Source organism: uncultured Paraglaciecola sp., assembly GCF_943787955.1.
Classification (GTDB): domain Bacteria; phylum Pseudomonadota; class Gammaproteobacteria; order Enterobacterales; family Alteromonadaceae; genus Paraglaciecola.
The window spans coordinates 1-82110 of record NZ_CALSOK010000009.1 but is presented as its reverse complement, the minus strand read 5'-3'; the positions used below and the strand labels follow the sequence as shown (position 1 = coordinate 82110).

At 38.9% G+C, this 82110-nt stretch carries 76 protein-coding genes and 3 pseudogenes; 44 read left to right on the top strand and 35 right to left on the bottom strand.

Annotated features, from left to right (window positions below; genetic code table 11):
* Positions 1-92: 92 nt before the first annotated feature.
* The 15 genes and pseudogenes from Q0Y52_RS07695 to rmf all read left to right on the top strand — a co-directional run bounded on the left by Q0Y52_RS07695 (position 93) and on the right by rmf (position 21822).
* Positions 93-410 carry a hypothetical protein gene (locus Q0Y52_RS07695; protein ID WP_297820244.1) on the top strand — a complete coding sequence of 106 codons (318 nt, stop codon included), beginning with the start codon at positions 93-95 and terminating at the stop codon, positions 408-410.
* 3 nt (positions 411-413) lie between these two features.
* A pseudogene (gene prc, locus Q0Y52_RS07690) lies at positions 414-2441 on the top strand (carboxy terminal-processing peptidase).
* Positions 2442-2505: 64 nt separating this feature from the next.
* The gene (locus tag Q0Y52_RS07685; RefSeq protein WP_297820242.1) at positions 2506-3843 is read left to right on the top strand and encodes a sodium-dependent transporter; all 1338 of its coding nucleotides are present in this window, start codon (positions 2506-2508) and stop codon (positions 3841-3843) included.
* A gap of 52 nt (positions 3844-3895) precedes the next feature.
* Positions 3896-5377: a Na+/H+ antiporter NhaC gene (gene nhaC, locus Q0Y52_RS07680; RefSeq protein WP_297820238.1), complete on the top strand. Its 1482-nt coding sequence runs from the start codon at positions 3896-3898 to the stop codon at positions 5375-5377.
* A 62-nt stretch (positions 5378-5439) separates the two neighbouring features.
* Entirely contained in the window at positions 5440-8049 is a 2610-nt protein-coding gene (gene pepN / locus Q0Y52_RS07675) for an aminopeptidase N (protein ID WP_297820247.1), read from the top strand.
* Positions 8050-8080: 31 nt separating this feature from the next.
* A complete protein-coding gene (locus tag Q0Y52_RS07670) occupies positions 8081-8302 on the top strand; it encodes a DUF2835 family protein (RefSeq protein WP_297820235.1) in 222 nt (73 codons plus the stop codon).
* 297 nt (positions 8303-8599) lie between these two features.
* Entirely contained in the window at positions 8600-13438 is a 4839-nt protein-coding gene (locus tag Q0Y52_RS07665; RefSeq protein WP_297820232.1) for an NAD-glutamate dehydrogenase, read from the top strand.
* Between the two features lie 305 nt (positions 13439-13743).
* The gene (locus tag Q0Y52_RS19440) at positions 13744-13992 is read left to right on the top strand and encodes a hypothetical protein (protein WP_366939261.1); all 249 of its coding nucleotides are present in this window, start codon (positions 13744-13746) and stop codon (positions 13990-13992) included.
* 1 nt (position 13993) lies between these two features.
* Positions 13994-14549 (top strand): annotated as a pseudogene (pyrD, locus tag Q0Y52_RS19435) (dihydroorotate dehydrogenase (quinone)).
* A 127-nt stretch (positions 14550-14676) separates the two neighbouring features.
* Positions 14677-15189: a cell division protein ZapC domain-containing protein gene (locus Q0Y52_RS07655; RefSeq protein ID WP_297820229.1), complete on the top strand. Its 513-nt coding sequence runs from the start codon at positions 14677-14679 to the stop codon at positions 15187-15189.
* Positions 15190-15331: 142 nt separating this feature from the next.
* Positions 15332-17446 carry a bifunctional 23S rRNA (guanine(2069)-N(7))-methyltransferase RlmK/23S rRNA (guanine(2445)-N(2))-methyltransferase RlmL gene (rlmKL, locus tag Q0Y52_RS07650; RefSeq protein WP_297820226.1) on the top strand — a complete coding sequence of 705 codons (2115 nt, stop codon included), beginning with the start codon at positions 15332-15334 and terminating at the stop codon, positions 17444-17446.
* Between the two features lie 15 nt (positions 17447-17461).
* Positions 17462-17695: a glutaredoxin family protein gene (locus tag Q0Y52_RS07645; protein WP_297820223.1), complete on the top strand. Its 234-nt coding sequence runs from the start codon at positions 17462-17464 to the stop codon at positions 17693-17695.
* The gene (locus Q0Y52_RS07640; RefSeq protein ID WP_297820220.1) at positions 17692-19590 is read left to right on the top strand and encodes an ABC transporter ATP-binding protein; all 1899 of its coding nucleotides are present in this window, start codon (positions 17692-17694) and stop codon (positions 19588-19590) included. Before Q0Y52_RS07645 ends, Q0Y52_RS07640 begins: the two co-directional genes overlap by 4 nt.
* A gap of 63 nt (positions 19591-19653) precedes the next feature.
* The gene (locus tag Q0Y52_RS07635; protein ID WP_297820217.1) at positions 19654-21390 is read left to right on the top strand and encodes a DUF3466 family protein; all 1737 of its coding nucleotides are present in this window, start codon (positions 19654-19656) and stop codon (positions 21388-21390) included.
* Between the two features lie 256 nt (positions 21391-21646).
* Positions 21647-21822 (top strand): annotated as a pseudogene (gene rmf, locus Q0Y52_RS07630) (ribosome modulation factor).
* 41 nt (positions 21823-21863) lie between these two features.
* On the opposite strand, the gene fabA reads toward rmf, so the two are convergent.
* Positions 21864-22382, bottom strand: coding sequence for a 3-hydroxyacyl-[acyl-carrier-protein] dehydratase FabA (fabA, locus tag Q0Y52_RS07625; RefSeq protein WP_297820215.1), 519 nt, complete (start codon positions 22380-22382; stop codon positions 21864-21866).
* 127 nt (positions 22383-22509) lie between these two features.
* On the opposite strand from fabA, the gene Q0Y52_RS07620 reads away from it, so the two are divergent.
* Positions 22510-22761: a hypothetical protein gene (locus Q0Y52_RS07620; RefSeq protein WP_297820212.1), complete on the top strand. Its 252-nt coding sequence runs from the start codon at positions 22510-22512 to the stop codon at positions 22759-22761.
* Positions 22751-23482: a DUF1624 domain-containing protein gene (locus tag Q0Y52_RS07615; protein WP_297820207.1), complete on the top strand. Its 732-nt coding sequence runs from the start codon at positions 22751-22753 to the stop codon at positions 23480-23482. Before Q0Y52_RS07620 ends, Q0Y52_RS07615 begins: the two co-directional genes overlap by 11 nt.
* Positions 23483-23976: 494 nt before the next feature.
* Here Q0Y52_RS07615 and Q0Y52_RS07610 read toward each other — a convergent pair whose 3' ends face one another.
* The 19 genes from Q0Y52_RS07610 to Q0Y52_RS07530 all read right to left on the bottom strand — a co-directional run bounded on the left by Q0Y52_RS07610 (position 23977) and on the right by Q0Y52_RS07530 (position 39192).
* Positions 23977-25533, bottom strand: a complete 1557-nt coding sequence (locus Q0Y52_RS07610; protein WP_297820204.1) for a hydroxymethylglutaryl-CoA reductase — start codon at positions 25531-25533, stop codon at positions 23977-23979.
* A 75-nt stretch (positions 25534-25608) separates the two neighbouring features.
* A complete protein-coding gene (locus tag Q0Y52_RS07605; RefSeq protein WP_297820202.1) occupies positions 25609-26508 on the bottom strand; it encodes a F0F1 ATP synthase subunit gamma in 900 nt (299 codons plus the stop codon).
* A complete protein-coding gene (locus Q0Y52_RS07600; protein ID WP_297820199.1) occupies positions 26505-28127 on the bottom strand; it encodes an alternate F1F0 ATPase, F1 subunit alpha in 1623 nt (540 codons plus the stop codon). The genes Q0Y52_RS07605 and Q0Y52_RS07600 overlap by 4 nt, the downstream gene beginning before the upstream one ends.
* Positions 28124-28960, bottom strand: coding sequence for a hypothetical protein (locus Q0Y52_RS07595; RefSeq protein ID WP_297820196.1), 837 nt, complete (start codon positions 28958-28960; stop codon positions 28124-28126). Before Q0Y52_RS07595 ends, Q0Y52_RS07600 begins: the two co-directional genes overlap by 4 nt.
* 1 nt (position 28961) lies before the next feature.
* Complete coding sequence (locus Q0Y52_RS07590; RefSeq protein ID WP_297820193.1) at positions 28962-29240, bottom strand: F0F1 ATP synthase subunit C; 279 nt, start codon at positions 29238-29240, stop codon at positions 28962-28964.
* Positions 29241-29251: 11 nt separating this feature from the next.
* Positions 29252-29956, bottom strand: coding sequence for a F0F1 ATP synthase subunit A (locus tag Q0Y52_RS07585; protein ID WP_297820190.1), 705 nt, complete (start codon positions 29954-29956; stop codon positions 29252-29254).
* Entirely contained in the window at positions 29946-30281 is a 336-nt protein-coding gene (locus Q0Y52_RS19430; protein WP_366939260.1) for an ATP synthase subunit I, read from the bottom strand. Before Q0Y52_RS19430 ends, Q0Y52_RS07585 begins: the two co-directional genes overlap by 11 nt.
* Complete coding sequence (locus tag Q0Y52_RS07580) at positions 30274-30633, bottom strand: AtpZ/AtpI family protein (RefSeq protein ID WP_297820187.1); 360 nt, start codon at positions 30631-30633, stop codon at positions 30274-30276. Before Q0Y52_RS07580 ends, Q0Y52_RS19430 begins: the two co-directional genes overlap by 8 nt.
* Before the next feature lie 5 nt (positions 30634-30638).
* Positions 30639-31034, bottom strand: coding sequence for a F0F1 ATP synthase subunit epsilon (locus tag Q0Y52_RS07575; RefSeq protein WP_297820184.1), 396 nt, complete (start codon positions 31032-31034; stop codon positions 30639-30641).
* Positions 31035-32468, bottom strand: a complete 1434-nt coding sequence (gene atpD / locus Q0Y52_RS07570) for a F0F1 ATP synthase subunit beta (protein WP_297820181.1) — start codon at positions 32466-32468, stop codon at positions 31035-31037.
* A 140-nt stretch (positions 32469-32608) separates the two neighbouring features.
* Positions 32609-32908, bottom strand: coding sequence for a chaperone modulator CbpM (locus tag Q0Y52_RS07565; protein ID WP_297820179.1), 300 nt, complete (start codon positions 32906-32908; stop codon positions 32609-32611).
* A 2-nt stretch (positions 32909-32910) separates the two neighbouring features.
* Positions 32911-33873, bottom strand: coding sequence for a DnaJ C-terminal domain-containing protein (locus Q0Y52_RS07560; RefSeq protein WP_297820175.1), 963 nt, complete (start codon positions 33871-33873; stop codon positions 32911-32913).
* 470 nt (positions 33874-34343) lie between these two features.
* Positions 34344-34601, bottom strand: a complete 258-nt coding sequence (locus tag Q0Y52_RS07555) for a hypothetical protein (protein WP_297820172.1) — start codon at positions 34599-34601, stop codon at positions 34344-34346.
* Between the two features lie 32 nt (positions 34602-34633).
* The gene (locus Q0Y52_RS19425) at positions 34634-34954 is read right to left on the bottom strand and encodes a Na/Pi symporter (protein ID WP_366939262.1); all 321 of its coding nucleotides are present in this window, start codon (positions 34952-34954) and stop codon (positions 34634-34636) included.
* Between the two features lie 75 nt (positions 34955-35029).
* A complete protein-coding gene (locus Q0Y52_RS07550) occupies positions 35030-36022 on the bottom strand; it encodes a 2-hydroxyacid dehydrogenase (RefSeq protein WP_297820169.1) in 993 nt (330 codons plus the stop codon).
* Between the two features lie 94 nt (positions 36023-36116).
* Positions 36117-36674, bottom strand: a complete 558-nt coding sequence (locus Q0Y52_RS07545) for a DUF4136 domain-containing protein (protein WP_297820166.1) — start codon at positions 36672-36674, stop codon at positions 36117-36119.
* 171 nt (positions 36675-36845) lie between these two features.
* On the bottom strand, positions 36846-37235 hold the full coding sequence (locus tag Q0Y52_RS07540; protein WP_297820162.1) for a response regulator: 390 nt from the start codon (positions 37233-37235) through the stop codon (positions 36846-36848).
* Between the two features lie 111 nt (positions 37236-37346).
* On the bottom strand, positions 37347-37997 hold the full coding sequence (locus Q0Y52_RS07535) for a response regulator (RefSeq protein WP_297820159.1): 651 nt from the start codon (positions 37995-37997) through the stop codon (positions 37347-37349).
* A gap of 1 nt (position 37998) precedes the next feature.
* A complete protein-coding gene (locus Q0Y52_RS07530) occupies positions 37999-39192 on the bottom strand; it encodes a nitrogen regulation protein NR(II) (protein ID WP_297820156.1) in 1194 nt (397 codons plus the stop codon).
* A 162-nt stretch (positions 39193-39354) separates the two neighbouring features.
* Between Q0Y52_RS07530 and Q0Y52_RS07525 the strand changes: the two genes are divergently transcribed.
* The 3 genes from Q0Y52_RS07525 (at position 39355) to Q0Y52_RS07515 (ending at position 41376) form a co-directional block, all read left to right on the top strand.
* Complete coding sequence (locus Q0Y52_RS07525) at positions 39355-40119, top strand: helix-turn-helix domain-containing protein (RefSeq protein ID WP_297820153.1); 765 nt, start codon at positions 39355-39357, stop codon at positions 40117-40119.
* Positions 40120-40363: 244 nt separating this feature from the next.
* On the top strand, positions 40364-40789 hold the full coding sequence (locus Q0Y52_RS07520) for a universal stress protein (protein WP_297820151.1): 426 nt from the start codon (positions 40364-40366) through the stop codon (positions 40787-40789).
* Positions 40790-40815: 26 nt separating this feature from the next.
* Complete coding sequence (locus Q0Y52_RS07515) at positions 40816-41376, top strand: cytochrome b (RefSeq protein WP_297820149.1); 561 nt, start codon at positions 40816-40818, stop codon at positions 41374-41376.
* Positions 41377-41425: 49 nt separating this feature from the next.
* On the opposite strand, the gene Q0Y52_RS07510 is transcribed toward Q0Y52_RS07515, so the two are convergent.
* The gene (locus tag Q0Y52_RS07510) at positions 41426-41614 is read right to left on the bottom strand and encodes a DUF2892 domain-containing protein (RefSeq protein WP_297820146.1); all 189 of its coding nucleotides are present in this window, start codon (positions 41612-41614) and stop codon (positions 41426-41428) included.
* A 113-nt stretch (positions 41615-41727) separates the two neighbouring features.
* Here Q0Y52_RS07510 and Q0Y52_RS07505 point away from each other — a divergent pair, with 113 nt between their 5' ends.
* Genes Q0Y52_RS07505 through Q0Y52_RS07490 form a run of 4 tightly spaced genes read left to right on the top strand, consistent with a single transcriptional unit; the run spans position 41728 to position 46779 of the window.
* A complete protein-coding gene (locus Q0Y52_RS07505) occupies positions 41728-42027 on the top strand; it encodes a metalloregulator ArsR/SmtB family transcription factor (RefSeq protein WP_297820143.1) in 300 nt (99 codons plus the stop codon).
* Between the two features lie 9 nt (positions 42028-42036).
* Complete coding sequence (locus Q0Y52_RS07500) at positions 42037-45354, top strand: efflux RND transporter permease subunit (protein WP_297820140.1); 3318 nt, start codon at positions 42037-42039, stop codon at positions 45352-45354.
* Positions 45351-46400, top strand: a complete 1050-nt coding sequence (locus Q0Y52_RS07495; RefSeq protein WP_297820137.1) for an efflux RND transporter periplasmic adaptor subunit — start codon at positions 45351-45353, stop codon at positions 46398-46400. The genes Q0Y52_RS07500 and Q0Y52_RS07495 overlap by 4 nt, the downstream gene beginning before the upstream one ends.
* Positions 46401-46428: 28 nt before the next feature.
* Positions 46429-46779: a rhodanese-like domain-containing protein gene (locus Q0Y52_RS07490; RefSeq protein WP_297820134.1), complete on the top strand. Its 351-nt coding sequence runs from the start codon at positions 46429-46431 to the stop codon at positions 46777-46779.
* Positions 46780-46811: 32 nt separating this feature from the next.
* On the opposite strand, the gene Q0Y52_RS07485 is transcribed toward Q0Y52_RS07490, so the two are convergent.
* Positions 46812-47765: an LOG family protein gene (locus tag Q0Y52_RS07485; protein WP_297820131.1), complete on the bottom strand. Its 954-nt coding sequence runs from the start codon at positions 47763-47765 to the stop codon at positions 46812-46814.
* A 156-nt stretch (positions 47766-47921) separates the two neighbouring features.
* Here Q0Y52_RS07485 and Q0Y52_RS07480 point away from each other — a divergent pair, with 156 nt between their 5' ends.
* From Q0Y52_RS07480 to Q0Y52_RS07465, 4 genes are all read left to right on the top strand, one after another.
* Positions 47922-48200 (top strand): DUF211 domain-containing protein, encoded by a 279-nt coding sequence (locus Q0Y52_RS07480; protein ID WP_297820128.1) that lies wholly within the window; start codon positions 47922-47924, stop codon positions 48198-48200.
* Between the two features lie 102 nt (positions 48201-48302).
* Positions 48303-48782: a VIT1/CCC1 transporter family protein gene (locus tag Q0Y52_RS07475; protein WP_297820124.1), complete on the top strand. Its 480-nt coding sequence runs from the start codon at positions 48303-48305 to the stop codon at positions 48780-48782.
* Between the two features lie 4 nt (positions 48783-48786).
* Positions 48787-51405 carry a calcium-translocating P-type ATPase, PMCA-type gene (locus Q0Y52_RS07470; protein ID WP_297820121.1) on the top strand — a complete coding sequence of 873 codons (2619 nt, stop codon included), beginning with the start codon at positions 48787-48789 and terminating at the stop codon, positions 51403-51405.
* A gap of 121 nt (positions 51406-51526) precedes the next feature.
* On the top strand, positions 51527-51973 hold the full coding sequence (locus Q0Y52_RS07465) for a CBS domain-containing protein (protein ID WP_297820118.1): 447 nt from the start codon (positions 51527-51529) through the stop codon (positions 51971-51973).
* Positions 51974-52736: 763 nt separating this feature from the next.
* On the opposite strand, the gene ppsA is transcribed toward Q0Y52_RS07465, so the two are convergent.
* Positions 52737-55154, bottom strand: coding sequence for a phosphoenolpyruvate synthase (ppsA, locus tag Q0Y52_RS07460; protein ID WP_297820114.1), 2418 nt, complete (start codon positions 55152-55154; stop codon positions 52737-52739).
* A gap of 179 nt (positions 55155-55333) precedes the next feature.
* Positions 55334-56482, bottom strand: coding sequence for an ATP-dependent 6-phosphofructokinase (locus Q0Y52_RS07455; protein WP_297820111.1), 1149 nt, complete (start codon positions 56480-56482; stop codon positions 55334-55336).
* A gap of 240 nt (positions 56483-56722) precedes the next feature.
* On the opposite strand from Q0Y52_RS07455, the gene Q0Y52_RS07450 reads away from it, so the two are divergent.
* The 3 genes from Q0Y52_RS07450 to Q0Y52_RS07440 all read left to right on the top strand — a co-directional run bounded on the left by Q0Y52_RS07450 (position 56723) and on the right by Q0Y52_RS07440 (position 59363).
* Entirely contained in the window at positions 56723-58126 is a 1404-nt protein-coding gene (locus Q0Y52_RS07450; protein WP_297820108.1) for an MBL fold metallo-hydrolase, read from the top strand.
* A gap of 320 nt (positions 58127-58446) precedes the next feature.
* A complete protein-coding gene (locus Q0Y52_RS07445; RefSeq protein ID WP_297820105.1) occupies positions 58447-58971 on the top strand; it encodes a GNAT family N-acetyltransferase in 525 nt (174 codons plus the stop codon).
* Between the two features lie 113 nt (positions 58972-59084).
* Positions 59085-59363 (top strand): hypothetical protein, encoded by a 279-nt coding sequence (locus Q0Y52_RS07440; protein WP_297820102.1) that lies wholly within the window; start codon positions 59085-59087, stop codon positions 59361-59363.
* Positions 59364-59851: 488 nt separating this feature from the next.
* Here the strand turns inward: Q0Y52_RS07440 and Q0Y52_RS07435 are convergent, their stop codons facing one another.
* Positions 59852-60202, bottom strand: a complete 351-nt coding sequence (locus Q0Y52_RS07435; RefSeq protein ID WP_297820100.1) for a cytochrome C — start codon at positions 60200-60202, stop codon at positions 59852-59854.
* Positions 60203-60358: 156 nt separating this feature from the next.
* Here Q0Y52_RS07435 and Q0Y52_RS07430 point away from each other — a divergent pair, with 156 nt between their 5' ends.
* From Q0Y52_RS07430 to Q0Y52_RS07415, 4 genes are read left to right on the top strand one after another with little or no spacing between them, the layout of a single operon-like run.
* Positions 60359-61093 (top strand): TVP38/TMEM64 family protein, encoded by a 735-nt coding sequence (locus Q0Y52_RS07430; protein ID WP_297820097.1) that lies wholly within the window; start codon positions 60359-60361, stop codon positions 61091-61093.
* Between the two features lie 4 nt (positions 61094-61097).
* Positions 61098-63365: a hypothetical protein gene (locus tag Q0Y52_RS07425; RefSeq protein ID WP_297820094.1), complete on the top strand. Its 2268-nt coding sequence runs from the start codon at positions 61098-61100 to the stop codon at positions 63363-63365.
* Positions 63362-64639: a glycosyltransferase gene (locus Q0Y52_RS07420; RefSeq protein WP_297820092.1), complete on the top strand. Its 1278-nt coding sequence runs from the start codon at positions 63362-63364 to the stop codon at positions 64637-64639. Before Q0Y52_RS07425 ends, Q0Y52_RS07420 begins: the two co-directional genes overlap by 4 nt.
* Entirely contained in the window at positions 64636-67086 is a 2451-nt protein-coding gene (locus Q0Y52_RS07415) for an endonuclease/exonuclease/phosphatase family protein (protein ID WP_297820089.1), read from the top strand. Before Q0Y52_RS07420 ends, Q0Y52_RS07415 begins: the two co-directional genes overlap by 4 nt.
* Positions 67087-67440: 354 nt before the next feature.
* Here the strand turns inward: Q0Y52_RS07415 and Q0Y52_RS07410 are convergent, their stop codons facing one another.
* Positions 67441-71043: a CheR family methyltransferase gene (locus tag Q0Y52_RS07410; RefSeq protein ID WP_297820086.1), complete on the bottom strand. Its 3603-nt coding sequence runs from the start codon at positions 71041-71043 to the stop codon at positions 67441-67443.
* Position 71044: 1 nt separating this feature from the next.
* Positions 71045-72046, bottom strand: coding sequence for a chemotaxis protein CheB (locus Q0Y52_RS07405; RefSeq protein WP_297820085.1), 1002 nt, complete (start codon positions 72044-72046; stop codon positions 71045-71047).
* A gap of 544 nt (positions 72047-72590) precedes the next feature.
* Between Q0Y52_RS07405 and Q0Y52_RS07400 the strand changes: the two genes are divergently transcribed.
* From Q0Y52_RS07400 to Q0Y52_RS07360, 9 genes are all read left to right on the top strand, one after another.
* Positions 72591-73415: an N-formylglutamate amidohydrolase gene (locus Q0Y52_RS07400; RefSeq protein ID WP_297820082.1), complete on the top strand. Its 825-nt coding sequence runs from the start codon at positions 72591-72593 to the stop codon at positions 73413-73415.
* Positions 73412-74434 carry a tyrosine/phenylalanine carboxypeptidase domain-containing protein gene (locus tag Q0Y52_RS07395; protein WP_297820079.1) on the top strand — a complete coding sequence of 341 codons (1023 nt, stop codon included), beginning with the start codon at positions 73412-73414 and terminating at the stop codon, positions 74432-74434. The genes Q0Y52_RS07400 and Q0Y52_RS07395 overlap by 4 nt, the downstream gene beginning before the upstream one ends.
* Before the next feature lie 165 nt (positions 74435-74599).
* Entirely contained in the window at positions 74600-75109 is a 510-nt protein-coding gene (locus Q0Y52_RS07390; protein WP_297820076.1) for a tyrosine/phenylalanine carboxypeptidase domain-containing protein, read from the top strand.
* Positions 75090-75353, top strand: a complete 264-nt coding sequence (locus Q0Y52_RS07385; RefSeq protein ID WP_297820073.1) for a DUF1704 domain-containing protein — start codon at positions 75090-75092, stop codon at positions 75351-75353. The genes Q0Y52_RS07390 and Q0Y52_RS07385 overlap by 20 nt, the downstream gene beginning before the upstream one ends.
* Positions 75331-75825: a hypothetical protein gene (locus Q0Y52_RS07380; RefSeq protein WP_297820070.1), complete on the top strand. Its 495-nt coding sequence runs from the start codon at positions 75331-75333 to the stop codon at positions 75823-75825. The genes Q0Y52_RS07385 and Q0Y52_RS07380 overlap by 23 nt, the downstream gene beginning before the upstream one ends.
* Positions 75818-76054 (top strand): hypothetical protein, encoded by a 237-nt coding sequence (locus Q0Y52_RS07375; protein ID WP_297820067.1) that lies wholly within the window; start codon positions 75818-75820, stop codon positions 76052-76054. The genes Q0Y52_RS07380 and Q0Y52_RS07375 overlap by 8 nt, the downstream gene beginning before the upstream one ends.
* Entirely contained in the window at positions 76017-76358 is a 342-nt protein-coding gene (locus Q0Y52_RS07370; RefSeq protein ID WP_297820064.1) for a hypothetical protein, read from the top strand. The genes Q0Y52_RS07375 and Q0Y52_RS07370 overlap by 38 nt, the downstream gene beginning before the upstream one ends.
* 303 nt (positions 76359-76661) lie before the next feature.
* Positions 76662-76874 (top strand): hypothetical protein, encoded by a 213-nt coding sequence (locus Q0Y52_RS07365; RefSeq protein WP_297820060.1) that lies wholly within the window; start codon positions 76662-76664, stop codon positions 76872-76874.
* A 56-nt stretch (positions 76875-76930) separates the two neighbouring features.
* On the top strand, positions 76931-77401 hold the full coding sequence (locus Q0Y52_RS07360) for a GyrI-like domain-containing protein (RefSeq protein WP_297820058.1): 471 nt from the start codon (positions 76931-76933) through the stop codon (positions 77399-77401).
* Here the strand turns inward: Q0Y52_RS07360 and Q0Y52_RS07355 are convergent.
* The 8 genes from Q0Y52_RS07355 to Q0Y52_RS07320 all read right to left on the bottom strand — a co-directional run.
* Positions 77371-77790 (bottom strand): hypothetical protein, encoded by a 420-nt coding sequence (locus Q0Y52_RS07355; RefSeq protein WP_297820055.1) that lies wholly within the window; start codon positions 77788-77790, stop codon positions 77371-77373. The genes Q0Y52_RS07360 and Q0Y52_RS07355 overlap by 31 nt on opposite strands.
* Positions 77771-78010, bottom strand: a complete 240-nt coding sequence (locus Q0Y52_RS07350; protein ID WP_297820052.1) for a hypothetical protein — start codon at positions 78008-78010, stop codon at positions 77771-77773. Before Q0Y52_RS07350 ends, Q0Y52_RS07355 begins: the two co-directional genes overlap by 20 nt.
* 380 nt (positions 78011-78390) lie before the next feature.
* The gene (locus tag Q0Y52_RS07345) at positions 78391-78579 is read right to left on the bottom strand and encodes a hypothetical protein (protein WP_297820049.1); all 189 of its coding nucleotides are present in this window, start codon (positions 78577-78579) and stop codon (positions 78391-78393) included.
* A gap of 98 nt (positions 78580-78677) precedes the next feature.
* On the bottom strand, positions 78678-79226 hold the full coding sequence (locus Q0Y52_RS07340; protein WP_297820046.1) for a DUF4136 domain-containing protein: 549 nt from the start codon (positions 79224-79226) through the stop codon (positions 78678-78680).
* Between the two features lie 169 nt (positions 79227-79395).
* Positions 79396-80619 (bottom strand): HlyD family efflux transporter periplasmic adaptor subunit, encoded by a 1224-nt coding sequence (locus Q0Y52_RS07335; protein ID WP_297820043.1) that lies wholly within the window; start codon positions 80617-80619, stop codon positions 79396-79398.
* A complete protein-coding gene (locus Q0Y52_RS07330) occupies positions 80620-80790 on the bottom strand; it encodes a hypothetical protein (protein ID WP_297820041.1) in 171 nt (56 codons plus the stop codon). It abuts the gene before it with no gap.
* A complete protein-coding gene (locus tag Q0Y52_RS07325) occupies positions 80774-81664 on the bottom strand; it encodes an FtsX-like permease family protein (protein ID WP_297820038.1) in 891 nt (296 codons plus the stop codon). Before Q0Y52_RS07325 ends, Q0Y52_RS07330 begins: the two co-directional genes overlap by 17 nt.
* Positions 81665-81681: 17 nt before the next feature.
* The coding region (locus tag Q0Y52_RS07320) for an ABC transporter permease (RefSeq protein ID WP_297820036.1) at positions 81682-82110 on the bottom strand (429 nt) is incomplete at its 5' end.

Sequence of the window (82110 nt, the reverse complement as noted above, 5' to 3'; positions counted from 1 at the left end):
AGCGTATTGATTTAGATGGCAAAGATGTAGCTGCTATTGAAGATGAACACGTTGAACACGCAAAAAAAGCAACTTGATGAAGCAAAGCAAAAGTGGCAGAAAAGCGTAAAGAGCTTAAAGCCGCTGGTGCCGATGTAAAACCTAGTTACAAAAAGAAAGAAGTGCCTAAGTTTAAAACTACGACTAAAGTAGTTAACAAAGAACAAGCTAAAGTTAAGCAGCCTCCCGCTGAAAGATTAGAGCGAGAGCATATTGTCCCAGGAACCGCTGTGACAGTGAAGATTGGCAAGAGCCCGATGCCTGCAACTATTACTGATGTCAGTAAAGATGGTATTCAAGTGCAACTCGATACAGGAATGGTGGTCAAAGTTCAATTAGAAAACTTGAGATTGGCTCGTTCAAAGAGGTAATAGATGATTAAATCAATTCGTATATCTGTGGCATCATCTTTATTGGTATTGAGCTCTAGCTCTATAGCAATAGAGAGCAGTTTGGGAGTGAAAGACTTACCTAAATTGGCTCAAGAGTCGCAACACGTAGCGTCAGCAAAAAGAGTGTCGTCGCAATTTCTTCGCTCCCACTATAAACAGATTGATTTAGATGATGAATTATCGATTAAAATATTTGATCGATTTCTTCGCTCCTTAGATTTTAATCGTAATATATTCAGTGCTGAAGACATTAAAAGTTTCTCTGCTTACAGGGTCAATTTTGATGACGCGATTGAGCGGGGTAACTTAAGTATTGCCTATAAAATTTATCAACTTAATATGCAGCGTCGCACCGAGAGATACGAATATGCACTCAGCTTGTTAAAAAAAGAATATAACTTTGAACTGGCTAATGACAAATTGTTTATGATCGTGAAGAGGCTAACTGGGCCAAAAATAGTCAAGAATTAGATGAATTATGGCGTCAAAGAGTCAAATATGACGCGCTTAATTTAAAGTTAGCAGGAAAAGATTGGTCAAAAACACAAGAATTATTAACTAAACGCTACGAACGTGCGATTAAACGTTTAACACAAACTTCTAGCGAAGATGTTTTTCAAACTGTTATGAATTCTTTTGCGCGAAGTATTGAAGCGCATACTAGTTATTTATCTCCACGCAACGCAGAACGTTTCAAATGGAAATGAATTTATCTTTTGAAGGTATTGGTGCAGTTTTGCTCAGCGAAGATGACTATACAGTTATTCGCAGTGTTGTGCCTGGCGGTCCTGCCGATTTATCTAACAACATTAAACCTGAAGATAAAATTGTAGGTGTTGCTCAAGGGCAAGATGAGTTTGTTGATGTTATCGGATGGCGTTTAGATGAAGTAGTAGAGCTTATTAAAGGACCTAAAGGTAGCGTCGTAAAACTTCAGGTAGTAAAAGGGTCGTCTGAGTCAACAGTACCAGTAGTCGTAAGCCTCACCCGAGACAAAATAAAGTTGGAAGACCGAGCTGCAAAATCTGAAGTTTACACTCCTAAAGATGGTCCAAACAAGGATCAAAAATTGGGGTAATTTCAATACCATCTTTTTATAACAACTTACACAAAGATGTTATAAAGGAAATTGACAGTCTGAATGAACAAGGCGTTCGAGGCATTATTGTTGATTTAAGAGGCAATGGTGGTGGTTCTCTAACTGAATCAACACTACTTTCTGGCTTATTTATTGACAAGGGTCCTGTGGTTCAAATTCGTGATGGCGCTGGGCGTATTCGTCTTGAAAAGGATGTAGATGGTAAGATCTTTTATGATGGTCCATTAACAGTATTAGTCGACCGTTACAGTGCTTCAGCTTCAGAAATTTTTGCCGCCGCCATGCAAGACTACAATCGTGCTTTAATATTAGGCGAACAGACCTTTGGAAAGGGTACAGTGCAGCAACACCGTCCATTAGGCAGAATTTATGATTTATACGAAAACCCTTTAGGCAGTGTTCAGTTCACAATAGCCAAGTTTTATCGGATAAACGGTGGCAGTACTCAGCATAAAGGTGTTGTTCCAGATATTTTGTTTCCATCTGTAATAGACCATGCTGATTGGGGCGAAAGCCAAGAAGAAAATGCACTACCTTGGGACAGTATTGCTAGGGCCAATTACACCACATTTGGTGAAAACAAAAATACGGTCAAAGGTTTAACAGATTTATACAATCAAAGAGCTAAAAAAGAATTCAACTACATTATCGAGGATATAGAGCGTTACAAAATCAGAAAAGAAGATAAAACCATTTCTTTGGTTGAAACAGAACGCCTAAAAGAGAAAAAAGAAATTGAACAACGTAATATTTTACGCACTAATGAACGCCTTGTCCGTCTTGGTTTCGAAAAAGTTGAAAATTTAGAGGACTTGCCAGAAATACTTGAATCTGTTGACCCGTTTCTAGAAGAAGCAGCGAACATTACATATGATGTATTAACTATGGGCAAGTACGCCATTAATAAATAAAATAATAACGGGCTGCTTCATGCAGCCTGTTTCTTTATAAAAATAATAATAATAAGGGCACAACATGGCTGTACGCGGAGAGTTTTCATCTCGATTGGGATTTGTGCTAGCTGCTGCTGGCTCAGCGGTAGGATTAGGCAATATTTGGGGGTTTCCAACCCAAGTTGCCAGTAACGGCGGCGCTGCATTTGTGTTGGTTTATATTGTTTTAGCCTTTCTTTTAGCTTACCCAGTACTGATGGCGGAATTAATAATAGGTCGCGCCACTCGATCAAACATGGTGGATGCATTAGGCAAGATATCAGGAAGTAATATTGGACGTGCAACAGGCGTGTGGGGTTTTGTAACTGTGTCTTTAATTCTGTCATTTTATGCATTGGTTGCGGGATGGATGTTATCCCATTTTCTGCAAACTATCAGCGATATGCTTGGTCAAGATGGAATTTCAACTTGGTTAGTATCATCTTCATATACAAGAGATATTCTTTTTTCTGGTGTTTTTCTTTGTTTAACTGCCAGTATTGTTACTGGAGGAGTGAAACAAGGCATTGAGTTATGGTCAGTTCGATTAATGCCAGCTCTGTTTATCATTATTGTTTTGTTAATTATATATGTATCTACATTAGCTGGCGCGGCTGAGGGTTGGAAAGCTTATTTACTTCCCAACTTTAGTCTGATCATGGAACCAGATTTGCTGATAAGTGCAATGGGACAAGCTTTCTTCTCTATGTCCTTAGGTGTCGGAACCATGTTGGTATATGGTTCTTACGTCAGTAAAAAAGAAAATTTACCTACTCTTGGAGCTTCTGTCGCATTAGTTGATATCGGCGTCGCTATTTTGGCAGGGATGCTGATTATTCCTGCTATGTATGTAGCACTCCATAACGGTGTTAAAATATTTTCTGATAGCGGTGCATTAATCGAAGGCCCCAACCTAATTTTTGCAGTTTTGCCATCTTTATTTGAAACGATGGGTACAGTTGGCATATATGTAGCATTTGTGTTTTTTGCCTTAATGATAATAGCTGCTTTGACGTCCTCAATATCAATGCTTGAAGTCCCTGTAGCTTATGTAGTTGAAAGTAAAGGTATAGGCAGAAAAAGGGCAGTGTGGTTTTTAACGCTTGTAGTATTTATTATGAGTTCAACCATTGCATTTAATATGGATAGTCTGTTTGGATTGGTCATAGATTTAACCACTAAGTATAGTCAGCCTTTACTTGGGCTGGTCTTATGTGTATTTGCTGGATGGGTATGGAAACGTGACCAAATATTAGCCGAACTAAAACATGGTAGTGAACAGGTAGAGCGCAGTATGTTTTGGAAAATTTGGCCGTGGTATGTTCGCTTTGTATGTCCAGTAGTTATAGCTGTTATGTTTTACCGTTCGATAGTGGGTTAGTCTTACAACAAAGATTAAACCCAATTTAAACCTTGTAGGATTGTAAAACATTATGACAATTGAAAAACCAAAAGTAGAAGCATCTTTATCTGATGCACTAATTCCAATTGTAATATTGATTGTATTACTGGGGGGGTCGGTATATTTATTTGAAGATAATTCCTCTTTTGGCCCAAACCAAATTGCCTTATTAGTAGCTATGGGTATAGCAGCCATTATTGGTTTGAAAAATGGTTATAGCTGGGATGATATTGAGCAGGGTATTATTAAAGGGATTTCTCGTTCGTTAGGTGCCATTCTTATCCTGTTGGCAGTAGGCTCACTTATTGGTACTTGGATGTTAGCGGGAACAGTGCCAACCCTGATATATTATGGTTTAGACTTATTAAACCCTTCGATGTTTTACGCAGCTACCTGTCTTATTTGTGCCATAGTTGCCATGAGCATTGGTAGCTCATGGACCACAGCAGCGACTGTCGGTGTAGCCCTCATGGGGGTATCTATAGGTATGGGCATGTCTGAAGCGGTTACAGCAGGTGCCATTATATCTGGAGCCTATTTTGGGGATAAAATATCACCACTTTCTGAGACAACTAATTTAGCACCTGCTATAGCAGGCACTAACTTATTTGAACATATTCAATACATGATGTGGACTACTGTACCCAGTATTATTATCACCCTCATTATATTTGTAGTGATTGGTTTAGGTGCTGATTTACCTGACTCTGCTAGTAGTATCGAAGAAATGCAAACCTTGTTGCAGCAAGAGTTTAATTTGGGTTTACATATGTTGATACCCTTGTTGGTTTTGTTAACTCTGGCAATTAAAAAAGTACCTGCATTTCCAGCCGTTGCTATAGGCGCATTGTTAGGTGGTATATGGGCTGCGGTGTTCCAACCTGAAGTTATTGCAAGTCTATCAGGTGAAGGAGATAGCGCTCTTCGAGGTTCAATTGTAGTGGTATGGACAGCATTGTTTGATGGTGTTTCTTTCGCAACTCCTAGTGATACGTTAAATAACCTTTTAAGTCGTGGAGGTATGTCCAGTATGCTGAATACTATCTGGCTAATTATGTGTGCCATGACTTTTGGCGCTGTATTAGAAAGAATTGGGCTACTTAAAAGAGTGGTAAGTGCATTTTTAAAAGGCGCCACCACCGCAGGTGATATGATCACAAGAACTATTTTGACGTGTATTGGCACTAATATTATTACCGCCGACCAGTATATGGCGATTGTGATGCCAGGTAGAATGTATAAAAATGAGTTTGAAAAACGTGGCTTACATCAGCTCAACTTATCCCGAAGTTTAGAAGATGGTGGAACATTAACATCGCCACTTATTCCATGGAACACTTGTGGCGTATATATGCACGGTGTTTTGGCAGTAAACCCTTTAGATTATATTTTCTTTACGTTTTTTAATTTAATTAACCCAGTGTTAGCTATTATTTATGCTTACTTAGGTATTAAAATTTTACGCATACCTATTCCTGATGTTGTACAAGCTTCAATCACCGCAAAAACATAATTTGCTGACTGGTAAGTAAGTTTTGTTAGTCCCCATTAAATTTCATCCATTTTGAGGATATGATGTCCACTATTATACCCGCTGTAAAAAAACGCTGTGACTACCGTCAACCTGACTTTTTAATCAATCACGTACAGCTAGAATTTACCTTGATTGATAAAAGTACAAAAGTGATCTGTGTTTCTAAGGTAACCAGAAACGGAATTCATACTAGACCCCTTATATTGGACGGCGAAGGCATTCAGTTATCGTCTGTGCACATAGATGGTAGTAATGTTTCTAATTATCATCAAACAGACACATCACTTACAATTGACACCAATATTGATGAATTTGAATTACGTATTGAAAATATTATTAACCCCAAAGATAACTCAAGCTTAGAAGGTTTATATTTGCAAGCAGGAGCGTATTGCACGCAATGTGAGGCCGAAGGCTTTAGAAAGATCACATATTTTCTGGATAGACCTGATGTACTAGCAACATATGAAGTCAAAATAATTGCGGATAAGAAACGTTTTCCTTTTTTACTTTCTAATGGCAATAAGGTCGATTCTGGTGACTTAACCGATGGCAAACATTGGATAAAGTGGTCAGATCCCTTTAAAAAACCTTGTTATTTATTTGCTTTAGTAGCTGGAGATTTTGACCTCTTGGAGGACAGCTTCATTACCCAGTCAGGTAGAACCATAGCCTTAGAATTATTTGTAGATAAAGGCATGCTTGGTAGAGGTCAACACGCCCTAGATTCACTAAAAAAAGCCATGAAGTGGGACGAAACTGAATTTGGACTTGAGTATGACCTTGAAATTTACATGATTGTGGCCGTCGACTTTTTTAACATGGGGGCTATGGAGAACAAGGGGCTTAATGTATTTAATAGTAAATTTGTCTTAGCCGATGCACAAACTGCTACTGATGAAGACTATTTTAATATAGAAGCAGTTATTGCCCATGAGTACTTCCATAATTGGACTGGTAATCGAGTGACCTGCCGTGATTGGTTTCAATTAAGTTTAAAGGAAGGTTTAACCGTGTTTCGTGATCAGCAATTTAGTGCTGACATGTCTTCGCCTATTGTTAATCGAATCCAAAACGTAAGAATCATTCGAGAACGACAATTTGCTGAAGATGCAAGCGCTATGTCACACCCCATCAGGCCTGATGAAGTAATTGAAATGAATAATTTTTATACTGTTACTGTGTATGATAAAGGCTCTGAAGTGATCAGAATGTTATTTACTGTGTTAGGTAAAACAGGATTTTTAGCGGGTATCAAACTGTACTTTAAACGTTTTGATGGCCAAGCAGTTACATGTGATGACTTTGTGCAAGCCATGCAAGATGCTAATGATAAAGATTTATCACAATTTAGGCGTTGGTATAGTCAATCAGGTACACCTCAAGTTGATGTCTCAGACTCTTATGATGCAAGTACAAAAACGTATCGAATTCAATTTCAACAGACACATTCTGCTACGTTCGAGCAAAAAGAAAAACAGAACTTAGTCATTCCTATTCAATTTAGTCTGCTTAACGATAAACTTGTTCCTCTGATGTTGGGTGATTCTGGTAAAGAGCAAATCACTTTAGAATTAGTTGACACCCAACAAAGCCTCGAATTTACAAACGTCGATTCAATGCCAATTCCTTCATTGCTCCATGGTTTTAGTGCACCTGTTAAGCTGAATTATCCATACAGCCAGCAGCAGTTAAGTAACGTTATGCTAGGCTCACCTGATGAATTTGCTCGTTGGGATGCTGGCCAAAAATTATTTAGTGATTGTATTCATAATTTAGCAAATAAAACTGAACAGCAACAGTTGGCCTCAATTACTCAAACAGTCTTAATGTTTGAACCTATATTCGAGGCAAAGGACATTTCGTTGGCTTTAAAAACTGAGATGTTGACCTTGCCGAGTTTTGAGACTTTGTTTCAACAAATGGACTCAGTCGATATTGAGGTATTAAGTCAATCACGAAAACAATTATTAAAAGCATTAGCTAAAACATTTCAAGTTAATTGGTTGAGCCATTATTCAGCGTTTGAAAAGCAACCTTATAAATACCAATCAAAGCAAGTTGAACAAAGAAAAATGCGTAATCTTGCGCTTAAGTATTTAACCCTGTCGGAACAGCCTGATGTTGAACAACTTTTAATACATCAATTTGATAACGCAGATAATATGACTGATTCTTTGGGCGTCTTAGGCGCCGCTCAATTTGGAGATCTGATTTTGTTTGAAAAACTGATGTTAGCGTTTGAAAAAAAATGGCATGCTGACCCCTTAGTTTTGGATAAGTGGTTTGCTGTACATGCTAATACCGATCGGTCAGATATACTTGCGCGCATCAGCATATTGATGGGGCACAGCCAATTCACCATTAATAACCCTAATAGAGTGAGAGCATTAATTGGTACCTTTAGTTTTTTCAATGTGACTGGATTCCACAATGTTGATGGCTCTGGTTATAAATTTGTTGCTGATTACCTGATAAAGTTAAATGAAGTTAACCCTCAAATTGCTGCCCGTATTATTACGCCTTTAATTCAATGGCAAAAAGTAGATAAAACCAGACAACAACTTATGCAACATCAACTAATGCGTATTGGTGATACAAAGGGGTTGAGTAAGGACTTATTTGAAAAAATCACAAAAAGTTTGCCCTAATGGTCATTGAATTTATATTAAGAACAGAACAATGCAGACGTTTTATTTTACCTTATCGCTTAAGTATGAATTATGTGAGCAGCTCTATGTTCCCGGAGTCAATAGCGTTGTTGTAAAAACTGACAATGGCAAAAGGGTCCAGTTACCGGTCAGTAATTTACGACCCCATGTGAGCCCAATTGGTATAAATGGTAGGTTTAGATTGATGATTGACGAGAATAATAAAATTAAAAGTTTTGAAAAGATTTCTTAAGAAGCGATCAAATATTGTAATTTAAATTTGCATAAGTATTTAATTGATTCCTACTCTGAAGGCCCTAATGGGCCTTTTTATGCTTTCAATTTGCATAGCTATTAAAAATGTTAAAATTAAGTAAATATAAGTCTATTATTGCATGTTAATTTTAGCGAGAATATGAATTGAGTTTCTAAAAATTGTATATATCTCAGTCTTTTGTCTAATCTAGTATGGCTAACCACAAATACCTTAGCATGCTCGTTAACTACAAATTTCCTGCTACTAATAACTTATAAATAAATAGGTAAACACATGACGGTTGCAGATAGCCAACATTCAGTTCTACTTGAAAATGTCTATAAATTGATTAATAAAAAAGTTGCTCCTGAGCGGGTTGAACAGGTTACAAGTTTCTCCAAAATACTCTTTAAAAACATCGCATATGAAGATTTAGATAACCGAGTTGAGGATAACCTTTACGGTGCAACATTGAGTCTTTGGAATCAGTTTGTTGATTATAAAGGCGATGCTCCTTTTATTCGCGCTTTTAATCCAGCTATTAGTAAACACGGGTGGCAATCAATTCATACTATCGTAGAAATTATAGTTACTGATATGCCTTTTTTAGTAGATTCAGTGCGAATGGCTCTGAATAAAATGGGCATAACAGCACACTTGTTGTTGCATTGTCCTATTGGACTTCAGCGTGATAAACAACACACAATAGTTTCCTTTGAAAGTAACACCAGTAAAAATAAAGAGGTTATTAAGCAAACTGTTTTCATGATTGAAGTAGACAGACAAACATCAAAACTTGCTTTAGAGCAACTTACAGTTGAGCTGATGTCAGTGGTTAACGATGTGTCCATGGCTGTACAAGATTGGCAACCAATGCGAACTCGGTTAAGAGAAATTATTGAGGAATTTAAATACAGTCAGTGTCCAATATCTGCAATACAGACAAAACAAACAGAAAATTTTTTAGTATGGCTAAACGATCACAATTTCACATTGATGGGATACCGTTCCTATAGTGCTAAGGGGATAAAAGGTGATTATCGTTGGGTTGCTGATAATGACTCTAGTCTAGGCCTGATGAAAAATTCAAAGACTAATCGTGACAGGGTCTTGTCGAATATTCCGCCTTCAGCCAGAGAGGAAGCTTTAAGTCACAATCCTTTAATGCTGACAAAAACCAATTCACGGTCTAGGGTTCATCGTCCTGCCTATTTGGATTACGTTGGCATTAAACGTTTTGACATTGATGGTAAGGTAATCGGGGAATATAGGTTTATCGGCCTTTATTCGGCTTCATTTTATAATAGTAGTGCTACACAGTTACCTGTGCTTGAAGAAAAAATCAACGCAATATCCAAATTGTCTGGTTTTGAACCTGGCTCACATGGGCATAAAGCCTTTTTGAATATTATTGAAACTTATCCACGAGACGAATTACTACAAGGCAGCATAAAAGAACTCGCAAAAATTGTATTAGGTATTTTTCAGATGCAAGAGCGAGGGATATCTAGGCTGTTCGCACGTAAAGATGTATTTGGTCGTTTTATTTCTTGCATGGTGTTTGTACCTAGAGAACGTTATAACACTCAATTACGAAAAGATACTCAGGCACTACTCAAACAATCTTTCGCCAGCGAAGAAGACGTTGAATTTACCACTTATTTTTCAGAATCGGTATATGCTAGAACGCATTACATTGTCAGAGTGAAAAACAATAACGCGGAATATAATGTGAAGGATATTGAGAAAAACATCATCGAATTAAATAAAAGCTGGGATGACAGGTTAGCTATCACTATTCGTTCTAATCATGGTGAGGCTAAAGGAAAAAAACTTGAACAGAGATATGTAAATGCTTTTCCAAGCAGTTACAAGGAGTACAATCTGCCCAGTGCTGCATTAGTTGATATCGAGAAATTAGAATTGCTTAATACTGAGCATACTCTAGATATGTTGTTTTACCGACCTCAAGAAGAAGGACCAGAAAGTAAAGCTGTAAAATTAAAACTGTTTCACAAAAATGAGCCTATCCATTTGTCAGCTGTATTACCTATGCTTGAAAACTTCGGTTTACGAGTAATAGATGAAAGTCCCTTTAAAATAAGTCCCAATGAAGAGGAGGTTAATTGGATCATGGACTTCTCCATGTTACATAACACCATCAATGACATGGATATGGGGCAGGCTCAGATGTTATTCCAAACAGCATTTTCAGAAGTTTGGTATAACGCCTTAGAAGATGATCCGTTTAATCGTTTAGTATTAGGTGCGGGATTAACCGGTAGAAATGTAACTGTTTTACGTTCTTACGCAAAATATATGCGTCAAATCGGCAGTTCTTTTAGCCGTGATTACATAGCAAATACCTTAGCAAACTATCCAAAAATCGCTAATTTACTGGTTCAATTGTTCCAACAAAAGTTTGATCCTAAAACAAAACGTAGTAGCAAGGCTGAAGAAACAACGCTTAACACTATTAAAGAACAATTAGAAAACGTATCTAATTTAGATGATGACAGGATTATCTGTCGTTATCTGGATTTGATTTTGGCTACTATGCGCAGCAACTTTTATCAAAAAGATGAACTGGGTAATCAAAAGTCTTATGTTTCATACAAAATGTTGCCTGAACTCATTCCAGAGATGCCATTACCTAGACCTAAATTTGAGATTTTTGTTTACTCACCTCGTATTGAAGGTGTGCATCTTAGAGGCGGGAAAGTAGCGCGAGGTGGATTACGTTGGTCAGACAGACAAGAAGATTTCAGGACAGAAATATTAGGCTTAGTTAAAGCACAACAAGTTAAAAATACTGTGATTGTGCCAGTAGGGGCTAAAGGCGGGTTTGTTTGTAAAAACTTACCTATGGGTCAGGGGCGTGAGGCTTTCCAAAAAGAAGGGCAAGAGTGTTATAAAATATTCATCCGAAGTTTACTGGACATCACTGACAACATAGTCGAAGGCAAAGTTGTACATCCTAAAGATGTTGTCCGACTAGATGACGAAGATGCCTATCTAGTTGTTGCCGCAGATAAGGGTACAGCAACGTTTTCTGATATTGCAAATGGAATTTCAGACGAGTTTAATTTTTGGTTAGGTGATGCGTTTGCATCAGGTGGCAGCATTGGTTACGACCATAAAAAAATGGGGATTACCGCAAAAGGTGCATGGGAGTCTGTTAAGCGTCATTTTAGAGAAATGGGTAAAGATTGTCAGACCACCGATTTTACGTGTGTTGCAATAGGTGACATGGCGGGTGATGTATTTGGTAACGGTATGTTGTTATCTACTCACACTAAATTAATTTGTGCTTTTAACCACTTACACATCTTTTTTGACCCTAGTCCAAACACTGAGACCACATATAAAGAAAGGAAACGGTTATTTGATAATCCATCGTTGAGTTGGGACGATTATGACAGAAAGCTTATTTCTAAAGGTGGTGATATCTTCAGTCGTTCAGCTAAATCAATTAAACTATCCTCAGAAATAAAGAAGTGGCTGGGCACTAAACAACACAGCATGACACCCAATGAGCTTATTCATAACGTATTACAGATGCCAGTTGATCTTCTTTGGAATGGTGGAATTGGTACCTATGTTAAAAGCACTTCCGAGAACCACGCCCAAGTAGGTGATCGGGCTAATGACGACGTGCGAATTAATGGGAAACAGGTACAAGCTAAAATAATTGGTGAAGGTGGAAATTTAGGAGCTACACAGCTTGGACGGATAGAATTTGCAACAAATGGCGGTATGGTAAATACAGATTTTATTGATAATGTGGGAGGAGTAGATTGTTCAGATAATGAGGTTAATATTAAAATTCTACTTAACTCTTTAGTTAATGCTGGTGATTTAACCATTAAACAACGAAACAACCTGTTGCATGAAATGACTGATGAAGTTGGCGAATTAGTTATCCAAGATTGTTATCGTCAGACACAGTCAATATCAATATCCGCATTAGGTGGCGTCGGACAACTTAGAGAGCAGTTACGTTTTATTCATGGTTTGGAGCGAGAAGGGTACCTAAATAGGGGACTCGAGTTTATTCCTACAGATGATGAGATTTCTGAGAGACTAGCGAAGTCCTCAGGTTTAACACGTCCAGAGTTATCAGTATTGATTGCTTATGGTAAAATGGTCATGAAGGAAAAGTTTAATGTGACATCTATTACTGACAATCCTTACCACGGAAATTTATTGATTAAAGCCTTTCCTAAAAAGCTGCAACAAAATTTTTCTGCGCAGATGCAACAGCACCCTCTTAGAAGCGAAATCATAGCCACAAAATTAACCAATAATATCATTAATCATATGGGTATGAATTATATCTTTAGAATACAAGAGGAAACGGGTGCTGGTGTTGATGAGATAGCAAATGCTTATTCTGTAGTGAAAGGCATTTTTGGAATGCAAAGTTTATGGGACGAGGTTGAAGATTTAGATAATAAAGTATCTTCAGATATTCAATTAAACATGCTCGACAGTATGCGAAGAACATTGCGACGCGCATCTCGTTGGTATCTCCTTCATGGTAGTAAAACTCTTAGCATTCAGGACTCGATTGATAGTTATAGTTCTACTTTTAATGATTTATTTATGAATATTCAGACTTATTTAGTAGAAAGTGAATATCAACAACTTGAAAACGCGTGTCTTGAGCTGACAAATGCTGGCGTACCTGATTCAATCGCTTATAAAGTCTCATCTCTTAGCAATATGTTCCCTTGTATGGACTTATCTCAAGTTGCAGAAACTGATAAACGTGATATTAAGCTGGTATCTAATTTGTACTTTAAGTTAGGTTCAAAACTGGAGTTACATTGGTTCTTGGAACAAATAAATAGTCAGACTGTGAGTAATCATTGGCAAGCATTGGCACGAGCCTCTTATCGCGAAGAGCTTGATTGGCAACAAAGGTCAATTACATCAGTATTATTAGCTTCCGATCCAAAGAATAAAGATGCAGAATCAATTCTTAATAATTGGATGCAGAATAACCAAGTGTTACTCGATCGCTGGTATCATATGATGTCTGAATTTAAAACCAGTAGTACTCATGAGTTTGCCAAGTTTTCAGTGGCCCTAAGGGAGTTAATGCTTCTGAGCATAAACGCCACTCACTAATTATAGGGCTTATTGTTTATGCCCTTTATAGTTAACAACGCCCTGTTTTTCGTTTACACGTGCCAGGGCTTTTTTATGATTAAAGAGAAATTATGTATTCCATTATCCAAAAATTAATGTTTACTCAAGATGCTGAGTGGAGCCATGACTTCACAATTAATTGGCTGAAACGGACTCAGAACAACCTGTTAAATTGTGTTTATAAACAAAATTTACCTGACAAACCAGTGGAAGCATTTGGTCTTACCGTTTAAAAACCCAGTGGGATCTAGCCGCAGGTCTAGATAAGAACGGCGAGTGCATTGATGCATTTGCGGCAATGGGGTTTGGCTTTCATAGAGATTGGAACCGTCACACCTAAAGCACAAGCGGGCAATGACAAACCCAGAATGTTTACCGATTGCCAAAAGGTGCAGGCCATTATTAACCGAATGGGATTTAATAATAAGGGGGTAGATAACCTAATTGAAAATGTGAAACGAGCAAAATACACAGGCATCTTGGGTATCAACATTGGTAAAAATAAAGACACACCGGAAGAGCAGGCGCATTAGAATGACTACTCTAATCTGTCTACGAAAAGTGTACAACCATGCGAGTTATGTCACCGTCAACATCTCATCACCGAACACCCCAGGGCTTACGAAATTTACAGCACGGCCAAGCCTTAAATGAACTTTTATCTGGTCTTAAGAAAGAGCAGAAATTATTACAAGCACAGTACGATAAATATGTACCGATCTTAGTTAAGATCGCGCCTGATCTTTCAGACCAAGAGATTGTCGACATGTCACATTCTTTGATCAACGCTAAGATCGATGGCGTAATTGCAACCAACACAACTCTAGATAGAACCGATGTACTAGGTCAACAATATGCAGAAGAAATGGGAGGTCTCAGTGGTGCTGTGTTAGCCGCTAAGAGCCAGGCTGTGACTGAAAAGTTGGTCAAAGCGATTGCAGGTAGAATAACGGTTATAGGGGTAGGGGGTATTCACTCCGCAGAGTCAGCTAACACTCGGATCAATGCCGGATCTAACTTGATCCAGCTGTATACATCATTGATCTACCGGGGACCAAAAGTGATCAAGGAGATCGTGAACTCTATATAATGATCCTTTATGGATCTGGTTCTTTTAGACTAATTAAAAAGTTAATAAATCGCCCAAAGGCCAAAAACATATGTTATTTTTTAATTGTTATTAACTACAGAGATTATTCAGTTTTATGCTGCATCCCATGTCAGATTGGTATTGGTTTTCTGAAAATAGTCAACTTATGTTGTCTATGGGAGAACAGTGGCAGTGTACAACTGCATATGGACAACAACAGATTATAGATTTACCAAAGTCTCAACAGTTGTTTAGTTTATCTGATACGGAGTGTTATCTACTATTAGCCGATAATTTAGTGGCAAGTGGTGGGCAATTTTCTGATGCGCAACTCACACATATATTAATTAATGCTACGGCAGCGACAATGTTTCACAAACCTGTGTCACCCAAAAGTTGGTTATTAGATGAGATTGAGTCTTTTGGTTTTCATCACAGGTTAGCCAGAGTCGTTAATAAATTTAATTCTGGTACGGTATTAGTTTTGACCGATGAACACAATTTATCCACCTGTATGTTGATCTCTTCAAAGCTACAACTTAATGAAAAAAAATTTTTAAAACAGTTTGATTTGATTAAGCTGGCAAAAAACCGTCTTGAACCATTATTTGCTGAAACCAGCTCCCAGTTAACTGCATAATTATTTCTAAGTTACTTATTATTTTTAGATAACGATTACTATATAAACAACAAATATCACGCGTCTTTTAAATGTCGATTAAACATGCGCTTAGTCGTCATTTACCGTATAATCTCGCCCGTTTAAAATTATGAGTCTATGTATGTCGTCCGAAACTAATTTCGAATTTTTAATTACTACGTCTAAGGGCTTAGACGGATTGCTATTAGAAGAAATAGCAGAGATATGCCCAGACGTGGTACTAAGATCTAAACCCGGACAAGTATTGTTTAGCGGCGAACTCGCTGACGCATATAAAGTCTGTATCTGGTCGCGCTTGGCTAACCGAGTCTTAGTCAAGCTTGCCGAGGGTGAGGTTAATACTGCAGATGATGTGTACAAAGTCACTGACCAAGCAAATTGGCCAACTCATTTTGGTGTAGACGATACATTTATGGTGGACTTTACGGGTACTAATCAAAGCATCAATAATACCCAATTCGGTGGGTTAAGAGTTAAGGATGCCATAGTTGATCAATTTTCGACTTTTTTCGATGTCCGTCCTTCTGTCAGTAAAGTATCTCCCAACATTAGAATCCAAGCCCGTATGTGGCGTAGTATCTTGGGTGTATATATTGATTTAACCGGTCAAAGCCTACATCAAAGACACTATCGTTCTAAAACAGGTATCGCGCCGGTGAAAGAACATTTAGCCTGTGCCATGCTAATTAGAAGCGGATGGCCTAAAAATATACTATCACCATTGTTGGACCCCATGTGTGGCTCTGGCACTATTGCGATAGAAGCCGCGATGATGGCAACAAATGTAGCACCTGGCTTGAAACGCGAGTCTTGGGGATTTGATGCGTGGAAACAACATGATAAAGTTAGCTGGGATAATTTAATACAAGATGCTGAACAGGCCAGACAGACTCATAACGGTGTTATTTGGGCAAATGATATTGAAAGTTCGATAATTTCGGTTGCCAGAGAAAACGCTGAATCAGCGGGTGTTGCAGACCTAATCAAATTTACTCAACAAGACGCTTGTATTTTACCATCAGCAGATTTGCCTAGCGGTTACATTGTCAGTAATCCTCCTTACGGTGAAAGGTTGAGCGAAACCACCAATCTTATTCCAATTTTCCAGAAATGGGGGAGTTGGTTAAAACAAGAATTTAAGACTTGGCATCTTTCGTTATTAACATCTGACCGTGACTTGTTGCGACAGATGAAATTAGCAGCCAAAAAAGATTACAAACTAATGAACGGTAAATTGGAATGTTTATTAGTTAATTATGAATTGGATGAAAAAAACTGCCAGGTACGAGAGAATAAAACAGTTAATAATGACTTTTCTAACCGCTTAGCTAAAAATTTGGTAAAAACCAATAAATGGTTAAAAAATCAAAACACCAATTGTTATCGTATTTATGACGCTGATTTGCCTGAATATAATGTTGCAGTGGATAGATATGCAGACTACTTAGTTGTGCAGGAATATTCAGCTCCTAAAGATGTGCCTGAACATAAGGCTAAAAGACGTGTACAAGAAGTAATGATGGCTTTGCCTCAGGTAACAGGAATTAAGTCCAACAATATTATTCTTAAAGTCAGAGAGCAGCAAAAAGGTACAAACCAATACCAGAAAGTGTCCCAACGTAAAGAAACAATCGAAGTGTTTGAAAACGGAGCAAAGTTTCAGGTCAATTTATATGACTACTTAGATACAGGGTTGTTTTTAGACCATCGAGTGACACGTCAATTATTTCAGCAGAAATCTAAGTCTAAAGACGTACTGAATTTATTTGCCTACACTGGCAGTTTTTCTGTTCATGCCGCTCTAGGTGGTGCAAAATCTGTAACTACAGTCGATATGTCTAATACTTATATTGATTGGGCAAAAGAGAATTTTAAAATTAATAAGTTAACTGGGGCTTATGAGTTTATCCAAGCCGACTGCTTGACTTGGCTGAACCGTCACAATGGTAAATACGATTTAATGTTTATTGATCCTCCGTCTTTTTCCAATTCAAAACGAATGGAAGGGACATGGGATGTACAAAGAGACCATATTGCATTGATTACAGATGCGTTAACTTGCCTTAATACTGGAGGTGAAATTTTGTTTTCGAACAACTTACGACAGTTTAAGTTAGACGAGGTTGCACTGAAAGAGTTAGGACTGAGCATTGAAGATATTTCGAAGAAAACATTGCCTGAAGATTTTCAGCGCAATCCGAAAATTCATCATTGTTGGTCTCTAGTTAAACAATAGAGCGTGGTAAACTGTATGTGTTTAATTTTATATACAGGTCAAGGTTGTAGCCTTTGCATACAAGCCGAGACTTTACTTGAAGAAGTAGACAAAATTGCGGCTTCCACGCTTAAAAAAGTGGATGTACGTGATAGTCCAGATTTGTACCATTTATATGGTGCCCGAATTCCGGTTTTATACCGCGAAGACATAAATAGTGAATTGCCTTGGCCATTCGATTTTTTTCAATTAGGTGAGTTTTTACGTTGAGTTTATTGCAGTTAAAAAATGCCAGTATCATCCTTGGTCATCCCCCTTTATTAAATGGTATTGAACTAGTTATTCATCCTGGTGAAAGATTATGTTTAGTTGGCCGCAATGGTTGCGGTAAGTCTACTCTGCTTAAAGTGATTGAAGCAGATATCAAATTAGACGACGGTCAACGTTTGGTCAACAAAGAAGTGAAAATTTCACGTTTGCCACAAGATCCTCCTGCAAGTGTTCAATGCAGTTTGTTTGATTATGTGGCAGAAGGGTTGGCAGAGGTAGGGGAGTATCTTAAAGGATATTTTCACCAAGCGGATCTAATAGCGGAGGATCCTTCTGATGCCAATATGGCAAAATTAGAGTTCTTTCAACAACAACTTGATCACCATAATGGCTGGCAATTAGAACAGCGCATTCAGCAAGTATTAACTAAGCTTCAGCTTGATCCAAATCAACAATTGAGTAATTTATCTGGTGGTTGGAGAAGAAAAGCTGCGTTAGCAAAGGCCATGGCAAGTGAGCCAGATATTCTTTTATTAGATGAGCCTACCAACCACCTTGATATTGAAATGATCAAGTGGCTTGAAGATGCCGTCATCGGTTATGCTGGAGCCGTGGTATTTGTAAGCCATGATAGGGCATTTATTCGAAAAGTCGCCAGTCGAATAATCGATTTAGACCGCGGGAATTTGGTGAGTTATCCTGGTAATTATCAGGCCTACCTTGATCAAAAAGCCCATGATTTAGAAGTCGAAGAAACCCAAAATGCGCTGTTTGATAAAAAACTAAGTATTGAAGAGACGTGGATTAGACAGGGCGTTAAAGCCCGTCGTACTAGGAACGAAGGTCGCGTACGAGCCTTAAAAGCTCTAAGAACAGAACGTTCTCAAAGGGCCAATAAGCTAGGTACGGCGAAGGTGAGTGTTAGCGAGTCTAAGAGTTCAGGAAAAATTGTTTTTGAAACTGAAAATTTGCATTACATCATTGCCGATAAGCTGATTGTAGAATCACTGTCCACCACCATTCAAAGAGGCGAGAAATTAGCCTTAGTAGGTCCGAATGGCTGTGGTAAAAGTACTTTAATTAAACTGTTATTAGGCCAATTATCTCCAACCTCTGGTGTGGTAAAATCAGGTTCGAAGCTTGAAGTGGCATATTTTGATCAGCATCGAGACCAATTAGATGGTGAACTCAAAGTTATTGACGCTATTGCTGATGGTAGACGTGAAGTAACTATTAATGGCAAAACAAAACATGTCATGAGTTATTTACAAGACTACTTGTTCACGCCAGAAAGAGTTAATTCTCCTGTCAAGTCGTTATCGGGAGGTGAAAAAAATCGGTTGTTGTTAGCGAAATTGATGTTAAGACCGAGCAATATGCTTATTTTAGATGAGCCGACAAATGACTTAGACGTAGAAACATTAGAGCTGCTGGAAGATACTATATGTAATTACCCTGGTACGGTTATTTTGGTTAGCCATGATAGGGAATTTGTTGATAATGTAGTGACATCAAGTTACTTCTTCGAAGGCAATGGCAAAGTAAGAGAGTTTGTAGGTGGTTGTACCGATATCAGTGATTGGTACTCTCAACAGTCAACACATAAATTAACACCAGTTGCAACTAAATCACAAACTCAGAGTCCTAAAAACAGTTTGCCTGAAGTAAAAGTTAAAAAGTTATCATATAAGTTGCAACTTGAATTAGAATCATTACCTTTGAAAATTGAATCGCTTGAAACTCAAGTAGAAAGTTTGCAAAAGTTAGTAAACGCCCCAGATTTTTTTACACAAGAAGCGTCAAAATTAGACCCTGTACTATTAGATTTAGCTGACTCAGAAAAAATGCTAAAACAAACGTATGAAAGGTGGGACGAGATTGAAGGTATGTCCTAATAGTAATAACTAAAAATAGACATTACAAATTAACACATTAGCAGTAAGTAGGATTAATTATACATGACTAAAACAAGGCTGTACGCCGCATTATCTTTAGCCCTTTTGGTAACACCTGTTAGCCAAGCCGCTAAGTACAGAGTAGTTGAATTACCTGTTATTGCAGAAGGAAAAAGTAGTTTCCCTAGCGCGATTAACGAAAACAGTAACATCACGGTAAATGTTAGCACTCCTTACAATATACCGATTGATCTAGAATTATTAGATTTTGAATCGGAAACGTTAATTAATAACTTAACGGACATTGAGTCTGCCAGGAACGGAGACTTCAACAGTGCTGATTATGAATTTCTTTTGTCGTTAATAAGATCAGCCGACGGTTTACAAAGTGCACAACAAATCGCAAATACGAACAGTTTTTTAACATCAGAAATGGAAGTTAATTATATTTCCGGTTTTGATAAATTAATTGACCAAGGTAACGAATTTTCAATTGGTACAAATACTAATGTTAGGGATATTAATAACTCTGATTTTGCTGTTGGCAGTGGCGAAGGTGCCTACGGTAAAGTTAACTATACAACCGAAAATGGTGAAGAGATAATCTTTGTTGTACATGAATTCGGTACGCGAGGATTTGTTAGCCATAATGGTAATATTGTTGGTTTGCCAGCGCCAGCAAAGATTGCAGGTGGCTTTAGTGATGCATTTGGGATTAATGAAAGTAATCAAGTTGTAGGTTATGGAACGACTTTAATTGTTCCAGACTCCTTAGAAACGGCCCTAACGGACTGTGAAAATGAAGACTTAATCGATGACGACGATCCAGATACGATTGACTTCCCATTAAGAGGAGACGTACCAATTGAGTCCTGCATCAGTTCTGTTGTTGATTCATTTTCAAACTCGATCAGTACATTCTCACAACTCAGAGGCCTAATTTGGCAGTTAGATAGCCAAGGAAACCTGTTAGATACTAAAGTATTAGGATTACTGTTTGAGCCAGAAGCTGATGATACAGTTAATTATAGTAGTCAAGCGTTAGCCATAAATGACAACGGAATTGCCGTCGGAATTTCAAACGGACAATACTCTGAAAATGGAGCCACTGTAACTCGAAACTTCGGTGTTATTTTCGACGAAGATAATATAATTAATCTCACTCCTGAGCCGGATAGCATAGTAGCTCGAACTTCACAGACTATTAGCTCGGCAGCTGACATCAATAACAACAATTTAGTCGTGGGTTATCAGGTTAAATCGGTCAATGGTTCAAATAGAACTAAGTTTTTTGTTTACGATATGAACTTAGACGAGATTACATTTCCAGATGATTTTTTCTTAGGTTCTTCAAGTGTTGCTTTAGATATTAATAACAATGGTTTAGTTGTCGGTTATGGTGATGTAGATGCTTCTTTAACTGGACGACGAACTGAAGGTTTTTTATATGAGCATGAGGCCAAACAGTTCTATAGTGTTCAAGACCTAATCAGCTGTGATTCACCTTTTACAATAGTGCAAGCCAACAGCATTAATGATAAGAATGAAATAGTTGCGACTGCTCTTTATAAGGGTCCAGCAAGAGATTCAAGTGGGAACGTCATAATAGACTCTTCAGGTAGCGAAACCATTGTTGACTTAGTCGTTGCTGTCAAGTTAGAGCCTATTATAGATGGTCTTGTTGAAGAGTGTGATATTCCATCTAATCAGATTAACAGAGAGAGGCAGGGTGCAAGCTTATTTTGGATATTAGGATTAGGATTTGCACTATTAAGCTGGAGGCGCTTTCAAAGTTTCTAAATTGAATTTTCTAACCCACCTTGAGGCGGGTTTTTTATTTCCTAGCTAAATATATGTTCTTATTACTAATAAATTTCAAACTACACGTTTTTATGAAAATTTAGTTTAAGAATATATTTCATTATTATTCAATGAGTTAATCAATATAGAATAATATAAGTGTTATTTTCTGTTGAATCAAAACTTCGTTTCAACTATCTCTATTCCGTGGTGTTCATGAACTACATATAATTAATAATACAAAAGAGGAAACTCAATGAAACGACAAAAGAGAGATAAACTTTCAAGAGCACGTTCTAAAGGTTACCAAGCAGGCATTACTGGACGTTCTAAAGAGTATTGCCCATTTCAGTCAATAATATTAAATCTGAATGGTTAGGTGGATGGAGAGATGCCATCGGCGATAGAAGTATAGGACTCGTCAGTCGTTAACAAAAAGCCCCATTAGGGGCCTTTTTTAGGTGTAAGTAAGATTAAAAGCTACTGGTATCTTGAAACAAGCCTACTTTTAAATCCTTTGCTTCATAAATCACTCTACCGTCAACTTCTACAGTGCCGTCACCTAAACCCATAAATAATTTACGTTTGATTACACGTTTCAAATCAATCCTATAGGTTACTTTTTTAGCGGTAGGCAACACCTGACCCTTAAATTTAACTTCACCCACGCCTAGTGCTCTTCCTTTACCCGGACCACCAGACCAACCTAAGAAAAATCCAACTAATTGCCACATAGCATCCAAACCTAGGCAACCAGGCATAACAGGATCACCTGGAAAATGGCATGCAAAGAACCAGAGGTCTGGTGTGATATCAAGTTCTGCCACTATATAACCTTTATCATGAGAACCACCGGTTTCATGTATTTCAACAATACGATCCATCATCAACATATTTGGCGCTGGAAGTTGGCTATTACCAGGACCGAATAACTCACCGGTACTACAAGATAAAAGTTCTTTTTTTGTGAAACTATTTTGTCGATCTGTCATTCTATATACTGCCTAAATAAACTGAGGAGGGTAATTTAGCGAACAGTTGTAAGCTTAACAACTCTGAACAGTGATATATTTTAACTTTTGACTAATTTTAACCCCAACAAATGATTATTAGAACAATATGAGCATAATTAAACGCAGTGCTAACGCTGAGAAACAAAAACGTTTCCGAGATAAACAAACAGATAAAGGTAAAAAACAGGTAAGAGGGTATGTTACTCCCCAGGCTATGGATTGTTACAAAGAATTATCTGATAAAACAAAATGGACAGATAGTGAAATGTTATCGAATGCGTTACGCATAACCTACGCAGCCTATAAATGTGGTCAGATTAAGCTTTTAAATGAATGGCTTAAGGATCATGACAAATAAAATGAACCATCACTCAATTAATGGTAATAATAGAAATTATGAGATCGATGTGCTCAGAGGTTTAGCTATAGTGTTTATGGTTATTTTCCATTTTAGTTATGACTTAACGGTTTTCGGTTGGACGGACTTTAGCACTGCTAAAGATATTGAATGGAAAATATTTAGAACATTTATTGTGAGCAGTTTTTTATTAGCTGTAGGCATGAGTAGTTATTTGGCATACCACAAATCGTTCAATAAAAAGAAACTTACTAAGGCTGTCGGTAAACTTTTCGCTGTTTCTATTTTTATTTCTATAGGTAGCCTTTTTATGCACCCTGGAACATGGGTTTACTTTGGTATTATACATTTTATCACCGTAGCACTGCCCATATCGGTATTATTTGTTCGCGCGCCTTACATTGCCTTATTGATTGGGACAGGGAGCATAGTAGGCTATTGGATGGGTATTTTAAACTTATACCCTATTTGGGAGTGGGGTGTTTTATATTTAGGCATACCCACACAAACAGTTGACTTAGTAAGCTTTTTTCCTTGGATTGGTGTGGTATTGATTGGTGTCTTTGTGATGTATAAAGAGCTTTTTAACATCAATGTTAAGTCTAGTGCTTTTTCAAATAAGTTGGCTTTTTTAGGTCAACATTCGTTGATTATTTATTTAGTTCATCAACCCATCTTATATGGATTATTTGGTCTGGTGGATATGGTTTTATTACGTTAATAGTTATGCAATAAAACCATAGTATATGAAATACCACAAACCAGTTTGTTTACATAATTGAAGACCCATTAATGAAGTTTAACTTATCAATGGTTTTAACTAAATTATATTAATCAATTTAGATGCTGACACACTGGCCATCCTATGAGCAAGTCGAACATTGGGAAGGATATAAGACCCATTATCTTGTTTAAATACACAACAATCGACAGTTTCAAATAGATTGTTGTTTAAAATTGAGCCGAGCCTTTAATTTTTTTTTAATATTTAAAAATAAGTTCCATCATTGATTAAGTGAAACCTCATCTCGTCTTTTAAATCATTAATGTGTCGGCTTATTTGCTTTGGTGGGCGAGGCAGCCAATGGAGTATTGGCTGCTATATATAAAGTCAATCTACACTTATGGATTAAAGGTAATATATAAACAGTGATTAATTTAAAACAGCTGTAACCAATTCAATATTATGATTATTAGCTAATTTATACTACTTCGTTAATTTCTACCAAGCTCTTCATGAGACGTTACCCAGTCTAGAGATGATATAGCGGATGCCAGAGATATTTCACCTGCAAGGGCGACAGAAGCCACTATTTCAGCAAACTTCAATGCGTTATTAGGGCCACTGCAGTGTAACATTTCTAGACACTCTTTTTGTGTACCTAGCCCTGTTCCGCCTCCACAGGTTGCGATAATTAATGAGGGTAACGTTAAAGAAATATACAGATCTCCTTCCTCAGTTATTTCAGAATAAAAAATGCCTGAGGATGATTCTGAGACGTTCGCCACATCTTGACCCGTTGCAATAAACATCGCGGTAATTCCGTTTGCAGAATGTAACCCCGTGTTTTGAACACCTGCTAAAAATGAGCCAATAGAAGCTACTCGCTGATGCTTTTCGATTTGTGTTGGTTCCACTCGCATGACTTCAATCAGATCATCCCGCTTGATAGTGACTTCGGCTGTGACCCTTTTACCACGCGTATTCAATATGTTGATAGCCGATGCTTTTTTATCTGTTGCCATATTTGACTCGAGGAAAAAATTTTTGATATCTGTGTTATTTTTATTTCCATAGTGCTCAAGAATCCAACCACAGGCCACATAAGTTGCGCGTCCAACCATGTTCTGTCCCGCTGCATCACCGGTAGTAAAGTTAAACCTTAGAAATGCAAATTTGTTAGATTTGTATTGTTCAATATTACGCAGTTTTAAAAAAGGGTCTGTTGCCTCAGCTTGACGTCGTATTTCATCAATATTATCAGCCACCCAAGCGCCAAAATCTCTGGCTTTTCTTGCATCATCAAATACAAAAACGGGAGCACGTTGCATGGCATCGTCAACCACTGTTGCTTTTACGCCACCTGATTTATTCAGAAGTTTCATACCGCGATTATACGAAGCCACCAGCGTGCCTTCGGTGGTAGCCATAGGAATAAGAAACTCACCTGTAGCGTGTTCACCATTAACCATTAAAGGTCCCGCTATTCCAAGAGGTACCTGTGCAACACCACAAAAATGTTCAATATTTCCTCGTAAAGAAGGAAGATCCACATCAATGTTAAATAACTTTGTGGGTGTCACTCCTGTTATTTCTGATACATAATTTTGTCGTGCTTGAACCATCTCTGGGTGTAAGTCATTTTCTATGCTGCGAGGAATTTCATTTAAAGCCGGAGCGGAAACTGACACCTTATCTTCCATTGTTAAGTGAATATCACCAAAAGGTTGGGTAGAAAGAGTAATATTAATATTGAAGGTTTTAAGTTCTGACACAAAAATGCCCTCAACAAATACATTTAATATTGCGCCAAGTGGAAACTCGACACCTTGATTCTTTTGAAGGGTATGAAGACTTATTTGTTGTTCTGAATCCAGCGAAATCATTATTTTGTGGCTATCGACTCTTTGTTCATTAATAGATAAGTGTAATATTTGATTAAAGTGTGCACTTTTAATCCGGTTCTTTAATGAAAAACTCAATCCACTTTGAGTCTTTTTTAAACTTCCAAGGGTATATAGCTGTTTCAACATTGAGTTTGGGACAAACATAATAAATCTCTATTAAGCAGGTGTGGATATTTATCCACGTAACCTAATGATATATATTGATGAATATCAAATAATTCATTTTTTATAGGTTTTTTCGAGTAAAGCCTCGCAGCCTGCTACTAGATCGAATAACTCCTCATCAATACTCGTTTGTCGTTTATGTCTAAAATTTTGGTTTAGCCCATCTAATAACTCTTCAATATTTTTTTCAGCTCGTAGCATTGACTCTAACCGGCAAGTATTATCACTAGCCAAAGACTCTGCACAGGCTTTGTAGATAGATACGAATAGATATTCACTAATCAATGCTTTAAATGTGGTTTCTTTATCATTCAGAAGTTCAGGTAAACTTCTTGATGGCCATTGAGTCATCAAAAGTTCATCTTTCCAGTTTTGGTCAAAGGGCAGCAGCTTTTGATACGTTGGAGCGTAAGTGGATTTGGATGTTGGTTTATTATAAAAAACAAATAATTGGTTAATTCCTTTTTTTTCTCTCTGGCTCTCAATTTCTAAAATGAGCTCACCTACAAGATCTGGTATTGTATCTAAACTAATAGGAAGACGATGCCTTTTTTCTATATGCATATCTACTTTTGATAATAAGGGTTGTATGCATTCACCAATAGCCCAAAGATACTTTTCGCCATGATAGGTTTGCACCTTTTCAATTAAAAAATTAGACAACAGATTGTTAAATTGACCTACAAACCCTTGGTCAGAACCAAATGCAATAACACCAATATTTTTGTGATTATTATTCACCTTATAATGGAGTTCAGAAACTAATGAATTCGCTTTATGAAAACATACGTTTAGGCCCAATTTAACTGTTTGATGATAATCAGACAGGGAATTTACTGCGTTTTCGTATTGAGTGATATTAACTGCGGCCATAGATTTCATGGTTCGCACTACTGACTGTAAATCGCAGGCACTGTTTATTTTGTGTTGTAAGTTGGCCAGAGAGTTACTCATGGTTTATTTGCATCATCATTTTTTTTGTTTAATATTTGTTGATTAGAGGATACTTTTTTTTCGATATGTTCATTATTATCTGACACCTTGTTGATAAAGGGGGCTAACGCTTTTTTAGCCATACTGATTATTAACAGGCTGTCTTTATCAGAGATATTTTGGCCATCTTCGAGCCGTGTTATCAATGAATCAGGCATGGTTTTGGATGCCTTCATTAGGCAGGCTTGCGCTTTTGACATGTCATTTAAAGGCACTGCATCAAGTAACTGATGGCTAAGAACTAATAATAAGATTATTTGATCGGCTACACAGACAGGTTCTGATTCAGATTGACTTAAATAAGACCGAATATGCCGCCCATGGTTTATTGTGCTGAGGGTGTTTTCATCCAGTCTTGCGCCAAATCGGGCAAAGTTTTCAAGCTCTTCAAACTGAGCGTAAGCAAGTTTTAAGTCACTCGCCACCTTTCGATAGGCGCCTCGCTGTGCTTTACCCCCAACACGTGATACTGATTTCCCAACATCTACAGCTGGCAAGACACCTAAATCGTATAAAGTTGGTGATAAATATATTTGTCCATCTGTAATCGATATCAGGTTTGTTGGAATGTAAGCAGACAGATTTTGTCCTTCTGTCTCAATAATGGGCAATGCAGTCAGAGAACCACCTCCACTTTTTAAGTTCAAATGGGTCGAGCGTTCAAGTAATCTTGAGTGGAGGTAAAATATATCGCCAGGAAAGGCCTCCCTTCCCGGAGGGCGCCGCAGTAACAATGACAACTCACGGTAAGAACGTGCATGTTGAGTCAAGTCGTCATATACAATTAACACATCTTCACCGGCTTCCATAAAATGTTCAGCAATGCTTGTGGCGGCGTAAGGCGCAATATAATCAAGTCCTGGAGGGTCATTACCTTCGGTAACAACGACAACTGTATAATCTAAAGCCTGTTTATTTTTTAAAACGGCCAATGTTTTTGCAACAGAAGACGCTTTTTGGCCTATTGCGCAATAAACACATATGACATTTTTTTCTTTCTGATTCAGGATTGTATCAATGGCGATAGCTGTTTTACCTGTTTGCCTGTCACCCAGTATTAATTCACGTTGACCACGGCCTATGGGCAAAAGTGCATCAATAACCTTAATGCCGGTTTGTAATGGTTCAGTGACAGGAGAACGATTTATAATCGCAGGGGCAGGTCGTTCAATAGGCAATCGTTGTGTCAATGCTGGTGTCTGATTGCCATCAAGCGGTCGTCCTAGCGGGTCAATAACTCGGCCTAGTAATTCTTGGCCAACAGCGATATCCATTACTCGGCCTGTGCGTTTAACGTCATCACCTACATTTAAGCGCCAAGCATCGCCAAGTAGAACTACACCAATTTCATCCGCATCAAGATTGAATGCTATTCCGTATAAATTATTGCCAAAAAATAAGAGTTCATCGTAACCAATATTGGGTAATCCGCTTACCAGTGCTATGCCCGTGGAGACGCTAGTTATTGTTCCAATTTCTTGAACCATTAACTTTCCCTCGACTTCTAGGCGTCCTTGTTTTAATGAACTGTACAGGGAGTTCAAAGTTAATTGCACTGTACTTGATTCAATGAATGTCATACTGAAATTTTGGCGGTGTGAGAACTAGTATTCAATTGTTTATTTTTGCTATTTATTGTTTCACGCTGTTCATCTAACAGTTGTTTAATATTTGTTTGCAGTACATTAAGATAATCTTCACTGTTCCACGCAATTTTCCATCCATTTGAACGAAGTTCAATACCACTAATAAGCTCAGGTTTTATTTCATATTTTAGTGGGTAATGTCTATTTATATTAGGTGATATTACTTGTTGTAATATTGCGTTTGTTTTTTTTATTTTCGCAGGTGTTAGTTCAAACGCGCTATATAAAATAAGTCCTGATTTACCTGATTCGATAATTTTATTCAGATTGTTTTTTTCTTCAGGAGTTATACTCTGTAAATGCTTACAAAAGCATTCAAACATTTTTTCTTCCAGCTTAACATCAGCAAGGTCTGCAAGCACTTTACGCGTTATTTCATATATTTCCTTTAATGATTTAACAGCAATATTGTCGTGATAATATTGTAGTTCTCTTTCTAAAACTAAAAGACGGTTTTTGCTTATATCATCTGCTTTTATATGAGCATTAAGGATTATTTGTTCACCTTTTTCATAAGCTATCATCTTAGATTCTTTTAATAATTCATCGTGTTTTGCATTGATTTCAAAATTCTTTTGGTCGAATAGCTTTCGCTCTAATTCTGCTTCTGATTTGATGGTGTCTGCGTCGCTCAATACTTTGGCAACATGGCTTTCTCTAGCATCAATAGCTTTTAAAATTGGCACGTAAAGGTAGCGTTTTAGCAACCAAACTAACAACAAAAAATTGATTGTTTGTGCACCAACTGTAAACCAATCTATTTGCATCTTAGTTACCACTTTGCGCAATGAAATAGTTCCAAAATGGATTGCTGAATAACAAGATCATGGTCACAACAAAACAATAAATGGCTGTAGATTCAATCATTGCCAAACCAACGAACAAGGTTCGAGTTATAGTCGATGATGCATCAGGTTGTTGAGCCAAGGCCATTAAAGCGTTTGCCACGGCCCTACCTTCAGCAAATGCAGGGCCAATGGCTCCGAAACCAATGGTGATACCTGATGTGATAATTGAAGTGATGGCAATCAAAGTTAGACTATCCATATTTATTTTTCCTAGGGTTGTTCAATTGATGGGGGAAAATGTGTCTGAGTATTGTCAACACTTGTTGCAGCGGCGATGTAAACACTTGCCAGAATAAAAAATATATACGCCTGAACTAAGCCCGTTAACAAACCTAGCGCTGTCATAACAACGGGGAAAACGAATGGTGCTATTATCAACATGATCCCAATGATCATAGAGCCACTCATAATATTGCCAAATAGTCTTACCGCTAATGCAAAGGTTCTAGATATTTCACCAATAATGTTAAATGGCAACATAATAAAGGTAGGTTGGGTGTAGGACGCAAGGTAATCCTTTAACCCTCGTTGTTTAATGCCATAGTAAGGCACAGTAACAAACACACAAAGGGCTAAGGATATTGTGGTGGAGAGCGAACCAGTTGGCGGTTCGTAACCTGGGAAAATAGTAAACAGATTAGCCAGAGCAACGTATAAAAATAGGGTGCCAAGGAATCCGATGTATTGTCTTGGATTGGACAAGCCAACACTGGATATTTGTTTTTCAATTGTCAGTACAATAATCTCAAGGGTATTCTGCCAGCGAGTGCGCTCACTTTTATTTGCTAATAAGTGCCTTAACAGTTGTGCAACAATAAAAAATACCAACATTAAGCACCAAGTAAACAAAATTGTTGCATTGAGTTTGAAAAAACCTAGTTGCCAATACACAATTTCATCTGGACTAAGATTCATTTTTACTCCTCAGTTTGTTTAACGAAGAGTGACTCGTCAGCTCAATCAATAACCTGGTTGCAGGCCGGGCAAGGATAAAACCTACAAGACTAATGACTAATGATTGCCAGCCTCCATCAGTAATAAAATAGAAGCCAAGTAAACACAAACCTATCCTAATGAAAAAACTTCCTACAAACCACATAACAGGTCGTTCTGATGTAAGTCCCTTAAAAACAACCCACCACAAACTCAAAAAGAACGCGCTTCCTAATCCAAATCCAAATATCAGGATGTAACACAACTCTAAAGGTGAATATGTTATTCCTGATAAGACATTAATCATTAGTTTTCTCTGTTTTTTCATCATCATTTTCATGCATAGCTTTGTATTCTTTACTGAGCCAACCCCATGCAGTAAAACAACCTATTGTTAGACCAGCAACAATCAATGCCAATGTCCACGAATGTTCAATTTTGTAATGCTTATCTAGCCATATTCCCATTGCCGCCCCCAATATTGTGGGTAATGCAACTGACCATCCAATTAGCCCCATCATTCCTAATCCAAACCAAGCACTTGCTTCAGGGCTTCTTTGTTTCTTAATTTTACGTTTTGCTTTACTGTCAATTAGCTCAGATAGTGTTGATGTTGTTTTGGTTGTTGTTTTGACCTTCTTTTGAGGTTTTTTTTGCATCACACTCATCTCGAAGTCGTTGAAAATTCTGTTAATCGTTGTAAAAAACTACTTTCTAATTTATTCATGGCAAAACGTATTTCTTGCTGCTTTTCATCTAGAGTCAAAAACTCTGTTTTTACTGCATTTCTTAGTTGGCTTAATTCATCGCCCTGGATGGCACGTCGAACAGATACAAACACGTCATTGCCTTTTTTGACAAATACTCCCTGATCAATAGCAACAAAGGATTCTTTTCTTAATTCGGTTTCGAAGGTAAGTATTCCTGGAGTCAATGCAGCAGTGCAGTCCCTTCTGTTTGAGAGGATGCCGTAATAGCCTTCAAGGGTTTCTACGTTTATCCGTAATACATTTTTATGTTTGGCAAAAACTTTATTGGGTAGCAGTATTTTGAGATCCATTTACTGGACTCCATCGCTGACTAATTGTTTATCTTTATTTACTTTGTCATCGCCTAGTTTTATCTCGTTGATAGAGCCAATCATGTATAAAGACTGCTCTGGGTAGTGATTAAACTCACCACTTAAAATACGTTCGCATCCATCTAAAGATTGTTCTAAGGTAACGAACTTGCCTTGTGCTGTGCTGAATTGCGCTGTGGTAAAAAATGGCTGAGTAAAGAAGCGTTCCAAACGTCTAGCACGTTTAACTATGTCCCTGTCTTGGATAGACAACTGTTCGAGTCCTAACATGGCAATAATGTCCTTTAGCTCATCATATTGCGCAAATATACGTCTAATTGCATGGGCTAGCGCAAAGTGGCGCTCACCTACAATGCAGGCTGTGGTCATTTTTGAGCTGGACTGAAGTGGGTCAACTGCAGGATAAAGTCCTTCACTTGCACGTTTTCGAGATAACACCAATGACGCGGATAAGTGTGAAAAAGTGTGAACTGCTGCGGGGTCGGTAAAATCATCAGCGGGAACATAAACAGCCTGTATAGAGGTGATAGCCCCATTTTTTGTATTTGCTATACGCTCTTCTAGGGATGATAACTCCGTACCTAAAGTAGGTTGATATCCCATTCTTGAGGGCATTTGTCCCATTAATCCCGATACTTCGGAACCGGCCTGAATAAATCGAAATATATTGTCAATTAAAAGTAATACGTCGCGATGCTCTTCATCGCGAAAATATTCAGCCATTGTCAATGCACATTGACCTATCCTGAATCTGCTTCCAGGGGGTTCATTCATTTGCCCGAATAGCATCACCATATTTTCTAAGACACCTGCTTGCGCCATCTCACGATATAACTCTTCACCTTCTCTACAACGTTCGCCGATACCACAAAATATACTGACACCCTTGTGATGGCCTATCATGTTGTGGATCATTTCGGTTAGCAGAACCGTTTTACCTACGCCTGCACCGCCAAACAAACCTGCTTTTCCACCTCTTTCAATGGGAGCTAATACGTCGACTATTTTTATGCCAGTTATAAATATCTCAGAACTAGTTGAGCGATCAATCAGTGGCGGGGGAGGTTGGTGTACGTTTCGCCATTGCACACCTTTGGGCATAGGTAGACCATCAATTGGGTTTCCAAACACATTAAACATGCGAGAAATAATATTTTTGCCAATTGGAGCAACAAGTGGGTTTCCTGAAGATTTGACTAACATGCCTCTGGCCAGTCCCTGAGTGGGCGTCAGTGCGATGGCGCGAACTGTCTCTGTATTCAGTTGTGCCAACACCTCTAGAACAATTTTTTTATCATTAGCATAGAGTATTTCGTGGATATGGGGTAAATCACGGGAAAAATGTGCATCCACAACGCTACCTCTAACGGATAATATTGAGCCATCACAAGGACAGTTATTGTTATTATTCATCACTGAACTCTTCATCTTTTGATTCACATTATGATGAATAGGCAGATCTTGGATTTGACCTTGATCAAGCTTTAATAAGGTATGTTGAAAATGTGGGGGAAGGGTATAAAAATAAGTGCGTTTATTAAAAACTACACTTTCTAGAGTAAACGGCTTAGCCTGACTTTTAATTGTTTATTTTCTTTTATTAATTCCTGTTGTTTTTTCATTAATTCTATAACCATCGCTGTTGCTAACCAATCGATTTGTAATTGTTGATTAAGTTTGATGGCTTTTTTTATCCAGTGGGCACTTTCTAGATCAAAGACCCATTCTGATAATGTATCACCTTCTAGTGGAGTAACGATGCCATATTCAACCACTTCAATTATTGCTTCTTGGCTTATATCTGCACTTAGGCATAATTCATCTAAATGTATACGTAATGTGATATTGGTCATATTTAGTTGCTCCAATCTGCGCGTGGGTTGTATTGTTCAATTTCACTTAATTGTTCCCATAACTTTTTGGTTTCGCTAGTTGTTGAGGGCGGTATATCAATTTTAAGGATAGTCAATAAATCTCCCTGTGAAGTTTTGCTTTTAAGACCCTTACCTTTTATGCGTAATTTTTTACCTGAACAACTGTTTGGGGGAATATTCAAGTTAATTTTCCCATCAAGTGTTGGCACTTCAAGTTTTGTGCCTAAAGCCGCTTCCCATGGGGTAAGTGGGAGGGTTAACAATAAATTAATACCTTGCACATCAAATAATGGATGAGGAACTAGCCGAATATGTAAAAACAAATCTCCATTTAATGTGTTTTTACTGTTGACAGCCCCTTGGCCAGGGGCACCTTGACCTTTGACTCTAATCCTTTCACCATCTGAAATGCCTTGAGGTATTTTTACAATAAGCGATTTTTTGATTTGTTGTGTTTGTCTACCATCAAACTCTGGGACCAGATACTCAAGGTTCTTTGTGGTTCCAGAAACAGACTCTTCAAGAAATACGGGTACTTCCATCTCTAGATCCTGACCTTTGAATAAATCTGGTTCCTGTTGACCTGCGTGACTAAAACCCTTTTGACCACCTGCAAAAAAAGAATTGAAAAATTCTGAGTAATTAGCAGAAGATCCTGAATTACCCGCTCCAAAATCTCCAGAAGGTTGCCAGCCAGGTGGCGCTTCAAAGTTTTTAGATGAACTAGAACCATAACGTTTCATTTCATCATATTCAGCTCGCTTAGTGTCATCCTTTAACACCTCATATGCTTCTGCCACCTGTTTAAACTTTTCTTCTGCACCCTCATCAGGATTCATATCAGGATGAAACTTAAGCGCAAGTCGTCGGTAGGCTTTTTTAATTTCTGTTAACTCTGCATTTTCATCAACACCCAAAATTTGGTAATAATCTTTAAATTCCATTTTATTTCCTTAGCTTACATGCAGACCATTAGGATGTGGTGGAGCTTTTAATCCCAACTTTCGTTATAAATAATTAGCATATTTTGATGAGTTAGTTCAGAAAACACTACGACATATAAATCATTATTATGACCAATCAATATTTACCTAATCGACTATTGTTGTTTTAGACATATTAAACAAAAAAAAACTATTCAGTTAACGTAACACGCACACTTTTTATTAGCTGTAATAGATGAATTAGAACTCTATTTTGCAGTATTAATGACTACAAAATTTTGATGCAGATCAAAATGCATCGTAGGGTCAACGAATGCTGTTTTAAAACACTTTGACACATCGCCGTTAGTGCAAATCGTTGAGGCTAATACAAGTGTTAAAAGCAACAAGTACTATTTCTTTATGCTGTTCGATTGTCTCTGCGGTTAAACTTTCTCATAACAAATGTACGGATTTATCAAAAAAAGTGACTACCTTCTGATTAACAAGTTATAAATAACATGGGAATAACCAGTGCGCTTAGCACTTATTGATGCACCAGTTGTCGCCAGTAAAGTGGAAAAAGTTGTACCAATGTCCATACCAATAACTAAGATAGAGGCTATACCAGCACTGGAAGATTGAGTAATCAAAGTCAATACTAAGACGAAACATAAAACGATAAGGTTTTTAGGTAAGGTTTTTAATGATAGCTGTTCAGATTCAAAATATTCCCTTAGTCCAAACATACTCTCTTGAAGTGCGGTTGTACTAGTAAAAATTAAGCCAAACCCCGCAATGATAAACCAATTGCAGTTTTTTGAGGTTTGGCAAAAAGTCGCAGCAGAGCGCCGCAAAGGATAATAGTTAAGACAATGGCTCCTTGCTTTAATTTAAAACCGAGTAATAACACTGACCATACAGTTAAAGTGGTGCCAATATTAGCACTAAATATGACACCCAATGAGTGACTAAAGGTCATCAAATCCGCTCTAACAAAACTCACCGTTGCGACTGTGACCGCACTAGATGATTGTAAAGTTAATGTGCTTATGGCACCCCATAATGCCCCAGAGTATGGGCTGCGTGTATAAGCCGTCAGCCATTATTATCATCCCCATTAAGAAAAAACGATGCCACCCGATATTTCAGCCAGTAGTGTCCATTCAACCGACATCTAAGGTAAAAAAGTCTCGTTGCAAATTTTACCTGCAAAATAATACTGTAGATTTTTAAGTGTTGTATTGGCAATTTGCTGTAAAGATTCTGATGTAAAAAAACCTTGATGAGCAGTGATTAACACGTTTGGAAAGGTAGCCAGTCTTTGATAAGTATCATCGGTGATTGTTTCACATATTAGATCTCCATTCGACAATTCAGACTCCATTTCATATATATCTATACCAAGGTACCCAATTTTGTTACTTTTTAATCCTGAAACAATGGCTTGAGTGTTCACCAACCCACCACGTGAAGTATTGATAATCATCACTTTTTCTTTCATATTTTGAATCGCAGCATGATCGATCATATGCTGTGAACCTGCATTCAGGGGGCAATGTAAACTAATCACATCTGATTTTTTTATCAATTGTTCTAAACTGACATATTGATGACCCATTTGAACTACATCATCAGATGGTGAAGGATCGCAACACAAAATACGGCAACCAAATCCAGTTAGTATTGTAACCAACGCCTTACCTATGGCTCCTGTTCCTACCACTCCAATAGTTTTGTGGCGTAAATTGAAACCCAATAAACCCTGTAGCTCAAAATTACTGTCTAACACTCTTTTACAAGCTTTAAGTAGTTTTCTATTTAGCGCTAAAATAATTGCCACTGTATGCTCTGCAACTGATTCTGCTGAGTAATTGGGGACTCTTGATACGCCTATTCCCAACTTTCGAGCGTGTTCAAGATCAATGTTATTAAAACCTGCACATCTTAGTGCGACATGATGGATATCAAAAGATTGTAGAGAGTTGAGTACCGATTCATCTATCACATCGTTGACAAAAACAGATACCGCATCAAAAGGTCTTGCCAGTTCAACGGTTTCATTGTTAAGACTGCAATCCAAGAACACTAAATCAAATCCAAAGTTACTATTTCGGGAACTCATAAATTCCCGGTCATAAGGTTTACAACTGAAAACACCGACTTTCATTTATCAATCCTCAATAAAATTTGGTAAAAGACAGTTATTGAATTAATTTTATGTTTCATACATCTACCAAATTAACAAACAAGGTATTCGTTTGTTAATTTGGTAGATGTATGAATATTAAAGCCACAGCTTCATTAATTTTAGCTTCAAGGTTATCGTAAGTGTTTTCGCTTACTCTACCTACAGCGATACCTTCCCACAAAAGACGATTAGTCTTATTGTCTATAAGATCTATGTTGAGTGTACCCTCTATATATTGTGTTACCCGTTCCTCAAAAATCGGGTAATCCCCCCACACATCATATCCTTGTCGGTAGTTGTAATAAAAAGATGCTGACGGGGCACTATTAATTTTGATTTTATCTTTTACATACACATTAAAATTAACCCATAATTCAGGTTCCAATGCATACTTATAACCCTTGTTTAACATTTCATTGTGTATGGCAGACTTGATATAACGGTAGGAAAGTGAGTCGTACTCGTCCTTTTTAGGGAGTAATGTTGGATGAAAACCATAGGTTGCATAACCATCAAATTGAGCTGCTTTATCAACTATGCTATGAATTCTAGGAACTGATTGACATCCAAATAATATAGTTGACAAAAACATTAATAAAACAATTTGAAATATATTTTGTATATTGTTCATGACTGTTGCTTCCCTAGAATCATTATCTAATCACATACACAAAAATTATTGTGATCAATTTAGACTTTATCGGAAAGAACTGTTTTGATACAGGTCAAAGTATTGATGGTAAGGATGGCTAATTACGAGATTTATCACGCTACATTTTAAATGTAATAAAGTAGATAAATATTAAAGCTTTTTGATAACTCCCAGTACTTTTTCAATTAAGGTGTTTTCTATAAACGGTTTCTCAATAAAGTCGATGGCCTCTGCTTGCATTGCGCGAACAGCTTTAGATATATCGCTACTTGATGACAAGATGAATGTGGGTAACCTAACACCTAAGTTATTGATATGTTCAAGTAACTCTATGCCGCCCATATTAGGTAAATTGACTTCAATGATTAAGCAAGCTGCTCTACTTCTAAATTTTGTATTAAGAAATTCTTCTGCTGAAGAAAACACCTCTACTATCACATCATGTTGAACTAATTTTTTTGAAAGTGAACACAGCAATTTATGATCACTATCTACTATGTAAACAATTGGTTTTTCAATAGCTTTAATTTTAGACAACATAAATAAATTCAATAGCAGTATAATATTTCTAATAATAACTATTTACCACATTTATTATTAAGGTCAATGCAGCATACGGCAATAAGCATTTATACCTAAATTAGGCCTTAATTAGTGAGAAGGAGAGGCATCAATCACAACTTTAACTAGTTCGGCAAGGGATTTAACCTGCATTTTATCCATAACATGAGCACGATGGATTTCTATTGTCCTTTGACTAAGGTGTAGTTCAATAGCAATTACCTTATTGGCTTTGCCTGATACTATGGCCTTAAGGATTTGACTCTCTCGATTAGTAAGGGATGCCAATTTGTCCAGAGTTTGATTAATTTTTTCAAGACGTTTTTGATCTTCTATATTGACTTGTAATGCTTTTTGAATTGCATCTATTAATAGCTGCTCCCTAAAAGGTTTTTGAATAAACTCAGCAGCGCCATTTTTCATTGCTTCTACTGCAGTAGGGACATCTCCATGACCTGTCACAAATATAATCGGCATGCGACAACCCATTTGTTCAAGTCTATGTTGACATTCTATGCCACTCATAAAGGGCATTCGAATATCAAGTAAAATACAACCATTGTTTTTATCAAATTCTGTTCCACTATAGCTGTCTAAAAATCCTTGTGCATCCATATAACAAGTGTTTTTCAGTCCAATACTGTCCAGCAACATGCCAACAGAATCTAATACAGCTTCATCATCGTCAACTACATGCACCATGGGTGAGGAAGACACATGTTTAGTTTTATTATTTTGCATATTATTTTTCCATATCTTCTTGGCGTATGAAAGTGGCGGGTAAACTAAAAGAAAAGGTACACCCTGAATTCTTACCAGGGCCAAAGTATATATTACCTCCATGAGCATGAATGATGGTTTGACTCACAGATAAGCCCATTCCCATACCTGTCTCCTTGGTGGTGAAAAATGGGTTAAATATGCCACTACTGGTCTTCTGATCAATTCCAAGGCCGCAATCAATAACCGACACCTCGATCATTATGTTTGATAACCATTGACTGTGGATAAGAAGTGGTGCGCCTTTATGATGTTCCATAGCATCAATGCCGTTGCGGATTAAATTAAGTAACACCTGTTGAATTTGTATTGGGTCTGCTAACAGTATCGGCTTTTTGTTATGGCATAATTTTAGTAATACCTCGTGGTCAAGGATACGAGTGTCTACCTTTGCTAAATTGACGGTTTCATATATCAGCGCATTAAGATCAACAGACTCTCTCTGTGCAACGCGTTTTTTGACAAAGGTTCTAAGTCGATGGATTACTTCACTGGCGCGAATGGCTTGATCACAAATTTTATCTAACGCAGCGACTACCTTTAATTTGTTATCTTGTGTGTCGGATTGTAAAAGTCGTTTGGACGCTTGAGCATAACTCGATATGGCAGAAAGAGGTTGGTTCATTTCATGAGCAATACCTGCAGCTAACTCCCCCATAGAACTTAATCTGGAGGCATGTGATAAACGCTCCCTACTTTCACGAGCCTCAATTCTGTCTTGTTCTTGTTCAGAGATATCTCGAATAATGCCAACAAACTGTATGTCGCTTGAATTTTTTACTTCTCCAACACTCAGAAATATAGGGAATACTTCACCATTAGATTTTTTGCCCTTAACTTTCCTACCTTTCCCAATTATTTTTTCATCTCCAGAAGTCAAATAAGATGATAAATATTTATCATGTTCAATACTAAACGGATCAGGCATTAACATTTTTATATTTTTACCGAAAACTTCTCGCTTTGAATAGCCAAACATCTTTTGAGCTGCGCTATTAAAAAGCTCGATATTACCTTTGCCATCAATAATAACTAAAGCGTCAACTGCAGCATCAAGTAATGCAATCAATCTTTGGTTAGCATCTTTAATTGTACCTTGACCAGGAGGCTTATTAGACAATACTTGGTTAAAGTTTGACTCATCATGTTTAGGCATTATCAGCATCCAATATAAGTAGTTCCCGAAGTAATTTAGGCGATATTCCTAATATTTTGAGAATCTATTTAAGGTATATGATTTTACCTTAGAGTAAAAGTGGCAGCTAGACAATTAAGCTTTATGTCTGTTGATATTCCTTAATTTAGAGGTAATACCGAGATGAAGACAACATATCAAGCACAAAATGATTATTACAATGCTGCATCATTGATGGAAATTTGTATTGGGAAGACTAACGCTTCCAATAACGGACATCAGCATAATTCACATCGGGTTTTTCATCGCAGAGATAACCTATTCTCAGTGGGCGATCATTTTGAAGGTATCTATGTGTTACGTTCTGGATCGGCTAAATCTTTTATTACCTCCAGAGAAGGAGATGAACATATCACTAAGTTTCATTACCCAGGAGATATGATCGGAATAGATGGTTTTAATGGTCATATGCATAAACAAACTGTGCGTTTTCTTGAGACGAGCAGTGTATGTTTAATCAAAGAATCAGAGATAAATAGTTTGATTAAAACAAGCTCTGTTTTTCGTGACAGTTTACTGCAATCGATGAGTCATAGTTTAGCTTGCGATAGTGCGATGATGATGTGTTTAGGGACCTGTTCAAGCGAACAAAAGGTAGCCAGGTTTTTACTTGATTTATCTATGGGTTTCTCTGAAAGAGGCTTATCGGGGCGCGAATTTATGTTAAGCATGACACGTACTGATATCGCCAATTATTTAGGCATGGCGATAGAAACTGTGAGTCGCATATTTGCTGGTTTTCAACAAAGAAACATTATTGCAGTTCAGCTTCGGTACTTGTCTATTTTGGACTTTGCTTCGTTAAAAAATAGTGTTGCGATAGATATTTGTTCACAACCCTTTACGAGCCGTAAACATCCCAAACAAGTAAAGCATGCAATGAATTGATTCAAACAAAAATCACCTTTTTATTATTTAGTATTTCCCTAAGGTAAGATAATTAAGAGTAAAGATGATATTGGTCAATATTCAGTATTTCTCTTGTGCTTAATTAAGTGCCTAAAGTGATTAAAATTAATGATATTTGTTCTCGCACGCCATATTTACATTTGGAACTCAACTCAATTCAATTTTGGGAGTGCTTATTAAAGGAATTAAAAGTAATCATACATCACCCATTTGGAGAAGAAACATGAAAACTTATCAACGCATATTAGTGGCTATTGATATTTATTCTGAATATGATCAAGTACTCGAAAGAGCTTTGTGTGTTGTCAAAAACCCAAGTTATCTGAGTATTGTCTTTGTGACTTTGCCGACCACTTATTTTCAACCCTATATTATTGCAGTAGGGGGGGATTATGTAGCAGATATCCACAAACAAGCAAAAAAGCGATTAGAAGAAATTGGCCAAACCAATAATATTCCTCTAAAGCAACTTTATTTACCCATTGGCAATGCAGCTGAGGAAATTCATACATTAGCAAATGAGATTGATGCAGATTTGATTGTAATCGGTACTCATGGCCGCAGCGGTCTAAAACTTTTGTTGGGTTCAACAGCTAATTCAGTATTACATGGTGCAAAGCAGGATGTATTAGCTGTCAGGATCATGTAAATTAAAATCTAGTCGGGGTGGTATAAATGGACCTAACCAAACAGCAACCTTATGCCACGTTGTCCATTATTTTGCATTGGATAATGTTCTTGTTACTCGTTGCAGTATACAGCTGCATAGAACTTCGAGAAATTTACCCAAAAGGAAGTGAGTCAAGAGACACACTTAAAGCTTGGCATTTTATGCTAGGGCTTTGCGTATTTGTATTGGTGTGGGTAAGACTTATCACAAGGTGGGTAACACTCACACCTAATGCACCATCTACTTTAACTAAATGGCACAGATTATTAGCTCAGGCTTTTCACTTTGCTCTATACATATTGATGATTTGTATGCCAATTGCAGGTTGGCTTATCTTAAGTGCTGAAGGAAAAAGCATCCCATTTTTTGGCTTAACTTTACCCACATTAATAGCCGAAAATGAACATTTAGCAAAAACTATTGAAGAAGTGCATAAGACCGTGGGTTCTGTTGGTTATTATATTATTGGTTTGCATGTTCTCGCTGGATTATATCATCACTACATTAGGCACGATAATGCTCTAATTCGAATGTTACCAATAATTAACTCTAAGTCGGAAGAATAAAATGTAAGGTTACTACTAAGATGTGTTCCTAAATTTTATTCACAAAGTACTAATCCTGCACCCCCATCTTCCTCATAATTGTCATCAACGGACACCAGTTTGTAAAAGCTGACTGAATTAGATTTGCCGCAATAAACATCGTAAAATATACCCAGTTGGCATGCACAAAATATGTCAGTAGCAACGACACTAAAATCATGACCCCAGCGACCAATCTCAAACCTTGATTAATATTCATTTTACACCTTACTTAATATCAGGGAGTTTCAATATTAGGGGGTTCTAATATTAGACAAACCTAATATTATGATTATAATAATGTAATTGTAAGACAAATAGGAGTCAACAAACTTGGATCTAGATCAAATTAAAGCCAATGCTTCTGAGGCAGAATCATTTTTGAAAATGTTAGCTAATAAAAATAGGCTAATGATTTTATGCAGTCTAGTTGACAAAGAATGTTCAGTGAATGAATTAAATCAATTAGTACCTCTTACTCAATCAGCATTATCGCAGCATTTGGCGGCACTGAGAAAAACCGGGCTCGTTTCGACACGACGTCAAGCGCAGACTATATTTTACTCGGTGACAGATATCAGAGTGAAACAAATAATCGAAAAAATGTATGAATTTTTCTGTGTTACCGAATAATTAAATGATATGAAAAAACATCCAATAGACAGACTCGTTGCCTATTCATTGAAAGGTGAATTTCCTCAATTTGTATTTATTGTTGCCTTATTTTTAGGGACTATTGCGCTCACTTATACGCCACGTGAGGAAGAGCCACAAATAGTGGTACCGATGATTGATGTGTGGGTGGATGTGCCTAATCTATCTGCTCGTCAAGTTGAACGTCAAGTTACTGTACCACTAGAGAAACTGCTCAAACAAGTCCCTGGCATTGAACACATTTACTCTACATCACACGATGGGACATTAAATGTCACCCTACGATTTAATGTTGGCGAAGACAGAGAACGAGCATTAATCAACACCTACAATAAACTGTATTCTAATCAAGATAAAATCCCCAACGTTGTGACTAATTGGATTGTTAAACCCATTGAAGTTGACGATGTTGCAATACTGATAGTTGGCCTTTATAGCACCTCACCCGATCTCTATTCTGATTATGAACTTCGCAGAATGGCACAAGAAGTATCGACTGTTATTCAAAGTCTGCCCAATACCAGTGAGGTCAACATAGTAGGTGGCCGCTCAAGATCTATACAAGTATTGCTTGATATACAAGCACTGGCTGCCCGTCAAACCAGTGTCATGAATGTGGTAGATGCTCTGGCGCAATCGAATCAGCTCACTAGGCATGGAGAACTATCACTTGGACAAAATACACTTGTGATTGAGTCTGGAGATGTCATCCGTGATTTGCAGTCGTTAAATAACATTGTAGTGAACGTCATCAATGGAAAAATGGTTTTGCTAAAAGACATTGCCGAAATACGCGATGGACCTTCCGAGCCTAAAAGTTACCAGTGGTTAGAATTTGCAAATGGAGCAAATGGTGCGAATACTGCACAGCAAGACAAATATCCAATGGTAACTATCAGTGTAGCCAAACAAAAGGGTAGTAATGCTGTCACTGTTGCTAGTGATGTACTGGCTAAAATGGAAGAGCTACAAACAAAATTATTACCTGAAGAAGTGGATTATGAATACCTTAGAAATTATGGCCAAACGGCAAATGAAAAGGTCAATAACCTGACCTCAAGTTTGGCATTTGCGGTGTTTACTGTAGTGGTGTTTATTGGTGTGTTTTTAGGCTGGCGCCAAGCTATTGTAGTGGCCTTGGCCGTGCCTATCTGTTATGGACTGACTTTGATGTTGGACTTCGCATTAGGTTATACAATAAACAGGGTCACACTGTTTGCGCTTATTCTTTCATTGGGCTTATTAGTGGATGATCCGATTACCGGCATTGATAATATCACCCGTTTTATGGGTAATAAAAGTGCCTCAAATAAAACGAATATTATTGATGCTATGTCAGAAATACGTCCTGCGTTGATTATGTCAACGGTTACTATAATATTGGCCTTTGTACCTTTAGCTTTTATTACCGGCATGATGGGTCCTTACATGGCTCCCATGGCATTTAATGTGCCTGTTAGTGTAGTTATTTCCACTTTTGTGGCCTTTGCTATCACACCTTGGTTAGCGTCTAAACTATTAAAACCTTCGAGCACGGCAATAGCAGATAAAACCAATGGCGTTTACTCTCGAATATTAAATCCACTGATTGCTAAAAAAAGTAGGAGCAAGTTAGGCTTATGGATAGTGTTAGTTTTATTCATTGTTTCTTGTGTCTTGCCTTTAATGAGAAGTGTGCCTCTTAAGCTGCTGCCATTTGATAACAAAAATGAGATACAAGTCTTAATAGATATGCCGGAGGGCACCTCCCTAGAGCAGACCGCAGCAACTGTTGAAGATGTGATCCAAACAGTTAAATTATTACCAGAAGCTAAGGCAATTGCGAGTTATATTGGCCAGCCATCTCCCATAGATTTTAATGGCATGGTTCGCCAGCACTATCTGCGCCAAGCATCAAATTTGGCGGATTTAAGAGTTACCTTGCTGGATAAAACCGAGCGTGAACATCAATCTCACGCTATTGTTTTACGTCTTAGAGACTTGCTTGCACCCTTACAACGAGACCACCTGTCAATAAAAGTAATTGAAGTACCGCCAGGCCCACCTGTTCTGAGCACTTTTGTTGCTGAAATCTATGGGCAACCTTTTGTTAGCCCCAAAATTCATCAAGCTGCGGCTTTAGGACTGATGTCTCGTCTTAAATCTGAAGCTCATGTGGTCGAAATTGATTCGAGTATCAACAGTGAGCAGTTAATCTGGCGTTTTGTGACAGATAAACAAAAAGCGGCACTGTCAGGCATTTCCACCGTTGATATTAATAATGCCTTAACGGTGGCTATCGCATCTAAAAGGGCTGGCACTTATCAAGTTGAAAGCGACGCATCACCTGTACCAATAGAAGTTAAATTACCCTATAAAAACAGACAATCTCTGACCGATATCTTGTCATTGCAGGTTGTGGGGCAGGGTACAATTGCACAGCAGGATAATGGCCTTGGATTAGAAGTGTCTCCACAGTCACTGGTGAGTCTTGCAGAGTTGGGGCAATGGCAACAAACCAAAGTGTCTCAACCCATTTTACATAAAGATCTTGTTCCAGTGATATATGTGACTGCAGAGTTGGCTGGTCGTACACCAGCAGAAGTCATTGCAGATTTAAGCGCAGACCTTATTACTGATGAAGCGGGTCATTCAGTTACACAGAATGATTGGCAAAACAGAACATATTTACAATCTGGTGGGGGTGAGCCGTGGAAATTACCAGAGGGTACATCTTACTCATTTTCGGGTGAAGGAGAATGGAAAATCACTCTAGATGTATTTAGAGATATGGGCATCGCCTTTGCGTTTGCTTTAGTAGGCATATTCTTTCTACTTAAATTACAAACGTCTAGCTCGGCACTGGCATTAATTATTATGTCGGCCATACCACTCACTATCATTGGCATCATGCCTGGTTTTTGGCTCTTGAATCAATTTGGTGAGCGCACCGTTTCAGGCGCTCCCGACCCAATATTATTCACGGCCACCGCTATGATAGGCATGATTGCGCTTGCTGGCATAGTGGTCAGGAATTCGCTGATTTTAGTTGAATTTATCACCTTAGCCAGAGCCAGGGGTATGAATATCAAACAATCACTTTTAGCCGCAGGGGAGGTGCGTATGCGACCGGTTTTACTCACTGCAGGTACGACTATGTTAGGAAATTTAGTGATTACTCTAGATCCCGTTTTTAGCGGACTGGCTCTAGCCATAATATTTGGCATCATTGCTTCAACACTTTTTTCACTATTTGTCGTCCCTATGGTGTATTTCCTAGTGTTCGAAGATAAACCGCAAGCACCGTTGAAGGAACAAACCTTATGAGCATTAAAAAATGGGCTATCCCAGTATTCACTGTTGTAGGATTATTGGTCGTTGTGGCTTGGATGGCAGGCGTATTTACCAGCCAAGTTGCCCCTGGATTGCTTGAGCGTCCAGCTGAGAAAGCATTAACTAGTTTCTCTGTGAAATATATCACTAGGCCAATAGTAGAATCGATACCGGCTGGCATTAAAGCGAGAGAAGCGACCTTGTTATCAAGCCAAATCTTGGCTCGAATTAAAAACATTCATGTAAGGGCAGGGGACAATGTACAAAAAGGTCAGTTACTGGTTACGCTTGAAAGCGAGGGGCTAAAAGCACAGTTAGCTCAATCAATCGCTATGGTAGATGCTTCACAAGCCATGTTAACTGAAGCAAAGGCCAATTTTGAACGAGCTCAAACACTAAAAGAAAAAGGCTTAGTCTCACAAAGTGAACTTGATGTGGCAGTGACAAATTTTCGCCGTTATGGCTCAGAACTGGTCGCAGCAAAACAGCGTAAACAAGCGGCACAAACTGCCCTTGAATATAGCAAAATAACCTCACCTTTTTCAGGCGTAGTGGTTGAGAGATCTGCTGAGCCTGGCAATATGGCATCACCAGGGCAATTGCTTTTGTCTTTGTACGATCCATTGACCTTGCAAATTGAAGCTGATGTACGTGAATCATTGGCAACCCAGCTCGATATTGGTCGAAAAATAACAGTGAAGGTAGACTCTGTAGGTAAAGAAATTAATGCCATTATCGTTGAAATTGTGCCTGCCGCCGATCCCAATGCACGCTCATTTTTGATAAAAGCAGGAATAGAATTTGATCCTAATCTAAGGCCTGGTATGTTTGCCAGAATGTTAATAGAAGATGGCACTAAAGAGGTATTATCGATCCCAGTGGAATATGTGAAAAGTTTTGGCCAACTTGATATGGTGTGGTTATTAAAAAATGACAATTTAAGCCGACGTTTTGTGCGATTAGGAAAGTCTCAACTTAATCAGGTAGAAATTGTTTCGGGTCTCAACTCAGGTGACATACTGGCTTTGAGCGCTAATTAAAGAACATATAAACTTTCAGGAATTTATTATGCTAAAAACACTTCCACAACTACTGCAGCAAGCGAAACAAAACGTACAACTTTTAACCGCAAAACAAGCAGCACTAGATATTAGTCAAAATAATGGATTACTGATAGATGTGCGAGAGTCAGCTGAACATCTATCAGCGCCTGCGATTGGCGCTATTAATATACCTAGGGGAGTATTGGAAATGAAAATATTAGAAATAGTAAAAGATCCTGAGCGACCAATCTATTTACATTGTGCATCTTCGCTACGTGCTACCTTAGCGGCAGAACAGTTAGCCAGAATAGGTTATACAAAAGTCAGTGTGATAACTTGTAAAATCGACGAAGTACTTAAGATGCACCAGTATTAAGATTAACATCTAATACCAATTGGTATACCAGTTTAAGGTTGTAAACTTCCTCCCTTATCTGCATACCATGCGTTAATGCTTAACCATATATCCTCGGCTGTTTCTGCATACCAAAACAAATCTTGGTCTTCTTCATCGATCACACCTTCATCAACGAGAAAGTCAATATCTACCGCTTTTTGCCAAAACGACTGGCCCACTAAAACAACCGGCATAGGTTTGATTTTGCGCGTTTGAATTAAAGTTAATGTTTCAAACAACTCATCTAAGGTGCCATAACCACCAGGGAAAGCCACCAATGCCCGGGCTCTAAGCACAAAATGTAACTTACGAATGGCAAAATAATGGAATTGAAAACAAAGCTCAGGAGTAACATAAGGATTAGGGAATTGCTCGTTTGGCAGAGTGATATTGAGACCGACTGTTTCAGCTTGAACCTCTGCAGCCCCCCTATTGGCAGCCTCCATGATGCCAGGGCCACCTCCTGTCATGACCACTAACTGAGAGTCATTAGGACCATTTCCAGACTTACCCACAATGCCAGCAAATTCCCGTGCGACTTGATAATACTGACTTTTAGTTTGAATACGTTTGGCAATCGCTAGTTTATTAATTAACCGTTTATTTTGTGGCTTTTGTTCGATCTGTTTGTTTAATGAATCTATCTTTTGTTGTGCCGCTATTGGTTCAACAATGCGCGTGCTGCCAAACACCACAATAGTGTGTTCAATACCGTGTTTATTTAATAACACTTGTGGTTTTAAATAATCTAACTGCAACCTAATACCTCTAGCATTAGACCCTTTTAAAAAATCAATATCTTCAATAGCAGGCACATAAGAGCGGTTGGTCATTATTCCTTCTAGTTTATTTGCAATGGCGGGATCTTCACTAATGGGTTTGGGCTTTTGCCATGGCAAAGCTTCTTTACGTTTGACTGGATGAGGTGGCTTAGGAATAGATAATAGAATTTTTTTTCTGGGCATCTTAGTGCGCACTACATAAGGTAAAGAATGGCTCATCATAGTGGGTTGATAAGGTCTAAATCCATCCTAAATCGGGTCAATACTCGATCTATATCAATATTTATTAAGTCTAATGCACTTACACTCTAATCAATTAAATTATATATGGTCTAAAACATGGCAACTATTCGCAGGATCATCTTAGATGTACTTAAGCCTCATCATCCTAACGCCTATGAATTCGCCATGGTTTTGGCAGACTTAGGTAACGAATACGATGTGCATTTAGCGGTAATTGAAGTGGATGAAAATACTGAAACTGTACAACTTGAGTTAAAGGCTCCCAGTATAGATTTTGAAATGGTACAAGCTGCGATAATTGAGATGGGGGCATCATTACACAGCATTGATGAAGTCGATGCTTTTAGCCAAATAAATGATAGACCGCAAGATTAATTGATAACTTATATGGACATAAAAGGTCTCGTGGAACTGACCCATTCACAGGGCATTATGCGACGATATTTTATCGTCAATGGATTTGATGGTGCATTAACAATGTTAGGTCTTATTTTAGGTTTTTTATTCAGCACACCAACTGATATAAATAATATTATAAATGTGTGTATGGGAGCATCAATCGCCTTATGTGTGAGTGGTATTAGCAGTGCATATGTGAGCGAAAGTGCTGAGCGAAAATACGTTTTAACTAAGCTTGAAAATGCAATGATAACAGATTTAAGTCAAAGCTCTCACGCCCATGCAGCGCGCATTGTTCCCATTGTTATTGCGCTGGTTAATGGTCTAGCTCCGTTATTGATTTCGCTGCTTATCCTACTGCCATTATGGCTTTATAAAAGTGGGATGGTATTGCCAATATCTCCTCTTATTATTTCTGTTTTTATCGCGATGACAGTTATTTTCTTGCTCGGTGTGTTTCTTAGTCGTGTTTCAGGCATCTCTTGGTGGCAAAGTGGAATAAGAACATTAATGGTTGGCATATTAACCGCCGCACTTATTTTTGTTTTTGTGGGGTAATCGCTTGCAAAAAAACTTCTATAACCTTGACGTCAAAACGGCACTAATAGAGCTTGAAACGTCAGCTAATGGGCTGACTTCACAACAGGCTCAGCAGCGCTTGTTGCAAAACGGGCCTAACGTCATTCCTTCCAAGAAGACACGATCAATCTGGCAGTTATTTTTTAAACAGTTTGCTGATTTTATGATTATTGTGTTGTTAGTCGCTGCACTTATATCGGGTCTGGTGGGTGAATTAATGGATAGTGCCGCAATATTTATCATTTTGTTACTGAATGCTGTTGTTGGTACGATTCAAGAGTTTAGAGCCCAACGCTCCCTTGAGGCTTTACAAAAAATGGCGTCCCCATCTGCAAGTGTATTGCGTGACGGTCAAACGGTTACCTTGCCAGAAGATAAACTGGTTGTGGGTGACATTGTATTGTTAGAGACAGGTAATATTACCCCTGCGGATATGCGTTTGATAATGGTGGAAGAATTACAGGTTAATGAATCGTCAATCACCGGTGAATCACAGTCCATAACCAAACAGCAGACAAAACTAAAGGACAACAATCTTTTTACTGGTGACCAGACAAACAGCGTTTTTAAGGGAAGTTTGATTACTCATGGACGAGCCTCAGGAGTGGTTTTTGCAACTGGCCTAAACACAGAAATTGGTCAAATTGCCAACCTATTACAGCAAGAGGAAGATACAAAAACACCTCTGCAGATAAGGTTGGTGAAGTTTGGTCGTTACCTTGCGACTGCTATTTTATGTATCTGTGCAACATTGTTGGTGGTGGGACTCATACAAGGGCAACCATTAATGTTAATGTTTCTGACCTCAGTCAGTTTAGCTGTTGCCGCGATACCTGAAGCGTTACCTGCGGTTATCACTATTTCCCTTGCACTTGGTGCGCGTAACTTACTTAAGCAACAAGCTTTAGTGCGCAATCTACCCGCAGTCGAAACTTTGGGCTCAGTTACTTTTATCTGCACCGACAAGACTGGCACATTAACTCAGAATAAAATGACCGTTGAGCGGGTATGTGAAGGGCAACATCAATCTAGCCAGTTAGCCAAAGATTATGTTGGGCTTGGGCAAGCCTTCGGGGAAGCCCTTGCGATAAGCAATGATGTAATGCAAAAAGACGGCATTCCTTTTGGTGAACCTACAGAGATGGCCTTATTTGAATTTTCAAAAAGCAGTGGGTTTGACAAGGACAAAATCATACAACATATGCCCCGTAAAGCGGCTATTACCTTTGACAGTCAGCGAAAAGTCATGACAACACTGCATAGTAATTCTCCTAATATAGTAGCTTATGTGAAAGGTGCAACAGAAAAAGTGCTAGCTAGTTGTATAAAAACGCAACAAGGAAGTGAGCAAATAGACCTTAACAAAACACAGATTTTAGCTAATGCTGAGCAGTTAGCTAATGACGGTTATCGTGTATTGGCGTTGGCCAAACGTCACTTTGAATCAATGCCTGAACAGATAGACGCAGACACGATTGAGCGAGACCTGATTTTTTTAGGATTAGTTGCGCTAACCGACCCACTTAGAACCGAAGTGCCTCAAGCAATGGCTGATTGTATTTCTGCTGGTATCACCCCGGTCATTATTACTGGAGATCATCGAGGAACAGCATTGGCAATCGCCAAACATTTACATATCGCTAAAGGCGAACCCAAGATGCTAGATGGTAAAGAGCTAGAGCTCATAACCCATCAAGAATTGATCAATAACGTTACTTCTATACAGCTATTTTCTAGAGTGTCGCCCATTCAAAAATTAAAAATAGTGAAAGCATTGCAGGAAAACAATCAATTTGTGGCCATGACAGGTGATGGTGTAAATGATGCACCAGCGTTGCAGCGCGCTAATATCGGTATTGCCATGGGACAAACAGGGACTGATGTGGCTCGTGGTGCTGCAGACATGGTGTTATTAGATGATGATTTTTCAACTATTGTCCGTTCAGTAAAAGCGGGGCGTAAAATATTCGATAATATTAGAAAATTTATCAAGGACACCATGAGTTCGAATTCTGGTGAAATTTGGACACTTTTTCTTGCTCCATTGTTTGGCCTTCCAATACCTCTATTACCTATTCATATTTTATGGATAAATCTTGTAACTGATGGTTTACCAGGGTTAGCCTTTAGTGCCGAGCCAGCTGAACGGGATGTTATGAAACGTCCTCCACGACCTTATAATGAAAGTTTATTTGCTCACGGTATGTGGCAGCATATTTTATGGGTAGGGTTAGCAGTAGGGGGCTTATCTATTGCAATGTTAGCTTGGACAATTGAGCGTGAAGTTAATTATTGGCAAACATCTGTTTTCACTGTTTTGGTGTTTTCTCAATTGTTTCATTCATTGGTTGTGCGCAGTGATAAAGAATCTATTTTCACACTCGGTGTATTCAGTAATAAGCCAATGTTAATCGCCATTGGGGTCACCGTTTTGTTACAACTAATGGTTATTTATACACCTGCTTTTAATCAAGTTTTGCATACTCAACCATTACCTCTATCTGAGTTATTTTTATGTATCGCTGTTTCTTCTATTATTTTATGGGCAGTAGAAGGTGAAAAATACTTAATACGGCAAGGATTGTTGTACCAAAAGTACTGATAGAGCAAAACAGTCTTTGGACTTAGACTCACCCAAACCTATTATTTTATTTGACTCAAATCAATAATGCCCCCTCCAAAACCTTCTACTATTAATTATGTTTTATTAATGGGAGACCCCAGTGAATGTTGGAGAAATATGTTCAAAAAATGTTGTATATGTTTTAAAGCAAGATTCAGTGCTTGACGTCGCTAGAGTGATGAGGGAGCAACAGGTTGGGTTAGTCGTGGTTGTTGATAATACGAATGGAGAACTTATGCCTCAAGGTTTAATTACCGATCATGATTTGGTGCTCGAAGTACTCGCGGAAAACATATCCCCCTCTGTATTACTGGCTGAAGATATTTTGACCTGTGAATTGTTTTGCGTGAATGAAACGCATAATGTAAAAAAGGCACTTAAGTACCTGCGTTATTATGGTGTAAAAAGTGTTCCTGTTGTGAACGTAAAAGGCGCACTTGTTGGTTTATTTAGCATAGAAGATGCATTGGCTAAATTGTCAGGAGAATTTAGTGAACTAATAAAATTTCTGAGTTACGAACTGATGAATGAAAAAAAAATGGTATGAAATTAATACGGCCTGCAACAATATGACGTACAAACACGGTTACAATTCCTAAGTATTTAGCCAAACCAGACAACTTGGGAACTTCCATTACTGTAGAACTTCGAAAAAATGGAATCCCTAAACAGAGGTTTATTTTGTGACATGCGCTCTCATGGTTGTCACATGCCTTGCATACTATAGTTATTGCAATCGACATGATAAAGCAAACATAGGCTATTTCTCTAACCAATGGAATCCATTTTGATTCAACCCTGTCGCTTCCAACGTATTGACATAGTTAATTTGGCCACCTATTAAGAGATGTTATGCTAGATTTCATTGCAGTATTAGATGCCAATATAAAAAAGAAAACACGTAAGACATTCACTAGAACGTCTCAATTAGTAGCTGATCAAAGTGTCCACTAAGAAGAAGCGGTTAACACCATGAGGGTAGGTAAATTCACTATCATTAAATGGGTAAGACACTGATATAAAAAACGAACAGGTCACACCCTAATAGCCAAGATGTTGAAGTTCATCGGTTATTTATATCTAACATTTAATTAGTATTTTCAGTGGCCCAATAAAAATATATATTATTGAAATATAGCATCATTATTCTACTTTTCAGATGAACATATGTACTATCTCATTTCAATAAAAAAGAGCCCACCTAAGGTTTTATAGGTGGACGCCAAGGGGTTATGATAACTATATTTTGAGGGAATAAAGTGTGATTAATTGTCTTTCGCATAGATTAAAGCCATCAATATGATTATTTCTTACAAATACTTTTCTACTTCCAGTATATGTCTAGTTGTGGCGAGTACTGTGTCAGGATTAAGACTCATAGAGTCAATTCCAATCTGTACCAGAAACTCGGCTATTTCTGGGTAGTCTGATGGGGCTTGTCCGCAAATACCGGTATGAATACCATTTCGTTTACCTCCTTCGACTGCCAATCGGATCATCTCTTTTACGCCAGGATCACGCTCGTCGAAATCAAAAGCAACAATGTCTGAATCCCGATCTACACCTAAGGTGAGTTGTGTCAGGTCATTAGACCCAATTGATACCCCATCGAAAAGTTTTGCGAAGGCATCTATCTGAATGACATTATTGGGTATCTCGCACATGACATACACTTTTAAGCTATTGACACCACGCTTGAGGCCATTTTTAGCCATAGACTCAAGTACTTTTTCACCTTCTTGAATCCGACGACAAAAGGGGATCATCAATATTACATTAGTCATGCCCATCTCATCGCGCACCCGCTTCATCGCTTTGCACTCCAGCGCAAAGCCTTCAGCATAAACAGGATGAGTATAACGAGCAGCACCACGAAACCCAATCATCGGATTATCTTCTTGGGGCTCGAAAAACTTTCCACCTAACAAAGTGGCGTATTCGTTACTTTTGAAGTCGCTCATGCGCACAACACAGGGTCTTGGATATACCGCAGCTGCAATGGTAGCAACACCTTCAGAAAGGGTTTTAATGAAAAAGTCTTGATGGTTTTCATAGGCGGTGCAGATCGTGTCGATTTTATCCCTAGTCACATCATCAACTTTTTCTGGGTGTTTAAACGCCATCGGATGCACCTTGATGTATTCATTAATAATAAATTCCATTCGTGCCAGTCCAATGCCATCAACAGGTAAAGAGGCAAGACTAAAAGCTTGATCTGGATTACCCAAATTCATCATGATCTGTGTTTTGGGCTTTGATAGTTGACTGAGATCAGTATGTTCAATATCGAAGTTTAAAATACCCTCATATATATGACCAAGTTCACCTTCTGCACAACTAACCGTTACGGCTTGCTTATTGCAAAGTTTTTCAGTGGCGTTATTGGTACCTACAATCGCAGGGATCCCCAATTCACGTGCCACAATAGCGGCATGACAAGTGCGACCTCCTCTATTAGTCACTATCGCTGCGGCGATTTTCATGACAGGTTCCCAGTCTGGTGTGGTGGTTTCGGCAACTAGTACTTCCCCAGGTTTAAAGTCGCTCAGAAGCTTAACATTGTTGATCACTCTCACTTTTCCAGCACCTATTCGAGTACCAACAGCCTGACCCTTTGCAATGATGCTGGCGCTTTCTTTGAGGTGGTAAACTTTAAGAGTTGTACTATTTGTTTGTGAGGATACTGTTTCAGGCCGAGCTTGCACAATATAGAGTTTTCCGTCGATACCGTCTTTTGCCCACTCCATATCCATAGGTTTGTAAAAGCCGGCTTTTTGCGAATAATGGTTTTCAATTTTAATAGCGTAGTCGGCCAACAGCATGACATCGTCGTCGGTAATACAAAAGTGTGCTCTTTCTTCATTGCTGGTATCTATGTTTTCGGTATATTCCACAGATATATTGTTGGTATTGAGATTATCTGTAAAAATCATTTTTAATTTTTTTTGTCCCAATCGGCGTTTCAATACACTACGGTAACCTTTGTCAAAGGTGGGTTTGTGAACATAGAAACTGTCAGGTTCGATTGTGCCTTGAACGATATTTTCGCCTAAACCCAAAGCAGCATTAATGAAAACCACATCTTTGAAGGCAGTCTCTGTATCTAGGGAAAACATCACGCCACTGGTTCCTATATCACTACGTACCATCTTCATCACCACAACAGAGAGATACACATTGTAGAAGTCAAAATTATTATCATACTTGTAGTGAATCGAACGGTCGGTAAAATTTGACGCTAAGCAGCGTTGATAAGCATCAAGCAAAGCCTCGTCTCCACTGATATTAAGGTAACTATCGTTTTGTCCAGCAAAAGAAGCTTCAGGGGAGTCTTCGGCAGTCGCCGAGGAGCGTACCGCCAGAGATATTTCATTTCCATATTCTTGTTTAAGTTGATTATAACCACTCAAAATCGATGTTTTAAGGTCATCAGGTAGTTTGCATTTTAATACAATTTCTCGAGCTTTTTTGCCGCATTGCTGTAAAGCCTTAATATTGTCGGGTTCGAGCCCATCAAGCACATCATGTAATAGTGGCCACACATTATTGTACTCAAGTACATAGTTATACGCCTGCGCTGTAATGGCAAAACCATTGGGCACCCGCACCCCTTCGACAGTTAGGTTTTGGAACATCTCACCTAACGAAGCGTTCTTGCCACCAACTGAGGAAACATCGTCTATATTAAGTTCCTTGAACCAGCGAATATAACTTGTTGAATCTGTCATAAAATGTTCCTTTTCATCTTAATTAGGTTTTAGGCTTTTTAGGCCTAAAGTTAGTTAATCCATTAAATGGCTTCAATTTATAATAATATTTAGAAACATCTCATTGCTTTAGCTATTTTTCGATATCAAAATATATATGCACAGTGTTGTGCCAATTTGCTTGTGTTCATAGTAAAAATTTAAGCTTTGGCCCTTTGTGAATGACTACCAAGTGAACTAGGAAAATCATGTTTTAAACTGTATAACCCTGTTATGAGTTCAGCATTTCCAAAACATATTCCCATCGACAGTGCAGTGGCTAGGGCAGGGGTTTCTCTTTTCACTAATCTACTTTTATCAGCGACATTTTTAAGAGATGTACTGCACAGTTGGTTGTTTTTAAGCACCACTACTGTTCCAAAATGTTTGTTTGCCACTAATGACGCCGCATAACAGCCAAGGTTAGTAGCAAAGACTCGGTCGTACGCTGATGGTGAGCCCCCTCGTTGAATATGCCCTAAGATTGTGGCCCTTATTTCAGCGTCTATTTTTTGTTCTAACTGCATTTTTAACACATTGGCTACGCCGCCTAAACGTATAGGCTCAACACCAAATTCGTTGGTTTCGCGAACGGTCAATTGCCCACCAACCTGTTTAGCCCCCTCGGCTACCACTATAATAGAATAATGTTGCTCACCCATTCGTGATTTACAAGCTTTGGCTACTTCATCAATATCATATGCAAACTCGGGGATAATAATAACGTCAGCACCACCTGCAATACCTGCATGTAAGGCTATCCACCCAGCATATCTGCCCATGGTTTCAAGTATCATAACGCGCTTATGAGATTGTCCAGTAGTGCGCAGGCGGTCTAATGCGTCAGTCACGATACCAATAGCGGTATCAAAGCCAAACGTTCGATCAGTACCCATTAGATCATTATCAATGGTTTTGGGTATGCCGACTATATTCATACCCAGTTTCGACAGCTCATACGCGATAGATAACGTGCCATCACCACCGATTACGACTAATCCGTCTAACCCAAGGTTGAGATAATAATCCATCACTTCGCTTGATACGTCTTTACCTTTAAAGTTAAATGGGCTAGCAGTGTTATTAGTGCCAAGTATGGTGCCCCCTTGAGATAAAATACCACTGCAATCCGCATAGTCTAAGGGTTTAATACGCTGCTCTATCAGTCCTAAAAAGCCATCATAGATACCGATAATTTCAGCTGAGCAATTGATCATCAAACTTTTAGACACTGCACGAATAGCGGCGTTTAAACCAGGGCAATCTCCTCCACCGTTTAACACACCAATACGCAATGCTTTTTTCTTCATAGGGAGTCCCTTAGTCTGGTATCAAGCGATTACATTATTATGTGGGATGTTGGATGCCTACTATTGATGCTGATCAAGTTCTTCATATATGTAATCTTGATGTTGTTATTCATATTGAATAGCAACATCAAAGTTTAATACTAAAAGAATTGTAAATTGTGTTGACTCATATCAAGTGGAATCAAAGTTATTTATGCTGAAATGGACTTTAAATATTCTTTCTATTTAGGTTGACAAATAATGGCCACAATCAAGTTTTTAGGAGCTGCACAAGAAGTCACAGGCTCATGTCATATGCTTGAGGCACCGTCATTAGGCCGAATATTATTGGATTGTGGTATGCATCAAGGAGGAAGCAGAGTCGATAGGGAACAACAGGAAATATTTTTATTTGACCCACATACAATTGATGCAGTCATTCTATCTCATGCTCACCTCGATCATAGTGGAATGTTACCCCAATTAGTTCACGACGGTTATGATGGGCCCATTCATTGCGCCGACGCCACCGCTGATTTATTACAGGTTATGCTACTTGACTCAGTCAGTATTTACTTAGGTGATTTACAGCGTGAAAATCGCATCTTAGCTCGTAAAGGTAAACCTTTATTAGAGCCTAAATACACAGAAAAGGATGTATCTAAAACATTATCTTTGTGCCAATCCCATATTTATAAAGCTGATTTTTTTATATCTGCTGGAGCAAAAGTGACATTTCATGATGCAGGTCACATTCTTGGATCAGCCATTATTGAACTAACATTTAGTGATAAAGGTAAAAATAAAAAAGTCGTTTTTTCCGGAGATTTAGGTAACAAAAATGCAGTGTTAATGAATGATCCAACTGTGCTCAAAGAAGCTGATTTGCTGTTGATGGAGGGTACCTACGGCGATCGTGACCACCGACCAATGGAAGATACGGTTGCTCAATTAAAACAGATATTACTGAATACCCAAAAGCGAGGAGGAAACATCATGATCCCCGCGTTTGCTGTGGGTCGCACTCAAGAATTATTATTTTATTTAGGTCAATTGCATCGGGATGGTTTGCTGGATAACTGGCAAGTGATACTCGACAGCCCTATGGCAATTGAGGTAACAAAAGTCTATGACCGCTGGTTTGAATCCCTTGACAGTCAAGAAATTGAACAAGCTACTCCAAAAGCTCATTCTATTATCAAAGACTTTATTCCACGATTATTTTTGTCTGTCACAACGGAAAACTCCATGGCAGTGAACAATATTGCCAAAGGTGCCATTATCATTGCTGGCAGCGGGATGTGCACTGGTGGGCGTATTCGACATCACTTTAAACAACGCATATGGGATTCTCGCAACACCATCATTTTTTGCGGTTTCCAAGCCCAAGGTACCCTGGGTCGTTTGTTGGTAGATGGCAAACAGTATATTAAAATTTTTAACGAATCTTATAATGTGAAAGCCAAAGTTGAAACACTAGGTGGTTTTTCGGCCCATGCAGGACAACAGGAGTTAATGGATTGGGTTTCAAACTTTGATGACTCAACAAGAGTTGCTTTGGTGCATGGGGATCCGGAGGCACTGGAAGCGTTATCACAAAGGTTGTGGAATGAAAAAAAGATTGCCACGGACATTCCACAAGTAGGCCACTGCATTGCTTTTTAAATAAACCTGTTAAAAATGTAAAAATTATAAAAGTGTCTAGAAGGTATTTCTGTCGATAGTAAAAGAGCATTTCGAGATTGGGTTTTTATAATTTATTATATTTATGACTGTCGAGCAGTATATTTATAGATTGGTCTTCTGCTAATTATGAATCTAAACCCAATGCTATTTAACTATCAAAAGTTGATATAAGTCAAAAGACCAAAACCATAAATATCTATGATCGGCATCAAACACAGGATGTAGATATTTGTGTTAGGTTGCTCTGTATATGGGCATGTTTATTATTAGTAATTTAAATGTAATAGAGGTCTGCACGAATGGAAACTGCCGATGTAGAAAGTTTTATAAAATGTGAATTAGATGGACAATCGATAACAATTCGACCCATTAACATCCAAGATATGACGCTTGAATCTGATTTCATCGACCATTTATCCCCAGAAACTAAGCATTATCGTTTTTTTGGGGCTATCCATAACGTATCGGAAAAAACCTTAAAAACATTCTGTGATGTAGACGGCAAAAGAACAATGGCATTTATTGCTACCGAACTGGTAAATGCAAAAGAGATAGAGATTGGTGTCTGTCGCTATGTGGTTACTAGCAAACCAGATGTCTATGAATTAGCTCTGACAATAGCTGACAAATGGCAACATAAAGGGTTAGGAAAGTTGCTAATGAACCAGTTAATAAGTTACGCCAAAAGTCATGGTATTAAATGGTTATATTCGGTGGAATTAGCCGACAATGCTCTCATGCATAATTTGTGTAAAGAACTTGGAATGCAGGCAAAAATAGACCCTGATGATGTCCATCAAATTATCTACTCTCTAGCCTTCTAAAAATATTTCACCAATGAATTTTATAAATTAATAGTGGTAGGTATTAAATTGGCACAGTAATAAAGATTATTTTAGGAATTTATTTTTAAAGAATAAAAATATGAGGCAACATCATGAAAAATGAATTAACAGACAATGCAAAAGCAGAAATCGAAAAGTTGGTTGCACAAGTTAAACAAGAAAGGGACGAGATTGTGTTAAAAACACATTTATTCCAAGCTGATGCTAAAGATGAGTGGCATAAAGTTGATAAACAATGGGAGCATTTCAAATTTAAAGCAGGTCAAGTAGGTAAGGAGGCAAAAGGAGCATCAGGTGATGTTACTGCAGCAGCAAAATTATTAGCCGAAGAAATAATGAGAAGCTTTCAACGTATTCGTAAATCACTTTAGGCTTAAAGTCATAATTAATCGAAAAGTTGTTTTATTAGCATATTTAAAAAAACAATATCACCAAAAACACAGCAACATATATTAGCAATATCTGTTGCTTTAAAAAACATTTGAACATTATTTTTAACCCTCACTTTACATTTGAAATCTTATGCTGCGACAACCCCATCCGCATGGCAAAATAGTTAATTTGCCTTAATCTAAACATATTTTGCATCTGTTACCAAAATGACTCAAACATATAATGTTAACTGAGATGTTTCACACAAAATTTCGCTTATTGTGGAACTTCTATTGCTTATTTAAATACTTGCGGCTGGCTTTGGCTTATCACCATTTTGTCTTTATAGTTCACTAGTAAACGCCTCTTCTCATATCACATATCAAATTCGTAATGTCCTTAATTGTTATATACATGTGGTTTTATTTTATATCTAGGCTCTAAAAATTTGGCAAGATTTACTAACTCATTAACTGTCATAACATCGTTAAAGACTATCATTTTTTGATACGCCGCCTGCTTGAGTCGACAACAATGAATAGTCAGATGACATCTTGTGTGAGGGATTAATGATGGAGGTAATCAAGTCTGCGTAAGTCATAACCCGAGTGGAGGTGACACCTAAATGCATCGGAGTCTCCAATTCCTTATTAACCGTTTTGTAGTGAAGTTTTTCGATACAGCGACAGGCTAAACATTGATATTTCAAAAATATATTCACACCTGCTAGGGCATTTCCTTGGGGTAAACTAAATCCCTTTGATGAGTCAGGTAACCGATTGCAGCCTATTAAATAAAGGGTCAAAGTAAAGAGTAACTGTAATAATGTAGGCCTCAAATAAGTCTTTCCTAAGTGGTAATGTTTGGTAAGTTAAGACAAATAAGGAACCCCTTTTGATACAGATCAAACTGTATCAGGTAAAAATTCATAAAATTATTCTTTTCGATTATTTTGCGCTGTATTTGTTACGTTAATGGGCGGAAAACACATCATATGACACAATCATATTCGTTAATTTTATCAATGCTGGTAGGCATATTAGTGGTGGCTATATTGATGGCCACATTGGTTTATTTTGACTTGCAGCTTCAGCTTCTTAGGTTTTTCGACTGGCTCCAAACCATTGGTATTTGGGCTGGTGTGTTGTTTATCTTAATCGATATGTTGCTGATGATATGTTTATTACCCAGTATTTTATTTACCCTCGGCGCGGGTTTTTTGTTTGGTGTATTTTGGGGGGGTGTGTGTGTGGTAATAGCCACAACATTAGGTGCAGCCAGCGCCTTTTTAATTTCGCGTCATATTTTCAGCGAGGGAGTGAAAAGTTACTTACGTCATCATAAAAAACTAAAAGTGGTGAATGATGAGTTTGTAGAAGAAGGCTGGAAATTTATTTTGTTAACCCGTTTAGTCCCTTTTTTTCCACTCAAACTCTCAAATTATTTGTTCGGTGCAACTAATTTTAGCTTAAAGGACTTTGTGAAAGGTACGTGTCTGGGGATCATCCCCAACACATTTTTTATTGTTTACCTAGGTTCATTAGCGGCTGATTTATCAATGTTAGCTTCGGGCGACCTGATCCGATCTGAGCATGCTTGGGGGTTTTATGCATTTGCGGTTATCTTCCTGCTGGTGACTGTGACTTATATAACCAAACACGCACAAAAGGCACTGTTACGTTTCGAGGCGCGTTCAGTCAAAGAAGAAAGGCATAACCATGGTGTTTAAATGGATGCCATGGAAATTTATTGTCAGATATATAGCGCGGCGCCACGGATTTCTCGACCCGATTAATCTGTTAAGTCAGTTGCAACGTTTTATCCAGCCCTCTGAGGTGAACGAACCGGTTGAATTGTTGAGAGCAGGAGCTTTGATGCACGCTCGTGGTCTAATTAACAATAGAGTCATCCAGCATAACCTTGACTGGGTTTGGCCCTATTGGATTGAGCGACAGTTTGACCCCAGGGATACCTCTTTTATACCTAGGGCTTTTTCTATCACACACATTAATTTAAGCCATAGAAACTGGACGGCAATTGGCCTGCCTAACTATCCTAACTTACCTATAGTCGACCCACGGGGGTTATTAACCCCTTTTATTGATGGTTGGTCAATTGATTGTTGGCTAGTGACTCAAAGCGGCCGAACATTGTTGCCGTCTAGAGCGAAATCCGTTGAGCAAAAGGTACATTTTGATGATGAGTTAAGTATACATACCATCATTGATGATGGAACTTTGTCCTTACATTCTCAGGCAAGGGTAGTATTTGAAAAGGGCAAGGTATTGTGTCAAATGGATATTGAAGGAAGCGCCGATGAGCCTGCTTGGATCGTCGTCGCTTTACGCCCTTATAATCCAGAAGGGGTCAGCTTTATTGATCAAGTCAGGTTACATACCATGCGCAATCAATGGTTAATTGACGATACTTATCGCGTTGAATTTAGCCCTCAGGTCGATCGCCATCACATCTGCAATTATCAAAACGGTGATGTGTACATTCATTTAAACAACAGGGTTGATGAGCAACAAGGGGAATGTGATATCGGGATGTTGACTGCCGCTGCCATGTTTAAGTTAGAATGTAATGACAACCCTAGCAAAGTATCGGTGAAAATACCGTTACAGCAAGGCAGTGCTGGCGATCAGGTGCATGGGCATCATCTGTATTGTGAACCTTGGCACACACATTTGCAAAGTGCTAGTGTCTTAAAACTTCCCCAGGCATCTTTCCAATCATTGTATGATATAGCCCTAAAAACCTTGTTGTTACACTCTTCAGACGACATTTACCCAGGCCCCTATACCTATAAACGTTTTTGGTTTCGAGACGCAGTATTTATTATTCATGCTTTGTTATGTGCGGGTTTAACTAAGCGTGCTGAGCAAGCTATCGATCGATTTTCTTCAAGGCAGGACTTATCAGGATATTTTCACTCTCAAGAGGGCGAATGGGATTCTAATGGACAAGTGTTATGGATTTTACAGCGTTATTGTCAGTTAACTAATCAGGTACCGAAACCTCAATGGTTAAAAATGATTAAAAAGGGGGCAGATTGGATCATTAAAAAACGTATTTCTGACGCAAGTAATGTGATCCACAACGGACTGTTACCCGCAGGTTTTAGTGCAGAACATCTTGGACCAAATAATTATTACTATTGGGATAATTTTTGGGGCATTGCCGGATTGCAAGCAGCTGCAAAGTTATTTGCTTTAATCGGCAAAACCAGACTCAGTCAAACATACCAACAAGCCGCTAAAGACTTTGAAGATTGTGTTACTAAGAGTATATCCAATACGGCTACAAAACTTGGCAGACAAGCCATACCAGCCGCGCCCACTCGCAGACTGGATGCTGGTGCCATTGGTTCTTTAGCTTTGGCTTATCCAGCCCAACTATGCGCGGAAGACGACTCGAGGGCGTTAGATAGTTGTGAATTTTTGTTGGAATATTGTTGTGTCAATCACGGTTTTTTTCAAGATATGACTCACAGCGGCATCAATCCTTATCTCACATTGCATATTGCCCAAGTGTTAATGCGGGCAGGTGATGTCCGCTATCAAGATTTAATGCAACGTGTGGCAGACCTTGCTAGTTCGACAGGCCAATGGCCAGAAGCGATTCATCCTCGTACCGGCGGTGGTTGTATGGGGGATGGTCAACATGTATGGGCTGCGGCAGAATGGATATTAATGCTGAGAAATTGTTTTGTACGTGAAGAAAAAGACTGTTTAGTGATTGGTGCCGGAATAAGTCAACAATGGCTGGCCAGCCAACAAACCTTAAGTTTTGGTCCGGCTGCAACGTCTTTTGGACCAGTGAGCATAAGTGTTGAACCCCAACTCAATCAGTCTGAAGGTAAAACGCTGCAATATATTATTCGATGGCAGGGGAGTTGGTTTGGTAAGGCTCCACGAATTGAAGTGCGTCTGCCCGGTCAAGAGGTGATAAATCCTATCCTCGGTGTAAATGATGTAACTTGTGAGTATCAAGTATGAATATTTTGATGATGACGAATACCTACCTGCCACATATTGGTGGGGTGGCGCGCTCGGTGGAAGCCTTTAGCCGCTATTATCAAGAGCATGGTCATAAGATACTGATCATTGCCCCAGAATTTCCACAAATGCCCATAAATGAAGAGAATGTCGTTCGTATACCTGCTATTCAACATTTTAACGGCAGTGACTTTTCTGTGGTATTGCCAATACCGCACTTTTTAGGAGAAGAGATTGACACCTTTGAGCCAGATATAGTGCATTCTCATCATCCGTTTTTAGTGGGTTCAACCGCTAGGTTAGTTGCCAATACTTATAATTTACCTTTGGTCTTCACTCATCATACTATGTACGAACAATATTCCCACTATGTGCCAGGCGATGCTGAAACGCTGCAACGTTTTGCAGTAAAACTAGCCACAAGTTATGCCAATATGTGTGATCAGGTGTTTGCACCAAGCGAAAGTATTCATGTCATTCTAACTACTCGAGGCGTTCAAGTGCCTATAGAAGTTGTTCCAACTGGGGTTGACATCGACGAATTTTCACAAGGCAGTGGCCTTGGATTTAGAGACATGTTAGGGATTGATAAGAATGCTTTTGTGGTGGGGCATTTAGGTCGATTGGCACCGGAGAAAAACCTAACATATCTAAGTGAGGCTGTGGTGAAGTTTATGAAAAATGAACCTCGCGCGCATTTTTTGTTGGTGGGCAAGGGCAATTCGGAACGAGCTTTGCGGCAATCATTCGAATTGGCAGGATTAACTCCACGCCTGCACCACATTGGTTTTTTGGAACAACCTTTTTTATCCAGTGCTTATCAGGCAATGGATGTATTTGTATTTAGCTCACAAAGTGAGACCCAAGGTATGGTTTTAACTGAAGCTATGGCCGTTTCGACACCTGTAATAGCGCTGGATGCGCCCGGAGTGCGAGAAGTGGTGTCAGATGGAAATAACGGGAGATTGTTGTCTTGTGACACCACCTCTGAAGAGTTCGCAGATGTGCTGCAATGGTTTTTTACGTTATCTGAAGAACAACAACATATTATCAGACAGACGGCCCGTAGAACTGCCGAATCCTATTCTTTGGAGACATGCGCCCAAAAAGCTCTAGAGAAATACCAGTCTTTGCTGGGTAAAGGTTACGTTCATCATCATCACGAGCATCACCTTTGGGCCGATGCCACACAGATGATAAAAGCCGAATACTATATTTTAAAAGGTATCGCCAAAGCTGCTGTGCACGCGATTGCCCATGACGATAAAAAATGATCTATCAGTTGGAAGTAGGATATCGAAGGTTACGTCGCTGGTTCAATCGCAGTGAGTGGATGTTGTCTCTGTTGGGATTTAACAAACAAACTGCCACAAACCACAAAACTGGCCTGTTAATTATCCAGATAGACGGTTTGTCACATCAGCAATTTCAAACCGCTCTGGGCAATAACCGATTGCCATTTATGGCAAAGTTAATCAACAACGAACATTATCATTTGCATGATTGTTACTGTGGGGTACCGTCGACAACTCCAGCAGTTCAGGCTGAGCTTTTTTATGGCATTAAAGCCGCCGTTCCTGCCTTTAGTTTCATGTCTCGGGATACCCATAAAGTGGTGCGCATGGACAGATATCAAGGCGCTTTTGATGTAGAACAAAGACTAAAAAGCCAAGCTGAGCCATTACTAAAAGGTGGCAGCTCCTATGCAAATATTTATCAAGGTGGTGCCACTGAAGCCAATTTTTGTTCCTCATCTATTGGTTGGTCTGGTTTGATGAACATGGCTAGCCCCCTGACCATAATGATGTTTGTTTTGTTGAATATATACAGTTTTTTGCGCGTAGGGCTGCTCATGCTGCTTGAGTTTTTATTGGCTTTTATTGATTTTTTTCGTGGCCTTATTGACCGTCGCAACTTATTTAGAGAACTACTCTTTGTGCCGACACGTGTCGCGGTAAGTATCTTACTAAGGGAGTTAGTCACTATTGGTACAAAGCTCGATGTAGCTCGCGGTTTACCTGTTATTCACCTTAATTTTTTGGGTTACGATGAGCAGGCACATCGCCGGGGTCCTAGTTCACAATTTGCTCATTGGAGCCTCAAGGGCATCGACGATGCCATCAGTCGAATTTGGCACGCCGCCAAATCATCGTCACGGCGAGAATATGAGATATGGATATATTCCGACCATGGGCAACAGGAAACCATACCCTATACAAGGTCGCACGGTGAAACGGTGGGTGAGGCTATCGCTCGAGTCTTCGCTGACTTTAGTGATACACACATTGCAACCCTAACTGTTAAACAGGATGTGGGAATTGAGTCACGCAGGGCACAATATTTAGGTGGAGGCTGGTTTCAAAACTTATTCCCTTTGCCAAAAGAGATGCAAACCTCATCCCTCACAGAAGAACAATACGCCGAACAAGTTACTGTGACGTCAATGGGGCCTATGGGTTCAATTTATCCGGCGCAATCTCTTAGTGCTGAGCAACGAGAGGTTTTAGCTGAAACCTTGGTAAAAGACGCAAAAATTCCCCTAGTGTTGGCATGTGTAGCCAAAGGGCAGGTTAAGGCATGGGACCACAATGGTGTGTATTTACTGCCCAAAGAAGGAGCAAAAATATTTGGTAAACAACACCCTTTTTTAAATGAAGTGACACAGGAAATGATTAATCTATGCCAACATCCAGAGGCGGGGGAGTTGTTGATAAGTGGTTGGAGTGTGGATAAACCTTACTGCACTTTTGCCATGGAGAACGGCTCCCATGGAGGACCAGGCATGGAGGAGACACATGCATTTGCCTTGCTCCCCTCTGATACACCTTTGCCGCAAAGGGATAAGTCTTACCTAAGGCCTGTGGATTTATATGAAATGGGCTTACACATATTGGGACGTAAGAAACAACAACATGAAAATATCAAACACCAAGTAAAGTCTTCATTCAGCCTCAAATGTTCCCCAACAACCGATAAACCTGATGTGAATACCTTAAGATTATTGACCTATAATGTGCATAGTTGTCGTTGTATGGACGGAAGACTGTCTACCCATCGTATCGCCAGAGTGATAGCTCAATATCAACCCGATATAGTGGCGTTACAAGAGTTAGACGCAGGTATGTCCCGCACTGAATACCTCGACCAGGCGCACGCCATCAGTCAATATCTTGAAATGGCGTTTCATTTTCACCCAGCAATTCATGTAGAAGAAGAGCGTTATGGTAATGCCATTTTGACTCATCTACCGCTCAAACTGGTTAAAGCTGGAAACTTACCTTTGATTATTAACCAACCTTTATTTGAACCAAGGGGAGCAATCTGGGTAGCAGTTGAAGTAAATGGTATAAACGTACAGATTTTTAATACCCATTTTGGCTTTAGGCCAATGGAACATATGCCACAAGTAAACGCCTTGTTAGGCGATAGTTGGCTGGGTAGCGCCAATTTTCAACAACCGATTATTTTATGTGGAGATTTTAACTTTTTCCCGAACTGCAGGGCCTATAAACGGGTGATTGAATATTTGCGAGACGCTCAGCTTCAGCTAAAGGGGCATCGGCCAATTAATACGTTTTCTGGACGTTTCCCTCGTGCTCGCATTGATCATGTTTTTACCAATTCGATGCTTGAAGTGGCAAATATTCAAGTGCCTCGCACCCATTTAACCCGCAGCGCCTCTGACCACTTGCCCCTTATCGTCGACCTAAAATTAATTTGATATTATCATTAACGAGTCACTCACTACCTGAGTATCGACTCGCTTCAGTTAGGCTGACTTTTTAAACCCCTTAGCAAAATGATTCAGAGGCGAATGATAGGTTAGAACAACGGAATACGATTGGCTGAAATAATGGTATTTCACATAACCAATTAAGGGGTATATCAATAATTTATTTACCATGCTATTTAGCTTAACTTGATGCTGTCTTTAAACATTCTTATTTTCAAACTCAGGGAAGTCCTGACCAACTAAGTGTAAATAGGTCGCCTTATATAGGCCCTAATCATAAAATTTAATTCACGATTTACAGCAAAACCCTGAAACCTATTGGGGGAATTACTCACGAAAATACTATTTTGCTTGGGCAAGCAAACGATAGGCTTGTGATATTAATTCATCTGGGTTCAAAGGTTTCGTCATCAATTGAAGATTTTCTCCAGAGATAGTTTCCATCTCTGCAGAGGTATCCCCTGATACTAGAATGGCCGGAATTTGCTGTCCCTCTTTTGTTTTAGCTTTATGAATAATATCCAACCCTGACTCTTTATGGTTAAGATGAAAATCAGTGATAATTAAATCTGGCAACTGTTTATCCATTTGTGCATAAGCTTCTGTAGGAGAGGACACGCTCACAATGTTAAAACCTTCCTCCATGGATAACAGCATCTCAGAAGCTTCGAGTACATCGGGATCATCGTCAACCAGTAATATTTGTACGTTTTTCTCTATAATGCGATGAGTATTGGTTTCTTTTTTAGACACAGTGGCGAGTGTTGGCTTGCCCAAAGGTAAACTAATGGAAAAAGTAGAGCCTCGTCCGACTTTTGAGGTCACATTTACTTGGGTACCGAGTAAATCGGCAATCCGTTGTACAATTGACAAACCTAAACCAAGACCACAATGATGTTGCTGAGGGTTTCTGTTTACCTGATGAAATTCATCGAATATGTAGATAAGCTGTTCTGCAGGAATACCAATACCCGTGTCGCTGATCGATACTTTCACTATATTATGCTTCTGACTACTGGCAATAGTCACTTTGCCCACTTTGGTATAACGAATGGCATTGGCTAGCAAGTTTTGCAGCAACTGATTCAAAAGGCCTGGGTCGCTGTACACAACATGATTATCGTTTGCTTCGAGTGTTAACCCTATACCTTTTTCATAGGCTTCTACTTCGAATCCAGCACAAAGTTTTTCGAGCATAGGGCGCAGCGCAAAATGACTAGGCTGCGCTGCCACTGTACCCGATTCAAGTTTGCTAATGTCCAACAACGAGTTCAATAAGCGGGCCATCGCAAACAATGAATCTCCTTGCATACCCAGCATTTTTTTGGCTTCTGGTTTATCAATACTTTTAAATAACGCTTTGTTAAGTAACGTCAGTGAGTGCAAAGGCTGGCGCAAATCATGACTGGCAGTAGCTAAAAACCTAGATTTAGCTGCTAGAGCTGATTCAGCCGTAGTTTTTGCCAACTGCAGGGCTTCATCGCTTCTTTGACGTTGCCTAATGTCACGTATTGCAGCGCTTACCACTTTCCCATGATCGGTTTCTATGGGGCTTAGGCCAACTTCGACGGGTATTTCTTCACCACTTTTGGTCAGAGCAAACAGTTTAATGCCGTTGCCCACCACACTAAACTTTGGTTGGGTAAAGAAACTTTTACGATGCTGAACATGCTTCTCAGCAAATCTTGAGGGCATTAATTGTTCGATAAGCATGCCAATAAGTTCTTGTTTGGAATATCCAAAGAGTTTTTCGGCCTGACTATTGGCGACTTCAATTTTGCCACTAGCATTGACAATCACTAGGGCGTCAGGTGCCGACTCTACTAATGATCGAAAATTTCTTTCACTTGCCCGTAGTTCATTTTCAGCATTTATGCGCCTACTAATATCTTTTTCGGTAGAGGCAATCGCAATCACAACGCCAGCTTGATCCAATAAAGGAGTCAGGGTAAGTAATACATTTATCTTACGCCCGTCTTTACCGATGCGCTTGGCCTCAGCACTTTGAATATACTCACCTTTAATAATGCTTTGCATTAATTGCTTAGCATTTTTCTGTTCATCCATGGGGATAAGGTCAAGTAGATTCATACCTAAAGCTTGTTGTTCGCTCCAACCATACATTCTTTGCGCGCCATTATTCCAGGCAGTAATTTTGCCGTCCAGATCACACAAGGTAAAAGCATCATTGGAGTCGCGGATGATAGTGGCTAATCTTAGGGTGTCTTCTTCTGAGCGTTTTCGTTGGCTGATATCGATAAAAGTGATGACCACTCCGGCAATTCGGTAATCATTCGTGCGATACGGCAGGATGCGGCGTAGATAATAACTCCCGTTTTCAGTTTTTATCTCACACTCCACTGGAACAAGATTGCTTAAAACTCGCTTAATATCATCCATTAGACCATGATCCAAAAACTTGGGCCGGATGTCGATTATTGGTCGTCCAATATCAGTCGATATAAGATTTAATAGTTCCTGAGTCGCAGGAGTAAAACGACCAATTCGTAGGTTATTGTCAACAAACAAGGTGGCAATATTAGTACTGCTGAGGAAATTGTCTAGGTCATCGTTACTCTTGGCCAGTTCTTCTACTTTGTCCTTATATTGGTTGTTAACTGTGGTCAGTTCTTCATTCATGGATTGCAGTTCTTCTTTGGAGCTTTCTAACTCTTCATTACTCGACTGCAATTCTTCGTTGGCCGACATCACCTCTTCGTTTGCTGCTTGTAACTCTTCGTTGGCGGATTCCCATTCTTCAACATTAGTTTGTAACATTTCACGTGTGATTTGTAACTCTGCTTCCATTTGTTCAATTAACGAGCTGTCGTTAGTGCTTCGCGAGCCTTGTTGTTGTAGTAATTGCTGGTCCTTGTGCTGTTTTGGAGTGACGTCAGTTTCATCTTGTTCTTCAAAGGTGATCAGTATCATAGGTTCATTATTATGGGGGACGTTTATCGGTCTAAGAACCACTTTTACTCCAAGGTGTCCATTTTCCTTAAGCATTTGTATGTCGTCAATCACCACTCGCTTGTTTTCTTCGGTGACTTGGCGCAATGCGAGGCGTAATTTTGCCCGTAATTCATGTTTTGCTAGTACCAGTAAGTCTTGAGAAGGAGATCCTGATGGCTGTTCTAAGTAACGTGAAGTAGGGCCGGAAAAATGTACGATTTGATGTTTTATATTCACCAATACAGCAGCAGGAGCAAATTCTTGTAATAAAAATTGTTGTGTCACATCACCAAGACGCAGCTGATTTTTATCGTAAACTTGTTTGCCAACAAAGGGCGGGATGGAGCGCGTAATTCTTGAGGCTATTGGAAATTCAACTCTGCTGGTTGAACGAGCCGGTCCAGTACGTTGATAAATTCTCCATTTTTTTGCCAGTGGTTTAAATAAACTCTCTTGCTGACTGGACGTTTCCGAGTGTCCTAAAAATAAATTGCCGTTTTCCCGTAGGGCAAAATGGAACAATGCAAGGACTTTGCTTTGTACTTCAGCGCTGAGATAAATCAGTAAGTTTCGACAACTGATGAGATCAAGGTTCGAAAAGGGTGGGTCACTTATAAGGTTTTGGCTGGCAAAAGTAACCAACTTACGTAACGATTTTTTGATCCGGTAACTGTGATCTTCTTTACTAAAAAATCGTTGTAGGCGTGCTTCTGAAACACTGGACTCAATATTTTCTGGATATAGGCCTGTACGACCATAGCTCAATGCAGTTTCGTCAATATCGCTGGCGAATATCTGGATACTGCAATGTGTATTGGTTTTTTCTAAATGTTCAACTAACAACATTGCAATTGAATAGGCTTCTTCACCTGTGGCACAACCTGGGATCCACACACGGATTGGTTGGTCATCATGTTTTGATGCCACCAACGGAGTGATGACTTTTTGTTCGAAGGCTGAAAAGGCTTCTGGATCCCGAAAAAATGCAGTCACACTAATTGGTTTTTTCTAAATGTTCAACTAACAACATTGCAATTGAATAGGCTTCTTCACCTGTGGCACAACCTGGGATCCACACACGGATTGGTTGGTCATCATGTTTTGATGCCACCAACGGAATGATGACTTTTTGTTCGAAGGCTGAAAAGGCTTCTGGATCCCGAAAAAATGCAGTCACACTAATTAGTAAGTCCTTAAACAGCAAGTTTGCCTCATCCTCATTTTTGCGCAAAAAAGATAAATAAGCTGTCATCGTTTTGAGATGATGGAACTCCATTCTCCTGGCGATACGTCGTCCTAATGTACCCAGTTTATACGCTCTAAAATCATGGCCGACACGGTTTTTCAAAAAAGCCAAAATAGCACTTAGTTGGGATTTTTCGTCTTTTGGTATATCACCATCTCGTTTAGTGTTTGTTTGCTTAATTATGTAAGGGTGTTGTAAATAATATTTAATATGAGCAGGCATTTCCTGAACCGGACAAGTAAAGTCCACTAGTCCGGTGGCGATAGCGCTACTGGGCATACCCTCATAATCAGCACTATCTGGTGATTGAGCTAAAACCAAACCCCCACTGCCATTAATGGCCCGAATTCCAAGGGTACCATCACTACCTGTACCGGAGACTATGATGGCAATCGCACGATCTTCATGCTGTTCAGCCAATGACCATAAGAAAGTGTCGATTGGCATCCGCAAACCATGATGTAAAACGGGTTTGTTAAGTTTGAAACTATGATCGTCTAGAGTCAGATAAGTATTAGGCGGAATAACATAGACATGATTGGCTTGAACTGTCATACCATCAACAACTTGAACCGCAGGCATAGTAGTAGAGCGAGTAAGGATTTCAGCCGTAAGGATTTCAGCCGTAAGGCTTTCATGTTTTGGGTCTAAGTGTTGGATCACCACAAAAGCTGCGCCAGTATCATTAGGTAAGGCTTCAAACAAGCCTTTTAAGGCGGCCAGACCACCTGCCGAAGCACCGATACCCACTATGGGACAGGACGATTCAGTTATTAACTTAGTACTCCTTTACATTGTTCTCGATCAGACACAGAGTCAGTATGATGATGCATCTGACTATCGTTATTAACGATATATAATAGGCACTGAATACGCATTTTTCGCACATTAAATAATCCAACACAGCAGGTGGAAGGTAAATAACTCTTTAACTTTATCATTTTATAAAGTAATCGCTAGCGTTTTAAGGTTAATATTCACCAGATATTTTAAATTTAAATATCAAAATATCTCTGATATGAATAGTTATTATTTTCAACTATCTATTCCATCGTTTATTGACCTCAATCAAGCAAAAGGTCATACACCGTATCTAATCTTGTTGTTCTATATGAGCTAATAAATACGATTACTTTTTATTTAAAATCTTTTGCTTGTGCATCACAAATTCATTTGGTCGCTGATCCCCACTTACTACCATGTTATTGCTGAACCGCTAAATATTGAGCAAGATCAATTTTACTAAAATATCCACATTGTACAGTGTTCAAAATATCTGTTTATTGACATAACAATGAAAACCTCTTCAAAACAGCATTTAGAAAAAATCAATGGTTACTTTCAACCACTTTGGTCGGTGCATAGTGGAGAGGGCCCATTGTTCGCTACAGCATTGCACGCAGGCCATCAAATACGAAATGAGTTGGCTGGAATTATGGCTCTGGAAGAATCTGTAAGATTAAGAGAAGAAGACCCTTACACAGATGTCTTGACTCATGTCGTCCCTAATCGAATTGTTCCAATCCGATCCAGATTTGAAGTTGACCTAAATCGGTCCCGCAAAGAAGCAATTTATCTTTCTCCCCAGGATGCGTGGGGATTACAGGTTTGGAAAAAAAAGCCAACAACTCAAATGATAAAAAAATCCTTGGGTGAATTTGACCAGTTCTATTCAGAAACCAAAAAAGTGCTCAAAAAACTAGAGAGTCAATATAAACGATTTGTGGTGTTTGATATCCACAGTTATAACCATCGAAGGGGAGGGCCACAAGCAGCCCCTGACAACCCGATTGAAAATCCAGATATAAATATTGGTACAGGAACAATGGACCGACAAAAATGGGCAAGTGTCATCGACCGATTTATCAGTGACCTTAAACATTATGATTATATGGATCAACATCTTGATGTCCGGGAAAATGTTAAATTTAAAGGGCGACAATTTGCAACATGGGTACATCAAAATTTCCCTGATTCGGGTTGCGTATTGTCCATCGAACTCAAGAAATTTTTTATGAACGAATGGACAGGTAAAATTGATGCCAAAAAGTTGCTGGCACTATATCACGCGCTAAAATCAACATTGCCTGGAATTTCCCATGAGTTGCAACAACTATGAAAGGCCAACGCTTCGATATTAACGACGCATTTATACAAGAAGTATCCAGTGCCTTAGACGAAAATAAGCCTATACGACGAAGATTTACTGGATGGGGAAGACTGCATATCGATAGAAAACTGCCTTTTCTATGTATCTATCGAAGACCTCAAAATAGCCGTGACAAAGGGACTGATGAACTTATCTTGGGTCAGGCAAATTATATTCTGGTGGATGAAGTGCGTGCAAAGACTGCGGTATTTAAAAAGCTTTTGCAGTGTATTGCAATTAAAACTGAGAAGGCATTTGGTGCATTTCTGTTTCTAGAATTGTGGAGTCAAGATCACCAACAGCCTGTTCCAAATTCCCAATCTGCATTGCAATTTCAAATATACACTGACGCTGAAAATCCCCCCCTTAATATATTAGAAGCGACTGAAAATGCATTGCTAGGCATCGAGTTCAATGACGTCAATCCGGAACTTACTTTGGATTATGGGGCGAACTCATACCCCAATCATATGACGACATTAAATGTGAGCCAACTAAATAGTCCATCTAATTGGTATTGGATGGGCGTTGCATTGACACCGGTTTTTCGGGACGGGAATAAAACATTGCCATATGAAATGAAGAGGATTCATTTAGGTATTACTCGGGCGTTTCGACAGATATTCTATGCATTTATCCATAAATATACGACCCACACACCCAAGCATTATCATGAATTAGGTAAACGCTCCATTACCTCTATTGTGCTGCAAACAGATAAAAAATTGGCTGAAATTAAAGACAATTTCGACATTTTATTTCATGTGACTCCCGTCAATGTGCCTGAAGTTTGGACAGCTTTTAGCAATAGTCAATTTTTAAAAACTCCTATATTTAAATATAGGCCGCGGCCGATTGATCCGGATCAATTAAAACGTCAATTATATGCCATCAAAATTGAACAAATTGATGACCCGGCGTTAACCCATATTTTTCACACTCAGCGACAGGAAATCAGTCAGCTACTGACAATGATTTGGGGACCGTAACACCTCAAACTTCATGTATGGCAGTCTTCAAGTCTTTGGTGGTGTAGATGACGTTCTGCTAGGTGAAGCTAAAAACATTTTAAACTGTTTATCAGTGCAGTCTCCGTCATTTACGGGCGAAAAAGTTGTCGGCCAGTGAATTGGCAAAACGGGCAAAACGATTGATTGCGGATTATCGTAAGCAAAAATGCAGACTTTAACTATACCGTGGAAATTCGTAATGATTTACCAGGAATAATGGTTTCAAGTGGGAAATTACTGATTGGCAGCACCCTTAGCCTGCATCAAGAAACAATTGAAGCAACCTTAGCTCATGAAGTCAGCACACACATATTGACCCACTTCAACGGCAGAGCACAACCATTCCAGCAATTTCATTCTGGCATGCAAAATTATGAAGCGGCACAAGAAGGGTTAGCAGTATTAGCGGAATATTTTGTAGGAAATCTACATTCTGGGCGTTTACGTACCATCGCTGCAAGAGTAGTCGCTGTAGATGCAATGGTTCAAGGAGCCGATTTTATACAAGTGTTTAGACTTCTGATTGATGAATGGTATTTTTCAAATGAGCAGGCCTTTCACATAACTATGCGTGTATTTCGCGGGGGGGGCTTTACTAAAGATAGCCGTTTATTTGAAGGGATTATTAGAGGTGGTGGATTATTTGAAAACTGATGGTGAGTTTATGTTGCTCTTTGTGGGAAAAATTGGTTTGCAACATATTCCATTTGTAAAAGAATTGAGGTGGCGAAACCTGCTTAAAAAATCTCAGGTCACACCAAACTATATAGACTCTAAGCTGTTTGAAAGTAAAATGACCAGACTAAAAAAATCAGTGTCCATACTCAACTTAATTAAGGGGAAACACCCAATGAAATTGGGTTTACTAGTCAATAATGTCGATACTGAAAAAAAGTGATTATACCACTACGTTAATAGCAAAAACGGCAACGAATATGGGGCATGAGGTCAGTTATATCAGTATCGAAAAGCTGTCCTATTCTATCAACGATACTGTTTATGCTAACTCAGTTAGAGTCCCACCAGGGCAGTATCATTCTCTAGAGTTATATTTGAAAATATTGCATTCCAAAAAGGCTATTCTAGAACAAACAACCATAGATAAACTCGATGTACTATGGCTACGAAATGATCCTGCAGAAGACGTAAATAATCGACCATGGGCTCGCCTTGCTGGGATCAATTTTGGTCGTTTGGCTATGCGTCATGGTGTGTTAGTGGTGAATGATCCGAGTGGATTAAATGAAGCCATTAACAAAATGTATCTGCAGTACTTTCCAGAGGAAGTTAGGCCTAGAGCAATCATTACTCGCGACGCGAGCGATATTAAGCATTTTGTTGATCAGAGAGAAAGGTTATGCCGTGCTTAAACCTTTGTCTGGATCAGGCGGACGCAATGTCTTTTTGATCCATCCTGAAGATAAATTCAACATCAATCAAATTATAGAATCTGTTGCTGAAGATGGATTTATTATTGCACAAGAATATTTGAAAAAAGCTAAAAATGGCGACACACGACTATTTTTATTAAATGGGAAGCCTTTGAAAGTTAAAAATAAGATTGCAAGCGATCCATCGTCACAAAGATGGGGACGATGATATTCGCAGCAACATTAGCGCAGGGGCCAGTACACAAAAAGCCAAGGTAACGCCGCAAATGCTTGAACTTGCTGAAATCATTCGTCCCAAACTAGTGCGGGATGGAATGTTTTTAGTGGGCTTAGATATTGTTGGAAGCAAATTGATGGAAATAAACGTTTTTAGCCCTGGTGGACTTATTGGTTGCGAGCGATATGAAAACAGTAAGTTTTGTCAAGAAATAATACGTTCTCTGGAGCACAAAGCCGAATATATCAAGCGTTACAATCGTCATTTTAACAATACTGAAATGGCAACACTTTGATCAACATATATTGCCCATTAGTCGGATTGGATTTTATTTTCCTACCGTTAAGCTCGGCTTACACAATAATTGAACAGTAGAGTGACCTTAGATCGGTGCATTCGAAAATCCCCCCCATTTGCCAATTCGCGTCGGTCAATTACTTTATGGTTCTTCTTCTTCGACCATGCAAAAGTTTGGTTATGTATAGATTCAAGTGGTAATGGAACGAGTCAATTAAATTTGATCAGTATCAATAAGATTAAAAATCAAACAATGCATAATGATGGCTCTTTTCCCATTGGCTTAAAACGAGAGGATCTTATGAACATCAAAGAAATCAGCAGTATTGCCAAAAGACATGGAATAAAACCTAGCAAACACAATAAATCGTCACTCATACGAACGATTCAATTAAAAGAAGGTAATTTTGATTGTTTTGGCAGTGCTTATACCGGCGAATGTGATCAACAGCAATGCAGTTGGCGCAACGATTGTTTAGGCCACAAAAAAGATAAAAATAGCATAAAAAACTAAGTAGTCCAAAGTTAAGATTAGAACAGACTTATTTCAGACGTTTAAGGATAAAATTTATGTCGATAAAATGTGAATTAAAAGTACTTAAGTCACAGTCAAGTTTATCTATTCGTCTAAGAACAAATTCTGAAGCGCTCCCTGAGATTTTTGCCAAAGGTTATGCAGCCATAGCTAAATATCTAGAGCAATACAATGGCGAAATCACGGGTGCTCCTTTTGCCATATATTACAATCTGGATATGCGACATTTAGATGTGGAGTTTGGTCTTCCAGTCTCTGTTAGTTTAAGTGGTATAGATAATATTCGTCCGAGTCAAACACCCAGTGGAAAATCGGTGACTTGTTTGCATATTGGTCCCTATATCGATATCGAATCTTCGTATCGTGCGCTGACAGAATGGATTAAAGATTATGGGTATGAAGCCACAGGTATCGCCTATGAAGTCTATTTAAATAATCCTGTTGATACAGAGCCAGAAAAATTGAACACCCAAGTTTATGAATTGATTAGAGCCATTGAATTGTAAAACTGATAGAGCATTGGTGTTGAGTCATTTTTAAAACAAAAACGTTTTAAGTAAGAAAAACAAAGAAACACTTTCAGGAGATTATTATAGTACTTATTAGAACTAGCCAGCAAGATTGCATCGATTCTGTGGACTATTTCGGCAACATGTTTGGGCACATCTATTAGTAAAGAGGCAGAGGTAATAGCATCCACGTTTGGTATTTTTAAGTCACCTTTACCAGAGGTTGATAAATAAAGAATTTTGTCAGTGTTTGGATGGCGCTGAGCGAATTCAAGCGCATTGGCTTGTGGCTGCCAGTTTTCCCAAGTGTGGATAATGACAATGACACTCCATTCATCAATATCAACTGTCGAGAGTGATGAAACATCAATTACCTCTAGTGACATTTTGCGTTTTTTTAGCTGCTGATATTAAACCTTTCAGCACCGCGTTTTTATAGGCACTGCCTTGAGTAGCAATCAGTAATTTATATTTGGCCTGTGGTACTGTGACGGTAAAGGGTTCGGCAATATCCATTGAATAATGAATTTTGTACCAAGTCAAAATCGCGAAAATACAAAGCACAATGAGTCCCAGTAGCCAAGTGAACTTCTTTAGTTTAGACATAATATTCTCCAATAAATGGGTGTTTATCAGTGGAATGGGTATTCATCAATAAGCAGCTGTTTCAAACAGCAAACCGCTCCTTTATTATCTGAGTTCCCTTGCTGGCAGCTATTGGCAAAGCTGTGCGTTTTTTTCACGGTATAGCCCAGATTTAATATCAGCCTCAGTAATCTCAAGTGTGGCAACTGGCTTTTTAGCACAGAGACTTTCCATAGCTTTGAAGGCATTTGAGGCACCGGAAGTACCTTCTGTACAAAAAAAAAGCAACCTGCTTAAACTTATTTTTTTCTTTGAGGATGTAACTGCGCATGGGGGGGGCTAACTTCATTATCCATATTGGCGCGCCAAGGATCAGTAAGTCATATTCGTTCGGATTCGTGCTAGCAAAGCGAATTTTTCCAGGTCGAGAAAACAATACTTGATATATTGTAAGCAACATACCCAATGGGGCCAGTACGACTATGCCTGTCCTCGAGTCGATTAATATCAGCTTTTAATGTATTGGCAATGGCCTCAGCCACTTTCTGAGTATTGCCGCTAAGTGAATAATAGATAACTAAGGTTTTCATTGTTCATACCTCTAATTCTCAATATCTAAAAGTGTTAACGGTTTAAAATCGGCTAAGGAAAGGAGGCCTTATAACTCAGACTTTAAGAAGGAAACTTTTCAAAAAATTAAAGCCACCGCTTGATTGATTTTCTCTTCAAGATTATCCAACGTTCTTTTGTTCAATCGTCCAACAGCAATGCCTTCCCATAAAAGCTTTTTATTACTTTTATCAATCACATCAATATTTAAGGTGCCTTCGGTGTATTGCTCTATTCGGGTCTCGTAATGAGGATAGTTGCCCCATACACCATAATCATGCCTAAAGTCATAATAAGGATGAGGCATTACATCACTTAAATCCTGAATTTTTTCTTTGGTGTAGGTATTAAAATTCACCCACAAATCTGGATTATTTGAATAGCGGTAACCTTTGCTTATCATTTGGGTCATGATCGCCGCCTTAATATAACGAGTAGACAGCTTGTCGTATTCCTCACCTTCAGGCTGCAACTGCGGATAAAAAGCAAAAGTGGTGTATCGATTAAGGTCGGCCGTTTGGTCATATAAGGCATGTATTTGTGGTAAAGATTGGCAAGCTGATATCAACCAAATCACACTGAATAACAACGTTACCAGCATAGGGCGAAGGGTTTTCTGAGTATTCATCACACACATCCTTAAAATAGAGAGAAACAAACTGATTGTTAATCAAATCGAACCAAGCCATGTTGACCCATATCAAATTATTTATGGGGAATGACTTAAAGCAGCAATTCCTGCTACAAACAAAAATATAGGATTGGCTAACCTAGAATCTTTGACGCCTTCTTTGACCTTATTCGATATAATCTGTACGTGAAGAAACTTTTACATTGTCAGTAATTTGATTATTTGGATGGGACACATACCAATCGCCTTCGTTAAGCCCTGTAATCACTTCAACATTAAGGGCGTTTTTGTGGCCAATACTGATTATTTGTTTATACGCAGTCTTTTCTCTTACGACAAATATAGCCCACTTATCTTGCTCCCTAAATAAAGCAGTAACGGGCACACTTAATACATCTGAGCCATGCCATAAGACTATTTCCACATCCACCTGATACCCATGTCCCAGACGTGCCCAATTGTTATATTCACTGGTAATATCAACAACAACATTCACTCTTTGTTCTTCTATTCCCAGGGCAGATACTTTCATAAAACCAATGGGTTCAATGCGGTTGACTCTACCTGTTAGTGGCTGGGATCCACCCCAGTTTTTAATATTGACCACTTGCCCAGGTTCTACTTTTACTGCATCGAAAGACAGTAATTCTACGACTATTTCAAGATCTTTTGGATTACCGATTTCAAGCAAAGCGGTCCCTGCTATGACTACACCCTCACTTTTATTCAATACCTTTAATATGCGTCCGCTAACTGGAGCCGTTATGTTGACACATTGGCAGTTACCTCGTTGCGTTTGTGTAGAGGAAGGGGACAACATTAATGCCTTGGAACGTTCTAATTCATAGACGCGCATTTGCAGCCCCGCTTGAGTGGTAGCCAAGGCAGCTAGTGCGGTTTTGTATGTTCGTTCAGAATTGTCTAGCTCTCGCGCAGACACATTATTGTTGACGCGAAGTTCACGCATCCTGTCAAATTCTGCAAGGGCAAAGTCTAATTCTGCTTGTGACTGATTCACTTCAGCTTGAGCAAGTTTCAAAGCAGACTCGGCGGTTTTTATATCCGCTTTTGCTTGTGCTTCACTTCGTGGGTCAAGAAATTCTGGGTCGATAGGTTCTATTTCAGCCACTATAGTTGTTAACCGTTCTACTGGGTCGCCCACTTCGGCCTCTATCCTACGTAGATACCCTGTAACAGGTGCTGATAACGTATAAACATCATGAACTCTTGTTTTTGCTTCCTCGGTGATGATTTCTTGTAGATCTCCTTTTACCACTTGAGCCATATCAACAATTATCGTTCTAGGTCTAAATAAGTAGCTCAACACCAATAACAAGACCATACCAATCACAGCCCAAAGTAGAAAACGCACGTGTTTGCTTTGCATCATTTATTCCCTCGTTTTTAACACTCTGATCAAGTCCAGCTTATTCACTCTTCGCCGGACCAGAGCAGCGGATAAGATAGCGGCGATAACAACCCACACAATGGCATATCCATAAGTTGACGCCTCGATCACCAAAGGAATACGATACATTTCGGTGTCAAATGACTGGGCCATCGACCACACTAAAAACCCGCCAAATAGACAGCCAAGCGGCAATCCTAGTAAAATCAAAAAACATGACTTCACCCAGCAATACATAAGAAATCTCGCCCTTGGTAAATCCCAGCACACGCAAGGTGGCGAGTTCTCGCCCACGTTCTGATAGCGCAACCCGTGTGCTGTTGTAAGTCACGCCAAATACCAATACCACGGCTAAACCAGTAAACATTGAGATAAACACCATCAAATGTTCGACCAGATGTTCATTAAATGAATCCAATGCAGACTGTTTCAACATCACAGTACTAACCTTGGGCATACTTTTGAATTTTGCATACAGTTCATCTTGATATCGCGGGTCGATTAACAGGTTGGCATATTTAAAGCTGGGGCTTTCATTGAGTGCGCGATTTAGGGTATCTAAGTTCATATAGGTTGGCAGACCTATATATGAATTAATAATGCCAACTACAGGTATCAATAATTCCGGCCTGCGTCCTTCTAAAACATCAACCCCCATAACGTCCCCAATCTTAATATTAAGTTTGCGTGCTAGGCGACTGGCAATCACTATCCCTGAATCGGGCACATCAATACTTTGTTTGCGCCCATCGTCGTATATCAGTTGCAGTGTGCTGTCAGGCTGCATACCTGTAATGCCCCCTCTGTGGGTCATTGAGCCAAAACTAAAATCCGCATTAACTGCATTTATGGGTTCAGCTGTTAGGACGCCAGGTAATTTTTCGAAGTCATAAATGGCACGTAGCGGCAAAGAGTCAACCACACCCACTGTAATATGTTGCCGCTGGCTATCAAAAAAATATACGCGTTTAAGATGAGTTAACGAATCGTCCCACTGCAAGGTCATAATAATTAAGCCGGTTGCCATGGCGATCCCAGCACTGGTTAAAAATGAACGCAGTGGCCGACGAGATATTTGACGTAATGCAATACGAGTAGGCTGAAGTCCAACAATCTAACTAGGCCCAGCGACGATAAAAAGGTTTGTTTATAAATGCCAGGGGAGGGAGGTATCATCGCTTCAGCTGGGGGTAATTTAACAGCGGTTCTAACGGCCGTTAACGCACCCAAAATTGCAGCGATTAAACTGACTAACCCACCAATAATGAAAGCAAAAGGGCTGGGACGATAAATCAGCAAAGGGAAACGAAACAGTTCAGCATACATTACCGTATTAAGACGACCAAAATAAGCGCCAATAACTGAGCCAATTGTCACACCTATGATCCCAATCACCAACATCATTTTAATGTAGTGCCAGGCGATTTGAAAATTGCCATAACCAAAAGCCTTGAGTAAGCCAATTTCGGTTCT

What these genes read in the sequence shown, in the direction of transcription:
- Q0Y52_RS07685 (WP_297820242.1), top strand. Translation starts at nt 2,506, where the DNA reads ATGGCTGTACGCGGAGAGTTTTCATCTCGATTGGGATTTGTGCTAGCT.
- nhaC (WP_297820238.1), top strand. Translation starts at nt 3,896, where the DNA reads ATGACAATTGAAAAACCAAAAGTAGAAGCATCTTTATCTGATGCACTA.
- pepN (WP_297820247.1), top strand. Translation starts at nt 5,440, where the DNA reads ATGTCCACTATTATACCCGCTGTAAAAAAACGCTGTGACTACCGTCAA.
- Q0Y52_RS07670 (WP_297820235.1), top strand. Translation starts at nt 8,081, where the DNA reads ATGCAGACGTTTTATTTTACCTTATCGCTTAAGTATGAATTATGTGAG.
- Q0Y52_RS07665 (WP_297820232.1), top strand. Translation starts at nt 8,600, where the DNA reads ATGACGGTTGCAGATAGCCAACATTCAGTTCTACTTGAAAATGTCTAT.
- Q0Y52_RS19440 (WP_366939261.1), top strand. Translation starts at nt 13,744, where the DNA reads ATGCATTTGCGGCAATGGGGTTTGGCTTTCATAGAGATTGGAACCGTC.
- Q0Y52_RS07655 (WP_297820229.1), top strand. Translation starts at nt 14,677, where the DNA reads ATGTCAGATTGGTATTGGTTTTCTGAAAATAGTCAACTTATGTTGTCT.
- rlmKL (WP_297820226.1), top strand. Translation starts at nt 15,332, where the DNA reads ATGTCGTCCGAAACTAATTTCGAATTTTTAATTACTACGTCTAAGGGC.
- Q0Y52_RS07645 (WP_297820223.1), top strand. Translation starts at nt 17,462, where the DNA reads ATGTGTTTAATTTTATATACAGGTCAAGGTTGTAGCCTTTGCATACAA.
- Q0Y52_RS07635 (WP_297820217.1), top strand. Translation starts at nt 19,654, where the DNA reads ATGACTAAAACAAGGCTGTACGCCGCATTATCTTTAGCCCTTTTGGTA.
- fabA (WP_297820215.1), bottom strand. Translation starts at nt 22,382, where the DNA reads ATGACAGATCGACAAAATAGTTTCACAAAAAAAGAACTTTTATCTTGT.
- Q0Y52_RS07620 (WP_297820212.1), top strand. Translation starts at nt 22,510, where the DNA reads ATGAGCATAATTAAACGCAGTGCTAACGCTGAGAAACAAAAACGTTTC.
- Q0Y52_RS07615 (WP_297820207.1), top strand. Translation starts at nt 22,751, where the DNA reads ATGACAAATAAAATGAACCATCACTCAATTAATGGTAATAATAGAAAT.
- Q0Y52_RS07610 (WP_297820204.1), bottom strand. Translation starts at nt 25,533, where the DNA reads ATGTTTGTCCCAAACTCAATGTTGAAACAGCTATATACCCTTGGAAGT.
- Q0Y52_RS07605 (WP_297820202.1), bottom strand. Translation starts at nt 26,508, where the DNA reads ATGAGTAACTCTCTGGCCAACTTACAACACAAAATAAACAGTGCCTGC.
- Q0Y52_RS07600 (WP_297820199.1), bottom strand. Translation starts at nt 28,127, where the DNA reads ATGACATTCATTGAATCAAGTACAGTGCAATTAACTTTGAACTCCCTG.
- Q0Y52_RS07595 (WP_297820196.1), bottom strand. Translation starts at nt 28,960, where the DNA reads ATGCAAATAGATTGGTTTACAGTTGGTGCACAAACAATCAATTTTTTG.
- Q0Y52_RS07590 (WP_297820193.1), bottom strand. Translation starts at nt 29,240, where the DNA reads ATGGATAGTCTAACTTTGATTGCCATCACTTCAATTATCACATCAGGT.
- Q0Y52_RS07585 (WP_297820190.1), bottom strand. Translation starts at nt 29,956, where the DNA reads ATGAATCTTAGTCCAGATGAAATTGTGTATTGGCAACTAGGTTTTTTC.
- Q0Y52_RS19430 (WP_366939260.1), bottom strand. Translation starts at nt 30,281, where the DNA reads ATGATTAATGTCTTATCAGGAATAACATATTCACCTTTAGAGTTGTGT.
- Q0Y52_RS07580 (WP_297820187.1), bottom strand. Translation starts at nt 30,633, where the DNA reads ATGCAAAAAAAACCTCAAAAGAAGGTCAAAACAACAACCAAAACAACA.
- Q0Y52_RS07575 (WP_297820184.1), bottom strand. Translation starts at nt 31,034, where the DNA reads ATGGATCTCAAAATACTGCTACCCAATAAAGTTTTTGCCAAACATAAA.
- atpD (WP_297820181.1), bottom strand. Translation starts at nt 32,468, where the DNA reads ATGAATAATAACAATAACTGTCCTTGTGATGGCTCAATATTATCCGTT.
- Q0Y52_RS07565 (WP_297820179.1), bottom strand. Translation starts at nt 32,908, where the DNA reads ATGACCAATATCACATTACGTATACATTTAGATGAATTATGCCTAAGT.
- Q0Y52_RS07560 (WP_297820175.1), bottom strand. Translation starts at nt 33,873, where the DNA reads ATGGAATTTAAAGATTATTACCAAATTTTGGGTGTTGATGAAAATGCA.
- Q0Y52_RS07555 (WP_297820172.1), bottom strand. Translation starts at nt 34,601, where the DNA reads ATGTTTGGACTAAGGGAATATTTTGAATCTGAACAGCTATCATTAAAA.
- Q0Y52_RS07550 (WP_297820169.1), bottom strand. Translation starts at nt 36,022, where the DNA reads ATGAAAGTCGGTGTTTTCAGTTGTAAACCTTATGACCGGGAATTTATG.
- Q0Y52_RS07545 (WP_297820166.1), bottom strand. Translation starts at nt 36,674, where the DNA reads ATGAACAATATACAAAATATATTTCAAATTGTTTTATTAATGTTTTTG.
- Q0Y52_RS07540 (WP_297820162.1), bottom strand. Translation starts at nt 37,235, where the DNA reads ATGTTGTCTAAAATTAAAGCTATTGAAAAACCAATTGTTTACATAGTA.
- Q0Y52_RS07535 (WP_297820159.1), bottom strand. Translation starts at nt 37,997, where the DNA reads ATGCAAAATAATAAAACTAAACATGTGTCTTCCTCACCCATGGTGCAT.
- Q0Y52_RS07530 (WP_297820156.1), bottom strand. Translation starts at nt 39,192, where the DNA reads ATGCCTAAACATGATGAGTCAAACTTTAACCAAGTATTGTCTAATAAG.
- Q0Y52_RS07525 (WP_297820153.1), top strand. Translation starts at nt 39,355, where the DNA reads ATGAAGACAACATATCAAGCACAAAATGATTATTACAATGCTGCATCA.
- Q0Y52_RS07520 (WP_297820151.1), top strand. Translation starts at nt 40,364, where the DNA reads ATGAAAACTTATCAACGCATATTAGTGGCTATTGATATTTATTCTGAA.
- Q0Y52_RS07515 (WP_297820149.1), top strand. Translation starts at nt 40,816, where the DNA reads ATGGACCTAACCAAACAGCAACCTTATGCCACGTTGTCCATTATTTTG.
- Q0Y52_RS07510 (WP_297820146.1), bottom strand. Translation starts at nt 41,614, where the DNA reads ATGAATATTAATCAAGGTTTGAGATTGGTCGCTGGGGTCATGATTTTA.
- Q0Y52_RS07500 (WP_297820140.1), top strand. Translation starts at nt 42,037, where the DNA reads ATGAAAAAACATCCAATAGACAGACTCGTTGCCTATTCATTGAAAGGT.
- Q0Y52_RS07495 (WP_297820137.1), top strand. Translation starts at nt 45,351, where the DNA reads ATGAGCATTAAAAAATGGGCTATCCCAGTATTCACTGTTGTAGGATTA.
- Q0Y52_RS07490 (WP_297820134.1), top strand. Translation starts at nt 46,429, where the DNA reads ATGCTAAAAACACTTCCACAACTACTGCAGCAAGCGAAACAAAACGTA.
- Q0Y52_RS07485 (WP_297820131.1), bottom strand. Translation starts at nt 47,765, where the DNA reads ATGCCCAGAAAAAAAATTCTATTATCTATTCCTAAGCCACCTCATCCA.
- Q0Y52_RS07480 (WP_297820128.1), top strand. Translation starts at nt 47,922, where the DNA reads ATGGCAACTATTCGCAGGATCATCTTAGATGTACTTAAGCCTCATCAT.
- Q0Y52_RS07475 (WP_297820124.1), top strand. Translation starts at nt 48,303, where the DNA reads ATGTTAGGTCTTATTTTAGGTTTTTTATTCAGCACACCAACTGATATA.
- ppsA (WP_297820114.1), bottom strand. Translation starts at nt 55,154, where the DNA reads ATGACAGATTCAACAAGTTATATTCGCTGGTTCAAGGAACTTAATATA.
- Q0Y52_RS07455 (WP_297820111.1), bottom strand. Translation starts at nt 56,482, where the DNA reads ATGAAGAAAAAAGCATTGCGTATTGGTGTGTTAAACGGTGGAGGAGAT.
- Q0Y52_RS07450 (WP_297820108.1), top strand. Translation starts at nt 56,723, where the DNA reads ATGGCCACAATCAAGTTTTTAGGAGCTGCACAAGAAGTCACAGGCTCA.
- Q0Y52_RS07445 (WP_297820105.1), top strand. Translation starts at nt 58,447, where the DNA reads ATGGAAACTGCCGATGTAGAAAGTTTTATAAAATGTGAATTAGATGGA.
- Q0Y52_RS07440 (WP_297820102.1), top strand. Translation starts at nt 59,085, where the DNA reads ATGAAAAATGAATTAACAGACAATGCAAAAGCAGAAATCGAAAAGTTG.
- Q0Y52_RS07430 (WP_297820097.1), top strand. Translation starts at nt 60,359, where the DNA reads ATGACACAATCATATTCGTTAATTTTATCAATGCTGGTAGGCATATTA.
- Q0Y52_RS07425 (WP_297820094.1), top strand. Translation starts at nt 61,098, where the DNA reads ATGCCATGGAAATTTATTGTCAGATATATAGCGCGGCGCCACGGATTT.
- Q0Y52_RS07420 (WP_297820092.1), top strand. Translation starts at nt 63,362, where the DNA reads ATGAATATTTTGATGATGACGAATACCTACCTGCCACATATTGGTGGG.
- Q0Y52_RS07415 (WP_297820089.1), top strand. Translation starts at nt 64,636, where the DNA reads ATGATCTATCAGTTGGAAGTAGGATATCGAAGGTTACGTCGCTGGTTC.
- Q0Y52_RS07400 (WP_297820082.1), top strand. Translation starts at nt 72,591, where the DNA reads ATGAAAACCTCTTCAAAACAGCATTTAGAAAAAATCAATGGTTACTTT.
- Q0Y52_RS07395 (WP_297820079.1), top strand. Translation starts at nt 73,412, where the DNA reads ATGAAAGGCCAACGCTTCGATATTAACGACGCATTTATACAAGAAGTA.
- Q0Y52_RS07380 (WP_297820070.1), top strand. Translation starts at nt 75,331, where the DNA reads ATGTCGATACTGAAAAAAAGTGATTATACCACTACGTTAATAGCAAAA.
- Q0Y52_RS07365 (WP_297820060.1), top strand. Translation starts at nt 76,662, where the DNA reads ATGAACATCAAAGAAATCAGCAGTATTGCCAAAAGACATGGAATAAAA.
- Q0Y52_RS07360 (WP_297820058.1), top strand. Translation starts at nt 76,931, where the DNA reads ATGTCGATAAAATGTGAATTAAAAGTACTTAAGTCACAGTCAAGTTTA.
- Q0Y52_RS07355 (WP_297820055.1), bottom strand. Translation starts at nt 77,790, where the DNA reads ATGTCACTAGAGGTAATTGATGTTTCATCACTCTCGACAGTTGATATT.
- Q0Y52_RS07350 (WP_297820052.1), bottom strand. Translation starts at nt 78,010, where the DNA reads ATGTCTAAACTAAAGAAGTTCACTTGGCTACTGGGACTCATTGTGCTT.
- Q0Y52_RS07345 (WP_297820049.1), bottom strand. Translation starts at nt 78,579, where the DNA reads ATGAAAACCTTAGTTATCTATTATTCACTTAGCGGCAATACTCAGAAA.
- Q0Y52_RS07340 (WP_297820046.1), bottom strand. Translation starts at nt 79,226, where the DNA reads ATGAATACTCAGAAAACCCTTCGCCCTATGCTGGTAACGTTGTTATTC.
- Q0Y52_RS07335 (WP_297820043.1), bottom strand. Translation starts at nt 80,619, where the DNA reads ATGATGCAAAGCAAACACGTGCGTTTTCTACTTTGGGCTGTGATTGGT.
- Q0Y52_RS07330 (WP_297820041.1), bottom strand. Translation starts at nt 80,790, where the DNA reads ATGGCCCAGTCATTTGACACCGAAATGTATCGTATTCCTTTGGTGATC.
- Q0Y52_RS07325 (WP_297820038.1), bottom strand. Translation starts at nt 81,664, where the DNA reads ATGGCAACCGGCTTAATTATTATGACCTTGCAGTGGGACGATTCGTTA.